The sequence below is a fragment of the Rhodanobacter caeni genome (genome assembly GCF_039523575.1).
GTDB classification, from domain to species: domain Bacteria; phylum Pseudomonadota; class Gammaproteobacteria; order Xanthomonadales; family Rhodanobacteraceae; genus Rhodanobacter; species Rhodanobacter caeni.
In genome coordinates this window covers 622,294-734,170 of record NZ_BAAAFO010000003.1, presented here as the reverse complement: position 1 = coordinate 734,170, position 111,877 = coordinate 622,294, and the positions used below count along the sequence as shown (strand labels likewise).

At 67.6% G+C, this 111,877-nt stretch carries 103 protein-coding genes and 1 tRNA gene (2 of these 104 running past the window's edge); 61 read left to right on the top strand and 43 right to left on the bottom strand.

All coding sequences use genetic code 11. The features are described 5' to 3' along the window. The 3 genes from ABD017_RS11985 to hda form a co-directional block, all read left to right on the top strand. Positions 1-574, top strand: the 3' portion of a protein-coding gene (locus ABD017_RS11985; RefSeq protein WP_343882978.1) for a DUF2066 domain-containing protein. It extends 410 nt beyond the left edge of the window; only the last 574 of its 984 coding nucleotides appear in the window; its start codon lies beyond the left edge, outside the window; the stop codon is at positions 572-574. 61 nt (positions 575-635) lie between these two features. Further along, entirely contained in the window at positions 636-1,769 is a 1,134-nt protein-coding gene (locus tag ABD017_RS11980; protein ID WP_425543736.1) for an AI-2E family transporter, read from the top strand. Continuing rightward, positions 1,766-2,467: a DnaA regulatory inactivator Hda gene (gene hda, locus ABD017_RS11975; RefSeq protein ID WP_343882976.1), complete on the top strand. Its 702-nt coding sequence runs from the start codon at positions 1,766-1,768 to the stop codon at positions 2,465-2,467. Before ABD017_RS11980 ends, hda begins: the two co-directional genes overlap by 4 nt. Positions 2,468-2,541: 74 nt before the next feature. On the opposite strand, the gene ABD017_RS11970 is transcribed toward hda, so the two are convergent. Next, positions 2,542-3,345, bottom strand: coding sequence for an inositol monophosphatase family protein (locus ABD017_RS11970; RefSeq protein ID WP_343882975.1), 804 nt, complete (start codon positions 3,343-3,345; stop codon positions 2,542-2,544). A 132-nt stretch (positions 3,346-3,477) separates the two neighbouring features. On the opposite strand from ABD017_RS11970, the gene ABD017_RS11965 reads away from it, so the two are divergent. Further along, on the top strand, positions 3,478-4,239 hold the full coding sequence (locus ABD017_RS11965) for an RNA methyltransferase (protein ID WP_343882974.1): 762 nt from the start codon (positions 3,478-3,480) through the stop codon (positions 4,237-4,239). A gap of 97 nt (positions 4,240-4,336) precedes the next feature. On the opposite strand, the gene ABD017_RS11960 is transcribed toward ABD017_RS11965, so the two are convergent. Further along, positions 4,337-5,665: a hemolysin family protein gene (locus ABD017_RS11960; RefSeq protein ID WP_343882973.1), complete on the bottom strand. Its 1,329-nt coding sequence runs from the start codon at positions 5,663-5,665 to the stop codon at positions 4,337-4,339. A 134-nt stretch (positions 5,666-5,799) separates the two neighbouring features. On the opposite strand from ABD017_RS11960, the gene ABD017_RS11955 reads away from it, so the two are divergent. Continuing rightward, the gene (locus tag ABD017_RS11955; RefSeq protein WP_343882972.1) at positions 5,800-6,429 is read left to right on the top strand and encodes a DUF47 domain-containing protein; all 630 of its coding nucleotides are present in this window, start codon (positions 5,800-5,802) and stop codon (positions 6,427-6,429) included. Positions 6,430-6,511: 82 nt separating this feature from the next. Next, complete coding sequence (locus ABD017_RS11950) at positions 6,512-7,624, top strand: inorganic phosphate transporter (RefSeq protein ID WP_343882971.1); 1,113 nt, start codon at positions 6,512-6,514, stop codon at positions 7,622-7,624. Between the two features lie 5 nt (positions 7,625-7,629). Here ABD017_RS11950 and ABD017_RS11945 read toward each other — a convergent pair whose 3' ends face one another. Beyond that, positions 7,630-8,034, bottom strand: a complete 405-nt coding sequence (locus tag ABD017_RS11945) for a hypothetical protein (RefSeq protein WP_343882970.1) — start codon at positions 8,032-8,034, stop codon at positions 7,630-7,632. Between the two features lie 69 nt (positions 8,035-8,103). Between ABD017_RS11945 and ABD017_RS11940 the strand changes: the two genes are divergently transcribed. From ABD017_RS11940 to ABD017_RS11910, 7 genes are all read left to right on the top strand, one after another. Then, the gene (locus tag ABD017_RS11940; protein WP_343882969.1) at positions 8,104-8,445 is read left to right on the top strand and encodes an MGMT family protein; all 342 of its coding nucleotides are present in this window, start codon (positions 8,104-8,106) and stop codon (positions 8,443-8,445) included. A 112-nt stretch (positions 8,446-8,557) separates the two neighbouring features. Continuing rightward, positions 8,558-10,351, top strand: coding sequence for a type IV secretory system conjugative DNA transfer family protein (locus tag ABD017_RS11935; RefSeq protein WP_343882968.1), 1,794 nt, complete (start codon positions 8,558-8,560; stop codon positions 10,349-10,351). A 67-nt stretch (positions 10,352-10,418) separates the two neighbouring features. Then, a complete protein-coding gene (locus ABD017_RS11930) occupies positions 10,419-11,036 on the top strand; it encodes a hypothetical protein (RefSeq protein WP_343882967.1) in 618 nt (205 codons plus the stop codon). Continuing rightward, positions 11,033-13,009 (top strand): alpha/beta hydrolase family protein, encoded by a 1,977-nt coding sequence (locus tag ABD017_RS11925; RefSeq protein WP_343882966.1) that lies wholly within the window; start codon positions 11,033-11,035, stop codon positions 13,007-13,009. Before ABD017_RS11930 ends, ABD017_RS11925 begins: the two co-directional genes overlap by 4 nt. A 15-nt stretch (positions 13,010-13,024) precedes the next feature. Next, complete coding sequence (locus tag ABD017_RS11920) at positions 13,025-13,483, top strand: type IV secretory system conjugative DNA transfer family protein (RefSeq protein WP_343883110.1); 459 nt, start codon at positions 13,025-13,027, stop codon at positions 13,481-13,483. A gap of 99 nt (positions 13,484-13,582) precedes the next feature. After that, positions 13,583-14,167 carry a hypothetical protein gene (locus tag ABD017_RS11915; RefSeq protein WP_343882965.1) on the top strand — a complete coding sequence of 195 codons (585 nt, stop codon included), beginning with the start codon at positions 13,583-13,585 and terminating at the stop codon, positions 14,165-14,167. Further along, positions 14,164-14,961, top strand: a complete 798-nt coding sequence (locus ABD017_RS11910; RefSeq protein ID WP_343882964.1) for a Tle-like phospholipase domain-containing protein — start codon at positions 14,164-14,166, stop codon at positions 14,959-14,961. The genes ABD017_RS11915 and ABD017_RS11910 overlap by 4 nt, the downstream gene beginning before the upstream one ends. Here the strand turns inward: ABD017_RS11910 and ABD017_RS11905 are convergent. After that, positions 14,943-16,187, bottom strand: coding sequence for an ISL3 family transposase (locus ABD017_RS11905; RefSeq protein WP_343882963.1), 1,245 nt, complete (start codon positions 16,185-16,187; stop codon positions 14,943-14,945). The genes ABD017_RS11910 and ABD017_RS11905 overlap by 19 nt on opposite strands. A gap of 122 nt (positions 16,188-16,309) precedes the next feature. On the opposite strand from ABD017_RS11905, the gene ABD017_RS11900 reads away from it, so the two are divergent. The 3 genes from ABD017_RS11900 (at position 16,310) to ABD017_RS11890 (ending at position 20,554) form a co-directional block, all read left to right on the top strand. Beyond that, on the top strand, positions 16,310-17,491 hold the full coding sequence (locus ABD017_RS11900; protein WP_343882962.1) for a hypothetical protein: 1,182 nt from the start codon (positions 16,310-16,312) through the stop codon (positions 17,489-17,491). Positions 17,492-17,591: 100 nt separating this feature from the next. Beyond that, the gene (gene recQ, locus ABD017_RS11895) at positions 17,592-19,406 is read left to right on the top strand and encodes a DNA helicase RecQ (RefSeq protein WP_343882961.1); all 1,815 of its coding nucleotides are present in this window, start codon (positions 17,592-17,594) and stop codon (positions 19,404-19,406) included. Between the two features lie 125 nt (positions 19,407-19,531). Further along, entirely contained in the window at positions 19,532-20,554 is a 1,023-nt protein-coding gene (locus ABD017_RS11890; protein ID WP_343882960.1) for a LacI family DNA-binding transcriptional regulator, read from the top strand. 155 nt (positions 20,555-20,709) lie between these two features. On the opposite strand, the gene ABD017_RS11885 is transcribed toward ABD017_RS11890, so the two are convergent. Both ABD017_RS11885 and trxA read right to left on the bottom strand, forming a co-directional pair. After that, the gene (locus tag ABD017_RS11885) at positions 20,710-21,162 is read right to left on the bottom strand and encodes a DUF4442 domain-containing protein (RefSeq protein WP_343882959.1); all 453 of its coding nucleotides are present in this window, start codon (positions 21,160-21,162) and stop codon (positions 20,710-20,712) included. A 187-nt stretch (positions 21,163-21,349) separates the two neighbouring features. Further along, a complete protein-coding gene (trxA, locus tag ABD017_RS11880; RefSeq protein ID WP_343882958.1) occupies positions 21,350-22,213 on the bottom strand; it encodes a thioredoxin in 864 nt (287 codons plus the stop codon). Between the two features lie 143 nt (positions 22,214-22,356). Between trxA and ABD017_RS11875 the strand changes: the two genes are divergently transcribed. The 8 genes from ABD017_RS11875 (at position 22,357) to nadD (ending at position 31,131) form a co-directional block, all read left to right on the top strand. Next, positions 22,357-22,968: a paraquat-inducible protein A gene (locus ABD017_RS11875; protein ID WP_343882957.1), complete on the top strand. Its 612-nt coding sequence runs from the start codon at positions 22,357-22,359 to the stop codon at positions 22,966-22,968. Further along, positions 22,965-23,603, top strand: coding sequence for a paraquat-inducible protein A (locus tag ABD017_RS11870; protein WP_343882956.1), 639 nt, complete (start codon positions 22,965-22,967; stop codon positions 23,601-23,603). Before ABD017_RS11875 ends, ABD017_RS11870 begins: the two co-directional genes overlap by 4 nt. Further along, on the top strand, positions 23,596-25,296 hold the full coding sequence (locus tag ABD017_RS11865) for a PqiB family protein (RefSeq protein ID WP_343882955.1): 1,701 nt from the start codon (positions 23,596-23,598) through the stop codon (positions 25,294-25,296). The genes ABD017_RS11870 and ABD017_RS11865 overlap by 8 nt, the downstream gene beginning before the upstream one ends. Further along, a complete protein-coding gene (locus ABD017_RS11860; RefSeq protein ID WP_343882954.1) occupies positions 25,293-25,904 on the top strand; it encodes a PqiC family protein in 612 nt (203 codons plus the stop codon). The genes ABD017_RS11865 and ABD017_RS11860 overlap by 4 nt, the downstream gene beginning before the upstream one ends. Positions 25,905-26,006: 102 nt before the next feature. Then, the gene (gene leuS, locus ABD017_RS11855) at positions 26,007-28,781 is read left to right on the top strand and encodes a leucine--tRNA ligase (RefSeq protein ID WP_343882953.1); all 2,775 of its coding nucleotides are present in this window, start codon (positions 26,007-26,009) and stop codon (positions 28,779-28,781) included. Between the two features lie 4 nt (positions 28,782-28,785). Next, on the top strand, positions 28,786-29,331 hold the full coding sequence (locus ABD017_RS11850) for an LPS-assembly lipoprotein LptE (RefSeq protein ID WP_343882952.1): 546 nt from the start codon (positions 28,786-28,788) through the stop codon (positions 29,329-29,331). Next, positions 29,331-30,341, top strand: a complete 1,011-nt coding sequence (gene holA / locus ABD017_RS11845; protein WP_343882951.1) for a DNA polymerase III subunit delta — start codon at positions 29,331-29,333, stop codon at positions 30,339-30,341. The genes ABD017_RS11850 and holA overlap by 1 nt, the downstream gene beginning before the upstream one ends. A 157-nt stretch (positions 30,342-30,498) precedes the next feature. Continuing rightward, a complete protein-coding gene (gene nadD, locus ABD017_RS11840) occupies positions 30,499-31,131 on the top strand; it encodes a nicotinate-nucleotide adenylyltransferase (protein WP_343882950.1) in 633 nt (210 codons plus the stop codon). Positions 31,132-31,138: 7 nt separating this feature from the next. Here nadD and ABD017_RS11835 read toward each other — a convergent pair whose 3' ends face one another. The 6 genes from ABD017_RS11835 to ABD017_RS11810 form a co-directional block, all read right to left on the bottom strand. Next, positions 31,139-32,701, bottom strand: a complete 1,563-nt coding sequence (locus ABD017_RS11835) for a PepSY-associated TM helix domain-containing protein (RefSeq protein ID WP_343882949.1) — start codon at positions 32,699-32,701, stop codon at positions 31,139-31,141. Between the two features lie 10 nt (positions 32,702-32,711). Continuing rightward, positions 32,712-32,975 (bottom strand): hypothetical protein, encoded by a 264-nt coding sequence (locus ABD017_RS11830; protein ID WP_343883109.1) that lies wholly within the window; start codon positions 32,973-32,975, stop codon positions 32,712-32,714. A 40-nt stretch (positions 32,976-33,015) separates the two neighbouring features. Further along, a complete protein-coding gene (locus ABD017_RS11825; protein ID WP_343882948.1) occupies positions 33,016-33,303 on the bottom strand; it encodes a hypothetical protein in 288 nt (95 codons plus the stop codon). Between the two features lie 9 nt (positions 33,304-33,312). Then, positions 33,313-35,475 carry a TonB-dependent siderophore receptor gene (locus ABD017_RS11820; protein WP_343882947.1) on the bottom strand — a complete coding sequence of 721 codons (2,163 nt, stop codon included), beginning with the start codon at positions 35,473-35,475 and terminating at the stop codon, positions 33,313-33,315. 286 nt (positions 35,476-35,761) lie between these two features. Further along, the gene (gene msrB, locus ABD017_RS11815) at positions 35,762-36,361 is read right to left on the bottom strand and encodes a peptide-methionine (R)-S-oxide reductase MsrB (RefSeq protein WP_343882946.1); all 600 of its coding nucleotides are present in this window, start codon (positions 36,359-36,361) and stop codon (positions 35,762-35,764) included. A gap of 130 nt (positions 36,362-36,491) precedes the next feature. After that, a complete protein-coding gene (locus tag ABD017_RS11810; RefSeq protein WP_343882945.1) occupies positions 36,492-38,213 on the bottom strand; it encodes a cytochrome c biogenesis protein DipZ in 1,722 nt (573 codons plus the stop codon). Positions 38,214-38,415: 202 nt separating this feature from the next. Here ABD017_RS11810 and ABD017_RS11805 point away from each other — a divergent pair, with 202 nt between their 5' ends. From ABD017_RS11805 to ABD017_RS11780, 6 genes are all read left to right on the top strand, one after another. Continuing rightward, positions 38,416-39,000, top strand: a complete 585-nt coding sequence (locus tag ABD017_RS11805) for an RNA polymerase sigma factor (protein WP_343882944.1) — start codon at positions 38,416-38,418, stop codon at positions 38,998-39,000. A 5-nt stretch (positions 39,001-39,005) separates the two neighbouring features. Then, positions 39,006-39,659: an NrsF family protein gene (locus ABD017_RS11800; RefSeq protein WP_343882943.1), complete on the top strand. Its 654-nt coding sequence runs from the start codon at positions 39,006-39,008 to the stop codon at positions 39,657-39,659. A gap of 111 nt (positions 39,660-39,770) precedes the next feature. Next, on the top strand, positions 39,771-40,160 hold the full coding sequence (rsfS, locus tag ABD017_RS11795) for a ribosome silencing factor (RefSeq protein ID WP_343882942.1): 390 nt from the start codon (positions 39,771-39,773) through the stop codon (positions 40,158-40,160). 220 nt (positions 40,161-40,380) lie between these two features. Further along, positions 40,381-40,851 carry a 23S rRNA (pseudouridine(1915)-N(3))-methyltransferase RlmH gene (gene rlmH / locus ABD017_RS11790; RefSeq protein WP_343882941.1) on the top strand — a complete coding sequence of 157 codons (471 nt, stop codon included), beginning with the start codon at positions 40,381-40,383 and terminating at the stop codon, positions 40,849-40,851. 141 nt (positions 40,852-40,992) lie between these two features. After that, positions 40,993-41,442 (top strand): GNAT family N-acetyltransferase, encoded by a 450-nt coding sequence (locus tag ABD017_RS11785; RefSeq protein ID WP_343882940.1) that lies wholly within the window; start codon positions 40,993-40,995, stop codon positions 41,440-41,442. A 4-nt stretch (positions 41,443-41,446) separates the two neighbouring features. Next, positions 41,447-42,013: a Maf family protein gene (locus tag ABD017_RS11780; protein ID WP_343882939.1), complete on the top strand. Its 567-nt coding sequence runs from the start codon at positions 41,447-41,449 to the stop codon at positions 42,011-42,013. Here ABD017_RS11780 and ABD017_RS11775 read toward each other — a convergent pair. Together ABD017_RS11775 and ABD017_RS11770 are read right to left on the bottom strand one after the other, a co-directional pair. Further along, positions 41,997-42,839: a CPBP family intramembrane glutamic endopeptidase gene (locus ABD017_RS11775; RefSeq protein WP_343882938.1), complete on the bottom strand. Its 843-nt coding sequence runs from the start codon at positions 42,837-42,839 to the stop codon at positions 41,997-41,999. The genes ABD017_RS11780 and ABD017_RS11775 overlap by 17 nt on opposite strands. Next, complete coding sequence (locus ABD017_RS11770) at positions 42,839-43,231, bottom strand: MAPEG family protein (protein ID WP_343882937.1); 393 nt, start codon at positions 43,229-43,231, stop codon at positions 42,839-42,841. The genes ABD017_RS11775 and ABD017_RS11770 overlap by 1 nt, the downstream gene beginning before the upstream one ends. 128 nt (positions 43,232-43,359) lie before the next feature. On the opposite strand from ABD017_RS11770, the gene ypfJ reads away from it, so the two are divergent. The 6 genes from ypfJ to ABD017_RS11740 all read left to right on the top strand — a co-directional run bounded on the left by ypfJ (position 43,360) and on the right by ABD017_RS11740 (position 47,301). Further along, positions 43,360-44,214, top strand: coding sequence for a KPN_02809 family neutral zinc metallopeptidase (ypfJ, locus tag ABD017_RS11765; RefSeq protein WP_343882936.1), 855 nt, complete (start codon positions 43,360-43,362; stop codon positions 44,212-44,214). 223 nt (positions 44,215-44,437) lie between these two features. Then, positions 44,438-44,779: an ArsR/SmtB family transcription factor gene (locus ABD017_RS11760; RefSeq protein ID WP_343882935.1), complete on the top strand. Its 342-nt coding sequence runs from the start codon at positions 44,438-44,440 to the stop codon at positions 44,777-44,779. Continuing rightward, positions 44,776-45,246 (top strand): ArsI/CadI family heavy metal resistance metalloenzyme, encoded by a 471-nt coding sequence (locus ABD017_RS11755; protein ID WP_343882934.1) that lies wholly within the window; start codon positions 44,776-44,778, stop codon positions 45,244-45,246. The genes ABD017_RS11760 and ABD017_RS11755 overlap by 4 nt, the downstream gene beginning before the upstream one ends. Then, on the top strand, positions 45,246-45,749 hold the full coding sequence (locus tag ABD017_RS11750) for an arsenate reductase ArsC (protein WP_343882933.1): 504 nt from the start codon (positions 45,246-45,248) through the stop codon (positions 45,747-45,749). Before ABD017_RS11755 ends, ABD017_RS11750 begins: the two co-directional genes overlap by 1 nt. Next, entirely contained in the window at positions 45,746-46,837 is a 1,092-nt protein-coding gene (gene arsB / locus ABD017_RS11745; RefSeq protein ID WP_343882932.1) for an ACR3 family arsenite efflux transporter, read from the top strand. The genes ABD017_RS11750 and arsB overlap by 4 nt, the downstream gene beginning before the upstream one ends. Before the next feature lie 77 nt (positions 46,838-46,914). Beyond that, the gene (locus tag ABD017_RS11740) at positions 46,915-47,301 is read left to right on the top strand and encodes a YkgJ family cysteine cluster protein (protein WP_343882931.1); all 387 of its coding nucleotides are present in this window, start codon (positions 46,915-46,917) and stop codon (positions 47,299-47,301) included. A gap of 91 nt (positions 47,302-47,392) precedes the next feature. Here the strand turns inward: ABD017_RS11740 and ABD017_RS11735 are convergent, their stop codons facing one another. After that, on the bottom strand, positions 47,393-49,219 hold the full coding sequence (locus ABD017_RS11735) for a DEAD/DEAH box helicase (protein ID WP_343882930.1): 1,827 nt from the start codon (positions 49,217-49,219) through the stop codon (positions 47,393-47,395). A 158-nt stretch (positions 49,220-49,377) separates the two neighbouring features. On the opposite strand from ABD017_RS11735, the gene fghA reads away from it, so the two are divergent. Beyond that, a complete protein-coding gene (gene fghA, locus ABD017_RS11730; RefSeq protein WP_343882929.1) occupies positions 49,378-50,232 on the top strand; it encodes an S-formylglutathione hydrolase in 855 nt (284 codons plus the stop codon). A 76-nt stretch (positions 50,233-50,308) separates the two neighbouring features. Here fghA and ABD017_RS11725 read toward each other — a convergent pair whose 3' ends face one another. Continuing rightward, the gene (locus tag ABD017_RS11725; protein ID WP_343882928.1) at positions 50,309-51,622 is read right to left on the bottom strand and encodes a DEAD/DEAH box helicase; all 1,314 of its coding nucleotides are present in this window, start codon (positions 51,620-51,622) and stop codon (positions 50,309-50,311) included. A gap of 77 nt (positions 51,623-51,699) precedes the next feature. Continuing rightward, positions 51,700-52,422, bottom strand: a complete 723-nt coding sequence (locus tag ABD017_RS11720) for a methyltransferase domain-containing protein (RefSeq protein WP_343882927.1) — start codon at positions 52,420-52,422, stop codon at positions 51,700-51,702. 322 nt (positions 52,423-52,744) lie between these two features. On the opposite strand from ABD017_RS11720, the gene ABD017_RS11715 reads away from it, so the two are divergent. Next, the gene (locus tag ABD017_RS11715; protein ID WP_343882926.1) at positions 52,745-53,230 is read left to right on the top strand and encodes an FKBP-type peptidyl-prolyl cis-trans isomerase; all 486 of its coding nucleotides are present in this window, start codon (positions 52,745-52,747) and stop codon (positions 53,228-53,230) included. Between the two features lie 155 nt (positions 53,231-53,385). Here the strand turns inward: ABD017_RS11715 and murU are convergent, their stop codons facing one another. The 4 genes from murU to ABD017_RS11695 form a co-directional block, all read right to left on the bottom strand. Then, positions 53,386-54,081 carry an N-acetylmuramate alpha-1-phosphate uridylyltransferase MurU gene (gene murU, locus ABD017_RS11710; RefSeq protein WP_343882925.1) on the bottom strand — a complete coding sequence of 232 codons (696 nt, stop codon included), beginning with the start codon at positions 54,079-54,081 and terminating at the stop codon, positions 53,386-53,388. Next, positions 54,078-55,115: an aminoglycoside phosphotransferase family protein gene (locus tag ABD017_RS11705; RefSeq protein ID WP_343882924.1), complete on the bottom strand. Its 1,038-nt coding sequence runs from the start codon at positions 55,113-55,115 to the stop codon at positions 54,078-54,080. The genes murU and ABD017_RS11705 overlap by 4 nt, the downstream gene beginning before the upstream one ends. Before the next feature lie 111 nt (positions 55,116-55,226). Beyond that, positions 55,227-56,594 (bottom strand): ammonium transporter, encoded by a 1,368-nt coding sequence (locus ABD017_RS11700; RefSeq protein ID WP_425543722.1) that lies wholly within the window; start codon positions 56,592-56,594, stop codon positions 55,227-55,229. After that, positions 56,584-56,922, bottom strand: coding sequence for a P-II family nitrogen regulator (locus ABD017_RS11695; protein ID WP_056081413.1), 339 nt, complete (start codon positions 56,920-56,922; stop codon positions 56,584-56,586). Before ABD017_RS11695 ends, ABD017_RS11700 begins: the two co-directional genes overlap by 11 nt. A 229-nt stretch (positions 56,923-57,151) precedes the next feature. On the opposite strand from ABD017_RS11695, the gene ABD017_RS11690 reads away from it, so the two are divergent. From ABD017_RS11690 to ABD017_RS11670, 5 genes are all read left to right on the top strand, one after another. Then, positions 57,152-57,628: an SUF system Fe-S cluster assembly regulator gene (locus ABD017_RS11690; protein ID WP_343882923.1), complete on the top strand. Its 477-nt coding sequence runs from the start codon at positions 57,152-57,154 to the stop codon at positions 57,626-57,628. Between the two features lie 8 nt (positions 57,629-57,636). Continuing rightward, positions 57,637-59,103, top strand: coding sequence for a Fe-S cluster assembly protein SufB (sufB, locus tag ABD017_RS11685; RefSeq protein ID WP_343882922.1), 1,467 nt, complete (start codon positions 57,637-57,639; stop codon positions 59,101-59,103). A 110-nt stretch (positions 59,104-59,213) separates the two neighbouring features. Then, positions 59,214-59,978, top strand: coding sequence for a Fe-S cluster assembly ATPase SufC (gene sufC, locus ABD017_RS11680; protein ID WP_343882921.1), 765 nt, complete (start codon positions 59,214-59,216; stop codon positions 59,976-59,978). Further along, positions 59,975-61,279: a Fe-S cluster assembly protein SufD gene (gene sufD / locus ABD017_RS11675; RefSeq protein WP_343882920.1), complete on the top strand. Its 1,305-nt coding sequence runs from the start codon at positions 59,975-59,977 to the stop codon at positions 61,277-61,279. Before sufC ends, sufD begins: the two co-directional genes overlap by 4 nt. A 134-nt stretch (positions 61,280-61,413) precedes the next feature. Next, a complete protein-coding gene (locus ABD017_RS11670; RefSeq protein WP_343882919.1) occupies positions 61,414-62,658 on the top strand; it encodes a cysteine desulfurase in 1,245 nt (414 codons plus the stop codon). Positions 62,659-62,670: 12 nt separating this feature from the next. On the opposite strand, the gene ABD017_RS11665 is transcribed toward ABD017_RS11670, so the two are convergent. Continuing rightward, complete coding sequence (locus ABD017_RS11665) at positions 62,671-63,405, bottom strand: DNA-formamidopyrimidine glycosylase family protein (protein ID WP_343882918.1); 735 nt, start codon at positions 63,403-63,405, stop codon at positions 62,671-62,673. Positions 63,406-63,584: 179 nt separating this feature from the next. Here ABD017_RS11665 and ABD017_RS11660 point away from each other — a divergent pair, with 179 nt between their 5' ends. The 7 genes from ABD017_RS11660 to ABD017_RS11630 all read left to right on the top strand — a co-directional run bounded on the left by ABD017_RS11660 (position 63,585) and on the right by ABD017_RS11630 (position 69,447). Next, entirely contained in the window at positions 63,585-64,133 is a 549-nt protein-coding gene (locus tag ABD017_RS11660) for a GNAT family N-acetyltransferase (protein ID WP_343882917.1), read from the top strand. After that, entirely contained in the window at positions 64,130-64,459 is a 330-nt protein-coding gene (locus ABD017_RS11655; RefSeq protein ID WP_343882916.1) for a non-heme iron oxygenase ferredoxin subunit, read from the top strand. Before ABD017_RS11660 ends, ABD017_RS11655 begins: the two co-directional genes overlap by 4 nt. 277 nt (positions 64,460-64,736) lie before the next feature. Beyond that, positions 64,737-65,381: a PepSY-associated TM helix domain-containing protein gene (locus ABD017_RS11650; RefSeq protein ID WP_343882915.1), complete on the top strand. Its 645-nt coding sequence runs from the start codon at positions 64,737-64,739 to the stop codon at positions 65,379-65,381. 14 nt (positions 65,382-65,395) lie between these two features. Continuing rightward, positions 65,396-65,911 (top strand): DUF2271 domain-containing protein, encoded by a 516-nt coding sequence (locus tag ABD017_RS11645; RefSeq protein WP_343883107.1) that lies wholly within the window; start codon positions 65,396-65,398, stop codon positions 65,909-65,911. A 24-nt stretch (positions 65,912-65,935) separates the two neighbouring features. After that, the gene (locus tag ABD017_RS11640) at positions 65,936-66,748 is read left to right on the top strand and encodes a DUF4198 domain-containing protein (protein WP_343882914.1); all 813 of its coding nucleotides are present in this window, start codon (positions 65,936-65,938) and stop codon (positions 66,746-66,748) included. A gap of 6 nt (positions 66,749-66,754) precedes the next feature. Beyond that, positions 66,755-67,783, top strand: coding sequence for an FAD:protein FMN transferase (locus ABD017_RS11635; protein WP_425543721.1), 1,029 nt, complete (start codon positions 66,755-66,757; stop codon positions 67,781-67,783). After that, positions 67,780-69,447 carry a sulfite reductase subunit alpha gene (locus ABD017_RS11630; RefSeq protein ID WP_343882913.1) on the top strand — a complete coding sequence of 556 codons (1,668 nt, stop codon included), beginning with the start codon at positions 67,780-67,782 and terminating at the stop codon, positions 69,445-69,447. The genes ABD017_RS11635 and ABD017_RS11630 overlap by 4 nt, the downstream gene beginning before the upstream one ends. A gap of 159 nt (positions 69,448-69,606) precedes the next feature. Here ABD017_RS11630 and ABD017_RS11625 read toward each other — a convergent pair whose 3' ends face one another. The 3 genes from ABD017_RS11625 to ABD017_RS11615 all read right to left on the bottom strand — a co-directional run bounded on the left by ABD017_RS11625 (position 69,607) and on the right by ABD017_RS11615 (position 71,084). Continuing rightward, positions 69,607-70,146 (bottom strand): GNAT family N-acetyltransferase, encoded by a 540-nt coding sequence (locus ABD017_RS11625; RefSeq protein WP_343882912.1) that lies wholly within the window; start codon positions 70,144-70,146, stop codon positions 69,607-69,609. Then, positions 70,139-70,624, bottom strand: a complete 486-nt coding sequence (locus tag ABD017_RS11620; RefSeq protein WP_343882911.1) for an SET domain-containing protein-lysine N-methyltransferase — start codon at positions 70,622-70,624, stop codon at positions 70,139-70,141. Before ABD017_RS11620 ends, ABD017_RS11625 begins: the two co-directional genes overlap by 8 nt. A gap of 145 nt (positions 70,625-70,769) precedes the next feature. Further along, positions 70,770-71,084: a ComEA family DNA-binding protein gene (locus ABD017_RS11615; protein ID WP_343882910.1), complete on the bottom strand. Its 315-nt coding sequence runs from the start codon at positions 71,082-71,084 to the stop codon at positions 70,770-70,772. A gap of 204 nt (positions 71,085-71,288) precedes the next feature. Here ABD017_RS11615 and ABD017_RS11610 point away from each other — a divergent pair, with 204 nt between their 5' ends. The 4 genes from ABD017_RS11610 to ABD017_RS11595 all read left to right on the top strand — a co-directional run bounded on the left by ABD017_RS11610 (position 71,289) and on the right by ABD017_RS11595 (position 75,369). After that, positions 71,289-72,743, top strand: a complete 1,455-nt coding sequence (locus ABD017_RS11610; protein WP_343882909.1) for a M20 family metallopeptidase — start codon at positions 71,289-71,291, stop codon at positions 72,741-72,743. Positions 72,744-72,928: 185 nt separating this feature from the next. After that, on the top strand, positions 72,929-73,645 hold the full coding sequence (locus ABD017_RS11605; RefSeq protein WP_343882908.1) for a YggS family pyridoxal phosphate-dependent enzyme: 717 nt from the start codon (positions 72,929-72,931) through the stop codon (positions 73,643-73,645). 349 nt (positions 73,646-73,994) lie between these two features. Continuing rightward, positions 73,995-74,546, top strand: coding sequence for a C40 family peptidase (locus tag ABD017_RS11600; RefSeq protein WP_425543720.1), 552 nt, complete (start codon positions 73,995-73,997; stop codon positions 74,544-74,546). A 169-nt stretch (positions 74,547-74,715) separates the two neighbouring features. After that, positions 74,716-75,369, top strand: coding sequence for a rhomboid family intramembrane serine protease (locus ABD017_RS11595; protein ID WP_343882906.1), 654 nt, complete (start codon positions 74,716-74,718; stop codon positions 75,367-75,369). A gap of 94 nt (positions 75,370-75,463) precedes the next feature. Here ABD017_RS11595 and rapA read toward each other — a convergent pair whose 3' ends face one another. The 6 genes from rapA to ABD017_RS11565 all read right to left on the bottom strand — a co-directional run bounded on the left by rapA (position 75,464) and on the right by ABD017_RS11565 (position 86,826). Further along, entirely contained in the window at positions 75,464-78,304 is a 2,841-nt protein-coding gene (gene rapA, locus ABD017_RS11590) for an RNA polymerase-associated protein RapA (protein WP_343882905.1), read from the bottom strand. Between the two features lie 228 nt (positions 78,305-78,532). Continuing rightward, entirely contained in the window at positions 78,533-79,213 is a 681-nt protein-coding gene (locus tag ABD017_RS11585) for a Fe2+-dependent dioxygenase (protein ID WP_343882904.1), read from the bottom strand. A 254-nt stretch (positions 79,214-79,467) separates the two neighbouring features. Then, the gene (locus ABD017_RS11580) at positions 79,468-81,795 is read right to left on the bottom strand and encodes a catecholate siderophore receptor Fiu (RefSeq protein WP_343882903.1); all 2,328 of its coding nucleotides are present in this window, start codon (positions 81,793-81,795) and stop codon (positions 79,468-79,470) included. A gap of 276 nt (positions 81,796-82,071) precedes the next feature. Further along, positions 82,072-84,198: a M13 family metallopeptidase gene (locus tag ABD017_RS11575; protein WP_343882902.1), complete on the bottom strand. Its 2,127-nt coding sequence runs from the start codon at positions 84,196-84,198 to the stop codon at positions 82,072-82,074. Positions 84,199-84,347: 149 nt separating this feature from the next. Next, positions 84,348-86,156: a M14 family metallopeptidase gene (locus ABD017_RS11570; protein WP_343882901.1), complete on the bottom strand. Its 1,809-nt coding sequence runs from the start codon at positions 86,154-86,156 to the stop codon at positions 84,348-84,350. Between the two features lie 16 nt (positions 86,157-86,172). Beyond that, positions 86,173-86,826: a DUF502 domain-containing protein gene (locus ABD017_RS11565; RefSeq protein ID WP_343882900.1), complete on the bottom strand. Its 654-nt coding sequence runs from the start codon at positions 86,824-86,826 to the stop codon at positions 86,173-86,175. A 163-nt stretch (positions 86,827-86,989) separates the two neighbouring features. Here ABD017_RS11565 and ABD017_RS11560 point away from each other — a divergent pair, with 163 nt between their 5' ends. Continuing rightward, a complete protein-coding gene (locus ABD017_RS11560; RefSeq protein ID WP_343882899.1) occupies positions 86,990-88,093 on the top strand; it encodes an alkene reductase in 1,104 nt (367 codons plus the stop codon). Positions 88,094-88,206: 113 nt separating this feature from the next. On the opposite strand, the gene ABD017_RS11555 is transcribed toward ABD017_RS11560, so the two are convergent. The 4 genes from ABD017_RS11555 to ABD017_RS11540 form a co-directional block, all read right to left on the bottom strand. After that, entirely contained in the window at positions 88,207-89,691 is a 1,485-nt protein-coding gene (locus ABD017_RS11555) for an MFS transporter (RefSeq protein WP_343882898.1), read from the bottom strand. Next, the gene (locus ABD017_RS11550) at positions 89,688-91,991 is read right to left on the bottom strand and encodes an alpha-L-rhamnosidase-related protein (RefSeq protein WP_425543735.1); all 2,304 of its coding nucleotides are present in this window, start codon (positions 91,989-91,991) and stop codon (positions 89,688-89,690) included. The genes ABD017_RS11555 and ABD017_RS11550 overlap by 4 nt, the downstream gene beginning before the upstream one ends. Further along, positions 91,991-93,556, bottom strand: a complete 1,566-nt coding sequence (locus ABD017_RS11545) for an alpha-amylase family glycosyl hydrolase (RefSeq protein WP_343882897.1) — start codon at positions 93,554-93,556, stop codon at positions 91,991-91,993. The genes ABD017_RS11550 and ABD017_RS11545 overlap by 1 nt, the downstream gene beginning before the upstream one ends. Before the next feature lie 150 nt (positions 93,557-93,706). After that, positions 93,707-96,562 (bottom strand): TonB-dependent receptor, encoded by a 2,856-nt coding sequence (locus ABD017_RS11540; RefSeq protein ID WP_343882896.1) that lies wholly within the window; start codon positions 96,560-96,562, stop codon positions 93,707-93,709. Between the two features lie 426 nt (positions 96,563-96,988). On the opposite strand from ABD017_RS11540, the gene ABD017_RS11535 reads away from it, so the two are divergent. Further along, positions 96,989-98,605: an alpha-glucosidase family protein gene (locus ABD017_RS11535; RefSeq protein WP_343882895.1), complete on the top strand. Its 1,617-nt coding sequence runs from the start codon at positions 96,989-96,991 to the stop codon at positions 98,603-98,605. A gap of 1,024 nt (positions 98,606-99,629) precedes the next feature. Here ABD017_RS11535 and ABD017_RS11530 read toward each other — a convergent pair. The 3 genes from ABD017_RS11530 to ABD017_RS11520 form a co-directional block, all read right to left on the bottom strand. Then, positions 99,630-101,282 (bottom strand): M28 family metallopeptidase, encoded by a 1,653-nt coding sequence (locus ABD017_RS11530; protein ID WP_343882894.1) that lies wholly within the window; start codon positions 101,280-101,282, stop codon positions 99,630-99,632. Between the two features lie 92 nt (positions 101,283-101,374). After that, complete coding sequence (locus ABD017_RS11525; RefSeq protein ID WP_343882893.1) at positions 101,375-104,614, bottom strand: diguanylate cyclase; 3,240 nt, start codon at positions 104,612-104,614, stop codon at positions 101,375-101,377. 355 nt (positions 104,615-104,969) lie between these two features. Continuing rightward, on the bottom strand, positions 104,970-105,428 hold the full coding sequence (locus ABD017_RS11520) for a PepSY domain-containing protein (RefSeq protein ID WP_343882892.1): 459 nt from the start codon (positions 105,426-105,428) through the stop codon (positions 104,970-104,972). A gap of 183 nt (positions 105,429-105,611) precedes the next feature. Here ABD017_RS11520 and ABD017_RS11515 point away from each other — a divergent pair, with 183 nt between their 5' ends. The 3 genes from ABD017_RS11515 to ABD017_RS11505 are packed head-to-tail and all read left to right on the top strand — an operon-like array spanning position 105,612 to position 106,838. Beyond that, positions 105,612-105,908, top strand: coding sequence for a hypothetical protein (locus ABD017_RS11515; RefSeq protein ID WP_343882891.1), 297 nt, complete (start codon positions 105,612-105,614; stop codon positions 105,906-105,908). A gap of 27 nt (positions 105,909-105,935) precedes the next feature. Continuing rightward, the gene (locus tag ABD017_RS11510) at positions 105,936-106,304 is read left to right on the top strand and encodes a hypothetical protein (protein WP_343882890.1); all 369 of its coding nucleotides are present in this window, start codon (positions 105,936-105,938) and stop codon (positions 106,302-106,304) included. A gap of 33 nt (positions 106,305-106,337) precedes the next feature. Next, positions 106,338-106,838: a hypothetical protein gene (locus ABD017_RS11505; RefSeq protein ID WP_343882889.1), complete on the top strand. Its 501-nt coding sequence runs from the start codon at positions 106,338-106,340 to the stop codon at positions 106,836-106,838. Positions 106,839-106,965: 127 nt separating this feature from the next. On the opposite strand, the gene ABD017_RS11500 is transcribed toward ABD017_RS11505, so the two are convergent. From ABD017_RS11500 to ftsY, 5 genes are all read right to left on the bottom strand, one after another. Further along, positions 106,966-107,041: transfer RNA gene (locus ABD017_RS11500), tRNA-Phe, on the bottom strand. 82 nt (positions 107,042-107,123) lie between these two features. After that, positions 107,124-107,402, bottom strand: a complete 279-nt coding sequence (locus ABD017_RS11495; protein WP_343882888.1) for an oxidative damage protection protein — start codon at positions 107,400-107,402, stop codon at positions 107,124-107,126. Beyond that, positions 107,399-108,547 carry an A/G-specific adenine glycosylase gene (gene mutY / locus ABD017_RS11490; RefSeq protein WP_343882887.1) on the bottom strand — a complete coding sequence of 383 codons (1,149 nt, stop codon included), beginning with the start codon at positions 108,545-108,547 and terminating at the stop codon, positions 107,399-107,401. Before mutY ends, ABD017_RS11495 begins: the two co-directional genes overlap by 4 nt. Beyond that, positions 108,544-109,626 carry an AsmA family protein gene (locus ABD017_RS11485; protein ID WP_343882886.1) on the bottom strand — a complete coding sequence of 361 codons (1,083 nt, stop codon included), beginning with the start codon at positions 109,624-109,626 and terminating at the stop codon, positions 108,544-108,546. The genes mutY and ABD017_RS11485 overlap by 4 nt, the downstream gene beginning before the upstream one ends. Before the next feature lie 70 nt (positions 109,627-109,696). Beyond that, positions 109,697-110,839 carry a signal recognition particle-docking protein FtsY gene (gene ftsY / locus ABD017_RS11480; protein ID WP_343882885.1) on the bottom strand — a complete coding sequence of 381 codons (1,143 nt, stop codon included), beginning with the start codon at positions 110,837-110,839 and terminating at the stop codon, positions 109,697-109,699. Between the two features lie 101 nt (positions 110,840-110,940). Between ftsY and rsmD the strand changes: the two genes are divergently transcribed. Beyond that, positions 110,941-111,519 carry a 16S rRNA (guanine(966)-N(2))-methyltransferase RsmD gene (gene rsmD / locus ABD017_RS11475; RefSeq protein WP_343882884.1) on the top strand — a complete coding sequence of 193 codons (579 nt, stop codon included), beginning with the start codon at positions 110,941-110,943 and terminating at the stop codon, positions 111,517-111,519. Between the two features lie 132 nt (positions 111,520-111,651). Beyond that, positions 111,652-111,877 carry the beginning of a pantetheine-phosphate adenylyltransferase gene (coaD, locus tag ABD017_RS11470; protein WP_343883104.1) on the top strand. Its footprint extends 314 nt past the window's final position, so only the first 226 of its 540 coding nucleotides appear in the window; it begins with the start codon at positions 111,652-111,654; its stop codon lies off the right edge, out of view.

Sequence of the window (111,877 nt, the reverse complement as noted above, 5' to 3'; positions counted from 1 at the left end):
GCAGGATGACCTGGGCAGCCTGGCCCAGGCGGTGACCGCCGGCGGCACCAATGTGGTGTATCCGGACCGGGCCAACCCGCCGGAGCTGGCGCGCGTGGCGGCCGCCGACCCGGCCGCGCTGGCATGGCTCAACCAGCAGTACCACACCGGGCTGGTATTGCTCGGCAGCCTGCACGATGGCGGCGGCGACTGGGTGCTGGTGTCCGGCGGAAAGGCGCAACGCTGGAGCAACCATGGCGCCACCGAGGACGCCGTGCTCGCCGACGCCGGTCGCGACGCGGTAAGCCGCGTGGGCCAGCAACTTAACGTGGTCAGCGCCACGGTCACCACCAGCCGGCTCTGGGTGGATGGGCTCGGTTCGGCGATGGCGTACGCGAACCTGTTGGCGATGCTGGAGGCGGACCCCATCGTGCGCAGCGTGACGACGCTGGGCGCGCAGGACGACGGCATCATGCTCGAAGTCCGGGCGGCGCTGCCGGCGGCGGCGCTGGCCACCAACCTGGCGGCCGGCGGCCGTCTGCTGCAGGACGCGCCGCACGATGGCGCCGACGCCAGCCTGCGCTGGCTGCATTGATGGCCGTGGATGGCGCGCAGGGGATCGAGCCGTGAACCAGGACACTTCCCACCGCTGGCAGATGCTGGCGATCACCGCGATCATCGCCTGGCTGGTCTGGCTGCTGGCGCCGGTGCTGATGCCGTTTGCGGTGGCCGCCATGCTGGCCTACCTGGGCGACCCGCTGGCCGACCGGCTGGAGCGGCTGGGCCTGAAGCGCATGTGGGCCGCCACCGTGGTGTTCGTGGTGCTGCTGCTGGTGGTGTGCGGCGTGTTGCTGCTGCTGATTCCGCTGATCGCGCGGCAGGTGGAAAACCTCATCGAGAACCTGCCGCGCTACGGTGACTGGGCGCAGCACGTGGCCTGGCCGTGGCTGCGCGACCGGCTGCATCTGGACCCTGACACCTTCGACAGCGACCGTCTGCTGGAGGCGATCAAGGCGCACATCGGCTCGATCGGCACGGTCACCGCCACGGTACTGGGACGGGTGTCGCGTTCGGGCATCGGCATCGCGATGTGGCTGACCAACCTGGTGCTGATCCCGGTGGTGGCGTTCTACCTACTGCGCGACTGGGACCGCCTGGTGGCCACCATCGACCGCATGCTGCCACGCTCGATCCAGCCCACCATCGCGTACCTTGCGCGCGAGTCGGACAGCATCCTGGGCGCCTTCGTGCGCGGCCAGCTGCTGGTGATGCTGGCGCTGGGCGTGTTCTACGGCGCCGGGCTGGGCCTGGTCGGGCTCACCGTGGGGCCGCTGATCGGCATGGTCGCGGGCCTGCTCAGTTTCGTGCCTTACCTGGGTTTCATCATCGGTTTCGTGGCTGCCATCGTGGCCGTGCTGGTGCAATACGGCGACTGGATGCACGTGCTGCTGGTGTGCGGCGTGTTCGTGCTGGGGCAGCTGCTGGAGGGCTACGTGCTGGTGCCCAAGCTGGTGGGCGACAAGATCGGCCTGCACCCGGTGGCGGTGATCTTCGCGGTGCTGGCCGGCGGCTACCTGTTCGGCTTCCTGGGGGTGCTGCTGGCGCTGCCGGCGGCGTCGGTGATCATGGTGCTGCTGCGCTACCTGCTCGAACGCTACCGCATGAGCGAGCTGTACAACGAGGCCGGGCCGGATGATCCGGTGGTTGCCGAGGTCGAGCTCAGCGTGCACGGCGATGGCCGCGTCGAAGCGAACGACGTCACGTCGCCGGACGACGGAACCGCCCCATGATTCCGCAGTTGCCGCTGGCGCTGCGCTGGCCGCGGCGCCAGCGCTTCGAGCATTTCCACGCCGGTGCCAACGCGGCTGCGGTGGCCGCGGTGCAAGCGCTGGCGCAGCGGCCCGGCGCGCCGTGGGTCTACCTCGGCGGCCCGGCCGGCAGCGGCAAGAGCCACTTGCTGGTCGCGGCCTGCCATGCGGCCAGCGCGCTCGGCCGCACGGTGCAATATTTGCCGTTGGGCCGCCTGGACGACCATGCCGCGGCGATCCGCGGCGTGGCCGGCAGCGAACTGCTGGCGCTGGACGACCTCCACGCCATCGCCGGCGATCGCGACGCCGAGCATGCACTGTTCGACCTCTACAACCGCGCCCGCGCCGAAGGCAGCGCACTGCTGTTTGCCGCCAACGTCATCGCGACGCAACTGTCGCTGGGGCTGCCCGACCTGCGCTCGCGCCTGGGCGCCTGTACGCATTACACGCTGAAACCGCTGGACGACAGCGAGCGCCGCCATGTGCTGAAAAGCCGGGCCGCAGCGCGCGGCATCCAGCTCGACGACGCGGTGCTGGACTGGCTGTTCTCCCGCTATGCCCGCGACCTGGGCGCGCTGCTCGACCTGCTCGACCGGCTGGATCAGGCCTCGCTGGCCGCGCAGCGACGCATCACCGTACCGTTCCTGCGCGATTTCCTGCGCGACGCCGCCGAACGGTAGGCGCAAATCCCGTCGGCGAATCCGCGCAAAAAAAGGCGCCTCGCGGCGCCTTCGATGTGTCGATGAAACGTAGCTCAAGCCTTGAGCAGTTCCGGCGTGGCCTGGGCGCCGATCGCGTCCACCATCGCGTTGGCCACATGCAGGTTGCCGGCGATGAGGTTGCCGCTGGCGGGGATGCCGTCGCGGCCGGCGAAATCGCAGTAGCGGCCGCCCGCCTCGTGCACCAGCAGCACGCCGGCGGCCATGTCCCAGGCTTTGAGGCCGATCTCGAAAAAGCCGTCGTAGCGGCCGGCGGCCACGTAGGCCAGATCCAGCGCGGCGGAGCCGGAGCGGCGGATGTCCTCGGCCTGGCCCAGGATGGCGCGGGTCATGTCCAGTTGCGGCACCAGGTGCTGGCGCTGGCGGTACGGGAAACCGGTGGCGATCATCGCACCGCCCAGGTTCTCGCGCTTGGAGACGCGCATGCGGCGGTCGTTGAGGTAGGCGCCGTCGCCCTTGCTGGCGGTGAACAGCTCGTCGCGCAGCGGGTCGAACACCACCGCGTGGATCGGCACGCCCTTTTCCAGCAGCGCGATGGAGACGCTGAAGTGCGGGATGCGGCGCAGGTAGTTGTGGGTGCCGTCGAGCGGGTCGATCACCCAGGTCAGCGGGCCCTTGCCGATGGCACCGCTCTCCTCGGCCAGGATCGCGTGGTCGGGATAGGCGCGGCGCAGTTCCTTGACGATTTCCGCCTCGGCCAGCTTGTCGACCTCGGAGACGAAATCCATCTGCTGCTTTTCGACGACGTTGAGGCCGTCGATGCGGTTCATGTAGCGCAGGATGACATTGCCTGCGGAACGCGCGGCGCGCGCCGCGATCGTGACGTGGGGTCGGGCCATGGGTTTCGGCTTTGGAAGAGAACTTATGTTGCGGCCGCGCATTCTAGCAGAGGCGGCCTATCCACGCGGCCCGGCTCGTCGCTGCGGCGCGTTGCCACTATGCTTGCAGGCTGTTCTCGCCACGCCACGCCCATGACCGACATCCCCGACCTCGCCGCCCGCCTGCGCTTCGTGCTGGTGCGCACCTCGCATCCGGGCAACATCGGCAGCGCGGCGCGGGCCATCCGCACGATGGGCTTCGAACGGATGGAGCTGGTGCTGCCGGCGCGCTTTCCCGATCCCGATGCCACCGCGCTGGCGGCCGGCGCCGACGCCGTGCTGGCCGGGGCAGGCATCCGCGACACGCTGGTGGCCGGCCTGGCCGGCAGCAGCCTGGCACTGGGCCTGTCAGCCCGTCGGCGCGGCGTGACCCTGCCCGAACTTTCCCCGCGCGAGGCTGCCGCGCAGGCGCTGGCCGCCGCCGCCCGCGGCGAGCAGGTGGCACTGGTATTCGGCAACGAGCGCACCGGGCTGGAGAACGAGGAGCTGGCGCATTGCCACGCGATGGTGCGCATCCCCAGCGTGGATGACTTCAGTTCGCTCAACCTGTCGCAGGCGGTGCAGGTGATGGCCTACGAGCTGCGCATCGCCATGCTGCAGGACACGCCTGTGGCGGCGCCGCCGGTGCATGACGAGCCGCCGGCCGACGCAGCGCAGATGGAAAGGTTCTACGGGCACCTGGCGCAGACGCTGGACGACATCGACTTCCACAAGGGCCGCACGCCCACCACGATCATGCTGCGCCTGCGCAAGCTGTTTCAGCGCGCGCAGATGGATGAGCGCGAGTTGCGCATGCTGCACGGGATATTGGCCGACGCGCAGCGGATGGCGGGGCTGGCGAAGGGCGAGAAGTGAGAAGTGAGAAGTGAGAAGTGAGAAGTGAGAGAAAGCCGCGGCCGGCGCCACATCAGCCTTCTCTCAGTTCTCACTCCTCTCCACTCGCTCCTGCCTGTCAGCCTGTCTCCTCATCACCGGCATCGTTCGCCGAGCTGACCAGCGTCACCAGCAGCTTGTCGATCCGCGCCCCGTCCAGGTCAACGACCTCGATCCGGATGCCGCGCCAGGTGAAGGTTTCGCCGGTTTGCGGGATGTGGCCCAGTGCGGCCATCACCATGCCCGCGGCGGTGCGGAAGTCGTGCTCGTCCTCGCCGGGCAGGTGGTTCAGCTGCAGCAGTTCGCGCAGGTCGTCGGTGGGCAGGCTGCCGTCGATCAGCCAGCTGCCGTCCTCGCGCTGCACGATCGGCGCGTGGTCGTCGCCGCCACCGTGGCCGATCTGGCTGGCGCCGACCACGGCGGCCAGCAGGTCGTTGACGGTGACCACGCCCTCGATGTCGCCGTACTCATCCACCACCAGCGCCAGCGGCGTCTCCGCGTCGCGGAATTCCTCCAGCAGATCCAGCGCGCGCGCCGTGGCGGGCACGAACAGCGGCTTGGACAGGTGGCTGAACAGTTCCGGGCGGCCTTCGGCAAAGCTGTAGAGCAGGCGCTTGACCTCGACCACGCCCACCACCTCGCTCTCGTCGCCGCGGTACACGGGGTAGCGCGAGTAGGGTGTCTTGCGCAGGATTTCCACGTTCTCCTCGCGGCTGGCGGCAATGTCCAGCCAGGCGATGCGCATGCGCGGCGTCATCACGCTGTCCACCGTGCGGTCGCCCAGGCGCAGCACGCGATTGACCATGTTGTGCTCGTCGGCATCCAGCACGCCCTGTTCGGCGCTCTCGGCCACCAGCAGGCGGATTTCCTCCTCGGTGACCACGCCGCGGCCTTGCTGGTTGATCCGCAGCAGCCGCAGCAGCCGGTCGCTGGATACGTTCAGCAGCCAAACGAACGGCGCCGTGATGCGCGACAGCAGCAGCATCGGAAACGCCACGATGACGGAGACTTTCTCCGGTGCCGCCAGCGCCAGCCGCTTGGGCACCAGTTCGCCGATGACGATCTGGATGAACGAGATCAGCACGAAGCCCAGCACGATGCCGATGATGTGGGTATAGGGCGTCAGCCAGGCCAGCTGGTCGCCCTGCAGCGCGTCGGCGAGGTGGGCGCCCAGCGCGTCGCCGGCCACGGCGCCGGTGATCAGCATGACCAAGGTGATGCCCACCTGCACGGTCGACAGGAAATGCTCCGGCGATTCGGCGTGGCGCAGCGCCAGGGCCGCGCCGCGGCTGGTTTTCGCCATCTGCTTGAAGCGGCCCTTGCGGGATACGACCAGGGCCATCTCCGACAGCGCGAAGAAGCCGTTGCAGAGTGCCAGCACGAAGACGAGCGCGATTTCGATCAGCATCGCGGCGGGGTTGGGGGCGGAGGCATGGTGGCAGTGTAAGGGCAGTGGGCCCCGCAGTTCACCTGCCGGCGGACGTACCGGCCGGATGACGCGTCCTGTAACATTCGCCTCTTCGCACCTTCAGGCAAGGCCGCATGTTTTCACTGCAGACGATTTTCGGCAAAGGCGACAAATTCTATGGCCTGCTCGAGCAGAGCGCCGGCGCCGCCCATGAAAGCGCCAAGGCCCTGCACGACCTGCTGACCAACCCCGGCAAGGGTTCGGTGATGGCCGCCTTTACCGCCACCCGCGCCCGCGAGAAGGAGCTGGCCGCGCAGATCAGCGAAGGCCTGGTGAACACGTTTGTCACCGCGCTGGACCGCGAGGACATCGAGGCGCTGAACTCGGCGCTGTACAAGATCCCCAAGACGGTGGAGAAGTTCGCCGAACGCTTCGAGATCGTGGCCGACCGCCTCGAAGGCGTGGATTTCGCCCAGCGCGCGCTGGTGCTGGAGCGCTCCAGCGCGGTGGTGATGGAGATGATCGGCGAGCTGCGCCGCGGACTGCGCATCGACCCGGTGAAGAAGCTGCAGGACCGCCTGCAGGCGCTGGAGTCGGAAGGCGACCGCATGCTGCTGGCGCCGTACCGCACCTTGTACGTGGAGGGCGGTGACGTGATGCGCGCGGTGCTGGCCAAGGATCTGTTCGAGCTGATCGAGAAGGCGATCGACAAATGCCGCGACGTGGGCAACATCGTCTATTCGATCGTGCTGAAGAACTCCTGAGGGCCGTCGCCGTGCTTCCTGCCATGCCGCTTCGCCGGCCCGCGACCCTGATGCCCGCCCTCGCGCCTCGTGGATGCCGCCCATGACCCTGGTTATCGCGGTGGTGGTGATCGCGCTGGTCTTCACCTACATCAACGGTTTCCACGACACCGCCAATTCGATCGCCACCGTGGTGGCGACCAAGGTGCTGACCCCCGGGCAGGCCGTGTTGCTGGCGGCCAGCACCAACCTGGTCGGTGCGCTGATGGGCACGGCCGTGGCCGCCACCATCGCCTCGGGCCTGATCAATGCGGGTGTGCTTGAGATGACGTCGCAGATACTGATCTGCGCGCTGTTGGCGGCCATCATCTGGAACCTGATCACCTGGTGGCTGGGCCTGCCCTCCAGCTCCAGCCATGCGCTGGTCGGGTCGCTGGTGGGCGCGGCGCTGGCGGCGGCGGACAACGATTTTTCCGCGGTGATCTGGGCCCAGAACGGCTTTGCCAGAGGCGAGGGCGTGATTCCCAAGGTCATCCTGCCGATGGTCTATTCGCCGCTGGCCGGCTTCATCATCAGCTTCGCGCTGATGGGCGGGCTGTACGCACTGCTGGCCTGGTTTGCCAATCGGCAGGGCTGGCTGCGCCGGTTCGGCCGTACCCCGTTCGTGAACTCCTTCTTCGGCAAGGCGCAGATCGTATCGGCCAGCGCGATGGGCGTGGCGCACGGCATGAACGACGCCCAGAAGAGCATGGGCATCATCGCGCTGGCGCTGGCCGGCGCCACCGCGGCGCACCAGTTCGACCACCTGCCCGAGTGGCTGGGGTTCCTGCGCATCGACGGCGACCCGGCCGGCGGTTTCGCCATCCCGGTATGGGTGAAAGTGGTCTCCGCGCTGACCATGGCGGCGGGCACCGCCGGCGGTGGCTGGCGGATCATCAAGACGCTGGGCCACAAGATGGTCAAGCTGCATCCGATCAACGGTTTTGCGGCGGAAACCAGCTCGGCGGTGGTGATCTTCGTGGCTTCCGCCTTCGGCATCCCGGTGTCCACCACGCACAACGTGTCGTCATCGATCATGGGCGTGGGTGCGGCCAAGCGCCTCAATGCGATCCGCTGGTCGGTGGTGGAGCGGATGGTGTGGGCGTGGATACTGACCCTGCCGATCACCGCGCTGCTGGCGTACGGCCTGGTGCTGGTGTCGCACGCGCTGTCCTGACACTCCTACAGCGAATCGCTGTCGGCAGCGATCACCTGTTCCAGTTCGTCGCCCAGCGAGCCCAGCTCGTTGATCAACCGCTGCAGCTCGCCTTCGTCCAGTGTCTCGTACGGACGGTTTTCGCACAGGTGAAGATAGGGCGAACCGTCCAGGTCGGTGACGGCCAGGAACCCCGTGCGCTGCAGCCAGTTGAAGCGCAGGCAGCGGCAGGGGTCGATACCCGCCAGCGGGCCGACCGGCGTGGAAATGCGCAGGTAGCGGCGGCCATCCTCGCCCTCCAGCTCCGCCAGGTAGATGCCCTGGCAGCGATCCTTGGCCAACCCCAGATCAAAGCTGATCAGGTAGGGATCGTTGTGGCGCAGCGCGTAGTGGCTGCCGATATGCGAACGCACGGCTTCGAAATGGCGCATGGAGGCTTCCGGGTGTAGCGGGCGAACGCTGGTACTCTGCCACGTCCCCCCGCCTGCGTCTTGTGAACCATGAGCGATGCCGCCCGCCGCATCTATGCCGCGATCGCCGCCATTCCGCCGGGCCGCGTGGCCAGTTACGGCGCCATCGCCGTCCGCGCCGGGCTGCCCGGGCGGGCGCGGCTGGTGGGCAAGCTGCTGGGTGAAACGCCCGACGGGCTGGAACTGCCGTGGTACCGCGTGCTTCGCGCCAGCGGCCAGATCGCGTTGCCGCGCGACAGCGACGGGTTTCGCGAGCAGTGCCGGCGGTTGCGCGCCGAGGGCGTCGAGGTGAAAAGTGGCCGCGTGCCGCTCTCCCGTTTCGGCCTGGATGGCGACCTGGACCGGGCGCTGTGGGGCATGCCGGGGGATTGAGCGGCGGCGTGCCGATTCATCCCGCGCCGACAGCGTGAGGCGCCGTTGCCGCATTGACGCGGCGCCGCCGGTTCCACCAGCATCGAAACTCCACACGCGGAGGAGGCCAGGGATGCGCCGGAACAAGCTGGGTTGGGTGTTGGCAGGGTTGCTGGTGGCCTTGGTCGCTGGCTGGTTTTTCTCCGGTTACCTGGTGTTGCTGCTGCTCGGCCTGCGCGATACGCCGCTGGCCTGGAACACCTGGTGGCAATACCTGCAGGCAATCGACCTGCCCCCCTTCGCCCCGTTCGCTCTGCGCATCAAGCTCGGCGGTGCGCTCGGCTTCGGGCTGCCGTTGTTGGCGTGGGTCGGTGTACTGATCCCGCTGCTGAGGACCCGATCCGCCTCCCTGCACGGCGATGCCCGCTTCGCCACGCTGTCCGACCTGAAACAGGCCGGGCTGCTGAAGCAGACCCCGCAAAGCCTCCTCATCGGCTCGTACAAGGGCCGTTACCTGTGGCTCGGCGGGGCCCAGCACGTCATCGCCATCAGCCCGACCCGCTCGGGCAAGACCACCAGCGTGGCCATCCCGGTGCTGCTCTCGTACCAGGAATCGATGGTGGTGCTCGACCTCAAGGGTGAGCTGTTCAAGGCCACCAGCGGCTGGCGCCAGGCGCAGGGACACACGATCCGTGTCTGGGCGCCTTACGACGAAGAAGGTCATACCCATCGCTTCAACCCGATGACGTCGCTGGCAGGGATGGACCCGGGCAAGCGCATCGGCGAAATCCAGACCATCGCCGCCATCCTGTACCCGGACGAGGCCGGCAAGGATCCGTTCTGGACCTCGCAGAGCCGCGCCGCGTTCACCGCGTTCGCCTCGTTTCTGTTCGAGGGCTGGGATCACGGCTGCCGTTGCGGCCTGCCGGACATGCATCCCAACACCCACGACGGTTTCCCCAGCTTCGAGCGCATCCTGCGGCTGTCCAGCGGCGCCGACGGGCAGGGCACCAGGGAGATGCTGCAAACCATCCTGCAGGACCCGCGCTACGCCTTCGTCAGCCCGCAGACCCGCACCGTGTTCGGCAACCTCGCCGGGCTGGCCGAGCAGACCTTCTCCTCCGTCATCGCCACCATGCAGGCGCCGCTGCAGCAGTTCCTGAGCCCGATCCTGGCCGCCGCCACCAACGCCACCGACATCGACGTGGCCAGCCTGCGCAAGCGGCCAACCACGCTCTACGTGATCATCCCCACCAACAAGCTGGACGAAAGCAGCAAGCTGCTCAACATCTTCTTCAGCACCGTCATCGGCAGCAACCTCACCAAGCAGCTGGGCGAGGAGCCGGCGCTGAAACACCAGATGCTGCTGCTGATGGACGAATTCACCGCCATGGGCCGGATGGACGTGTGGGCCAGGCGCATCTCCATCTCCGCCAGCTACGGCGTGCGCGACCTGTGCATCGTGCAGAGCCGCGCGCAGTTGCGCTCGGCCTACGGCGACGACGACGCGCAGAACTTCATCACCAACCACGGCGCGCAAATCGTGTTCGCCCCGCGCGAACAGAGCGACGCCAACGAATACAGCGAAATGCTGGGCTACAAGACCATCCGCAAGAAACACCGCAGCGTCAGCCGTGGCCGCGGCACCCACCAGGTCTCTATCAACCACACGGACGAAAAGCGCGCCCTGTTCCTGCCCCAGGAAATCAAGGAGCTGCCCGCCGACGACGAGCTGATCTTCTACGAAGGCTGCAAACCGATCCGCGCCAAGAAGAACTGGTACTTCAAGGACAAGCAGCTCAAGCAGCGGGCGAGCGTGGCGCCGGCGGTGATCGGGGTGGCGGGGCCAAGCCCCCAGGCAACCGAATCCACGAAAGATGTCATCCGGCCGAACGACGCCAGGGAGACGCAATGGCTGGCGAACTAGCAATCAATAGAAGAGGCCCGGCGCCGTATCGTTCCGGCACTGCCTACCGTCGAATGAAGAGCCCCTCATGGCCGAAAGGATCCTGACGATGCCGCTTAGAGCCACTACCGCACTCATTTTGACCATCGCCCTGACCACAGGATGCTCCGCCATGCATGGTGACCCGAAGAATCCGACGAAGAACCCTCATCCTGTCAAGCGTTATGAGATTACGGCCACGGCAGATTCGCCAGGCCCCTGGGATTCGATAAAAGGATATATATCTTATGAGGTTGTAAACAAGGAATGCACGCCCGAGAATGAATTTCTTGGCGTACATATCATGCCTAGAAGCGTTGGCTTGGATATTGAAATGAAGCGTATCGACGAAAAGACCTGGAAAGGCTCTTTCCTTCGAGATTACATGCTTGACGATGACTACTACGGATTGGGCGTTTGTCATTGGGACGCGACCAGCGTGACAGCGAATTTTATTATACATACGGAAGCATTTGGGTCGGGAGACTTGTTGCATGTCTTCTTGCAGAAAGGTCCGCAAACGCTGTATTTCAAAAAAAAGCAATACTGGGATCGTTCGCTCACAAACATCGGCGGCCTATCTTCATCAGCTGACAATCAAGAAGTTATGCGACACCCCGAGGATTTCTTTCCGATCACGGTGGCCGTTAAGGAGATTACGCCGTGACTTCCACTTACCAAGAACAGGCTGATGCTGCTGTTGACGCTTACATGGATCGATCCCCAAGTGACGTCGGAAGCAATAAATATGTGGATCTAGATGGCCAAAAGTACCAGATTTTTGGCTATACCGATGACGCGGCAACGGGTTTTCACGCCACCGCTTATCAAAATACAACGACAAATGAAGTTATTATTGCTATCCGCGGCACCGATCCGGATATCTTGCGTCACACGGGCACTTTGATGAAGGACATCGCCGCGGATTATCAAATGGTCCGAGATCAAGTTAATCCGCAAATAGAGGACGCGCGGGCATTCGCCAAGGAAATACTCGACAAGGCGGAAAAATTGGGCATTCCCAAGGACAAGATCACACTCGCCGGCCACTCGCTGGCCGGTGCGGAAGTCGAAGTTTTGGCGTCGGAATTCCAGCTGCGCGGCATAACGATCAACGGTTACGGCGCGGTGGACCTTGGCTACGACGTGCCCGAAGGCGGCGACAAGGTCATCAATTACGTGATGGCCGGCGATGTGGTGAGCGCGGCCAGCCGCCACTATGGCGAGGTGGTGCCGCTTGCCAGCGATCAGGATCTCGTAAAGTTGCGCGAGGCGCGTTACCTGAATGCGTCACCGGACGCCGTCGCGCCGAACCCGCTGCTGGCCATGAGCTTGGGCGATCATAGCGGCGCGCATTTCACCGGTCCAAACAGCGTGCTGAAGCCTGAGAACATGGCGCACGCCAAGCAGAATTACGCAGAAAACAAGCTTGCCATCGACCACTTCCGGAGCGACGCGTACAACGCGCGCGCCGAGCTGGCGCTGGCGTTGAACAGCACGGAGCATCTGAATTTCGAATCCACCTACGCGCACCTTTCTCCGCTTATGCAGCAGCAACTGGCGGAATATCACGCGTCCACGGTTGACCCGATGATCCGGAACGCCCTGGAGCACAACCGCGTCGCTGCGGGGGTCACGCATGCGTTGGATCAAGGCAGTGCCGTTTCCCGGGCCGGTGGCGAGTATCTGCAGCAGGGCGGCGAACAGGCCGCCCGCGGCTTTCGCTCGGTGGGGCAGGCCGTGCAACAGCAGGCCGATGAGGTTTCGCGCATGGCCGGGGCAGCCACGCCGCTCGATCCCCTGCTTGCCGGCGGTGTCGCCGTGGGTGCAAAGGCCTTCGGCTATGTCGCGCATGCCGAAGCGGAGGGCTTGGCGCGAACAAGCCATCTCGCCGGCCAGGCCGCGCACGCCACCGGTCAATTGGCCGCCGACGTGGGGCAGGGGCTCAAACATGGCGTGGAACGCGGCCTTCATGCCTATGCCAGTGCGGTGCAGTCCGGCGTGCATCAGGGCGAGGCGACCATCGTGCGCGGTATCGATGACGCCATCGAAAACCACGCACGGCTCGAGAAGATGATCGATACCGTCGGCCATGCGTACGCAGACGCCAGGCGGACGGTAACCCGTGGCGTCGATGCCGTGCAGCGCGCCGCGGGCGACACCTACGACACGCTCTCGCATCCTGGGCAGTGGTTCGGACAGGCGCCGGCGACATCTTCCGCGGACGCGCCGCGGCCTGCCCGGACCCAACCCTTTGCGCCGGCCGACCCGGTCCGTGCGCCCGGCGATCCGCGCCATCCGGACAACGCAAACCACGCGCTGTACAACGAACTGCATCGGCGCATCCCCGATGCCTCGGAGGCCCGCCTGCTGCAATTCACTGCCGCATGCCACGCGCACAACATCACGACGCAGACCCTGCGCCAGATCCATTTCGACAGGGACAGTGGAACCATGTTGTTCCAGGGATCGGGCGTGCTGGCCACGCCGGCCAGCGTCGACGTGAAAACACCTTCACCCGAACCGCAGCAATCCATCCAGCAAATCCAGCATCACGACCAGCAGCAGGCGCAAATGATGGGCTGGCGCCAGTCGCAAAATGTGGCCGGCCCCCAGGGGCCGGCATTTGCCCGGCGGTAACCTGCGGCAGGCGACATCGCGCCCATCGGCTCGGCCTACGGCGACGACGACGCGCAGAACTTCATCACCAACCATGGCGCGCAGATCGTATTCGCCCCGCGCGAGCAGGGCGACGCCAACGAATACAGCGAAATGCTCGGCTACAAGACCCTCCGCAAGGAACACCGCAGCATCAGCCGCGGCCGCGGCACCCACCAGGTCTCGATCAATCTCACCGAAGAAAAGCGCGCCCTGTTCCTGCCCCAGGAAATCAAGGAACTGCCCGCCGACGACGAGCTGATCTTCTACGAAGGCTGCAAACCGATTCGGGCGAGGAAGAACTGGTATTTCAGGGACAGGCAGCTCAAGCAGCGGGCTGGCGTGGCGCCGGCGGCGATCAAGGTGGCGACGGCAAGCATGCAGCAGAAGGACGCGTCCACGAAGGATGTCATCCGTCCGAATGATGCCAAGGAAGCCCAATGGCTGGCGAGCTAGGAACGTCGACAAAAGAAGCGCAGCGCCACCTCATTTCAAGGGTGCCACTGTCAAACGAAAAATCCCATCATGGGTACAACGTGTTGGAGGATCCCGACGATGCCGATAAAAACTGCAGCCGCACTCATGATAACCATCACCCTCATCACAGGATGCTCCGCCATGCACGGTGACCCCGGGAATCCCACGAAAAATCCTCATCCTCTCAAGCGCTATGAGGTCACGGCTACGGTGGATGCGCCAGGTCCATGGGACTTGGTAAAGGGCTATTTGCCGCTCGGAGTTGTCAACGTGGAGTGTGTTCCTGAGGATAAGCTGACCGGTGGACGGAATGTGCCTAATAAAGGCTACGATTTCAAAATGATTAGCATGGACGAAAAGACATGGAAGGGATACTTCTACCGAGATGCTCTGCAGGACGAAGATTATTTTGGTCTGGGTGTTTGTCACTGGGATGCTATTAATGTTGGTGTGGTTTTTAAGGCGCATGGTGTGACATTTGGAGCATCTGCAGTACTCGGTAAAGCCGGGCCGCAAACGGATTATTTCCGGAAAAGTCTTTATGAAGATCGATCTCCATCTACGAATCATGTGCCGGCGTTTTCTTCCAACAACCCCTTGGTGATTCAGCAGCCTGAGGCATTCTTTTCGATCACGGTTGTAGTGAAGGAAGCGACACCATGAGCATCGACCCGGAGGTATGTGCTGCGGCGGCCAGTGATGCTTATACGAATCGCCCTGACGGGGCGTCAAATATGCCGACAGATGTTTACCTGGGCGGCCACAGATATGAAGTGTTTGACTACGAAGCCGATCCGAGCGGCTTCCATGGCACGGCATATATCGATAGGGAAACCAATGAAATTATCGTTGCCTATCGCGGTACCGATCCAGACTTCAAGCATCACCCGCTTACCGTGGTGCGTGATATTGGCGCCGATTACACAATGGTCCGGGACCGGTTTAACCCCCAAGAGAAAGCGGCGCGCGACTTCACTGCAAGGGTTATCGATGCTGTGAAGGTAAACGGAATCTCCCTTGACCATGTGACCCTCGCCGGTCATTCCTTGGGTGGTGCGCTCGCGGAAATCGAGTCGTCGAAGTTCAATCTTCCTGGCATAACATTCAACAGCTACGGTGCGGTGGACTTGGGTTACGGCGTGCCCGAGGGAGGCGACAGGGTTACCAACTATGTGATGGCCGGCGATCCAGTAAGCGCAGCTAGTCATCACCATGGCCAAGTGGTGGCGCTGGCGAGTGATCAGGACGTCGAGCGCCTGCGCGGCGCGCGTTACCTCGATGCGCCAGCAGACGCAATCGTGCCGAATCCATTGCTAGTCATGAGCTTGGGCGATCACAGCGTCACGTGGTTCACTGGTCCGAACAGCGTGCTGAAGCCTGAGAACATGGCGCAAGCCATGCGAAATTACGGCTCTCTCTCGATCCGTGTGGTTGACTTTCAGCCAACGGGCGTCTGAGCGACATGCGTCCACGGGTTCTTCGGCAGGTGTCTGAGGTTGGCGCAGATCAGGTAGATCATGGTGATCAGGTGCCGGTCGGTGCCGTAGCCCCGGGCACGCGCCTTGGCCGCCTGGATGCGTCCGTTGATCCCTTCAGCAAAGCCGTTGCTGAGCCCGGAGCGGAAGTGTTCGAGGATGCCGTCGCGGTGCTTCTTGATGGTCGTGGCCAGACGCTTGAACGGCGTCAGCCGGCAGCGTCTAGCCCAGCTGATCCATGCATCCAGCAACGTCGTCGCTTGCGCGATGTCACCGCCCTTGGCAAACACCGCGCGCAGTGCCTGCTTGAGTTGCCAGGCGCGCGCCGTCTTGAGGTTCGAGCGCTGCAGCCAGTGCATCTGCTCGATCTGCTTGCGCGTCCAGTTCGTCGCGTCCTTGAGCGTGCCCCAGCGGATGCCTTTCAGGTCGCCCACCTGCTTGACCTCGGCGCGCCGCACCTGATCCAGCGCCTCGTTGGCCAGCGCCACCACGTGGAACGGATCGAAGCTGATCTTCGCGTTCGGGCAGTGCTCGCGCGTGCCGGCCTGATAGGCTGCGCCAAGATCCAGGCTGACGTCGGTGATCGCCTCGGCGTCGCCGCCGTGCGCGGCCAGGTCGTCGGCGAACGCCTTGAAGGTGTCGGCCTTGCGGCCCTGCGTGGCGAACAGCAGGCGGCGTGCCGCCAAGTCGCAGAACAGGGTCAGGAAGCGTTGCCCCTTGCGCGCGCTGCGCTCGTCGGCGCTGACCTGGCGCACCCCCGAAAAGTCCTCACACGCCCGGGCGGCTTCGACGTGGACGTCCAGCACGCGCCAGATGCGGTCGTCGGACACCCCCAGCAGCGCCGCCACCGCGGTCACCGGCATCTGCGAGCACAGCGCCACGATGAAGGCCTCCAGCGTCTCGGTGAAGCCCGCCCCCGCACGCGCCCACGGCACCTCAACCTGGGTCGTCTTCCCGCACGCGTGGCAACCCACGCGCGGCAGCTTGGCCTCGATCACGGCCCGGTACTGGAAGAAGTTCAGATGCTGCCAGCGCCGCGACAGGCGGTCGTGGATCGGCTGATCGGCGGCACCACACGCCGGACACGCCAGTCGCCCGGCCGTGTTCTCGACCGTAAACACAATGCGTCCGGCGGCCTGCTGAAAGTCGACATGGGCCACGCGCCATGGCGCGGCGAGCCCGAGGGCCTGGGTGAAGAGCGTTTCCATTCGCGAAGCGTGCACTCAGCACCGCATCCGGGGCAAGATCATCGCCGTGTCAACCACACCAAACGCGAGAGAGCCGAAATTACGCGCAAAGCAGGCCCGCCATCGACCATTTCCGAGGTGATGTGTACGACTCGCGCGCCGAGTTGGCGCTGGCATTGAACAGTACGGAACATCTGAATCTGGAATCCGCCTACGCGCACCTGTCTCCTCGGATGCAGCAGCAATTGGCGGAATATCACGCCTCCATGGTTGATTCGGCGATCCGGGATTCTCTGGAGCACAACCGCATCGTCGAGAGCGCTACGGATGTGCTGGATACGGGTAGTGCCTTGTTTCGGGCTGGCGGCCAGTACATGCAGCAAGGTGCTGATCAATTGGCGGGTGGCTTTCGCTCGACGGGGCAAGTCGTGCAACAGCGGGCCGATGAGGTTTCACGCATCGCCTCGGCGGCTGCGCCGCTGGATCCGGGCGTTGCCGGTGGTGTCGCCTTGGGTGCGAAGGCCGTCGGTTTTGTTACGCATGTCGAAACGGAGGGGCTGGCGCGGGCTAGCCACCTCGCCGGTCAGGCCGCTCACGCTACAGGTCAATTCGTTGCCGAGCGGGGGCAAGAAGTGAAGCGTGGCGTGGAACAAGGCGTTCATGCCTATGCCAGTGCGGTGCAATCCAGGGTGCATCAGGCTGAGGCGACCCTCGTGCGCCGTATCGATAACTCTATCGAAAATCACGCGCGGCTCGGAGAGATGGTGGATGCCGTCGGTCATGCCTATTCAGATGCCAAACGGACGGTGTCGCATGGGATTGATGCGGCGGAGCGAGCCGTTGGCGAAGCCCTTGAAACCTTGTCACATCCAGGACCGGGGTTTGGACAGACGCCAGCGGCCTCGCTGCCTGCTGCGCATTTGCCGGTCGAGGCCCGAGCCATCGTTCCGGCCGATCTGGCTCACGCGGTCAACGATCCGCGCCATCCAGGCAACGCAAACCATGCGCTGTACAACGAACTGCACCGGCGCATTCCCGATGCTTCGGACGCCCGTTTGCTGCAATTCACGGCTGCGTGTCATGCGCACGAGATCACGGCGCATAACCTGCATCAGGTCCATTTCGACAGGGCTGGCGGGCAAATGCTGTTCCGGGGAGCGGGCATGTTGGCCACGCCGGCCAGTGTCGACGTGAGCGTTCCGTCGCCCCAGCCGCAGCAATCCATCCTGCAGATCCACCAGCACGATCAGCAGTCGCAAATGGCGGGCTGGATCCCGTCGCAAAGCGCAGTCAGCCAGCAGGGGCAGGGGCTCGCTGGGCGGTAACTCGCGCAGGCGAATATCGCATTCATCGGTACGTCATTGCTGAACGGTGCATGCGTCATCCGCTGACAGACGCCACCCCACGGTTTGCTAGCATTGCAGGATGACTTCCCCCGCCCTCGACCTGCTGCAAATTGTTTTCGGTTATTCCAGTTTCCGCGGCCAGCAACAAGCCGTGGTGGAGCATCTCAGCGAAGGCGGCGATGCGCTGGTGCTGATGCCTACGGGCGGCGGCAAATCGCTTTGCTATCAGGTGCCGGCGCTGTTGCGGCGCGGTACGGGCATCGTGGTGTCGCCGTTGATTGCGTTGATGCAGGATCAGGTGGACGCGTTGCGCGAGGCGGGCGTGGCGGCGGCGTTTCTCAATTCCAGCCTGGACGCGGCCGAGCAGCGCGAGGTGGAGCGGCAGCTGGAAGCCGGCGAGCTGAAGTTGCTTTACGTGGCGCCGGAGCGGTTGCTCACCGGCCGCTTCCTGGCGCAGTTGGAACGCGCCGACATCGCGCTGTTCGCCATCGACGAGGCGCATTGCGTGTCGCAATGGGGCCACGATTTCCGGCCGGAATACCGCGAGCTGGCGATCCTGCAGCAGCGCTTCCCGCAGGTGCCGCGCATCGCGCTCACCGCCACCGCCGACCCGCGCACGCGCGACGAGATCGTGGAGCGATTGTCGTTGCAGGACGCGCGCCAGTTCGTCTCCAGCTTCGACCGGCCCAACATCGTCTACAGCGTGGGCTTGCGCCACAACGCCAAGCGCCAGCTGGGCGAGTTCCTGCTGCGGCACCAGGGCGAGTCGGGCATCGTGTATTGCCTCAGCCGACGCAAGGTGGACGACACCGCGGCCTGGCTGATCGAGTCGGGCGTGGAGGCGCTGCCGTACCACGCGGGCCTGGACGCGGCCACGCGCGCGAAGAACCAGAAGCGCTTCCTGCGCGAGGACGGCGTGGTGATGGTGGCCACGGTGGCATTCGGCATGGGCATCGACAAGCCCGACGTGCGCTTCGTGGCGCACCTGGACCTGCCGCGCAGCATCGAGGGCTACTACCAGGAAACCGGCCGCGCGGGCCGCGACGGGCTGCCGGCCGAGGCGTGGATGATCTACGGGCTGTCCGACGTGGTCACCATGAGCCAGATGATCGCCCAGTCCGAATCGGCCGACGAGCGCAAGCGGGTGGAACGGCAGAAGCTGGAATCGCTGCTGGCGTACGCCGAAGCCACCGATTGCCGCCGGCAGTTGCTGCTGGGCGCGTTCGGCGAAAGTTACCCCGGCCCTTGCGGCCATTGCGACAACTGCATCGCACCGCCAAAGACCTGGGACGCCACCGTACCCGCGCAGAAAGCACTGTCGGCGGTTTACCGCAGCGGCCAGCGTTTCGGTTCGGGCCACGTCATCGACATCCTGCGCGGCGCGGAAACCGAGCGCGTGCGCAGCCTGGGTCATCACCAGCTGAGCACCTTCGGCGTCGGCGCCGACATGGACGAGAAGCAGTGGCGCTCGGTGTTTCGCCAGTTGTTGGCGGCGGGCCTGCTGGAGGCCGACGCCGAAGGCTATGGCACCTTGCGGCTCACCGCCGCCAGCCGTGGCGTGCTCAGCGGCGGCCAACGGGTGAAATTGCGCGAGGATGCCCGGCCCGAGCGCGCCAGCCGTCGCCGCCGCGACAGCAAGCTGGTTACCGGCGGCAGCCTCGGCATCGAGGCCTACGAGCAAGGCATGTGGGATGCGTTGCGCGCCGTGCGCACGCAATTGGCCAAGCAGCAGGGCGTGCCGCCGTACGTGGTTTTCCACGACGCCACCTTGCTGGCGATGCTGCGCGCGCTGCCCACCACCGAGGACGAGCTGGCGACCATCAGCGGCGTGGGCGAAGCCAAGCTCAAGCGCTACGGCCGCGATTTCCTGGCGGTGATCAACGCGCAGGAATAAGGGTTGGCAGGCCAGGCCACCGGCCCAGCCAGCGCGGCGCCCGGCAAAGCAGCTACGATGCGGAAACCGCCCCCGGCCATCCGTGGGCGCGCCGCCTTCTGGCCAGTTTTCCGGATCGACCGCGGATGAAAAGAAAAGCCACATCGCTCGACATCGCCCACCTGGCCGGGGTTTCCCAGGCCACGGTGTCGCGGGCGCTCAGTGGCAGCACCCTGGTCAGCGAGGAGACGCGCCGGCGCATCCAGGCGGCGGCCGACCAGCTCAACTACACGGTGGACAAGAACGCCTCCAGTCTGCGCCGGATGTACTCGGGCACGTTGGCGCTGCTGTTTTTCGAGGACCCCACGGCGGACGAATCGCACATCAATCCGTTCTTCCTGTCGATGCTCGGTTCGATCACCCGCGCCTGCGCGCGGCAGGGCTACGACCTGCTGATCTCGTTCCAGCAGTTCTCGCGCGACTGGCACGCCGATTTCGCCGACAGCAAGAAAGCCGACGGCATCATCCTGCTGGGCTACGGCGATTACCTGGCCTATCGCGACAAGCTGGAAAAACTGGTGGCCCAGGGCACGCATTTCGTGCGCTGGGGCGCGGTGCTGCCCGATCAGCCCGGCGTGTCCATCGGCTGCGACAATTTCCGCGGCGGCCAGGCGGTGGCCGAACACCTGCTGGAGCGTGGCCGTCGCCGCATCGCCTTCCTGGGTGACGCCACCAGCCACTATCCGGAATTCTTCGAGCGCTACCGCGGCTACGTCGATGCCTTGCAACGGGCCGGCTTGCCCGCCGAGGCGTCGCTGCAGGTCAACGCCGAAAGCACCGAGCAATCGGGCTACGAGGCGATGCGCACGCTGATCAGCCGCAATACGCCGTACGACGCGGTGTTCGCCGCCAGCGACCTGATCGCCATCGGCGCCCTGCATGCGCTGGGCGACCACGGCCTGCAGGTGCCGCAGGACGTGGCGCTGGCGGGCTTCGACGACATCGCCACCGCCAGCTTCGTCAATCCGCCGCTGACCACCGTGCAGCAGGACACCAAGCGGGCCGGCGAAGTGCTGGTGGACAGCCTGCTGAGCCAGATCCGCGGCGAGCCGGTGGAAAGCGCGGTGTTGCCGGTGAAGCTGATGGTGCGGCGATCCAGCAGTTGCTGATGGTTGCTCGCTCGTCTTTTGTCCAATGACGGGCAGAGCGCCAGGAATCCCGACGATCGACTGTAGGAGCGGCTTCAGCCGCGACGCTCTCGTTTCCGTCCAGAGCAGTGAAAAGCGGTCGCGGCTGAAGCCGCTCCTACAGGGTCCGCCGTGGTTCAGCGTGCCCTTGGCTTCAGCCGCACGTAGATCTGCTTGCGCACGCGGGCGATCACTTCGCCGCTGGCGGTGGCCACGTTGGTTTCGAACCAGCGCAGCACCTTGTCGCCGCCTGCCGCCGCGGCACGCAGTTCATCCACCACGGTCGGCTGCAGCTTGAAATGGGCGTAGACGTCTTCGCGCCCGGGTGCCACGAAGTCGATCATGGCGGCCTTGTCCCACACGTAGTAGTCGCCGCCCAGCTGATGCATCACCAGCAGCATCCAGAACGGGTCGGTCATCGCGAACAGGTTGCCGCCGAACTGGCTGCGCACGTAGTTGCGGTTCCACGGACGCAGACGCAACACCACGCGCGCCTCGCTCCAGTCGTCGCTGAGCATCTGCAGCCGCATGCTGTTGCACAGGAACGGCGGCCAGAGGTTGAACAGGCGGCGGAAGGTGGAGGCGCGCATAAGAGCTCAGTGGCTGGAAGAGATGGACGCAACGATGGAGGGAAGCATCTCCTCGAACCGTTCGGACTGAGCGTAGCCGCGCAGCGGCGAAGTCGAAGTCCTCCCCGGGCATGCCCTTCGACTTCGCCGCTACGCGGCTACGCTCAGGGTGATCGGCGAGGTGGTCGACGTCCGTGCCGCCCCGCCGTCAAAACAGCAGCGACGCCATCTTGCGCCGGTAGCGGCCGACCACGTCGGCATCGTCCAGCGTGGCAAATGCCGCCAGCAGGCGCTTCTTTGCCTGGCCATCGTTCCAGTCGCGCGCCTTCTGCAGGATCAGCAGGAACTGCTCGAGGCCCGCTTCGGCATGGCCTTCCAGCAGCAGGCGCACGCCCAGCTGGTCGCGCGCTTCCCAGTCGTTGCCGTCGGCCTCGACGCGTTGCTGCAGTTCGGCCAGCGCCGGCGCGTCTTTCAGCGCACGGGCCAGGTCCAGCTCGCTGCGCAGGCGCACGGCGCGGGCGTCGGTGGCCAGGTTGACGGGCAGGGCGGCCAGCTCCGCCTCGGCGGCGGCGGTCTGGCCGACGCGCAGCAGGGCGAGGGCCAGGTCGAGCTTCAGTTCGGCCTTGTCCGGTTCGGCAGCGATCGCCTGCTGGAGGCGGGCCAAGGCCTGCTCGGGCGTTTCCGGGGCGGCCTCGTCCAGCCCGTCATCGGCGGCCTCCAGCGGCTGCACGTGGCGCGACAGGAATTCGCGCAGCTGGCCTTCGGGCAATGCGCCGGCGAAGCCGTCCAGCACCTGGCCGTCCTTCACCAGGACGACGGTGGGCACGCTGCGGATGCCGAACATGCCGGCAAGCTCCTGCTGCTGGTCCACGTCGACCTTGCCCAGCCGGAACGCGCCGTTGTATTCGGCGGCCAGCTTTTCCAGCATCGGGCCCAGCGTCTTGCACGGCCCGCACCAGGGCGCCCAGAAATCCACCAGCACGGGTGTGGTCAGCGAAGCCTGCAGCACATCGGCTTCGAAGGTTTGCGTATCGACGTCGAAAACAATGGGCGGTGCGGTGGCGTCAGTCACGGGTAACTCCAGCGGGGCGGATGCCGATCCAGATCAGGGCATTGCCCAGCATATCAACCACCCGGCCGCCTCTGGGCGCCTTCACGGTGGATTTGCGAGAATTGCGAGGTCGCCACGCCGGCGGCCGGCAAGAGTTGGATGGCATGGGCGCGACGTCCGAAGCGTTGATCGTTTGCGAGCATTGCGACACGGTGTATCAGCGGCTGGCGCTTTCGCGCGGCGAGGTGGCGCGTTGCGCGCGTTGCGGCAAGGTGCTGCAGCGCCATTTCCGGTTGAGCGCCAACGCGATGCTGGCGCTGATCGTCACCGCGCTGATCGTGTTCGTGCAGGCCAACATGTGGCCGATCGTGATGCTGGGGCTCAGCGGCCAGCACAACAGTTCCACGCTGTGGGGCGTGATCATCGCGATGTGGCGCGAGGATGCCGGCGTTGTTTCGGTGCTGGTGGCCGCCACGCTGTTTTTCCTGCCCTTGCTGAAGATGCTGCAGCTCGGCTGGCTGCTGTGGTTTGCACGGCAGGGGCGTCGCGCGCCGGGCTTCGTGCCGATGATGGTGGGGCTGCATTACCTGAACCCGTGGACAATGAGCGAGGTGTTCGTGCTGGGCGCGCTGGTGGCGATCGTCAAGGCGCACGCGTATTTCGACGTGACGCCGGAGCCGGGCATCTACGCCTACGCGGCGCTGACCTTGCTGATCACCGTGTTTGCCGGCATCGACCTGCGGCAGTTGTGGCGCACGCCCGAGGTTGCCGCTTGAACGCGTTGCCGCGCGCGGCCGAGCTGGGCCTGATCGGCTGCCACGTGTGCGGGCTGGTGTGCCGCGATGCGCACGCCACCGCCGGTGTGGCCGAGGTGGTGGCCTGCCCGCGCTGCGGCGTGGCGCTGCATCGGCGCAAGCCGGCCAGCTACTCGCGCACCTGGGCGCTGCTGATTGCCGCCTTCATCATGTACATCCCCGCCAACGTGGTGCCGATCATGCGCACCGCCAGCCTCAACGACATCGACGACAACACCATCATCAGTGGCGTGGTGGAGTTGTGGAAGAATGGATCGCCGAACCTGGCGATCATCGTGTTCACCGCAAGCATCGTGGTGCCCATGCTGAAGTTCCTGGCGCTGGGGACGCTGCTGGTCACCAGTCGGCGCGGCAGCAACTGGGCGCGACCGCAGCGCGCAGGCCTGTACCGGCTGGTGGAGCTGGTGGGCTACTGGTCGATGCTGGACGTGTTCGTGGTGGCACTGCTGACGGCCCTGGTGCGCTTCAGCGTATTGAGCCGGGTGGAGCCCCTGCCCGGCGTGATTTTCTTCGGCCTGACCGTGGTCTTGACCATGCTGGCTTCGATGAGTTTCGATCCACGATTGATCTGGGACGGCAGGGACAGCGATGACTGACGACAACCGCACTGACCAGGACCTGCCCGAGCGCGGCGAGCTGCCACGGCCGGTAGTGAAGCGGCGGCGCGTCAATGTTTCGCTGATCTGGCTGATCCCGGTGCTGGCGGCGGTGATCGCGCTGTCGCTGGTGGTCAACAGCTGGCTGCAGGCCGGCCCCGAGGTAACCATCAGTTTCCAGACCGCCGAAGGCCTGGATGCCGGCAAGACGCCGGTGAAGTACAAGAACGTGGTGATCGGCCGGGTCAGCAAGATCCAGCTCAGCGCGGATCGCGGCCACGTGCTGGTGCGCGTGGCGCTGGAAAAGAGCGCCGAAGGCTTCGCCACCCGCGACACCCGTTTCTGGGTGGTGCGCCCGCGCATCGGCCTGGGCGGCGTGTCCGGCATCGACACCCTGCTGTCGGGTGCGTTCATCGGCGCCGACGTGGGCGATTCGAAGGAGCCGCGGTACACGTTCGAGGGGCTGGAGATACCGCCGGCCGTCAACCACGGCGCGCCTGGCCGCAGCTTCATCCTGCACAGCGACGACCTCGGTTCGCTGGATATCGGTTCGCCGGTGTACTACCGCCGCATCCAGGTGGGCCGGGTGGCGTCGTACGAGCTGGACAAGGATGGCAAGGGCGTATCGCTGCACATCTTCGTGGACGGGCCCAACGATCGCTTCGTCACCACCGATTCGCGGTTCTGGAACGCCAGCGGCGTGGACGTGTCGATCGGCGCCAATGGCCTGAAGCTCAACACCCAGTCGCTGGCCACGGTGCTGGCCGGCGGCGTGGCGTTCCAGGACCCGCCCGGGCCGCACGACAGCACGCCGGCGCCGGAGGATGCGGAATACAAGCTGTTCAGCGAGCGTGCGCTGGCGATGGCGCCGCCCGACGGCGAACCGCGCTACCTGCGCATGCGCTTCGAGCAATCGGTGCGCGGGCTGGCGGTGGATGCGCCGGTGGAGTTCCTTGGCATCAACATCGGCAGGGTAGTGTCGGTACGGCTGGATTACGACGAGCAGAAAAAACGCTTCCCGGTGGTGGTGGGTGCGGTGGTCTACCCGCAGCGCCTCGGCAGCGCCTACGACAAGCTGGAGGCGCTGGCCAAGGCGCGCGGCGAGAAGGCCGACCTGGCGCAGTTGATGGGGCCGCTGATCGCCCATGGCCTGCGCGCGCAGGCACGCACCGGCAACCTGCTGACCGGCCAGTTGTACGTGGCGCTCGATTTCGTGCCGAACGCGCCGAAGGTGGCGTTCGATGCCGATGCCACGCCGCTGACGATACCGACCGCGCCGGGCAGCTTCGACAAGCTGCAGGAGCAGCTGGCCGGCATCGTCGACAAGCTGGGCAAGATTCCGTTCGAGAGCATCGGCAAGCACCTGGACCAGACCCTGGTCAGCCTGGACAGCACGCTCAAGCAGGTCAACGCGCAAACGCTGCCGGCGTTCCGCGACACGCTCGAGGGCGTGAAGAAAACCATGGGTTCGGCCGACGATGCGCTGTCCGGCGATTCGCCGTTGCAGCAGAACCTCAACGGGACGCTGCAGCAGGTGCAGCGCATGGCGCGCTCGCTGCGCGTGCTCACCGATTATCTGGGTGGTCATCCCGAAGCCCTGATCCGTGGCCGCGCCGACGACAAGCCGGCCAGCGCGCCCGCCGCCATCGCGCCCGAGCCCACCGTCCAACCCGGCCAGGGGAGCCAGCCATGATCCGAATCCGAACGCACCTGTGCGGCCTGGCCGCGGGCCTGGCGCTGGCCGGTTGCGCCTCCGCGCCGCTGCACTACTACACGCTGGTGGCGCCGGCCGGTGCGCGCGATCCGTCGGCCACCGCCTCGCCGCTGTCATTCGAGCTGATGCCGGTGAACGTGCCGGCGCAAGTGGACCAACCGCAACTGGTGGTACGCCAGGGCGGCCAGGGCGTGGCGCTGCTGGGCAGCGAGCGCTGGATCGCGCCGCTGGCCGACGAGGTGCGCAGTGCGCTGTCGGCGGATCTGGTGCGGCAGCTGCCCGGTGCCGACCTCAGCGGCATGGCGGCCGGCGAAAAGCCGCGGCTGCGGATCAAGCTGGACGTGCGCCGTTTCGATTCCGCGCCCGGCGCCTACGCGCTGATCGACGCGGCCTGGAGCGTGCGCGCGGCCGCTGGTGATTCGCCCGCGACCGTGGCTTGCACCACCCGCGTGCGCGAGACCGTGGGGCCGGGCTATCCCGCGCTGGTGCAAGGCCATCAACGGGCGGTCGCGCAGATCGCGGCGCAGATCGCCACCGCGGCGCGGGCGCTGGCGGCAGGGCAGAGCGCGGCCTGTCCGGCGTCGTGACGGCGCGCCCCAGGCTTGGCGCACGGGCCGCGCTGGGCTAGTCTGATCCGTTCGCTGCAGCCGGCTTTCCGGCTGCGCCCATCGCACAACGGCACCGGAATCATGCAGGACATCCAAGACCCGAACTCCCCCCGCCAGGACGCCGCCCAGGACGTCGCCGGACAGGGATACCGCCCGCAGGCGGTGGAAGCGGCGGCGCAGCAGTACTGGGATGCCCAGCACGCGTACGAAGTGGTCGAGGACGACAGCCGGCCGAAGTTCTATTGCCTGTCGATGCTGCCGTATCCCTCCGGCGCGCTGCACATGGGCCATGTGCGCAACTACACCATCGGCGACGTGATCAGCCGCTACCAGCGCATGCAGGGCAAAAACGTGCTGCAGCCGATGGGCTGGGATGCGTTCGGCCTGCCGGCCGAGAACGCCGCCATCAAGAACAAGACGGCGCCGGCCAAGTGGACCTACGCCAACATCGACCACATGCGCCGCCAGCTGAAATCGCTGGGCTACGCGATCGACTGGAGCCGCGAATTCGCCACCTGCCGCCCGGACTACTACCGCTGGGAGCAGTTGATGTTCACCCGGCTGCTGAAAAAGGGCCTGGCCTACCGCAAGAACGCGGTGGTGAACTGGGACCCGGTCGACCAGACCGTGCTGGCCAACGAGCAGGTGATCGACGGCCGCGGCTGGCGCTCCGGCGCGGTGGTGGAAAAGCGCGAGATCCCGCAGTGGTTCCTGAAGATCACCGACTACGCGCAGGAGCTGCTGGACGGGCTGGACACGCTGCCGGGCTGGCCCGAGGCGGTGAAGACCATGCAGCGCAACTGGATCGGTCGCAGCGAGGGGCTGGAGATCCACTTCGCGGTGGAGGGCGAAGCCGAACCGCTGAGCGTGTTCACCACCCGCCCCGACACGCTGATGGGCGTGACCTTCCTGTCGATCGCGGCCGAGCATCCGCTTGCGCTGAAGGCGGCACAGGACAACGAGCAACTGGCCAGTTTCATCGCCGAGCTGAAACACGGCGGCGTCTCCGAGGCCGAGCTCGAAACCCAGGAAAAGCGCGGCATGGACACCGGCCTGCGCGCCATCCACCCGATCACCGGCGAGCCGGTGCCGGTGTGGGTGGCCAACTTCGTGCTGATGGGCTACGGCACCGGCGCGGTGATGGCGGTGCCGGCGCACGACCAGCGCGACTGGGAATTCGCCCAGCGCTACCTGCTGCCGATCAGAATGGTGGTGGTCGATCGCAGCGTGCTCGACGCGGTGCGCGAGATCGGCCACGACCTGTCGCGCGGCGTCGGTGCCGATCCGATGCGCGCGGCGCTGGCCGGCAGCGACACCGATGCCTACGATACCCGCACGGCGGTGCAGGTGGTGGAGGATTTCGAGCAGCGCATCCTCACCCAGTGCGCGTTCACCGAACACGGCGTGCTGGTGAATTCGGGCGACTACGACGGCATGGATTTCCAGCAGGCGCTGGACGCGCTCGCCACCCGCCTGGAGGCCACGGGCCAGGGCCAGCGCCGGGTCAACTGGCGCCTGCGCGACTGGGGCGTGAGCCGCCAGCGCTACTGGGGCTGCCCGATCCCGGTGATCTACTGCGCCGCCTGCGGCGCGGTGCCGGTGCCGGAAGACCAGTTGCCGGTGGTGCTGCCCGAGGACGTGGTGCTGATGGGCACCGGCTCGCCGATCAAGGCCGACCCCGAATGGCGCAAGTGCGCCTGCCCGCAATGCGGCGGCGCGGCCGAGCGCGAAACCGACACCTTCGACACCTTCATGGAGTCGAGCTGGTACTACGCCCGCTACACCAGCCCCGGTGCGCAGGGCCAGGTCGATGCGCGCGCCGACTACTGGCTGCCGGTGGACCAGTACATCGGCGGCATCGAGCACGCGATTTTGCACCTGCTGTATTTCCGCTTCTATCACAAGCTTTTGCGCGACGCGGGGCTGGTGAATTCCGACGAGCCGGCGCAGAACCTGCTGTGCCAGGGCATGGTGATTGCCGAGACGTTCTACCGCGACAACGCCGACGGCTCCAAGGACTGGATCAACCCCTCCGCGGTCGAGGTGCGGCGCGACGAGCGCGGCCGCGTCACCGGCGCGGTGCTGGCCGCGGACGGCCAGCCGGTGCAGATCGGCGGCACCGAGAAGATGTCCAAGTCGAAAAACAACGGCATCGATCCGCAGACCATGGTGGAAAAATACGGCGCCGACACGGTGCGCCTGTTCTCCATGTTCGCCGCGCCGCCGGAGCAGTCGCTGGAATGGAGCGAGGCCGGTGTGGAAGGCATGTCCCGCTTCCTGAAGCGGCTGTGGCGTGAGGTGGCCACCCACGTGGCTGGCCCCGATCACGCGGTGGTCGACCCCGCTGCGCTCGACGCCGTCCAGAAAACCCTGCGCCGCCAGCTGCACGAAACCATCCAGAAGGTCAGCGACGATTTCGGCCGCCGCCACGCGTTCAACACCGCGATCGCGGCGCTGATGGAACTGCTCAACGCGCTGAACAGGTTCAACGACGACAGCGAGCAGGGCCGCGCCGTGCGCCACGAGGCGCTGGAGACGATGGTGCTGCTGCTGAACCCGGTGGTGCCCCACGTCAGCCATGCGTTGTGGCAGCTGCTGGGCCATCCCGAAACCGTGCTGGAGAACGAAGCCTGGCCCAGCGTGGATGCCGCCGCCCTGGTGCGCGACAGCGTGACCCTGGCGGTGCAGGTCAACGGCAAGCTGCGCGCCACCATCGAGCTGCCCGCGGGCGCCTCGAAGGAGGAGGCCGAAGCGCTGGCCCGCGCACAGCCGCAGGTGGTCAACTTCCTGCAGGGCATGACGGTGCGCAAGGTCATCGTGGTACCCGGCAAGATCGTCAACATCGTTGCAGGATGAACCCATGAACATCACCCGGCCCGGCCGCGCCTTTCGTCCTCTGCTGATGTTGCTGCTTGCCACGGTGATCACCGCCTGCGGCTTCCACCTGCGCCAGACCGCCGCCCTGCCGGCGTCGATGCAGCGCGTGCACCTGGACATGCGCGGCGGCGATTTCCAGCGCAGCCTGACCCGCGCGCTGCAGCATTCGGGCGTCACCGTCGAGGACGAAAGCGGCCCTGGCATCGCCGAGCTGCGGGTGCCGGTGGCATCGTTCAGCACCGACCAGGTATCGGCCGGCGGCTACGTGCGCATCACCGAATACGCGATCCGCTACGAGGTGAGGTTCGACATGGTCGACGGCGCCGGCACGACCCTGGTGCCGACGCAGACGATCACCATGTCGCGCGAATACAGCTACGACGCCCGCAACACCATCGGCGACGCATCGCAGGTGCAGGAAATCCAGCGCAGCCTCAACGACGACATGGTGCAGGCGATCCTGTTCCGGCTGCAGGCCGCCGGCAAACACCAGCTGGCGGCACCGGCAGCAGCGTCCAGCACGCACTGATGCCGCTCGGTCCCGGCCAATGGCAGAAGGCGCTGGCGGCCGACCGCCTGGACGCGGTGTACATGCTGGCCGGCGAGCAATTGCTGGTGCTGGAAGCAGCCGACGCCTTGCGTGCGCGGGCCCGTGAGCTGGGCTACGGCGAACGCGAGGTGTTCGACGTGGGCCAGCATTTCGACTGGAACGACCTGGCCCGCGCCGGCGCCAGCATGTCGCTGTTCGCCAGCCGCCGCCTGATCGACCTGCGCCTGCCCACCGGCCGGCCGGGCGTCGAGGGCGCCAAGGCGATCACCGCGTTCTGCGCCGATCCGCCGCCGGACGTGACCTTGCTGATTACCGCGATGGAGTGGAGCAGCAAGCACGACGGCGCCTGGAGCCGAAAGCTCGACGCCAGCGGCACGATGGTGGTGTTCAGCGCGCCGCGGCCCGGCGAGTGGAACAGCTGGATCGGTGCGCGGCTGGCCTCGCGCGGCCTGTCCGCCACGCCCGACGCCATCGCGCTGCTGGCCGAACGCGTCGAGGGCAACCTGCTGGCCGCCGCGCAGGAGATCGACAAGCTGGCCGTGCTGCACGGCGAAGGCCGCATCGACGCCGCCGAGATGGAAACGCTGGTGGCCGACAGCGCCCGCTACGACGTGTTCAAGCTCACCGACGCCGCGTTCCTGGGCGATGGCGCGCGCGCGCTGCGCATCCTGGCCGGCCTGCGTTCGGAGGGCGACGAGCTGCTGGCGCTGATGGGCTGGCTGGTGAATCAGCTGCAATTGGCATTGCGCCTGGCCAACGCGCAGAACTTCGCGGCGCAGGCCAAGGCCGAGCGGCTGTGGCAGGCGCGCGAGCAACTGTTCCGCCAGGCCCTGCGCCGCGCCCCGCGCGACCACTGGCTGCAATGCCTGGCGCGCGCCTCGCGCATCGACCGCATGGTGAAAGGCCGCGAAGCCGGCAACCCCTGGCAGGAGGCCGAACGCCTGATCGCCGCCATCGCCGAGCCGCGCGCCGCGCGGGCGCTGGCGTGAGCGGGGCGCGCTCGACTCCCTCTCCCCTCTGGGGAGAGGGTCGGGGAGAGGGGACACGGCGCGTTGAAGTTCCGTGCGGGGCGGCTTTACCGAGCTTTCGGGCGAGCACCCACCCCTCTCCCCAACCCTCTCCCCCGAGGGGAGAGGGGGCAGGAGCGTGAAACCCCTCGCGCTCTTCGGCGGCACCTTCGACCCCGTGCACCTGGGCCATCTCAGCGTGGCGTGGGAAGCGGCCGAACTGCTGGATGCCGAGGTGCGGCTGCTGCCCGCCAGCATTCCGCCGCATCGCCAGCCGCCGATCGCCAGCACCGCGCAGCGCGTGGCGATCCTGCGTGCCGCACTGCAGGGCCAGTCGCGGCTGAGCCTGGATACGCGTGAGCTGGAGCGCGAAGGTCCCTCGTTCACCGTCGACACCCTGACCGGCCTGCGCGCCGAGCAGGGTGCGCGGCCGCTGGTGCTGCTGATCGGCGCCGATGCGTTCGCCCACCTCGCCAGTTGGGATCGCTGGCGCGTCTTGTTCGAGGTGGCGCACATCGGCGTGCTGAGCCGGCCCGGCGTGTCGTCCACCTTGCCGCCCGAACTGGAAGACGCCGTGAGCGGCCGTCGCGTGGCCACGGCGGATGCGTTGCGCGATTGCCCGGCGGGCAAGGTGATCGAATTGGCCGTGACGCCGCTGGAAATTTCCGCCACCCGCATCCGCGAGCTGCTGGCCGCGGGGCGCGATCCACGCTACCTGATGCCGGCCGGCGTGTTCGATGATCCTGCGCTGCTGGCGCCGTACCGGCGATAACGACGGTTCAGGCCACCGTGCCGGCCCACACGCTGTTCGGTTGATCGCGACGCGCCCGCCTTGCCACCGCACGGGCCAGCGAGGCAAACGCGAACGCCATCGCCAGCGCGCCCATGTCGATGGCGAACAACCCGCCATGCCCCGCCGCGGCGCTGCGCCACAACCACCAGCCGGTGGCGATGCCGTGTACCACCGGCACCAGTGCGGTGACGATCGCCGCCAGCCACAGCAGCTCGCGTGCCGCCTTTACCGGCGCCCTGCGCGCGGCCCACAACGCGCACAGGGCCCAGCTGCCGAAACAGGCCCAGCGCTGGCCGGTGGCCACGTTCCAGCCCAGCATGGGAAGGACTTGCGCCGCCACGAACGCGGCGGAAACCGCCACGCAGACACCGATGCAGATGCCCACCGTGGCGCGTGCCATGTGCAGTTGCGCGCGGCCCTGTTCCGCCTGCCGGCGCCTGCGCCGCGATTCGATCCACAGCAGGTTGCCCGAATAGAACAGGAACGCGCCGCCCAGGCCCAGCAGGAAATACAACCAGCGCACCGCGGCGCCGCCGTAATCGGCGAAATGCAGCGCGTACGTGGCGGCCAGGGTGGCGTGGTTGGCATCGCGCGAACCGGGCAACTGCGTGGCCAGCACCGCGCCACTGACGGCATCCAGCGCCACCGAGCCACCGCCCAGCGCACGCGGTGAGCTGCCGGTGATCTCGACCACCGCGTGCGCATCACCGGCATGGGCCAGCTTGAGATAACCCGGCTCGAATGCCGCATCGCCATGTTCACGGGCCACCGCGATCGAGCGCGCATGCCACGTGGCCAGCGACGCCAGTGGTGCCGCCGTGCCGGCCTTGGCGACGGTCGGCGCGGTATTCATCGCCGCCGACGAGGCCGTCATCAGCTGGCCCTGGTAGATCAACGGATTCAGCGCCAGCATCGCCACCAGCAGCAGGCACAGCACCGCGCCGGTGACGGCGAACATCACGTGGAACGGCAGGCTCAGCACGCCAATCACGTTGTGGGTGTCCTGCCAGAAGCGCTTCAGATTGCGGCCGGGGCGCAGTGCGAACAGGTCCTTGGCCAGCCGCGGCAGATGGATCACGAAGCCGGACACCAGCGCCACGCCGTACAGCAGGCTGACGACGCCCATCAACCAGGTGCCCGCCCGCGGAATGCCCAGCGCGTAGTGCAGCTCGTTGATCAGCTCGGGCAGCGGCGCGACGTCGGGTTCGGCGGGGCTGCCGGCGGTGTTGCCCGGCGAGGCAAACAGCCATGTGCCGTCGCTGTCCTGCCAGTAGGCCATCGGCTGCGCCATCTCGTAGCCGGGAAAGGTCATGCCCACGTGATCGCGCGCTTCAGGGTGCTGCGCCAGCACCTCGTCGAGCAGCTGTTGCGCCTCGGCCAGGGTGGCGGTCGACGGCGTGGCATGCGGGTTCGCCCAGCGCTGCACATCCGGTTGGAACACCGTGATCGCGCCGGCGTAGAACGCCACGAACAACGCGAACCCGGCCACCAACCCCACCCACGAATGCACGCTGGTGAAGGTGCGCAGGGTGGCGGGTTTCAATTTCATGGCGATGACCTCACCGAACCCAGCCGGACATCTGCAACAACCACAGCAGACCGAGCCCAAGCAGCGCCAGCGCACCCAGCCAACCCCACGCCTGCTTGCCGTCGGGGAAACGGAACGCCGCGCAGATCACGCCGATCCACACCGGAAAGAACGCCACCAGCCCGGCCACGATCGTCGATTGCCAGGGGCCGGGCAGCACCCAGCAACCCAGCCCGACCAGCGCGGCGGCAAGAAAAAAGCCCGGCACCACGCCGGCGCTGGCGCGCGCCCACATCAGCAAGGCCCTCCGGCGAGGTGGGTACGCGGGCTGCGCATCACTCCTTCTCCAACGCGGTGGCATCCGCGGCCGGCGTGCCGAAGCGCATCGCCAGCCACGGCTGCACCATCAAGCCCAGCATGCCGCTGGCCAAGGTGGCGCACAGCCCCACCGCGATGCCGGCCGCGCCGATCCAGCACGCCAGCGACAGCAGCATCAACACGCTGCCGGCAACACGCGCCGCGCGCGGGTGGCCGCGCAGCGTGGACCACATGCAATGTGGCGAGGCGGCATACCAGGCGAGGGCGGCGCACGCCGCGAGCACGAAGCCGAACAGGCTGATCATCGCGCCACCCTACCAGCGGTAGCGCGCGCTGATCGTCACGCTGCGCTCGTAGCCGTAGTAGCACCACGCGGCGCTGTTGCAGGCAGAGACGTAGGTCTTGTCGAACAGGTTGCTGGCGTTCAACTGCAGCCGCCAGCCGCCCAGGTCGTAATGCGCGGTGGCGTCGAACAAGGTGTAGGAGGGCGTCTTCCACGCGTTGTAGATATCGCCGTAATGGCTGCCGACGTAGCGCACGCCGCCGCCAAGGCCGACGCCCGCCAGCGGCCCGGCGATCACGGTGTAGTCGAGTCCGAGTGAGGCCTGCCGTTTCGGCAGCAAGGCGACCTGCTTGCCCAGCGAGGGCAGGTCGTTGGTGCGGGTGACTTGGGAATCGCTGTACGTGTAGCCACCGTAGAGGGCCAGCTGCGTACCGAGGTTCCAGCGGCCCTCCAGCTCCACGCCGCGCAGCCGCGTTTCGCCCTGCTGCACCTGGAACAACGCGTGGTTGGGGTCCACCGTCAGCGAGTTCTGCTGGGTGATCTGGTAGGCGGCCAGGGTGAGCAGGCCGTTGCCGCCGGCGGGCTGGTATTTCAGGCCCGCCTCGTACTGGTCGCCGGTGGTGGGTTTGAACGCATGGCCGGCGAAGTTCCTGCCCACGGTCGGCTGGAACGAATGCGACCACGACACGTACGGCGCCAGCCCGTTGTCGAACAGGTAGTTGACGCCCACGCGGCCGGAAAACGCGCGGTCGGTCTGCCCGGCGCTGCTGCCGGCCAGCCGGTCGTCGGTGTCGGTGCGCACGTGATCCTGGCGCCCGCCCGCGGTGAGGCTCCAGCGGCCAAGCTTGATCTGATCCTGCAGATAGACGCCCAGTTGCGACTGCACCTGCACGGTGTGGCTGGTGTACGCGGGCACCGTGACCGGGCTGCCGTAGACCGGGTCGAACACGTCCAGCCCGCCGACGCCGAAGTCGAACGCGGAGGCGTAGTCGTCGTTGGCACGGCGGTAGTCCACGCCGGCCAGCAAGGTGTGCTGCACGCGGCCGTTGTCGAACACGTATTGCAGGTTGTTGTCGACGCCGAAGGTCCTGGTGTGGTTCTCGTTCGGGAACAGGTAGCGCAGCAACGTGCGGCCGTCGCCGAGCAGGCCGAACGCGCCCACGTTGGCGCCGTTGTTGTCCACCGTCGCCGTGCCGTAGCGCAGGTTCTGGTTGAACGCCAGGCCGTTGGCAAAATCGTGGTGGAACTCGTAGCCGATCGAGGCCAGCGTCTTGTCGTAGTCGTTCTGGCCAGGCTCGCCGGTGAAACGGTCGCGCGGGATCTTGCCGTGCGGGCTGGGCAGCAAGGTGCCTTCGGCGGGCAGGAAGCCGGCGCCGGAGGCGGTTTCGGCTTTCTGGTAGCGCGACAGCACGGTCAGCGAGGTGCTGTCGCTCGGCTTCCAGGTCAGCGCGGGGGCCAGGAAATAGCGATCATCCTTGATGTAGTCGGTCATGGTGTCGCTGTTGCGCGCCAGGCCGGTGAGGCGGTACAGCACGGTGCCCGCGTCGTTCAGCGGCCCGGCGAAATCGAACGTGCCCTGGCGCAGGTCGAAGCTGCCCACCTCCACGCCCACTTCGTGCAGCGGCTGCGCGGTGGGGCGCTTGCTGACCATGTTGACCATGCCGCCCGGCGGCATCGCGCCGTAGACCACGGACGAGGGGCCCTTGATCACCTCCAGCCGCTCCAGCCCGTAGGGCTCGATGCGGGTGATGCCGGTGCCCGAGCCTTCGGGCAGCGCCAAACCGTCGAGATAGCGGGCGGGGGTGAAGCCGCGCACCAGCATCCAGTCGCTGCGCGCATCGGCGCCGTAGCCGCCGCCCTGCGCACCGGCGGTGTACCACACGGCTTCCTCGATGCCCTGGATGCCGCGCTGGCTCAGCTGCTCGGCAGTGATCACCGACACCGACTGCGGGATCTCGATGATCGGTGTGTCGGTCTTGGTGACCGAGTCGCTTTCCCGCGCGATCGGCGCCGTGACCTGCACGCCCGACAGCGCGATGGCCGGTTTCTGCGCCGCGGTTGCATCGTCGGCATGGGCCGGCGTCGCCATCGTCGATGCGAGCAGCAACGGCACGCCGAGCAGTGCGGTACGGATGGCCTGGGCAAGCGGTGCGCCGGGGCGGCGCGCGGCGGTCGGAGCGGGGGACGATGACATGGAAGCCTTAGTTTTCAAGACGTGGGAGAGGCCCGCGCGAGTACCGCGGGCCGACGGATCGACCGCGCCATGCGCGCGAGGCTGGTTCCCGCCGCCCGGCGCGACGGTGGGGGAAACCGTTGCGTCGGAAGTGAGAATGATTCTTATTGTAAAAGCGACGGCGACCGACGGCAATTGCGCCGCGAATCCCTGGCGATGCCGCGCGTGGAAACACGCGCCACGCAAGGCATGGCGCGTTCGGCAGGGGTGCGTTGTTTCAGCGTGCCCGGTTCGGCCGCGGGCGAGCTCAGCCCGCGTGCGGAATGAAGTGCAGTGCGGCCGAGTTCATGCAATAGCGCAGGCCGGTGGGGCGCGGGCCGTCGTTGAAGACATGGCCCAGGTGGCCATCGCAGCAGGCGCAGTTGATGGCCGTGCGGCGCATGCCGAGCTGGCGGTCGTCGTGCTGCGTGACATTGGTGCGGGCGATCGGCTGGTAGAAGCTGGGCCAGCCGGTGCCGGAGTGGAACTTGGTGGCCGCGTCGTACAGCGCGGTACCGCAGCCGGCGCAGCGATACAGGCCGGGCGTGGTGACGTTCCAGTAGGCGCCGGTGAACGCGCGTTCGGTGCCGGCCTGGCGCAGGATGCCGTACGCCTGCGGCGACAGCCGCTGCCGCCACTGCGCATCGCTGAGCACCAGCCTGGGCACCTCGCGCGCGCCGAGGTCGCGGCCGTCGTCGGAAAAAATCTCCAGCCGCACCTTGCCCGGCTTGCCAACCGGCGCATTGGCAGCGGCGAACAAGCGCGGCGCCAGCAGGCTGCCGCCCACCGCCAGCGCGGCGCCGCCGGTCAGCGCCGCTTGCAGAAAGCGGCGCCGATCCATCGCGAGGGTTTCATCGATGCGTGACATGGCTTGCCTCCGTTGGGATGTGGAGTGGCTTTACTTGCAGGAGCGGCTTCAGCCGCGACGCTCTTGGCTTGGGTCCGCGAAAAGCGGTCGCGACTGAAGTCGCTCCTACAGGGGAATGGATAGGCGTTCCTCAACCGAAGGTGAAGGCGAAGGCCTGCACGCCGGGGTCGAGGAAGGTGATCTCGAACAGCCGCTCGCCGCTGCCGTTGGCCTGGCGTACCAGCTGGTACAGCCGCTGGCTGGTGATGACGCCGTTGCCTTCGGCGTCGGTATCCATGCCGTGGTCGGCGCCGGGCGGCTTGCCGTCGAGGGTGACGCGGAAGCGCACCGGCTTGCCGTCGCTGGCCGGGCCCAGCACCAGGTGCAGGTCGCGGCCGCGGAAGCGGTAGACGATGCGGCCTCCGGCCTGCTGCAGTTGCGCGTTTTCCGCGTGCACGTTCCAGCGGCCATCCAGCGACCACTGGTTGGTGCCCAGCGCAGCGGGCGCGTGGTAGTTCCATGGGTCGTCATGCGCGACCCGGCCGCCGACGAAGTTGCGGGCGCGGGCGTAGCCCACGTAGGTCTCGGGCGAGCGCGTGGGGTCGCCGGAAGATGCCGCCTCCACGCCACGGCGGTCCGCGCTGACGTAGCCGCCGGGCAGGTTCTTGTAGCCCGCGTCGGTCAGCAACCGGCGGATCACGTCCTCGCTTTGCGGGTAGGCGCCCTCGCCGAAATGGTGGTGGCGGATGCGACCCTGGGCGTCGATGAAGTAATGCGCCGGCCAGTACTTGTTGTTGAAGCCCTTCCAGATCGCGTAGTCGTTGTCCAGCGCCACCGGGTAATCCACGCCCAGGTCCTTCACCGCCTTGGCCACGTTGGCCGGGTCCTTCTCGAACGCGAACTCCGGCGCATGCACGCCGATCACCACCAGCCCGTGGTCCCTGTACTTGTCGGCCCAGCCGCGCACGTACGGCAGCGAGCGCAGGCAGTTGATGCAGGAGTAGGTCCAGAAATCCACCAGCACCACCTTGCCGCGCAGCGACGGCGCGGTGAGCGGCGGGCTGTTGAGCCACTGCGTGGCGCCGGCCAGCGAAGGCAGCTCGCCTTCCACCGGCAGCGGCTCGCCGGGTTTCACCATCGTGGCCGCGTTCACCGGTGCCGGCCGCACCGCATCCAGCAGCTTCTGCTCGATGCCGCCGGTGCTGGCCAGCGACACGCGCGTCAGCAGGCCGGTATCCAGCCCCAGCGCGATCGCCGCCACGCCGCACAGCACCAGCGCGCCCAGCCCGCGGCGCAGCCACTCGCCCGCGCCCAGCGAGCGCTTCATCAACGCGAACACCTTGCCGCCGACGAGCAGCGCCAAGCCCAGCGAGGTGGCGGCGCCGGCGGCGTAGGTCAGCAGCAACAGGGTGGTCTGCACGCTGGCGCCGTTCAATGCCGCGCCGGTCAGCAGCAGGCCCAGGATCGGCCCCGCGCACGGCGCCCACAGCAGGCCGGTGGCGACGCCCAGCCCGGCGGAGGCCCAGACCGAATCGCGCTCGCCGGCTTGCCGGGTCAGCCGCCCGCCCAGCGCCACGAACGGCCGGCTGATCCACTCGGCCACCCGCGTGGACAGCAGTGCCAGGCCCAGGAACGCCAGCACCAGCAGCGCCACGTAGCGGCCGTACTGGTTGGCGTGGATGACCCAGCCGCCGCCCAGCGCCGCCAGCGTGGCCACCGCCGCAAACGTGATCGCCATGCTCAGCAGCATCGGCAGGCCATTGCGCCTGAACGGACGGTCCGAGCGGGCGAACACGAACGGCAGCACCGGCAGGATGCAGGGGCTGAGGATGGTCAGCACGCCACCGAGATAGGCAATGATCAATACGAGCATGAGGTTCATCCGCGAGGGGTTGCCAGTTACTTCGCCGTGCGGCCCGGTCCGGTTACATGTGGCGGCGGGTAACCACGGCGGTGCGGGCAGCGAATGCAACGCTGAGGCAGTTCGACCGGAGAAAAACTTGCAGCCCTTGACCGCCGCGGGCCCGATGGTCTCTGATGATGCGCTTCCCCGTCGGTCGAGCGTCAGGTACCGCGTGCCAGCCAACCCCGCCACCAGCACCGCCGAAAGCGCCGACCAGCGTCGGGCGGCATGGATGGCGGCGGCGCAGGCCGGCGACCGGGTGGCCTACGAGAAGCTGCTGGCCGATTCGATCCCGCTGATCCGCGCGGCGGCACGCCGGCAGGGCGTGGCCCGGGATCACGTTGACGACGTGGTGCAGGAAACCCTGATCACCGTGCACCGCGTGCGTCATACCTACGATCCGTCGCGCTCGTACGACGCCTGGCTCAACGCCATCGCCAGCCGTCGCGCCATCGATGCCATGCGCCATCGCGGCCGCCACGACAGCCGCGAGCTGCACGACAGCTTCGCGCTGGATCGTCACCCCGATGCCGACGATGCCAGCGCCGCCAGCGAGCGCCAGCAGGACGCGCAGCGCCTGCGCGCGGCCATCGACGAGCTGCCGCCGGGACAGCGCGAGGCGCTGGAACAACTGGGCCTGCGCGAGCGCACGCTGGCCGAGGCGGCCGAGCAGACCGGCCGCAGCACCGGCTCGCTGAAGGTGAACCTGCATCGCGGGCTGAAATCGCTGCGCCGCCATTTCCACGGAGAACCTTGAGCCGCATGTCGCACGCACCCCGCCACGAAACCCTGATCCACGCGCTGGGCGCCGGCCTGGTGCCGGTGCGCCGGCTGCCGCCGCCGTGGCTGCGCACGCTGGGGTGGCTGGCGGTGGTGGCGGTGCTGGCCCTGGGCTTGTTGTGGCGCTACGGCACCGGCATCGCGATGGAGCGCTGGCGGGCATCGCCGGACATGGCCTGGGCCACCGCCGGCGCGGTGCTTACCGCGATCAGCGCGGCGTGGGCGGCCTTCGCCTCGGGCATGCCGGGGCGCAAGGCGAGCTGGGCCTGGTTGCCGGTGGCGCCGGCCGTGCTGTGGATCGGTGCCAGCGGCCTGGGTTGCCTGCGCACCTGGGTGGAGCCGGCGGCGCAGTTGACCCGCAGCCATCCCGCGCCCGACTGCCTGTACTTCATCCTGGGCTTCTCGATCCCGCTCTCGGCCCTGCTGATCTGGTTGCTGCGCCGCGCCTGCCCGTTGCGGCCGGTGCTGACCGCGGTGCTGATCGGCCTGGCCAGCGCAGCCGCCTCGGCCAGCCTGCTGGAGATCTGCCACGCCTACGGCGCCGCCGCCACCGACCTGCTGGCCCACGCCGCCGCCGTGGTCATGGTGATGGCGGCCAACGCGGCCATGGGCGGGCGCCTGCTGTCGAGGCATTGAGCCCATCCATCCCGCGGACCGTTCCGTTGCCTTGACGTGCCCTTGCGACCGTGACGGTATACTGCGCCCGCGCCATTCCGCGCGCCGATACCGCCATCGAGGCTCTCCCATTTGAGTACTGCCCGCACCAACAAGGCCGTCACCACGGCCACCCTGCGCCAATCCGTCGTCGACGCGCTCGACGAACTGAAAGCCAAGGACGTGCGCGAGATCGACGTCCGCGGCAAGACCTCCATCGCCGACCTGCTGGTGATCGCCTCCGGCACCTCCGCCCGCCACGTCAAATCCATCGCCGACGAAGTCCTGAAATTCGCCAAGAAGGCGGGTGTGCACCCGCTGGGTGTGGAAGGCGAGGCCGAGGGTGAATGGGTGCTGGTGGATCTGGGCGATGTGATCGTGCATGTGATGCTGCCGCGCATCCGCGAGTTCTACGGCCTGGAGCGGCTGTGGACGGTGGGTGACCGCGATGAGGATGAAAGCGAGGCGGCGCAGGCCGGGTGAACTTGCAACGTCGTTCCTCTGCCCTGCGCGTTTTTTCTCCCTCTCCCCTGCGGGGAGAGGGCTGGGGAGAGGGGGCGCTCCTGCGACAGGCCAGCCACGAAGCGAAGAGCCGCTCCGCTGGATTTTCCGGTAAGCCCGGCACCCTCTCCTCAATCCTCTCCCCAAGGGGAGAGGAGGCGATGGCGGCGCTGCGCGCGTTTTTAATTCATAGGGGCGAATGATGCGCGCGCGCATCATCGCCGTCGGGGAGCGCATGCCCGGCTGGGTGGCCGAGGGCTTTGCCGAATACCGCAAGCGCCTGTCGCACGAGCTGCCGCTGGAACTGCTGGAGCTGAAACCCGGCACGCGCGGCAAGGGTCGCGACGATGCGCGGGCCATGCACGATGAAGGCGCCGCGATTCTCGCCGCGCTGCCGCGCGATACCCATGTGATCGCGCTGGATGGCGGCGGCAAGCCGTGGTCCAGCGAAACGCTGGCCGCACAGCTGGCGCAATGGCGCATGGCCGGGCGTGACCTGGCCTTCCTGATCGGCGGCCCCGACGGCCACGCGCCGCAGGTGCTGGCCCGCGCCGACCAGGCCTGGTCGCTGGGCCCGCTGACCTTGCCGCACATGCTGGTGCGGCTGGTGCTCGCCGAGCAGTTGTATCGGGCCACCACGATCATGGCGGGGCATCCGTATCATCGGGCTTGAGTGCCGGGAGTGGGGAATCGGGAATGGGGAATGGTAAAGGCAACAGCAAAGGCAAAAACCGCCGTGCGTGAAGGTATGCTCCCGAATCCCGGCTCTCCACAGACGAATGTCTGGTCATCCCGAATCCCGAAATCACTTTCAATGTCCTTCCATATCTTCCAGGCCACCATCCACCACCTCGATACGCTGGCGCCGCTGTTCGACGAGTACCGCCAGTTCTATGCCCAGCCCGGCGACGTGCCGCGGGCGCGCGAATTCCTGGCCGAGCGCTTTCGCCATCATGAGTCGCTGATCCTGCTGGCGCTGGACGAGCAGCGCGAAGGCGTGGGTTTCGTGCAGCTCTACCCGCTGTTTTCGTCGGTGCGCACGGTGCGCACGTACCTGCTCAACGATGTGTTCGTCCTGCTGCGCGCACGCCGCCAGGGCGTGGCCGCCGCCTTGCTGACCGCCGCCGCCGACCACGCCCGCGCGCTGGGCGCGGCCAGCCTGTCGCTGTCCACCGCGCGCGACAACGCTTCGGCGCAGGCGCTGTATGCCTCGCTGGGCTGGCAGCGCGAGCAGCAGTTCTGCGAATACCACCTGGCGCTCTGACCCGGTGCTCTGTCTGGCCTCGAAATCGCCGCGCCGGCATCAATTGCTGCAGCAGCTGGGCGCAGCGTTCGACGTGCTGGATGTCGACGTGCCCGAGCGGCGCGCGATCGGCGAGACGCCGCTGGCCTACGTAAGTCGCGTGGCGCGCGACAAGGCGGTCGCGGGTGCCAGGGTGCGTCCGCACGACGTGGTGCTGGGTGCGGATACCGAAGTGGTGCTGGGCGACGACGTGTTCGGCAAGCCGCGCGACGCGGCCGATGCGGCGGCCATGCTGCGTCGCCTGAGCGGGCGTACGCATGCGGTGATCTCGGCAGTTTGGGCGCTGGGTGCGGGGCGCGAGGAATGCGCCGTCTGCGTATCGCAGGTGCGTTTCGCCGCGCTGGACGAAAACGATATAGCCGTCTATGTGGCCACCGGCGAGCCGTTCGGCAAGGCCGGCGCGTATGCCATCCAGGGCCGAGGCGCGGCCTTGATCGAACACCTCGAAGGCAGCTATTCGGGCGTGATGGGCCTGCCGTTGTTCGAGACCGCGCGGCTGTTGCGCGGCTTCGGCATCATGCCGCCGGCTTGACCGCCAGGAACCACGCCGCCACCGCCACCAGGTTGTTGGCGCCATGCGCCAGCACCGCCGGCCAGATCGAGCCCGTGCGCAGGCGCAACCAGGCCAGCGCCGCCGCCAGCAGCGCCAGGCCGGGCAGCGCGTACCACAGGAAACCCAGGTCCGGCAGGTGCACCAGCGCAAACAGCAGCGAGCACGCGGCGACGGCCCAGCCCGCCGGCAGCCGCCGCAGCAACGCCGAGAGCAGCACGCCGCGAAAGAGCAACTCCTCCACCAGCGGGCCCACCGTCACCACGACGGCCATCAACGCCACCCGCAGCGGCAACGCCGCCTCCGCGCCCACCTGCTGGATATCCTGCGGCACCTTGTGGCCGTGCGCCAGCCACTGGGTCAGCCAGCCGCCCAGCACCGGCGCGGCCAGACCGATCACGATGGCCAGCAGGTAGAACAGCGGTTGCGCCGGCCGCGCCACGGCGAAACCCGGTGGCGACGCCAGCGACCACAGCCGCGGCCATCGGCGATGCGTCAGCCACAGCATCGAGCCGGCTGCCACGCACAGCACCAGCATGACCATCACCGCACGCGCGTCCGGTTGCGCCAGCATGACCTGCACCTGGTGGCCGATGGTCTTGGCGTCGTAGGCCAGATGCTGCAGCCCGGCGCGCAGGCCGATCCACAGCCCGAGCGCGAAGGCGATCAAGGCGCCCACCGTGGCCTGCAGCAGGAAATACAGCACGATGAGACCGAGCGCCGTCAGCAGACCCGGCGCCCGTACGCCGGGCGCCGGCGACAGGCGTGATGGCGGCAAGGGCGGCGTCGCGTCCGGCGTTGCTTGCATCAGCCCAGCATCAGCGCGCGGCACACGCCGACGGCGGCCATCGCCAGCACGGCCAGCCAGGCCAGCATGGCGACCGCGAAACCTTTTTCGCGTGACGCGGGTTCGCGCATGTAGCTCCACGCGTACCACACGCGTCCCACCAGCCAGACCAGGCCTGCGATGCCGGCCCAGCCACTGAAACCGTAGCTGGCCGCCAGCCACAGCACGGGCAGGAACATCACCGTGCCTTCCAGCGTATTCATCTGCACGCGATAGGCGCGGTCGAACGCCGGATGGCCGCTGGTCGCGGGCGCCTTGATGCCGTGACGCATGCGCATCCGGCCGACGACGAACATGGTGCCGCACAGCAGCAGTACGGTGAGCAGGGTGACCAGCGCGGGCAGGTGGGTCATGGGCAGCGTCCTCGGAAAGTGGCCCTTACTGTAACGTCCGCGTCGGCATGCGTGCATGGCGCGATCATCCGGCAGTCGCTATCTTCGCCGTGCGTATTCCGGCGCAGCATCGCTCAACGAGGTTTCTCATGGATTGGCGCAGAGGCGGCAGCAGCAACAACATCGAAATCGGCAGCGGTGGTGGTCCGCGTTTCGGCGGCGGGCGCGGCCTTGGCCTGGGCGGCCTGGTGGTGCTGGCCCTGCTCGGCTGGATCTTCTTCAAGAACCCGATGGCGCTGCTGGACCAGGGCGGCGCAGCGCTCGACAGCGGCACCCAGAGCAGCGTACCCACCGAGGTCGACCCTGAGCAGAAGGCGTTCGTCAGCGCCATCCTGCATTCCACCGAGCAGACCTGGGGCGCGATCTTCCAGGCCCACGGCGCCACCTACGTCGAGCCGAAACTGCACATCTTCAGCGGCGGCGTGAACACGGCCTGCGGCGGCGCCACCACCGCGGTGGGGCCGTTCTATTGCCCGGGCGACCAGAAGGTCTATCTCGACCTGGCCTTTTTCCAGCAGCTGCAGGACGAACTGCAATCGTCCGGCGATTTCGCCCGCGCCTACGTGATAGCGCACGAGGTGGGCCATCACGTGCAAAACCTCACCGGCGTGTTCGCCCGCACCGACGCCGCGCGCCGTCGCGGCGCGCCGATGGAAGGCGCCAGCGGCCTTTCGGTGCGGCAGGAGCTGCAGGCCGACTGCTACGCGGGCGTGTGGGCCAACCACAGCCAGCAACGCCTGCAGTGGCTGCAGCCGGGCGACATCGAGGAGGCGTTGAACGCCGCCAGCCACATCGGCGACGACACCTTGCAGCAGCAGGCGCAGGGCCGCGTGCGCCCGGACACGTTCACCCACGGCACCTCGGCGCAGCGGGTGCACTGGTTCAAGACCGGCTTCGACAGCGGCGACATGGACCAGTGCGACACGTTCGCCGGGACGCTCTGAACGTCGGCGGCAGCCCCGTGGGAGCGGCTTCAGCCGCGATGCCTTTCGCCGCGGCGTTCCAGAATGCCTATGGACTGAAGTCGCCCGCGCAAGTTGCGCATGCCTGCAGGCATGCGCCCGCCCGTGGGCGGTGCTGCACAGCATCAGCAAATCGCGAATGCCGGCCTTGCGGCCTTTCGGTCCGCGGTTGACGGCTTTCCATCATTTCTATAATTTTAGAAATATGAAATCAAAAGAGGCCCTCGCCTGCCTCGCGGCGCTCGCCCAGGAGCATCGCCTGAAGCTGTTCCGTCTGCTGGTGGAGGCGGGCGACGAAGGCCTCTCGGTCGGTGAGCTCGCGGCCGCGACCGGCGTTGCCGGCGCGACCCTGACCAGTCATCTGCACGTGCTGCGTCGTGCCGGCATGGTGGACGACGAGCGCCGCGGCCGCGTCATCCAGTGCCGCGCGCGCTACGCGCAGATGAACGGCTTGCTTGGCTTCCTCACCGAAAACTGTTGCGTGGGTTCGGCGGCTGCCGCCGGCTGCACGACCACGACATGCAAACCCAAACGGAAAAAATCATGAAACGCTTCCACGTGCATCTCAACGTCGCGCGGCTGGACGACAGCGTCCGCTTCTACACCACGTTGTTCGGCACGGCGCCGACCGTGACGCGGCCCGATTACGCCAAGTGGATGCTCGATGATCCAGGTGTCAACTTCGCGATCTCGCAGCGCGGCCGCCAGCCCGGCATCGATCACCTGGGCCTGCAAGCGGGTGATCCTGCCGAGCTGGCCGCCATCGGCGCACGCCTGCAGGCAGCCGATGCGGTGGCGCTGGTGGAAAAAGGCACCACCTGCTGCTACGCCCATTCCGACAAGTTCTGGGCCGAGGACCCGCAGGGTGTGCGCTGGGAGAGTTTCCACACGCATGGCGAGGCCACCACGTACACCGGTGCGCCGGACGAAACCGGCGCCACGTGCTGCGGTCCGGCAACCACGAAACCCATGGCCGCCGGCTGCGGCCCGAATGCGGGCGAGGGTTGCTGCTGATGGCCACGCGCCTGCCGATCAATGTGTTGTTCCTCTGCACCGGCAATTCTGCCCGCAGCGTGATGGCCGAAGCCTTGCTCAATGTGCTGAGCGAGGGCCGCTTCCAGGCCTTCAGCGCCGGCAGTTTCCCCAGCGGCACGGTCCAGCCGATCGCGGCGGAGCTGGCGCGCGCGTTCGGCTACGCGGCGCCGTTGCGCAGCAAGTCCTGGGACGAGTTCGCGGGGCCGGATGCGCCGGCGATCGACATCGTCATCACCGTTTGCGACAACGCCGCCGGCGAGGTCTGTCCGATCTGGCCCGGCCAGCCGGTGACCGCGCATTGGGGCGTACCCGATCCGGCCGGGGTGGAAGGCCCCGATGTGCAGCGCAGGAGTGCATTCCAGTCGGCCTGGGCGATGCTGCGCCAGCGGGTCGAGCGATTGCTGGCGCTGCCGCTGGAAGCCCTCGATCGCCCAGCGCTGCAGCGGGCCTTGCGTGAGATCGGCCAGGTGGAATCCGCATGAGCAAGGCCGCGCTCGCCGCGCCTGCGCCAATCGGCCGCTTCGCCCGGTACCTCAGCGCATGGGTCGCGTTGTGCATCGTGGTCGGCATTGCGCTCGGACACGGGGTGCCCGGGGTGTTCGCGGCCCTGGCACACGCGGAAATCCAGCACATCAACCTGCCGGTGGCCGGGTTGGTGTGGCTGATGATCGTGCCGATGCTGCTCAAGGTCGATTTTGCGCAGCTGGCCGGCGTGCGCCATCAGCTGCGCGGCATCGGCGTCACCTTGCTGGTGAACTGGGCGATCAAGCCGTTCTCGATGGCATTGCTGGGCTGGCTGTTCGTGCGGCATGTGTTTGCCGGTTGGCTGCCGGTCGACCAGCATGATTCGTACATCGCCGGGTTGATCCTGCTGGCGGCCGCGCCATGCACCGCGATGGTGTTCGTGTGGTCGCGGCTGTGTGGTGGCGAGCCGAATTTCACGCTGGCACAGGTGGCGCTCAACGACACCATCATGGTGGTCGCGTTTGCGCCGATCGTGGCGCTGCTGCTGGGCGTGGCCTCGATCCATGTGCCGTGGGGCACGCTGTTGTTGTCGGTGCTGCTGTACATCGTGGTGCCGGTGGTGGTCGCGCAATCGTGGCGCGCCTGGCTGTTGCGCGGCGGCGGGCACGCGGCCCTGGACGCGACGCTGAAACGCATGGATCCGCTGTCGACTGTCGCCCTGCTTGCCACGCTGGTATTGCTGTTCGGTTTCCAGGGCGAGGCGATCCTGGCGCAGCCGCTGGTCATCGCCTTGCTCGCCATCCCGATCATCATCCAGGTCTATCTCAACGCCGGCATCGCCTACGGCCTCAGCCGCTGGCTGAAGGTGCCGCACTGCGTCGCCGGACCTGCCGCGCTCATCGGCGCCAGCAATTTCTTCGAGCTGGCCGTCGCCGCCGCCATCAGTCTGTTCGGCCTGAGCTCCGGCGCCGCGCTGGCGACGGTGGTGGGGGTGCTGGTCGAAGTGCCGGTGATGCTGTCGGTGGTGCGCATCGTGAACCGGACGGATGGCTGGTTTGCGCGCGGATCGCTGGCGGTTGCGGGCAGCGACGGGAATCGAGCCTAGCCGGGCTACACCACACGGGTGCGGCAGGTTCTAGAATGCGTCCGCTGCGCGCCTCGGGGTGCGTTCTGGTTCGTTCGATGGAACATCCCTGCCTGCGTTGCGGCGCCTGCTGCGCATACTTCCGCGTGGCGTTTCACTGGTCGGAAGCCGAGCCATTTCTCGGTGGCGTGGTACCGGCCGAACTCACCGAAAAACTGGACCCGCACCGGCTGGCCATGCGCGGCACCAACGCCGCCGCGCCGCGCTGCACCGCGTTGCAGGGCACGGTGGGCGAGGCGGCGCATTGCGGCATCTATCCGCAGCGGCCGTCGGTGTGCCGCGAGGTGGCGCCATCGTGGGAATTCGGTGCGGTCAGCCCGCAGTGCGACAAGGCGAGGCGGGCCCACGGGTTGCCGGTGCTGACGCCGCAGGACTGGCTGGATCCTTCCACTTCCGGCACGCCGCCGCTGCCGCAAAGCGCCTGAAACCCGTGTAGGAGCGCACCCTGGGCGCGATGCTCTCCTTCACGTTGCGACAAAGGCATCGCGCACAGGGTGCGCTCCTACGTGGCTCCGATTACCGCCGGTGCGGCGGCTTGCCGCCGGGCTTGAAGCCGCCGGGTTTCCTGTAGCCGCCCGGCTTGCGCGCCGCTGGCGCATGGTTGGACGCGGTGTCGTTGCCATCCCATTCGTGGATGCGCAGCTGCTGCTGCACCACCCACACTTTCTTCAGGTGATCGAACACTTCCGGCGGCATGCCTTCGGGCAGGTCGATCAGGCTGTAGTGGTCGCGGATGCTGAGCCGGCCGATGTACTGGCTGTCCAGGCCGGCCTCGTTGGCGATGGCGCCGATGATGTTGCCCGGCTTCACGCCGTGCTCGTGGCCCACCTCGATGCGGTAGGTGCGCTTGCCCTGCTCGGTGGCGTGGGCGCGCACCGGGCGATGGGTGAATTCGCGCGGCTCGCGCGCCGGCCGGGCGCCGTCGCGCTCGGAGGCCGGGTGGCGCTCGGTGCTGCGCGTGCCGCGCTCGCGCGTGGCCGGCTCGTACTTCTCGCGCTTGGGCGGTGGCGCCAGCAGCAGCGGCTGGTCGCCCTGGGCGATGCGCGCGAGCGCGGCAGCGATCTCGATCGCCGGCACGTTGTAGTCCTGCTCGTACTGCTCGATCAGCTTCTGGAATTCGCCCAGTTCGCCGACGGCCAGGGTGTCAGTGATGCGCTGCTTGAACTTGCCGATGCGCACGTCGTTGACCACTTCCACCGACGGCAGCTGCATCTGCTCGATCGGCTGGCGCGTGGCGCGCTCGATCGCGTGCAGCATGCCGCGCTCGCGCGGACTGACGAACAGGATCGCCTCGCCGTTGCGCCCGGCCCGACCGGTGCGGCCGATGCGATGCACGTAGCTTTCGGTGTCGTAGGGGATGTCGTAGTTCAGCACGTGGCTGATGCGCTCCACGTCCAGCCCGCGCGCGGCCACGTCGGTGGCGACCAGGATGTCGAGCTTGCCGTCCTTCAGTTGCTGGATCACCCGCTCGCGCTGTGCCTGGGCGATGTCGCCGTTGATCGCGGCGGCGGCCAGGCCGCGTGCCTGCAGCTTCTCGGCCAGCTCCTCGGTGGCCTGCTTGGTGCGCGCGAAGATGATCATCGCGTCGAAGGGTTCTGCCTCCAGGATGCGGGTCAGCGCATCGAGCTTGTGCATGCCGCTGACGAACCAGTAGCGCTGATGGATGTTGGCGGCGGTGGTGGTCGAGGACTTGATCGTGACCTCGGTCGGCTCCTTCAGGTGGCGCTGCGCGATCTTGCGGATCTGCGGCGGCATGGTGGCCGAGAACAGCGCCACCTGGCGCTCGGGCGGGGTGGCCTGCAGCACTTTCTCGACGTCGTCGATGAAGCCCATGCGCAGCATTTCGTCGGCCTCGTCCAGCACCAGGAAACGAAGCTCGGAGAGATCGAGCGTGCCCTTGTCCAGGTGATCGATCACGCGCCCGGGCGTGCCCACCACCACGTGCACGCCACGCTTGAGCGCATGCAGCTGCGGGCCGTAGCTCTGGCCGCCGTAGATCGGCAGCACCTGGAAACCGGGGATGTGCGCGGCGTAGCGCTGGAACGCCTCGGCCACCTGGATCGCCAGCTCGCGCGTGGGCGCCAGCACCAGCGCCTGCGGCTTGCCGGGCTTGCGCTCGATGCGCGACAGGATCGGCAGCGCGAACGCCGCGGTCTTGCCGGTGCCGGTCTGCGCCTGGCCCAGCACGTCGCGCCCATCCAGCAGAGGCGGGATGGTGGCCGCCTGGATCGGCGAGGGCGATTCATAGCCGACATCGGCCAGCACGCGCAGAACGTCGGGATGCAGCGCGAGTGCGCCGAAACCGGACGAAACCGGGGCGTTGTCGGAAACGGGGGATGACATGGGGGTACCTCAGGAAACAGGAAGCAGCGTCGGAGAAGCGGCGCGCAAGCCGGCCATTCTATCAGGCCGGCCGGCGCCGCGTTGCGGGCGCGGGCTGAACGGGTGCTTCAGCCTCGCGCGGATATGCTCGGCACATCGCGCGACCCACAGGAATCACGATGAGCACGCTTGAAACAATGTCCCGCCACCGCTGTCACGGCGGTGTGCAGGGGTTTTACCGCCACACCTCGACGGCCTGTGGCGGGCCGATGCGTCTGGCGGTCTATCTGCCGCCGCAGGCCGAACAACGCGCCTGCCCGGTGCTGTACTTCCTGGCCGGGCTCACCTGCACCGAGGAAACCGCCACCATCAAGGCCGGCGCGCAGCGGCTGGCGGCCGAGCTGGGGCTGATCCTGGTGATGCCCGACACCAGTCCGCGCGATACCGGTTTCGACGGTGCCACCGGCGACTGGGAGTTCGGCGAGGGCGCGGGTTTCTACGTCGATGCCACCGAAGCGCCGTGGTCGTCACGCTTCCGCATGCACAGCTACGTGGTCGATGAACTGCCCGCGTTGATCGCCGCGAATTTTCCCGCGGACACCACACGCAGCGGCATCTGCGGCCATTCCATGGGCGGCCACGGCGCGCTGACCATCGCCTTGAAACATCCCGGGCGTTACCGCTCGGTGTCCGCCTTCGCCCCCATCGTGGCGCCCAGCCAGGTGCCGTGGGGACGCAAGGCGCTGCCGCGCTACCTGGGCGACGACCCGGCCGCCTGGGCCGGTTACGACGCCTGCGAACTGGTGCGGCGGCAGACCTTTCCCGGCACCATCCTGATCGACCAGGGCGAGGCCGACGCATTCCTGGAAGCCCAGCTGAAACCCGAGCTGTTCGACCAGGCCTGCGCCGAAGCCGGCCAGTCGCTGCTGCTGCGCCGGCACGCCGGCTACGACCACAGCTACTGGTTCATCGCCAGCTTCATCGACGATCACCTGCGCCACCACGCCAAGGCGTTGGCTTGGCAAACCATGTAGGAGCGGCTTCAGCCGCGACGCTCTGCGGTTGGATGGAAGGGCGGTCGCGGCTGAAGCCGCTCCCACAGGTTTACGGTCAGGCTTTCGCGGCAGGCCGATGGCTGGAGCGACGACGCTGGTTGCCGGCGGCATGCTCGCCGCGGCCTTGCGCGGCAAAGCCGTTCGGACGGGCCGCGCCAAAGGACTTGCCCTGGCGCGGCTGGCGCTGGCCGCCGCCCTGCTTCGGACGCGGTGCGCCGGCATCGATGCGCAGCGGCGCGGAGGGCTCGTAGCCGGCCACCGCGGTGATCGCGATGTCCTGCTTGAGCAGCTTGCGGATGTCGTACAGCAGGCCGCTCTCGTCGTGGCTCACCAGCGACAGCGCCAGGCCTTCCATGCCGGCGCGACCGGTGCGGCCGATGCGGTGCACGTAGTCTTCGGCCACCGCGGGCAGGTCGTAATTGATCACGATCGGCAACTGCTCGATATCGATGCCGCGGGCGGCGATGTCGGTGGCCACCAGCACGGTGACGCGGCCGCTCTTGAAATCGCTGAGCGCGCGGGTACGGGCGTTCTGGCTCTTGTTGCCGTGGATCGCGGCGCTGCGCAGGCCCGAGGCGTTGAGGTATGTCACCAGCTTGTCGGCGCCGTGCTTGGTGCGGCTGAACACCAGGGTCTGGCGGCGGCTGTCCTGCGACAGCACGTGCAGCAGCAGGTCGCGTTTGCGCGAGGCATCCACCGGATGCACCTGGTGGCTGACCAGGGTGGTGACGGTGTTCGGCGCGGAGACCGAAATCTCCTTCGGGTTGTGCATGAACTCCATCGCCAGCGTCTTGATCGCCGGCGCGAAGGTGGCCGAGAACAGCAACGTCTGGCGGCGCTTCGGCACCGCGGCGAGGATGCGCTTCAGCGCGGGCAGGAAGCCCATGTCCAGCATGCGGTCGGCTTCGTCCAGCACCAGCGTCTCCACCGCGGACAGGTCCAGCGTGCGTTGCTGCATGTGGTCCATCAGCCGGCCGGGGGTGGCGATGACCACGTCAACGCCACGGCGCAGCGCATTGACCTGCGGCCCCATGCCGACGCCGCCGAAGATGGTGGTGGCGCTGACGTGGATGTGCTTGCCGTAGCTGCGCATGTTGTCGTGGATCTGCGCGGCCAGCTCGCGGGTGGGGGTGAGGATCAACGCGCGCGGCCGGCGGGTCATGGTCTGGCCGCTGGTGGAAAGTTTCTGCAGCAGCGGCAGCGCGAACGCGGCGGTCTTGCCGGTGCCGGTCTGGGCGGCGGCGAGCAGGTCGTGGCCTGCCAGCGCGGCGGGAATGGCGGCGGCCTGGATCGGGGTGGCCTGCGTGTAGCCGTAGTCGGCGAGCGCACGCAACAACGCGGGCGCGAGGCCCAGCGAATCAAAAGACATGTAACACTCCTGAGCAACCCGGAGTGTTCATACCGTGTTGCGGACCAAGGGGGGAAAGGGCGGGGATGCCGCAGCAATCAGGGGGATTGCGCCGCTGAGTATACCTGCTCGGAGCCATCCACGCGCGTTTTTGTGCGCGCCTCCGAAAAACGCGCCACCAGCAGGTAGCTGTTGTATGGCGTGCGCCCGCGCAAGGAGCTCACCTGCACGTCCAGCCCGGCCTGGCGCAGCGGCGCGCCCAGTTCCTGCGCCCGTGGGTAATGCTGGGCGCCGCCGGGAATCCAGCCCGACACGCGCAGGAAGAACTCCTCCACCCGGGTGGCGTGAAAGCGCCAGTTGGGCTCGCGCAGCACATTGCGGATGACCAGCGTGCCCTCGGGCGCCAGGTGCGCGAGGGCCGCCCGAAGCAGCGCCTGTTGCCGGGCGGCGGGCAGGTAGTGCAGCACGTCCAGCATCACCACATGGCCATGCACCGGCGGCAGCGTGGCGGCATCGGAGTCACGAAAGTCCATGTCGCCGTCCAGCCCGGCGGCCGTCGCCGCTTCGCGCGCCGCGGCGATCTTGCGTGGGTCGTGGTCCACGCCGATGTAGCGCGTCGCGGCGTGTTCGGCGTGCAGGTACTGACCCAGCAGGCCGATGCCGCAGCCGATGTCCAGCACCGGCAGCGACCGGTCGCCAACCAGCTCGGCGACGGCGGCGTAGGCGGGGTCGCAGGCCAGCTTCCAGCGCGCATGCCAGCGATGGCCGCGGTGGGCGTAGTGGCGGGCGATACCGTTTCGCGTTGCGCGGTCGAGCGCCATGGTTCTCTCCATGAAGGGGACGGGCCGGCAACCGCCGCGGCGGCCGATGTGGCGCGATGCAATCTCCGGGTACGGCGTGACGGACAGGTGACGATCACCGCCATTCACGCCGCGGCGTGACAAAAGCGAGCCGCCTCGTCCCGCAGATATCGCTCATGTCGATATTCTCGCCCTGCGCGAATTTGACCACGAGGATGCCATGCCTTCCTGGCCGGCTTCGCCGGTGTTGCCGACCTGGCCGGGTCCGAACCGTACGGCGTGGGTTTCGACAGGGCATGAGTGAGATAGACTTCGCGGTTTGTTCCCATCGACGAGACAGGCTATGAAGGCTGGCAAGGACAAGGTCATCGCGTTCCACTACACCCTCACGGTGAACGGCGAGGCGGTGGAAAGCTCGCGCGATCGCGATCAGCAGTTGTGGGTATTGCTGGGCCACGGCCAGCTGATTCCGGGCCTGGAAAAGGCGCTGGAAGGCCACGAGGCCGGCGAGACGCTGGCGGTGGACGTGTCGCCCGAGGAAGGCTACGGCGAGCGCCAGGAAGGCCAGGTGCAGCGCCTGTCGAAGAAGTACGTGCCGCAGGCCAACCGCCTCAAGCCGGGCGACGTCACTGTGCTGCGGATGAAGGAAGGCGGCCAGCGCGCGGTCACCGTGCACAAGGTGGGCATGAGCACGATCGACGTGGACATGAACCACCCGATGGCTGGTCAGACCCTGCATTTCGACGTGAGCATCAGCGAAGTGCGCGAACCCACCGAGGACGAGCTGAAGCACGGCCACGCCCACGCGCCGGACGCGCCGGCGCACTGAGCCTCGAGCGACGGCTGAAACGAAAAAACGGCACCTCGCGGTGCCGTTTTTCGTGGCCATACAGAACCCCCACCTCCCCGAAGCCCTCGTTGTAGGAGCGACTTCAGTCGCGACCGGGGCATCACCGTAGCCTCGGGTCGCGGCTGAAGCCGCTCCTACAGGTTCTGGGCGTGCTTCAGCTCGGCCAGCCGCTGCGGTGTACCCACATCGGTCCATTGGCCCCGGAAATGGCTGCCGCTGATCGCATCGGCGGCCATCGCCGCACGCAGCAGCAAGGCCAGCTTGAAACGCGGCGGGCTGACCTCGCCTGGGCCCACCACGTCGCGCCAGCCTTGCAGCAACTGCGCACGGTAGACGCCGATGCCGCTGAAGGTCAGCCGCGGCGTGCCGGTGTCGTGCACCAGTCCTTGTGCATCCAGCGCGAAATCGCCGTCGGGGTGGTGGGGCGGGTTGTCCACCAGCAACAGGTGGGCGAGACCGGTGGGTTCGGGTGGCAAGGCGGTGAAATCGGCGTCGCTCCAGATATCGCCACTGATCGCGATGAAGGGTGCGTCGCCCAGCAGCGGCAGCGCGTTGAGCATGCCACCGCCGGTTTCCAGCGGTTGCTCGCCTTCGTACGCGTAGCGGATGCGCAGGCCCCAGCGCGAACCGTCGCCCAGCGCCGCGGGGAATTGGTCGGCCAGGTGCGAGGTGTTGATCACCACGTAGTTCACGCCGGCGGCCGCCAGCTTTTCCAGGTGCCAGACGATCAGCGGTTTGCCGCCCACCGGCAGCAGCGGCTTGGGCGTGGTGTCGGTGAGCGGCCGCATGCGCTCGCCGCGGCCGGCAGCGAAGATCAGTGCGTGCCTCATGCGGCCGCCACCTGGCGCAGGTCGCGCGTCCCCACGCAGCGCTGCAGCAGCGCGGCAAGGCTGGCCAGCTCGGGGTATCGCGTGGCGACGTCGATGACGTAGGCGTAGACGCGCGGCAGGTCGTCGAGGTAGCCGGGTTTGCCGTCGCGGTAGCAGAGGCGGCAGAAGATGCCGAGCACCTTGATGTGGCGTTGCAATCCGGTCAGGTCGAACCAGCGCAGGAACTGGCCGCGATCGACCGCGCCGTCGATCAACTGGGCGGTCTGCAGCTGCAGCCGATAGCCGTCCGCCCACGCTTCCACCCGCTGGCGATCCCACGCGATATAGCAGTCGCGCAGCAGCGAGGCGAGGTCGTAGGTGATCGGGCCGATCAGCGCGCCCTGGTAATCGATGATGCCGGGGTTGGGCCAACGCGTGGCGATGTTCTGCGGCTGGTCGCGTGGCACGATCAGCAGGTTGCGGCTGTGGTAGTCGCGATGCACGAAGCCTTGCGGCTGCGCCAGCGCGTTGTGCAGCAGCGTGGTGAAGCCGGCCTCCAGCACGTCCCATTCCGCGCAGGTGGGCGTGTGGCCCAGATGCCGGCGCAGAAACCATTCGGGCATGAGTTCCAGCTCGCGCAGCAGGAAGTCGCGGGTGTAGCGCGGCATGCCCTCGGTATCCACGTCGCGCTGCATGTGCAGCAGCGCGCGCAGCGCATCGCCGTACAGGGCGTCGACCGTGGCATCGTTCAGCGCGGGCAGGTAGAGCTGCGAACCCAGATCCTCGATCAGCAGAAAACCCTGCTGCAGATCCTGTGCGCGTACGGCGGGCACATGCAGGCCGGCGGCGGCCAGGCGGGTGCCGATGGCCAGCCACGGCGCGGGGTCTTCCAGCGCCGGCGGCGAATCCATCACGATCCAGCTCTGCCCCGCATGGCGGGTTCGCCAGTAGCTGCGGAAGCTGGCGTCGGACGAGGCGGGCTCCAGCGTCAGCGCGGGCTCGCCGAGCGCCTCGCGGGCCCAGGCCAGGCGGCTGGCGGCGCGGTCCGGTGTCATCGCGCGGGGTCGGATGGAAGGTGGGCGCGCAAGGGTTACTCCGCAGAAGTGGGCAGCGGACGATTCTTGTCGATCCGTCGACCGTCCGCCACCCGTCTCCATGACCGCGGCTTACGACAGGTTGTAGGCGCGCTCCTCGTGCAGGGCCAGGTCCAGGCCGATCTGCTCCTGTTCCTCGTCCACGCGCAGGCCGATGGTCCAGTCGATCAGCTTGAGCACCAGCCAGGTCAGCGCGCCGCTCCACAGCACGGTGAAGCCCACGCCCTTGGCCTGGATCCAAAGCTGCAGCCACGGGTGCTCGACAGCGCCGAAACCACCCAGCGCCGCCGCCGCGAACGGCCCGGTGAGCAGCGCGCCCACGATGCCGGCCATGGCGTGGACGCCGAACACGTCCAGGCTGTCGTCGTAGCCGAAGTAGTGCTTCAGGCGGGTGGCGCAGAAGAAGCAGATCACGCCCGCGACCGCGCCCAGGATCAGTGCGCCGCCGGGGCCGATGGTGCCGGCGGCGGGGGTGATCGCGACCAGCCCGGCCACCGCACCCGAGGCGATGCCCAGCACGCTGGCACGACGGTGGATGATCCACTCCACGCCCATCCAGCCCAGCGCGGCGGCAGCGGTGGCGATCTGCGTCACCAGCATGGCCATGCCGGCGGTGCCGTTGGCGGCCACGGCCGAGCCCGCGTTGAAGCCGAACCAGCCCAGCCACAGCATGCTGGCGCCGATCAGGGTGTAGCCCAGGTTGTGCGGCGGCATCGGCATGTGCGGGTAGCCGCGCCGCTTGCCCAGCACCAGGCAGGCCACCAGGCCGGCGATGCCGGCGTTGATGTGCACCACCGTGCCGCCGGCGAAATCCAGCACGCCGATGTCGCCCAGGAACGAGCCGGGGCCGCCCCACACCATGTGCGCCATCGGCAGGTAGGCGAGGGTGAACCAGCCCAGGGTGAACAGCATCAGCGCCGAGAACTTCATGCGCTCGGCCACTGCGCCCACGATCAGCGCCGGCGTGATGATGGCGAAGGTGAGCTGGAACATCGCGAACACGCTTTCCGGCACGTGCGCGTACAGGCTGGCGGGCGTCATGCCCGCGAACATCGCGCGGTCGAAGCCGCCGATGAACGAGTGCAGGTTGGTCACGCCTGCCTGCATGCCCTCGGTGCTGAACGCCACGCTGTAGCCGTACAGCAGCCACAGCACGCTCACCAGCGCGGTGATCGCGAAACACTGCATCAACACCGACAACAGGTTCTTCGCCCGCACCATGCCGCCGTAGAACAGCGCCAGCCCCGGTATCGTCATCAACAACACCAGCATGGTGGCGGTGAGCATCCAGGCCGTGTCGCCGCTGTCCGGGGTGGCCGCCGTCTGCGCCATCGCCGGCAACGCCAGCGCGCTACCGCCCAGCACCAACCCGCTGCGCGCCAACAGGCGGCCACCGGTTCCCCGTTCCCTGTTCCCCGTTCCCGTTTTTTCAGAGCGCATCGACGTCGGACTCCTGTGTGCGGATACGGATGGCTTGTTCCAGATCGCTGACGAAGACCTTGCCGTCGCCGATCTTGCCGGTGCGGGCCGCGCCGCTGATGGCCTCGATCACCTGCTCCAACTGATCGTCGGCCACCGCGACCTCGACCTTCAGCTTGGGCAGGAAATCGACCACGTACTCGGCGCCGCGATACAGCTCGGTATGGCCGCGCTGTCGGCCGAAACCCTTCACTTCGGTGACGGTCATGCCCTGCACGCCCGCTTCCGACAAGGCCTCGTGCACGCTGTCCAGGGTGAAGGGCTTGATGATGGCGGTGATCCACTTCATGGCGTTTCTCCTCGGCGGTGAGGCTTCGGGATCAGCACGATGCATGCCACGCGCTGCCGGCGCCGCGACGCCTGCTTTTTCAAGGACTTGCGGCCCGGTGGCGGGCGAATTTGCACGGTCACCGGGCAACGCCGAGCGTGCTTTCCCCCCGATGGTGCGCTGCGGCAGCGTTGACCGCGGCGGCGCTAATCAGTACCATTTTGGTCCCGATTCAACCCGGCCCGGTCCCATGCTCCGCGTCAGCCGATTGACCGATTACGCCACGGTGGTGATGGCCTTCATCGCCACCCATCCCGAGCACGTGCACAGCGCCGTGCAGATCGCCGAGGAAACCCGGCTGGAGCTGCCCACGGTGAGCAAATTGCTCAAGACGCTGGGGCACGCGGCGCTGGTGGAATCCTTTCGCGGCGTCAACGGCGGCTACCGGCTGGCGCGGCCCGCCAGCGAGATCTCGCTGGCCGAGATCGTCGAGGCGCTGGAAGGCCCGCTGGGCATGACCGAATGCAGCATCGCCGAGGGCCAGTGCGACCGCGAGGCGCAATGCGGCGTGCGCGGCAGCTGGCAGCAGATCAACCACGTGCTGGACAACGCGCTGCGCGCGGTCAGCCTGGCCGACATGATGAAACCGCCGCCGCCCAATCGACGCATTGCCATGCAGGTGATCGACAGCGCGCCCGTCCCCGCCGGCGCGGCCACCACGGAATGAAAGACGCCATGACTATCGAAACCAGCACCGCCACCACGCTCCGCGACAACGCCGATGTGGCCGAAGCCCTGGGCCGCAGCTACGCCGCCGGCTTCGTCACCGACATCGAGATGACCGGCCTGCCGCCGGGCCTGGACGAGGGCACCATCCGCGCGCTCTCCGCCGTCAAGCGCGAGCCCGAGTGGATGACCGAATGGCGGCTGGAGGCCTATCGCCACTGGCTGACCATGCCCAAGCCCGACTGGGCCAAGCTCAACATCGACCCGATCGACTACCAGGCCATCAGCTACTACGCCGCACCCAAGAAGCAGCCCAAGTCGCTGGACGAGGTCGACCCGGCATTGCTGGAAACCTACGAGAAGCTGGGCATCCCGCTGCACGAGCGCGCCGCGCTGGCCGGCGTGGCGGTGGATGCGGTGTTCGACTCGGTCTCCGTCGGCACCACCTTCCGCAAGCAGCTGGCCGACGCCGGCGTGCTGTTTTGCTCGATGAGCGAGGCGATCCGCGAATACCCCGAGATCGTGCGCAAATACCTGGGCAGCGTGGTGCCCACCGGCGACAACTTCTTCGCCGCGCTGAACTCGGCGGTGTTCTCCGACGGCAGCTTCGTGTTCATTCCCAAGGGCGTGCGTTGCCCGATGGAACTGAGCACCTATTTCCGCATCAACGCGCAGAACACCGGCCAGTTCGAGCGCACCCTGATCATTGCCGAGGAAGGCAGCCACGTCTCCTACCTGGAAGGCTGCACCGCGCCCAAGCGCGACGAGAACCAGCTGCATGCGGCGGTGGTCGAGCTGGTGGCGCTGGAAGGCGCCAAGATCAAGTACTCCACCGTGCAGAACTGGTACCCCGGCGACGAGAACGGCAAGGGCGGCATCTACAACTTCGTCACCAAGCGCGGCGACTGCCGTGGTGACGACAGCAAGATCTGCTGGACCCAGGTGGAAACCGGCTCGGCCATCACCTGGAAATACCCGTCGGTGGTGCTGCGTGGCGACCGTTCGGTGGGCGAGTTCTACTCCGTCGCGCTGACCCATCATTTCCAGCAGGCCGACACCGGCACCAAGATGATCCACCTGGGCAAGCACACCAAGTCCAAGATCGTCTCCAAGGGCATCAGCGCCGGCAAGAGCTCCAACAGCTACCGCGGCCTGGTGAAGATGGAGAAGGGCGCCGACAACGCGCGCAACTACACCCAGTGCGACAGCCTGCTGATCGGCAAGCAGTGCGGCGCGCACACCTTCCCCTACATGGAAGTGAAAAACCCCACCGCCATCGTCGAGCACGAAGCCACTACCTCCAAGATCTCCGACGACCAGATGTTCTACTGCCGCAGCCGCGGCATCGCCGAAGAGGATGCCGTGTCGATGATCGTCGACGGCTTCTGCAAGCAGGTCTTCCGCGAGCTGCCGATGGAGTTCGCGGTGGAGGCGAAGAAGCTGCTCGAGGTGAGCCTCGAGGGCGCCGTTGGCTGATTGAAACGGGAATCGGGAATGGGGAATCGGGAATCGCAAGAGCTTCATGCGGCCCCCGAGTTCGCTTCTGACGGTTCCCCATTCCCGATTCCCCATTCCCGGATACTGAAATGCTGAAAATCGAAAACCTGCACGCCCGCGTCGAGGGCAAGGAAATCCTCAAGGGGCTCAGCCTCGCGGTGAACGCGGGCGAGGTGCACGCGATCATGGGGCCGAACGGGGCGGGCAAGTCCACGCTGGGCAACGTGCTTTCCGGCCGTGACGGCTACGAGGTCACCGCGGGCACCGTGACCTACAACGGCATCGACCTGCTGGCGCTGGCGCCGGAGCAGCGCGCCGCTGCCGGCGTGTTCCTGGCGTTCCAGTACCCGGTGGAAATCCCCGGCGTCAACAACACCTATTTCCTGCGCGCGGCGCTCAACGCGCAGCGCAAGGCGCGTGGCGAGAAGGAGCTCGACTCGATGCAGTTCCTGAAGCTGGTGCGCGAGAAGCTGAAGGTGATGCAGATCTCCGACGAGCTGCTGCATCGCGCCGTCAACGAAGGCTTCTCCGGCGGCGAAAAGAAGCGCAACGAGATCTTCCAGATGGCCCTGCTGGAGCCGCAGCTGGCGATCCTGGACGAGACCGACTCGGGCTTGGACATCGACGCGCTCAAGCACGTGGCCGACGGCGTCAACGCGCTGCGCTCGCCCGACCGCGCGTTCCTGATGATCACCCACTACCAGCGCCTGCTCGACTACGTGGTGCCCGACGTGGTGCACGTGCTGGCCAACGGACGCATCGTGGAAACCGGCGACAAGTCGCTGGCGCTGCAGCTCGAGGCACACGGCTACGCCGGCATCGCCGAACGCCAGCCGGCGGGAGCCTCGGCATGAGCGAGCCGGCAACCCTGCCGCTGGTCGCCTCGCTGGTCGATGCGCCGCTGCCCGCCAGCGGCATCGCCTGGCTGGATGCGATGCGGCGCGACAACCGCGAGGTCTTCGTCGCCGGCGGCCTGGCCTTGGCGCGGGTGGAAGCATGGAAATACACCGCGCTGCGTGGCCTGGCACGTCGGTCTTTCGCCGACGGTGACGAGGCGGCACTGACGCGCGCGGTCGACCCGACGACGCTGGCGTTGCCCGGCGTCGAGGGTGCGCGGCTGGTGTTCGTCAACGGCGTGTTTCGCGCCGATCTGTCCGTGCTGGATGCGCTGCCCAGCGGCCTCACGCTGCAGCCGCTGTCGCAGGCCCTGCATACCGATCCGGACCCGCTGCGCTTCGTGCTGTCGCGCCGCCACTACGAGGCCGACGAGGCGTTCACCCAGATCAACGCGGCGCATGCCCGCGACGGCGTGGTGCTGCGCCTGGCCGACCACGCGAAGATCGCCGCGCCGGTGCACCTGGTGTTCGTCGGCGCACCCGCCGAAGGCGACCTGGCCTGGCATCTGCGCAACGTGATCGAACTGGGCGAAGGTGCCGCGCTGAGCCTGGTCGAACACCATCTGGCCAGCGGCGAACAGGCGCATCTTGCCACCGTGGTCGGCGACATCGAGCTGCGCGAGGGCGCGCGCCTGCACCACGCCGTAGTGCAGCAGGCCGCCGCCGGCGCCAGCCTGATCCGCCGTACCAGCCTGCGCCTGCAGACGCGTGCGCACGCCACGCTGCACCTGGCCGAGCTGGGCGGCGCGCTGGTGCGGCACGACCTGCGCGCCGAGCTGATCGGCGATGGCGCGCAACTGGAAACCCGCGGCGTGTTCATGCCGCACGGTCGCCAGCACGTCGACACGCAGCTGGCGATCCGCCATCAGGCGCTGAATACCGCGTCCAGTTCGGTCTGGCGCGGCGTGGCCAGCGACCGCGCCCGCGGTGTGTTCCGCGGCGCCATCGTGGTCGCGCCCGGCGCCGATGGCAGCGATGCCAGCCTCAACAACAAGAACCTGCTGCTGTCCGGCAGCGCCGAGATCGACGCCAAGCCCGAGCTGGAGATCTACGCCGACGAGGTGAAGGCCGCGCACGGCGCCACCGTGGGCCAGCTGGACGAACGCTCGCTGTTCTACCTGCGTTCGCGCGGCATCCCGCTGGCCGAAGCGCGCGCCTTGCTGACGGCGGCGTTCTGTCGCGCCGTGCTGGACGATTTGCCGAACGAGGCGCTGCGCGAGCATTTGTCCGCGTTGCTGATCGCGCAGTTGCCTGCCTGAAGCTTTGCTCCTCCCCTGCTTGCAGGGGGAGGCTGAGAGGGGGTGGCGCTTTTGACGTTCAGATCAAGAGCGAACCCCTCCCCAACCCTCCCCTGCAAAGCAGGGGAGGGAGTCACACTCTTGGAACATCGACGATGAACGCACAACCCACGCCTTCCACCGTCTTCGACGTGCAGCGCATCCGCGCGGATTTCCCGCTGCTGACGCGCAGCGTGCACGGCAAGCCGCTGGTGTATTTCGACAACGCCAACACCAGCCAGAAACCGGCCTCGGTGATCGAGGCGATGGACGCGCACTACCGCCGCCACAACGCCAACGTGGCGCGCGCGGTGCATCAGCTGGGCGAGGAATCCACCGCGGCGTACGAGGGCGCGCGTGACAAGCTGGCGCGCTTCATCAACGCGCCGTCGCGCGATGAACTGATCCTCACCTCCGGCACCACCCAGTCGATCAATCTGGTGGCGTACAGCCATGCATTGCCGCGGCTAAAGGCCGGCGACGCCATCCTCACCACGGTGATGGAGCATCACGCCAACATCGTGCCGTGGCAGCTGGTGGCCGCGCGCAGCGGCGCCACGGTGAAAGCCGCGCCGATCAACGAGCGCGGCGAGCTGGACCTGGAGCAATACATCGCCATGCTCACGCCGGAGGTCAAGCTGGCCTGCGTGGCGCACGTGTCCAACGTGCTGGGCACGGTGAACCCGGTGCGCGAGATCGCGAAAGAGTGCCGCAAGCGCGGCATTCCGCTGCTGGTGGACGGCTCGCAGGCGGTGCCCCACAGGCCGGTGGACGTGCAGGCGCTGGGTTGCGATTTCTACGCCGTCACCGGCCACAAGATGCTCGGCCCCACGGGTACCGGCGCGCTGTGGGCGAAGCGCGAACACCTGGAGGCGATGCCGCCGTTCTTCGGTGGCGGCGACATGATCCGCGAGGTGCGCTTCAGCGGCACCACCTTCGCCGACGTGCCGCACAAGTTCGAGGCCGGTACGCCCAACATCGCCGGCTTCGTGGGCCTGAGCGCGGCCATCGACTATTACGACTCGCTGGGTTTCGACGCCATCCACGCGTGGGAGCAGCAACTGCTGGCCTACGCCACCGAGCGCCTGCGCGAGGTGCCCGGCGTGCGCATTTTCGGCGAGGCGCGCGAGAAGGAGCCGGTGATCTCGTTCCTGCTTGAAGGCGCCCAGGCCAGCGACCTGGCCACGCTGCTCGACCTGCAGGGCGTGGCCGTGCGCTCGGGCCATCATTGCGCGCACCCGCTGATGCAGTTTTTCGGCGTGCCCGCCACGCTGCGCGCGTCGCTGGCGTTCTACAACACGCGCGAGGAGGTCGACGCCTTCGTGGCGGCCTTGCTCAAGGTGCGCAAGCTGCTGATGTGACGGCACCGCGGCCTAATCGACGTACAGCTTCTGGCAAAGCTCGCAGAAGAACGTGCGCCGGTTGGTCTTGCCCAGGTAGGCGCGCTTGAGCGGTATGTCATGCCGCGGGCAGCGCCCCTGGTTGTGCACCAGCCAGTGCTTGCGCAGCACATAGGCTTTTTTCCAGGCCAGGAATTCGAAACTGTACGCGCGCGCCTGTTTCACCAGCTCGCCCAGCTTGCGCGGCGGCAACGCGCCCACGGTGGAGAGCGGATGCACGCGGATGCGGTACAGCACCTCGTTCTTGATGATGTTGCCCACGCCGGCAAATACGGTCTGGTCCAGCAGCGCATCGCAGACCAGCGTGTCCGGCATCGCGCGCAGCTTGCGCCGGGCCAGCGCGGGGTCCCACGCATCGGACATCACGTCGCCGCGCCAGTCGTAGAGTTCGTCCAGCTCGCCGTCCAGCAGGCGCACCGAGCAGCTGTAGAAATTCAGCTCGCCCTTGTCGAAGCCCAGGCTCAGCCGCGGCGCCGCGTCCTTGCGCTCGTTGATGCGGTAACTGCCGAACATCAGCAGGTGGATGCGAATGGCGACATCAGGCAGTTCGATCAACGTCTGCTTGCCGAAGCTGCGCAGGCTTTCGATGCATTTGCCCGGCAGGCGCGCCATGTCGATCTTCGCGTTGCCCTCCGCCCGACGGATGCGCTGGCCGACGAAGCCGGCCGCTTCCTCGCGCAGGATGACAATGGAGGGGCCTTCCGGCATGGCAGCTTCCGCAAGAATGCTTGGTGCATTCTTTCGGTGCCGGTGCTGAGGAAAGGTGAAAGGCGATGCTGGCGCGTCGTGTATGCGAGGATCGACAGCGCGCTGGCGCGGGTCGCCGGAACGTGACGCCGGTTGCCGCAGGTCATGGTGGCGGCATGGGCCGGCGCTATCATTCCCGCATGACCGACGCCGATCCCTTGACTTTCCGCGCGGCGCGCGCCGCCGACGCCGCCGCCATCGTGGCGCTGGTGGAATCCGCCTATCGCGGCGAATCCGGCCTGCGCGGCTGGACCACCGAAACCCATCTGCTCGACGGCCGGCGCACCAATGTCGATGACGTGCTGGCCTTGATCGCCGGGCCACACAGCCAGCTGCTGCTGGCCGAACGCGGCGGCAGGCTGATGGCCTGCTGCCAGCTGGAACGCCGCGGCGACAGCGGCTACTTCGGCATGTTCGCCGTCGACCCGCTGGCGCAGGGCGCGGGCCTGGGCAAGCGCGTGCTGGCCGAGGCCGAGCGCATCGTGGGCGAAACCTGGGGCTGCACCACGCTGCGCATGACGGTGATCGTGCAGCGCGATGAACTCATCGCCTGGTACGGCCGCCGCGGTTATCGGCGCACCGGCCAGTTCGAGCCGTTTCCGTATGGCGACGAGCGCTTCGGCATCCCGCGCCGCGACGACCTGCGTTTCGAGGTATTGGTGAAGCATCTGACGGAGGCCGCGGCATGAACGACTGGAACGCGCACGACTGGGTGCGTGTCGGCACGCGCAGCGATTTCCTGCCTGGCGAATACAAGGTCGTGTGGGACGGCGACACCCCGATCGCCGTGTACAACATCGACGGCGCGCTGTACGCCATCGAGGACACCTGCACCCACGACGGCGGCGACCTGGCCGGCGGCGAGGTGTTCGGCTTCGAAGTGGAATGCCCCCGCCACGGCGCACGCTTCGACGTGCGTACCGGCGCGGTGACGAAACCCCCGGCCTACGAGCCGATCGCCAGCTTCCCCGTGCGCGAGGAGGACGGCGCGATCTGGACCCGCGACGATCGCTGAAGGCTCCGATTCGCGATCTGGAAGGCCGTCGAACACGGCGCGCGGGCGACGCCTCGCATCCGTCCAGCCGCGCGTCATGTTGGTGCTGCTATGCACTTCGACGTGAGGCAAGCATTTTGCCGTCGGCCGATCGCGGTGGCATTGTTGCGATTGATTCTTATTTAGAGTCTAATTGCCCCATCTCGCGCGGCTGTCGTTGGCGCCGCGTTCTGGTCGAAAACAGCCGTCGTTCCGTGGCCTTGCCGCTGCGGGAAAAGGCTGCGGGTCGCAGGCGTCGATGGCACATTCCTCATCTCCACAACCTCCCACGACGTTGCCGCGCCGCGCGTTCTGGATGCGCCAGCTCTACCAATGGCACTGGATCAGCTCGGCGCTGTGCCTGGTCGGGCTGCTGCTGTTTGCGCTGACCGGCATCACCTTGAACCACGCGCGGCAGATCGAGGCCACGCCAACGGTGGTCGATCGCACGGCGACCCTGCCGATCGCGCTGCGGGCGATGGTGGCGGGCGAGGACGTGCGCAAGGCGGCGCCGTTGCCCGACGCGGTGGCGCGCTGGCTGGACGAAACCCTGGCGACGCGTGTTGCCGGCCGCGCGGGCGAATGGTCGGCGGACGAGATCTACCTGTCGCTGCCGAGGCCCGGTGGCGACGGCTGGCTCAGCATCGAGCGCGCCACCGGCGAGGTGCAATACGAGCTGACCCGCCGCGGCGCGGTGGCCTACCTCAACGACCTGCACAAGGGCCGCAACGCGGGGCCGGTGTGGGGGTGGTTCATCGACGTGTTTGCGCTGGCCTGCCTGGTGTTTTCGATCACCGGCCTGTTCCTGCTGAAGTTCCACGCCGCGCGGCGCACGTCCACCTGGCCGCTGGTGACGGCCGGGCTGGTGCTGCCGGCGCTGCTGGCGCTGCTTTTCATTCATTGACGAGGCCCATGCCCATGCGTCGTTTGTTGTGTTGCACCCTTGCCTTGCTGCTGGCCGCGCCGTTGGCGGCGGCCGAGCTGGACGTCACCGTGCAGATCCCGGAGCAGAAGGTGGCCGAATACCACCGGCCGTACGCGGCCATCTGGATCGAGCGCGCCGACCGCAGCGTGGCCGCCCACCTGGCGGCGTGGTATGCGCAGAAGGACAGCAAGGAAGGCGCCGGCACCAAGTGGCTGCCCGACCTGCGCCAGTGGTGGCGCCGCGGCGGTCGCGGTTTGTCGTTGCCGGTGGACGGGGTGTCCGGCGCCACCCGGCCGGCCGGTCAATACCAGCTGAAGTTCGTCGATGGCCAGGCGCCGCTGGGCACGCTGGCGCCGGGCGACTACACCCTGGTGGTCGAGGCCGCGCGCGAAGTGGGCGGTCGTGAAGTGGTGCGCGTACCGTTCACCTGGCCGGCCGCCACGACGCAACACTTGAGCGCCCGGGGCAGCAGCGAGCTCGGCACCGTCAGCCTCGACATCAATCCCTGATTCCCGCCGACATCCGGAGCAAACATGCACAAGCTCGCACTGAAATGGATCGCCCTGGCCGCCGCCATCGCCACGCCGCTGGCCGCCCAGGCGCACAAGATGTGGATGGTGCCCTCGGCCACCAATGTGGCCGGCACCGACCCGTGGGTGACGGTGGATGCAGCCATCTCCAACGACCTGTTTTTCCCCGACCACCACGCCGCGCCGCTGGAGCAGCTGGTGATTACCGCGCCGGACGGCCAGACGGCCAAACCGCAAAACGCAGCCACCGGCAAATACCGCAGCGTGTTCGACGTCGCACTGAATCAGCAGGGCACCTACAAGCTGGCGCTGGTCAACCAGGGCCTGTTTGCCCGTTATGAACTGAACGGCCAGAAGAAGCGTTGGCGCGGCAACGCCGACGAACTGGCCACGGCGATCCCCGCCGGCGCCAAGGACGTCCAGGTCACCGCCTCCAGCAGCCGCGTGGAAACCTTCGTCACCAACGGCAAGCCCAACGCCACCGCGCTCAAGCCGAGCGGGCAGGGGCTGGAACTGGTGCCGGTTTCCGGCGTCACCGACCTGGTGGAAGGGGAGCCGGCCACGTTTCAGCTGTTGCTGGACGGCAAGCCCGCCGCGGGCCTCAAGGTCAGCGCCATTGCCGGCGCCACCCGCTACCGCAACGCGCAGGATGAGATGACCGCGCAGACCGGTGCGGATGGCAAGTTCACGCTCACCTGGCCGCATCCGGGCATGTACTGGGTCAACGCGGCCACGCAGGACGACAAGAGCGGCGTGAAGCAGGCCAGCAAGCGGCGGCTGTCGTACACGGCCACGCTCGAGGTGCTGCCCGAGTAGCACGTGATGCCGTTCCGCCTGCCTTTCCTGATCGTGCTGATGCTGTGCACCGCCGCCGCGCCCGTCGCGGCGGCGCAGCTGCAGCGCCTGCATGGGCGCACCATGGGCACGACCTGGTCGGTGGTGGCGGACCTGTCGTCCGCGCAGTCGATGGAAGCCGTGCAGCAGGGCATCCAGGCCGAGCTGGATCGAGTGGACGGCCAGATGAGCACGTACAAGCCGGACTCCGACCTGTCGCGCTTCAACCGCGCGCCGGCCGGTACCTGGCAGCGGCTGCCGCCGGAATTCTTCACCGTGCTGCGGCATGCGTTGCAGCTGGCGAAGGACAGCGATGGCGCCTACGACCCCACCGTGGGCCCGCTGGTGAACCTGTGGGGTTTCGGCCCCGACCAGCGCCCGCGCCAGCCGCCGACCCGGCAGGCAATCGCGCAAGCACGCTCGCGCGTGGGGTGGTGGAAAGTGCAGCTGGATCCCGCCGCGCATCGCGTACGCCAGCCGGGCGGCGCGTACCTCGACCTGTCCGCAGTGGCCAAGGGCTACGGCGTGGACCAGGTCGCGCGCTACCTGCAGCGGATGGGCGTGCGTGCGTACCTGGTGGAAGTGGGCGGCGAACTGCGGGCGCACGGACGCAAGCCGGACGGCAGCGTGTGGCGGGTGGGCATCGAGCGGCCGGACGCGGCGGCCGGCGGGGTGATCGATGCCGGCGAACTGATCGATACCATCGCACTGGACGAGCGCGCCATCGCCACCTCGGGCGACTACCGCCACGTGTTCGAGGACGGCGGCCGCTACTACTCGCACCACATCGATCCGCGCAGCGGCTACCCGGTGCCGCACGAAGTGGCGTCGGTGAGCGTGTTGGCGGATGACTGCGTGCAGGCCGATCCGCTGGGCACCACGCTGAGCGTGATGGGCGCCGACAAGGGCATGGCGTTTGCGCGCTCGCGCGGCCTGGCGGTGTTGATGATCGTGCGCACGCCGCAGGGTTTCGTGCAGCGCATGTCGCCCGCGTTCGCCGAAGCGGTGCGCCCATGAAGCACGACCGCGCCGCGTCCGGGCAGCTGGCCACCATCAGCAATGCCGCATTGATCGCGGCATTCGCGCTGCTGGCCGCGCTGATGTGGTTCTGCCGTGCCGAGGCGGTGCAATGGCACGATCCGGGTCGCCAGTGCTGGCTGGCCGCGGCCTGGCTGCTGGCGGGCTGGGTGCTGCTGGCCGGCTGGTTTCGGCATCGCGGGCGGGGCGAAGGCGGTGGAACCGGCCCGGTCGACCCGATGCCGCAAAAGGCCGTCGACGTGCCCGCGCCGGGCGCGCCGGATACCGTGCGCGTGTTCTACGCCAGCCAGACCGGCCTGGCCGAGCAACTGGCGCGGCAAACCTGGCAGAGCCTGCAGACGGCCGGGGTGCCCTCGCGCGTGGATGCGATCGACGCCTCCACGCTGGCGGGCTTGCGCGAGACCTCGCGCGCGCTGTTCGTGGTCAGCACCACCGGCGACGGCGAGCCGCCGGACATGGCCGTCGCCTTCGCGCGCCAGGCGATGGCGAACGCGGCGGACCTGGCCCGCTTGCGCTACGGCCTGCTGGCGCTGGGCGACAGCGACTACGAGGACTTCTGCGGCTTCGGCCGCCAGCTGCAGCACTGGCTGCGGGCCAGCGGCGCCCAGGCGCTGTTCGATCCGGTGGAAGTGGACGACGAGGACGCCGCCGCGTTGCGCCATTGGCAGCACCACCTGGCCGCGCTGTGCGATGTGCGCGACCTGCCGGACTGGCAGCCGCCGCGTTATCAGCCATGGCAGCTGGTGGAACGGCAACGGCTCAACGCCGGCAGCCTCGGCGGCCCCTGTTTCCACCTGGCCATGCAACCGTTGCAGGGCGCGCTGTCATGGCAGGCCGGTGACCTGGTGGACATCGGCCCGCGGCATGCGCCACAGGCGGTGGCGTCGTGGTTGTCCGTGCATGCGCTCGATGGCGATGCCATGGTGACGTTCGAAAAGGAAACGCTGCCGCTGGCCAGCCTGCTGGCGCGCTGCCGCCTGCCGGCACCCGGCGAGGTGGCCGGGCTGGACGCGGCGGCGGTGGCGGCCCGGTTGCAGTTGCTGCCGCATCGCGAATACTCGATCGCCTCGGTGCCCGCCGACGGCGCCATCCATCTGCTGGTGCGCCAACAAACCGCCCCGGACGGCACGCCCGGCATCGGTTCGGGCTGGCTGACCATGCATGCACCGATCGGCAGCGAGATCGCCCTGCGGGTGCGCCGCAACGCCGCCTTCCATGCGCCCGCCGACGCGCGGCCGCTGATCCTGATCGGCAACGGCACCGGCATGGCCGCGCTGCGGGCACTGCTGAAGGAGCGCATCGATGCGGGTCGCCACCGCAACTGGCTGGTGTACGGCGAGCGCCAGCAGGCACACGATTTCCACTACCGCGAAGAGATCGAACGCTGGCTGGCGGCAGGCCACCTCGAACGCGCGGATTTCGCCTGGTCGCGCGACCAGGCCGAAAGCATCTACGTGCAGCACCGCCTGTTGCAGGCGGCCGATACCGTGCGCGAATGGGTGGCGGCCGGCGCGGCGATCCACGTCTGCGGCAGCCTCGAAGGCATGGCGCCGGCAGTGGATGCGGTGCTGGGCGAGGTGCTGGGCGATGCGGCCGTCGAGCGGTTGCGCGACACGGGCCGTTATCGCCGCGATGTGTACTGAAGTGCAGCCAGGGAACGTCTGGTCAATCTGACTTTGCTCGTCATTCCTGCGGATGCAGTAGCGCTTTTCAACAGTCCGAAGGACCGGTCAATCCAGTGCCTTTAGGGAAGTCTGGGCAGGCCTTCGCTCGCTGGGATGACGAGCAAAATCAGAGCATCCCTAAGCGTAGGCCCGTCGATGCTCGCGATGGGGCGGGTAATAGGCAAACACGTGGCTGTGGCTGCCGTAGAAATCCATGTCTTCGATGTGCTCGCCACCGAGGCGTTCGGCCAGCCGGTCGGAGGCTTCGTTGCCGATCCGCACCAGGCTGATCACCCGCGGCGCGTGCAGGCGGTTCCACACGAAATCCAGCGCGGCGTTGCCCGCCTCGGTGGCGTAGCCCTGGTGCTGGTGTTCGGGCTTCAGCATCCAGCCCAGCTCCAGGTCGGGCCAGCCTTCGGGATACATGAAACCCACGCGGCCGATGAACTCGCCGGTGCTTTTCAGCTCCAGCGCCCACATGCCGCAACCGCGCAACTGCCAATGGCCCAGCAGCATCGCCAGCGAGCGCCAGGCGTTGGTGCGGTCCAGCGGCTGGCCGTCGCCGACCCAGCGCGTGCTTTCGGGGTTGGCCAGCATCGCGGCGTAGTCGTCGAAATGCCGTTCGGTGAGCGCGGTCAGGCGCAGGCGCGCCGTCTGGAGGGTAGGTATCTCAAACATCACGATCAGCTTTGGTGGCGGCCAGCAAGCGGGCCAGCGCCTGGGTAGTGCTGGCAAGACTCTCGTGCCAGGGCAAGCCGGTAATTATCCCACCTGTGGCCGAATCGGCAAAATCCTCGCTTTGGCCCGGCGGCAGCAGGTGGCGGTAGTCCACCGTCAGCTCGGTGCTCGCCGGCAGGTCGGCCAGCGCGAAGACGAAACCCAGGTGCCACAAGCCGTTCGGCGTGAAGCTGTGGTTGATGTAGCACTCGTCGGGCCAGTCGGGCGACAGCGTGTAGCGGTCCTCGAACCAGCGCGCGCTGAGGTGCCATTGGGCGCTCAAGGCGGGCGAGGCGGCGATTTCGGCGTGGCGAAAGGTGCGGTCGATGCCGTCGGGCGCGGTCAGCACACGGCCCGCGGCGACGGCTTCGTCGAGAAACAGGCCCTTGCCCGCGCCGGGAATGGCGGAGGCGGCAACGTGGTAACGCGGCAGGATCATGTCCAGTACAGCGGCAGCGGGGCGCGCGAGTTTAGCGCGGCGGTGCGGCGGGTGGACGTTGGTTGGGGGTAGGGGTACTGGTCGGAGAAGAACAAGAACGACCCTCCCCTGCGCAGCAGGGGAGGGGGCAAAGCGGGTTCGGGGTTCAATCCTTGCGGGCGACGTGCTTGTGCTCGGTCGGCGCCGCGGCCGTATTGGCCAGCAGGATGGCGTCGCGGTTGCGCTCGATGGTGGCCTTGCCGATGCCCTTCACGTGGCGCAGGTCGTCGGCCTTCTTGAACGGGCCGTGCGCGTCGCGCCAGGCCACGATGGCCTGGGCGCGCGTGGCGCCGACGCCATCCAGCGACCGGGCGATGGTGGCCGCGTCGGCCTGGTTGATGTTGACCGGCGTGGCGGCAGACGCCAGCGCGGGCAGTGCCAGCGCGGCGGCGATAGCGAGGGCGGCGAGTGTGCGGATCATGGGTGGCTCCTTGCGAAAGTTCGAGGCGGCCGATGGCCGCCGCCCCACACTGGCCGCTTCGCGCGGCGTGCACAGCCGGACCGCGCGCAGCCGCGCCGTGCGCGTCGCGCGTGGGGAACTGTGAGGCATGACTTACGGCACGTCGGCGCAGGGCCAACCTATGCCGCTGATAGAATGCGCGTTTGACGCTGTTGGAGTTACGCGATGGATACTGCCCGACTTTCCCGCTATGTCGCTGACCTGTGGGACGCCGAAATCGTGCCGCAGCTGATCGAATACATCCGTATTCCCAACAAGTCGCCGATGTTCGACGCGCAGTGGGCCGAGCACGGCCACATGGACGCGGCGGTGCGCCTGATGGAAACCTGGGCGCGCGCCAAGCTGCAGCATCTCCCCGGCGCCACGTTGGAAGTGGTGCGGCTGGAAAAGCGCACGCCGCTGATCTACATCGACATTCCCGCCTGCGGCGCGAACGGCGCACCTGCCACCGGCCAGGGCGACGACACCGTGATGCTGTACGGCCACCTGGACAAGCAGCCGGAAATGACCGGCTGGGCCGAGGGGCTGGGTCCGTGGACGCCGGTGCTCAAGGGCGACAAGCTGTACGGCCGCGGCGGCGCCGACGACGGCTACGCCATCTTCGGCTCGCTGGCCGCGCTGCTGGCGCTGCACGACCAGGGCATTGCCCACGCCCGCTGCGTGATCATGATCGAGGCCTGCGAGGAGTCGGGCAGCTACGACCTGCCGCACTACGTCGACCACCTGGCCGCGCGCATCGGCAGCCCGTCGCTGGTGGTGTGCCTGGATTCGGGCTGCGGCAATTACGACCAGCTGTGGCTGACCACCTCGCTGCGCGGCATGACCGGCGGCAACCTCACCGTGCAGGTGCTGGAGGAGGGCGTGCATTCCGGCGACGCCTCCGGCGTGGTGCCGTCCAGCTTCCGCATCCTGCGCGAGCTGCTGTCGCGGCTGGAAGATCCGGCCACCGGCCGGATCAAGCCGCCGGAGCTGTACGTGGACATCCCCGCGCACCGCGTGGAGCAGGCGAAGCATTCGGCCCAGGTGCTGGGCGAGGACATCTTCAGCAAGTTCCCGTGGGTGGAAGGCATGCAGCCGGTCACCGACGACCTGGCCGAGCTGGTGCTCAACCGTACCTGGCGCCCGCAGCTGGCGGTCACCGGCATCGGCGGCATCCCGCCGCTGGAAAGCGCCGGTAACGTGTTGCGCCCGAAGACGGCAGTAAAGCTGAGCCTGCGCGTGCCGCCCACGCTGAGCGGCGCCAAGGCCGGCGAATTCGTGAAGCAGCTGCTGGAAAAAGACCCGCCGTACGGCGCCAAGGTCACCTTCGACCTGGAAAAGGACGGCAGCGGCTGGAACGCGCCGGCGCTGTCGCCGTGGCTGGAGCAGGCGGTGGACGACGCCTCGCAGCACTACTTCGGCGCGCCCGCCACCTACATGGGCGAGGGCGGCAGCATCCCGTTCATGGGCATGCTGGGCGAGAAATTCCCCAAGGCGCAGTTCCTGATCACCGGCGTGCTGGGGCCGCATTCCAACGCCCACGGGCCGAACGAATTCCTGCACATCCCCACCGGCAAGAAGGTCAGCATGGTGGTGGCCGAGGTGGTGGCGCGGCATGGCGCGCAGGGCGCCAAAGGTTGAAGCCCGTCTCCTCTTTCCCTTGGGGAGAGGGTTGGGAGAGGGCCGTCATCCCAGCGAAAGCTGGGATCCAGCGCCTCGGTAACCCCCATGAAGACACTGGATGACCAGCCTTCGGCTGTTGTAAAGCTCCTCCAGCGTTCGCTGGAATGACGAGTAGAAACTTGATCGGATCGTCCCTTACTCCCATGCCCCACTCCCATCTCGCCGCCAACTGGGCCGACGTCCGCCACCGCGTGGACGAAGCCTGCCATGCCGCCGGGCGCGATCCGGCCGAGGTGACGATCCTGCCGGTCAGCAAGACTTTCGACGCCGAGACTGTTCGCGCCGCGATGGCGCTGGGCCTGCACCGCTTCGGCGAGAACAAGGTGCAGGAAATCCGCGACAAGGCTGCCGCGATGGATGGCTGCGGCATCGAGTGGGTGGTGATCGGCCACTTGCAGACCAACAAGGCCCATGACGTGGCGCGGCTGGCCAGCGAGGTGCAGTCGCTGGACCGGGCGGACTTGGCCGCGGCGCTGCACCGGTGGCTGCAGGCCGAAGGGCGCGCGATCGACGTGCTGGTGCAGGTCAAGACCGCCGCCGAGGACAGCAAGTACGGCCTGGCCCCGGCCCAGTTGCCGGCCTTCCTGGACAGCCTGCGCGACTACCCCACCCTGCGCCCGCGCGGATTGATGACGCTGGCCACCCACTCCGACGACCCCCACGTGGTGCGCGGCTGCTTCCGCCAGTTGCGTGAACTGCGCGACCAGGCCGCCGCTCGTGGCCACGACCTGCCGCGCCTGTCGATGGGCATGAGCGGCGATTTCCCGCTGGCGATCGCCGAGGGCGCCACCGAGATACGGATCGGCACCGCGATCTTCGGCCCGCGCGCCATGCCGGCGGCCGGTCCAGTGGCGCCCTGAACACCGCCTCGATCTCGCCCGGCGTGCGACGGAGCCCACTGTGCGCGACGTCCCGGAAACCCGAAACGACGCAGTTCAGTTAACCCGGATCGAACATACGGCCTATCTCCCTTTGCTAAGTTCACCCCTTCGTCACGTCTTCGACACCACGCGAAGACGTTCCGTGAACCGCAAAAGGGGATAGTCCCGCATGCCAAGCCACCGATTGACCGTTGCCGCGGCCCTTGTTGCCGCTACGCTCTGCGGTCCTCTGCATGCTGCCGTCACGCACAGTGCCTATATCGATGTTCAGCCCGCCACCGCCCCTGCGGCCGTCCCGGCCGTAACGCCGCTGCCGATCTTTGCCAGCGTGCGGTCCCTGACCGGTGCCGATGCCGCCGCGTTCCCCGCGCTGCTGGCCCGCCAGGACACGGTGGCCGCGACCGGCACCGCGGCGGTCGAGCCGCCGCCGGCCGCCACCGCGGCCGACGAGGCCGAGGACGTCGCCGGCATCACCGACCTGCGCAAGGCCCTGATCGCCATGGCGATGAAGCTGCGCGATACGCGTTACGTCCGTGGCGGACGCGACCCCTCGACCGGATTCGACTGCAGCGGTTTCGTGCGCTACGTGTTCGCCCATGCGGTGGGCATGCAGTTGCCGACCAACTCCGCCGCCCAGTTCCTGGCCGGGCTCAAGGTCAAGCGCGCCGACATGAAGCCGGGCGACCTGGTGTTCTTCCGCACGAGCGGCAAGCATCGCGTCTCGCACGTGGGCATCTACATCTCCGATGGCCGTTTCATCCATTCGCCGACCACCGGCAAGTCGGTGGAGATCTCCAGCCTGGAGAGCGGCTACTGGGCCAAGCGCTTCGTGGGCGCCAAGCGCCCGGAAGCGATGGCGATGGCCGCGCACAACGGTTGATCCGCCACCGCCGAGTCCCGCGTGAAGCCGCCGAAAGGCGGCTTTTCGTTTTGCATGGCCGCCCCGATGCTTGTGCCATCGTCGTGGCCGCCCCATCTCATTGGGTTGATGCGCGCCGCACGGCGGCGCCCGCTGCCATGCTTGCCACCTGCTTCCCGGAATCCGCCGCATGCCCTCGAACCTGCCGCCTGTCACCCGCAACCTGCTGATCGCCAACGTCGTGGTGTTCCTGCTGCAACAGGTGTTCGGCGAAATGCTGTTGCAGTATTTCGCGCTGTGGCCGTGGGGGCCGGACCACGTGATGCAACTGTCCAGCGGCGCGCTGGCGTCGGTGGGTTTTCGGCCGTGGCAGCTGGTGAGCTACGCATTCATGCATGGGGGCGTGACCCATATCCTGTTCAACATGGTGGCGCTGTACATGTTCGGCGGCGTCATCGAGCGCACCTTCGGCGCGCGCAATTTCATCGTGTATTACTTCGTCTGCGCGGTGGTGGCGGCGGTGGCGCAGTTGATCGTGGTGCAGTGGTTCACCCACGGCTTCTATCCCACGCTGGGCGCGTCGGGCGCGGTGTTCGGGCTGCTGCTGGCCTTCGGCATGCTGTACCCGCACGAGAAGGTGATGTTGATCTTCCTGCCCGTGCCGATGCCCGCGTGGCTGTTCGTGATCGGCTACGCGCTGGTGGAACTGGTGATGGGCGTTACCGGCACCCAGGCCGGCGTGGCGCATTTCGCGCACCTGGGTGGCATGGTGGGCGGCTACGTGCTGATCCAATATTGGCGCGGGCGGCTGCCGGTCAAGCCCAAGGGGCGCCTGCTGCGCTGAAGGTATTACCTTGTTGTAGGAGCGGCTTCAGCCGCGACCGGAGTTGACGGTCGTGCGTGGTCGCGACTGAAGTCGCTCCTACAAAGAACCACTTTCAGCGCAACGCCAGGAAATCCGCGCTGACCACAAACCGCACCGCATCCAGGCGCAGCCGCGACAGCGGCAGGGCGGCCAGCAACTGGTTGCGTTCGTCGGTGACGGCGGCGATTTCCGCCTCGCTTACCGACGGGTTCACCGCACGCAGTGCCAGCAGGCGTGACAACTCCGCGTCCAGCGCCTCGGTGGCCTGTGCCACGGCTTCACCGATGCGTGCCTGGGCGCGCGTGCCGGCCAGTGCCTCGGCCCGTTCCAGCATCGGCGGCACCAGCTTGCCCAGGAATTTGCGGTAGCGCGGCACCTCGATGTTGCGGTCGGCGGCCTTGCGCAAGGCCACCTCGCTGGGGGTGAAATCGGCGCGTTCGGCCAGCTTGGTGTCCACGGTGACGATGATCGGCAGGCTGGGCAGGAATCGCTCCGCATCCAGCGAGCGGTCGGCCACGCATTCCAGCACGAACACCGCCTGCAGCAGCGCGGTGCGTGGCGGCAGCACGTCGTCGACCATGAAGGCGGCGTTGCCCTGCTCGCCGGACAGCGCCAGGTCCAGCGCGCCGGCCACCAGCGGGTGATCCAGCCGCAGCAGGGGCAACTCCTCGCGCGCCAGCGCCACGTCGCGGCTGAAGGTGACCGATTGCGGACCCTCGGCGAAACCGGGCAGGGCGTCGGTGGACAGGTATTGCGGATCGAGCAGCAGCACCTGGCCACCCAGCTCCTCGGCGTGGATGCCGAAGGTCTCCAGCAGGCGCTGGATGAAGCCGTCGCGGCCCGGGTCGTTGTCCTCGCGCGCGAAGGCCTGCTGCAGTTCGTCGGCATGCAGGTCGCGGCTGGCGGCCAGCTCCAGCAGGTGGTCGCGGCCGCCGCGGATCAGTTCGGCCAGCTCCTCGTGGGTGGCGCGGGTTTCGGCCAGCAGCGCCTCGAATTCCTGGTCGCGGTTGTCGTCGCCGCGGGCGTGTTCCTCGGCCAGTTCGGTCAGCGTGGCGCCGTAGCGACGCAGCAGTTCGCGGCCGTCGGCGGGGCTGTGGCGGAACGCGTCCACGCCCTCGTCGTACCAGCGCGCCAGCATGTGCTGGGCGCTGTCGGCCACGGCGATCACGTGGATGGCGATGTCGTGCCGCTGGCCGATGCGGTCGAGCCGGCCGATGCGCTGTTCCAGCAGGTCCGGATCCAGCGGAAGGTCCCACAGCACCAGCCGGTGGGCGAACTGGAAGTTGCGCCCTTCCGAACCGATCTCCGAACACAGCAGCAGCCGCGCGCCGTCAGGCTGCGCGAAGAACGCCGCATTGCGGTCGCGCTGCACGATGCCCAGGCCCTCGTGGAAACGCGCCAGGCCCACGCCGCTGCGCGTGCGCAGCACCTCTTCCAGCGCCAGCACCTTGGCCTGGCTGCGGCAGATCAGCAGGAACTTGTCTTGCGGATGCGCATCGAGCAGGGCGATCAGCGCATCCACGCGCGGGTCGGTGCTGTAATCGACCTCGATCGCGCCGGGTGGCTGCTGGATGTCGGCGTGGAATTCGGCCAGCAGCGATTGCTTCGTGGCTTCGTCGATGTCGTCGGCGTCCAGCAGGTGCCACACCGGCGCACGCTGCGGAAAACCGCCCACGCCGGCGCGGTTGTTGCGGAACATCGCGCGGCCGGTGCCGTGGCGGTCGATCAGCGCGGCCAGCAGTTCGCGCGCGTTGGCTGGCTTGGTCGAGTCGGCCAGCAACGCGGTGAGCGCGTCGTCGCCGCGGAAGGCCTCGGCCAGGGCGGCGCGCTGGTCGTCGTCCAGCGGTTCGCCATCGAGCAGGAGGTCGGCCACTTTCGACAGCGCCTGGTAGCGGTCGGACTCGGCCAGATAGACGTCCAGATCGTGGTAGCGCTGCGGGTCGAGCAGGCGCAGCCGGGCGAAATGGCCGCTGCGGCCCAACTGCTCGGGCGTGGCGGTAAGCAGGATCACGCCGGGGATCACCGCGGCCAGTTTTTCGACCATCGTGTAGCGCGGGCTGGCTTCGGTGGGCGACCACGCCAGGTGATGCGCCTCGTCCACCACCAGCAGATCCCACGGCGCCTGCAGCAGTTGCTGGGCGTACTTGGGCGAGTTTTCCAGGAAGCCGAAATCGGCGATCACCAGTTGCTCGTCCTCGAACGGGTTGCCGTGTTCACCCGCCTGTTCGAGCGCCTCGCAGCGCTCCTCGTCGTAGATCGCGAAGCTGAGGTTGAAGCGGCGCAGCAATTCCACGAACCACTGGTAGACCAGCGTGTCGGGCAGCAGCAACAGCACGCGCGAGGCGCGGCCGGTGGCGAGCTGGCGGGCGATGATCATGCCCGCCTCGATGGTCTTGCCCAGGCCCACCTCGTCGGCCAGCAGCACGCGCGGCGGACGCCGTGCCGAAGCGATGCCGGCGACACGCAACTGGTGCGGCACCAGCCCGATGCGGGCGGCGGCCAGGCCCCAGCTGGGCGAACGGCGCGCCAGCGCGCGGCGCTGCATGCCTTCCAGGCGCAGTTCGAACTGCGCCACCGGGTCGGTGCGGCCGCCGATCAGGCGGTCGTCGGCCTGGCTCACGCTCTGTTCGTCATCGAGCTGGCCTTCCTCCAGCTCGCGGCCTTCGCCGCGGTAGATCAAGAGCTCGTCGCGGATTTCCACCCGCTCGACCAAAAACGCGATGCCCTTGCCGGCCACCCGCTGCCCGGCGCGAAATTCCGCCCGCAGAAGCGGTGCCGAGTCGATCGCGTAGGGACGCAGCACGCCGGCCTTGGCAAACAGCACCTGCACGCCGCGTCCTTCGACGCGAAGGACAGTGCCCAGGCCCAGTTCGGGTTCGGCAGAGGAGATCCAGCGTTGACCAGGTACGAACATTGCGCCGCCGTGTTGCATTCGAGGGCCGACGATTATCCGCCGCGCGGTCCCTGCTGGGAACCTCAAAGAACTCCGTCGTTCCTGCGCAAGCAGGGACCCAGTGCCTTCAGGTGCTTGAGCCCAGGGGCACTGGATCCCGGCTTTCGCCGGGATGACGAGCCATTGGTCGGCATTTCGAGGCTCCCTGCTGGGAACCGTTGCGACGCGAGCCGGCGCGGGGACGTGTGCTCAGGTCTCGGCCCATTGCCGCAGCAGGTTGTGGTAGATGCCGGTCAGTTGCAGCACGGCGGTGGTGTCGGCGCCGGTGGCGGTGAGTGCCTGGATCGAGCCGTCCAGCTCGAACAGCAGGCGCCGGCGGCTGTCGTCGCGGATCAGGCTTTGCACCCAGAAGAACGAGGCGATGCGCGCGCCGCGCGTGACCGGCGCCACGCGGTGCAGGCTGCTCGACGGGTAGACGATGAGGTCGCCCGCGGGCAGCTTCACCTCGTGCTCGCCGTAGGTGTCGCTGACGATCAGCTCGCCGCCGTCGTACTCGTGCGGTTCGCTGAGAAACAGCGTGCAGGAAACATCGCTGCGTATCTGCGCGCCCGCGCCATCGAGCGCCATCACCGCGCCGTCCACGTGGAAACCGTATTCGCCGCCGCCTTCGTAGCGGTTGAAGCGCGGCGGCAACGTGCGCAGCGGCAGCGTCGCGGCGTGATACAGCGGGTGTTTCGTCAATGCCGCCAGCACGGTCTGGCCCAGTTGCCGACGCAGCGGCGAGGCGTCGGGCAATTGCCGGTTGTGCTTCACCTTCGCGCCTTGCGCACCGACGGTTTCGCGGCCGTCGGTCCATTCGGCCGATGCCAGTGCGGTGCGCATTTGCGCCACCCTGGGGGTGTCGAGGACGGCAGGGATGTGCAGGAGCATGGGCGGGTCCGCGGTGGTTGGCTGGAGCGGGATGACCAGACATTCGTCTGTTGAAAACCGGGATGGGGAGTAGGGAGTACGTGCATTCCCTCAACCGTTCGGGCTGAGCGTAGCCGTGCAGCGGCGAAGTCGAAGCCTCGCCGTGTGCTGGGCCCTTCGACTTCGCCGCTGTGCGGCTACGCTCAGGGAGAACGGCGTGGGAGCGTGGGGCACTTCACGCCCCTCACCCCTCAATCCTCGCCCTCAACCGAACATCAAAACCGCACGTTTGCCGTCAGCATCGCCGAGCGCGGTGTGCCCGGCGTGTAGCGGTAACCGCTCTTGTTGATGGCCGACACATAGGTCTTGTCGAACAGATTGTAGACGTTCAACTGCAGGTCGAAATGCGCGTTGACCGCGTAGGTGGCCATCGCGTCGAAGACCGTATACGACTTGGTGTAGTCGGGCGTGCCCACGGCGCCGTCGGTGCCGCGCTTCAACTGGCCCGCGTACCGCGCGCCGCCGGCGAGGGAGAGGCCGAACGGAAACTGGTAGGTGGTCCAGGCGGTGAACGCGTACTTCGGGGTGTAGGCCAGGTCGTCGGAGCCGTCCTGCGAAACCACCGTGCCCTTGAGCACCCGGGTGTCCATGCTGGTGAAGCCGGTGCTGACCGACCAGCGCTCGGACAGCTTGCCCACCGCGGTGAGTTCCACGCCGCTGACGCGCTTCCTCGCCGTCTGGTAGTACAGGCCGTCGTCGCCCTGGGCGATGTCGTTGCTGATGTCCGTCCGGTAGACGGCCGCGCTGACGAGCAGGTTTTCGCCCAGCAGATCCCATTTGGTGCCGAGCTCGGCGGTGCGTGCCTTCTGCGGATCGAACGCGGGGTTGTCGGCGCTGTTGGCCGACGAGCTCAGCTGCAATTGCGCGCCGCCGGGCGGCTGGGCGGAGACCGCGTAGTCGGCGTAGATGCTGCCGTTGGCGACCGGCTTGTAGACCACGCCCAGCTTCCAGTTGAGCAGGTTGTCTGAAACGGTGGCATTGACGCCGGGCACCGCGGTGCCCTGGGCCAGCGTGCCGCAATCCGGTCCGCGACGACCGCCGCAGGGCACGCGGCTGGTGAATGCGGTCTTGTAGTGGTCCAGGCGCACGCCGCCGGTGAGCAGCCACTGCGCGCCGAACTTCAGCGTGTCGAACGCGTACGCCGCCTCGGTGGTGGTCTTGCCGTCGCTGTCGGCGTCGTTGCGGCCCCAGGCCAGGCCGGTGGCGTGCGGCGTGGGGTGATAGATGTTGGCCGGCGTCCAGGCGCTGCCGTTGCGCACGGCCATGCCGATGGTCGCCAGCTTCTCGCGGGTCAGTTCGATGCCGGTGCTGAGCGCGTGTTCCACCGCGCCGGTGTGGAACGACGCGGTGAGGTTGGTCTGGTTGGTGAGGATGGTGTTGGTGTGGTCCTTGAACGTGGGGTTGCTGCGCGCCACGGTCCAGCTGGACGGGTCGGCCGGGTCGGGCGTGACCAGGTTGGCGGCGCTGTACATGAACGAGGTCAGCAGGTAGTCCTGCTGCGTGCGGCCCCAGCGGGTGGTGTTGTGCAGCGTGGCGCCATTGGCGAACTGGTGCTCGATGCGCAGCGTGGCCATGTCGGCCTTGACGTGGTCGTGGTCGGCGTCGGTGCCGTAGAAGTTGGTCGGATCGACGCGCGGGGCATCGCTCAACCACGGTCGGGCGTCCGGGTCGGGGCTGCTGTAGCCGGGCAGGCCGATCGTCGCCACGCCGCCGTCGGGCACGTTGTCCTGCCTCACGTGCAGCAGGTTGAGGTACACGCGGGTGGGCGTGCCCAGGCCGAAGGCCAGCGACGGTGCGATGCCCCAGCGGTTGTTCTGCAGATGGTCGCGGCCGCTGACGCCGCCCTCCTGGCCCAGCACGTTGAGGCGGAAACCGGCGTGCTCGCCGAGTACCTGGTTCCAGTCGGCGGTGACGCGCTTGCGGTTGGCGTCGCCGTAGGAGACCGCGCCGGAAATCGCGTTCACCAGGAATGGCTGCTTGCTCACCATGTTGATCGCGCCGCCAGCCGAGGTGCGGCCGTTGTCGGTGCCGGCAGGGCCCTTCTCCACTTCGATCTGCTCGATGTTGAACACGTCGCGCGAGACCGAACCCAGGTCGCGCACGCCATCGACGAAGATGCTGCTGGAGGCGTCGAAGCCGCGCATGTAGACCGCGTCACCGGTGGAGGTGTTGCCGTTTTCGCCCGCGTAGAACGTGCCCACGCCGGGGCTGTTGCGCAGCGCCTCGGTCAGCGTGGTGGCGCCCTGGTCGGCGATCAGGTCGCTGGAGATCACGGCGATGGTCTGCGGTGTGTCCAGCAGCGGCTGGGTGAACTTGGGCGAGGAGACCATGTCGGCGCGGTAATCGGCGCCGCGCGTGGCCTGCACCTTGACGCCAGGCAGCGTGCGCGCGTCCGCCAACTGCGCGACCGGGGAGGCGTCCGCCGCCAGCGCGGACTGCGCCAGCGCCAGGCCGGTGAGCAGCGTGGCGGTGGTGGTGCCGGCCAGCGACATGCGTCGCGCTCCCGCGGAAAGGTCGTGCTTGCGGCTCTTGATGAAGGACATGCGTGGGTTCCTTTGCCATCTGCGATGGGCCGCTGCCGGCGCCGGGCGAACGGCGGAACGGCGCAGCCGTCGGCATCGTGCCGAGGCGTGCTTTTGCGGGAGGGTGGAGCGCTGGCAACCCGTGGACCGGGGCGATGCGCGACCGCACGCATGGTAAAGGAATGAGAATGATTTGCAATAGCGTTGTAGCCGGCTGGCGCCTCGCCACAACGAAAGAGGCCCCGCATCCGCATGCGGGGCCTCCTGGTTTCGCTGTCGCGTGTCGGCGCGAACGCCTTACCAGATCTTCACCTGGGCGTCGGCCGGGCGCACCATCGCGTCGCCGCTCTTGCACTGGAACGCCTTGGCAAACGCCGGCATGTTGGACGGCGCGGCGCTGGCGCGCAGGGCCATCGGTGCATGCGGGTCGGTGTTGAGGCGCACGATCGAGGTCTTCTCGCGCATGCTGCCGCGCCACACGCGTGCCCAGTTGAGGAAGAAGCGCTGGTCCTGGGTGTAGCCGTCGATCTTCTTGTTCGCCTCGTCCGGGTGGTTCTTCAGCGCCGTCTGCAGCGCGTCGTAGGCCACGCTGAGGCCGCCCAGGTCGGCGATGTTCTCGCCCAGGGTCAGCTTGCCGTTGACGTGCAGGTCGGGCTTGTCCTTGATCGGCGCGTAGGCGTTGAACTGGTCCACCAGCTTGGTGCTGCGCGCGTCAAATTGAGCCTGGTCCTGCTTGGTCCACCAGTTGTGGCGGTTGCCGAAGCCATCGAACTGGCTGCCCTGGTCATCGAAGCCGTGGCTGGCCTCGTGGCCGATCACCGCGCCGATGCCGCCGTAGTTGATCGCGTCATCGGCCTTGGCATCGAAGAACGGCGGCTGCAGGATCGCGGCCGGGAAGTTGATCGTGTTGGTGCTGGGGTCGTAGTACGCATTGACCGTCTGTGGCGTCATGTACCACTCGCCGCGGTCGGTGGGCTTGCCGATGTGGGCGATGTCATAGTCGTAGTTGAACTTGGCCGCCGCCTGCAGGTTGGCGTAGTAGTTGTCCGGGACGAGCTTCAGGCCCGACCAGTCGCGCCACTTGTCCGGGTAGCCGATCTTGGGCAGGAACTGCTCCCACTTCTCGATCGCCTTGGCCTTGGTGTCGGCGCTCATCCAGTCCAGGTTCTCGATGCGCGTCTTCAGCGCGTTGCGCACGTTGGTGACCAGCTCCTCGGCGCGCTGCTTCGCTTCCGGGGTGAACTCCCGGGCCACGTACAGCTGGCCAAGGGCCTGGCCCATGGCGCCGTTGACCGCGTTCAGCACCTGCTTCCAGCGCTCCTGCTGCTGCGGCTGGCCGGCCAGGGTCTTGCCGTAGAAGTCGAACCGGTTGTCGCGGAAATCCTTCGACAGCGCGTTGGCGGCATCGTCGATGGTGTGGAAGCGCAGGTAGGCCTGCCACTGCGAGGCCGGCGCGTTGGCCAGCAGCTTGTCGAACTCGGCGAAGAACTTCGGCTGCGACAGCGAGAAGCCCTTGTCGATGGTGACACCCTGGGTGTCGAAGAATTTCTCCCAGCTGAAATGCGGGGTGATCTTGTCCGCTTCCTTCACGCTGACGAAGTGGTACTGGTTGTCCAGGTCGCGCATTTCGGTGGGTGCCAGCGAGGCGGCGGCCAGCGAGGTTTCCAGCTTCATCACCTGGTCGGCCTGCGCTTTCGCGTCGGCAGCCGGCACCCCGGTCAGCTCCAGCGACTTGGCGATGTAGGCCACGTAGGCGTCGCGGATGTCCTTGAACTGGGGCTTGGTGTAGTAGTCCTTGGTGGGCAGGCCCAGGCCGCCTTGCATCGCGTAGCCGATCTGCAGCTTGGCGTCCTCGAAATCCGCGCCGGAAGTGAAGACGAACACCTGGCCATTGCCCTGGGCGTAGCTCTTGTCGATGAAGTCGACGATGTCGGACGTGTTCTTCAGGCCGGCGATCGCGTCGAGGCGGGGCTTGATCGGGTCGAAGCCGGCCTTGTCGATGGTGGCCTCGTCCATGCCGGACTGGTACAGGTAGCCGATCTTCTGCTCGATCGAACCGGCCTTGGCGGAAGCCGCGTGCTTGCCCGCGGCCTCGACGATTTCATGTTGCGTGTTGAGGCTGTCCTCGGCCAGCTTGTTGAACGCGCCCCAGCTGGTGTGGTCGGCGGGGATCGGGTTGGCGGCAACCCACTTGTCGTTGACGAAGCCGTTGAAGTCCTGGCAGGCGTTGATGTTCGGGTCGAGCTCGCTGACGTCGAAGATGCCGCCCGACGCGGCCGGCGCCGCGGCGACGGTGGCCGCCGGGGCCGCGCTGGCGCTGGGGGCAGGCGTGCCGGATTCGGCCGGCTCCTGCTTGCCGCAGGCGGTCAGCGACAAGGCCAGGCTGACGGCCAGCGCCAGGGGTTTCAGATACGGCTTGGTCATGGATTTCCCTCGTGATGATGGTCCGCGAGCGCGGCGTTTGGATGGCGGGCGTGGCAGGTGGTGGATCGTACACAGGCCGCGAGAATGACGAGCCAAGCTAGGTCAATCGTCATGGTGGGCACAGTGTCAAAGGTCAGGGGTGCGGGGCCTCAGGGGCGGGTGCTGGGCACCGTTGCGCCATGCGCCGACAACGACCGCCATTGTGCGGCGTCCAGACGCAGCACCGGATAGGCGCCGACGCCTTGCGCGGCGTACCAGGGCGAGCGTTCGAAGAAGAAGGCCAGCCGCGCGTGGCTGTTGCCGGCGAAGGCCGGGTCGTCGTGCAGCCTGCGCTGGAATTCGGCCTTCAGCGCCGGATCTTTCGCCAGCATCTCGCGCGCCAGCTTTTCCACCACGCGCGGTTCGCCGTATTCCTTGGCCTCGAAGATGGCATCGAGATAACCCCAGCGCAGCAGCGAGTCCGGTGCCTGCGGTTCCAGCAGGTTGATCGCCACGTTGGCGGCGCGCTGGTCCATCGGCACGATCGCGGAACCGGCGGGCAGGTGCACCTGGCGCGGCAGCGCGCGCAGGCGGAAATCGCGCAGCATCAGGAGGCCTTCGAATGGCTTGTCGGCCCAGCGTGGTTCGTCCAGCTGGTAGCCCTCGGCGTGGATCGTCAGAGGCTGCGTGGTGCGCAGGTAGCCGATGCCGTGCGCGTCCAGCCGCTCGATGATCGCCGTCCACTGCGCGGGCACCACGTAGGCGGCCGGCGGCGCGATGGACAGGTCCGGCAGCAGGCGGTTCCAGTTGTCGATGGTGTAGGTCTTTGGCTGGCTGGAGTCGTAGCGTATCCACGCGCTGTTGGAGATGTCGCTGTGGCTGCGCGTGAACGCGTAGCCCTTCAGCGTGAACCTGGTGGGTTGGGGATCGAGCTTGAAGGTCAGCGCCACGCTGGCCTTGGCATCGTGGGCGCGGGCGATGGTGTCGGCATCCGCTTTCGCGGTGGCCGCGAGCAGGGCAGCGGGATGCGCGCCGATCTGTTCCAGCATCAACTCCACGATATCGTAGGTGGCGCGCACGCGGTTCGCGTACGGCTTCAGCATGTGCGTTTCGACCAGCAGCGCGGGCCGGTTTTGCAGCGCCGCGTAGCCGGTGGAAAAGCGCGGGCCGGAGCCGAAGTTTTCCAGGCCCTTGAGCGGATCGCGGCCGTCCTTGAACTCCAGGTAGCTGGAGGCGAGGTGGCCGCGTTTTTCGTACGCAGGCATCGCGCGGGCGATGGCGTCGTGCTGCCAAGCGCTCACGGCGGGATCGAGCTTGTGCGGATCCTCGGTGTACCAGGTGAGGTCGTACTGGTAGTCGGCGCCGTCGGTGGTGTGCACGTCGATCAGGAAATCGGGCAGCCACGCCTGCCACAGCTTCAGCCACGCGCGCATCTCCGGCGCGTCGGCCTTGACGTAGTCGCGGTTGAGGTTGAGGTACTGCGACTGGCCGCGAAAGCCCATCGACGCGGGGCCGTTCTGGTTGATGCGATGGTAGGGGCTGGTGTTCTCGTGGCCGTCCACGCTGAACACCGGGATGTACACCAGCACCAGGTCATCGAGCAGATGCGGATATTTGCCCGTGACCGCGATATCGCGCAGCAGCATCAGCCCCGCATCCTTGCCTTCGATCTCGCCGGGGTGGATCCCGGCCTGCACCAGCACCACCGGTTTGTGCGCGGTGCGCGCGGCCGCCGGATCGAACGTGCCGTCGCCGCTGGCGATCACCACCGTCATCGGCCGGCCTTCGGGCGTGGTGCCGAAGGTTTCCAGATGGATCACGCCCGGCGCCGCCTTCTGCAACCGTTGCAGATACGCCAGCGTGTCGGCGTAGCTGGGCGTGGTGCGGAACTGCGCCGCTTCCGCCGGCGTGGTCCAGTCGGTGGCGTGGGCGGCCAGTGTCGCAAGGGCAAGCAGGGGAATCAGCAGCCATCGATACATGGAAATTCCCGTGCCGTTATTTGGTGGGCAGGCGCGGCGCCGGCAGCGTATCGGGCGCCACCGCGCCGCCGGAAATGATGAAAGCCATGGCCTGGTCCATGGTCCAGTCGGTGGGTGTCAGCTCGGCCAGCGGCACCACTTCCAGATAGCCGCCGGTGGGGTTGGGCGTGGTGGGGATGAACACCGCCGCCATCTCGCGGCCGCTGCCTTCCTCGATCATCACCCGGGTGACGAAGCCGACGACTTTCATGCCGCGCCGGGGAAACTCCACCAGCACCACGCGCTGCACGCCGGAGGGCTTGTTCTGCAGCACGGCCATCAATTTCTTGGTGCCGCCGTAGATCGTCTGCACCACCGGGATGCGCGCCAGCAGATTGTCGAACGCCGCGATCACGCGTTGCCCGATCACGCGGTTGGCCAGCGCACCCAGCAGGTACAACGCGCCCAGCGTGATTAGCAGCGCCACCGCGGAGGTGAACCATCCGCTGCCCAGCACCGCCGCCGTGCGCGGCGCCACCAGCGCCAGCGCACCCAGCAGCGCGGCCACCATCGGCGCGCCGATATCCGCCAGCACGCCCAGCACAAACTTGAATACCAGCCACGTCACCCACAATGGGATGAAGGTGAGCAGGCCGGTCAGCAGGTAGCGTTTCAGGCGCAATGGCGGCATGGCGGTGATCGGCGCGGAAAGCGGCCATTGTAGTGGACGCTGCCGGCGGTGACCGTCGCCACGCCGCGGCGGTGACCCTTGCTCATCAAACGCAAACATGGGCCCGGTCAGGATGTGCGTTCCCCACGCGCCTGTCCGCGCTTCGACCCCACAAGGAAATCCCATGACCGCTTTCCACAGCCGCCCGAGCGACGCCGAGGTATTGTTCCAGCCGATCCAGGTCGGCGATCTTTCGCTGCCCAACCGCGTGGTGATGGCGCCGCTGACCCGCAACCGCGCCAGCGCCGGCAACGTGCCCACCGAGCTCAACGCCACCTATTACGCGCAGCGCGCCAGTGCCGGCCTGATCATTGCCGAGGCCACCCAGATCAGCCCCGAAGGGCAGGGCTACATCGCCACGCCAGGCATCCATTCGCCCGAGCAGATCGCCGGCTGGAAGAAGGTCACCGACGCGGTGCACGCCAAGGGCGGGCGCATCGCACTGCAGTTGTGGCACGTGGGCCGCATCTCGCACGTGTCGCTGCAACCGGACGGCCAGGCGCCGGTGGCGCCTTCGGCCATCCGCGCCGACGCCAAGACCTTCATCGCCGACGGTTTCGTGGATGTCTCCACGCCGCGCGCGCTGGCGCTGGATGAAATCCCCCGCATCATCGATACCTACCGCCAGGCCGCCGCCAACGCGCGCGAGGCCGGTTTCGATGCGGTCGAGGTGCACGGCGCCAACGGCTACCTGATCGACCAGTTCCTGCGCGACCGGAGCAACCATCGCACCGACGCCTACGGCGGCAGCATCGAGAACCGCACGCGCCTCTTGTTCGAGGTGTGCGAAGCGGTGGCGCGCGAGGTCGGCCCCGGCCGCACCGGCGTGCGCCTGTCGCCGCTGACCCCGGCCGGCGACATTGCCGACAGCGATCCGCAGGCGCTGTTCAACCGCGCCGTCGAGCGGCTGGCCACGCTGGACCTGGCCTACATCCACGTGATCGAAGGCGAAACCGGCGGCAACCGCCATCCGCAACCGTTCGACTACGCCGCCATGCGCAAGCCGTTCCGCGGCGCCTGGATCGTCAACAACGGCTACGACCGCGCCATGGCGATTGACGCGGTGGCCAGCGGCAAGGCCGACCTGGTGGCGTTCGGCGTGCCCTTCCTGGCCAACCCCGACCTGCCACGCCGGCTGCGCGAAAACGCGCCGCTCAATGCGCCCGATCAGATGACGTTTTATGGCGGCGGTGCGCAGGGGTATACCGATTACCCGGCGATGGATTGATCGGGTGTGGCGTAGGCGCGACAGCCATGTAGGAGCGACTTCAGTCGCGATGCTCTTGCTTTGGGGCTCAAAGCAGAAGCATGGCAGCTGAAGCCGCTCCCACAGGTGAAGTGTCAATGCGCGATCGACGCCGCCTGCGGTTCGCGCACCCGCAAGGTGAAAAGCCCGGCGACCAGCAGGCTGCCTCCGCCCAGCGCCAGTGCCCACACCGGCTGGCCGTGGAAGAACAGCTTCAGCAGAACGCCCAGCACGCTGGCAGCCAGCAGCTGCGGTATCACGATGAAGAAATTGAAGATCCCCATGTACACGCCCATCTTCGCCGCGGGCAGGCTGTCGGACAGCAGCACGTAGGGCAACGACAGGATCGACGCCCACGCAAAGCCCACGCCCACCATCGACAGCAGCAGCCATTGCGGGTCGCGGATGAACAGGAACGAGAGCAGCCCCGCGCCACCCAGCCACACGTTCACCAGGTGACTCACGCGCAGGCCCCAGCGGCGCACCATCAGCGGGATCACCAGCGCGGCCAGCGCCGCGAAACCGTTGTAGGCGGCAAACAGCACGCCCACCCAGTTGGCGCCCTCGTTGTAGGCCACCGAGTGCGGATCGGTGCTGCCGAAATGCACCTGCGCCACCGCGGGCGTGGTGTAGATCCACAACGCGAACAACGCGAACCACGAAAAGAACTGCACCCACGCCAGCCGCCGCATCGCGTCGGGCATGGTGTACAGGTCGGCCATCACCTGGGTCAGCATGCCCTCGCGGCGGCGCGCGCGGCCCAGCCACAGCGAGGCTAGGCCGTACGCGGCCACGCCGCCGGTGAGCAGGTACAGCTCCTTCTCCAGCGAGAAGATCGCCACCAGCACGATGCCCGCCACACCGGCCGCCAGCCACGCCAGGCCGCTGCGCCACGCCGCGTGCGTGTCCACATCGACCGTCTCGTCGGCATGGCTGTCCGCAAACGCCTGCAACTGCTCCGGCGGGTATTCGCGCGAGGTGATCACTGTCCACAGCACCGCGCCGAACAGCACCGCGCCGCCGGCATAGAAGGCGAACTTCACCGTATCGGGAATCACGCCCTCGGCCGCCACGTTGTCCACGCCCGCGCGGGCCAGCAGCCAGGGCAGGGCCGAGGCGATCACCGAGCCCACGCCGATGAAGAAGCTCTGGATGGCGAAACCCAGCGGGCGCTGGCGCGGCGGCAGCTGGTCGCCCACGAAGGCGCGGAACGGCTCCATCGAGACGTTGATCGACGCATCCATGATCCACAGCAGGCCCGCGGCCACCCACAGCGCGGGCGAGTTGGGCATCGCCAGCAGCGCCGCCGTGGTGAGCACTGCGCCCACCAGGAAATACGGCCGGCGCCGCCCGAGGCGGTTCCACGTGCGGTCGGACAAATGGCCCACGATGGGCTGCACCAGCAGGCCGGTCAGTGGCGCGGCGATCCACATCACCGGGATGCTTTCGATGCTGGCGCCCAGGGTCTGGAAGATGCGGCTGGCGTTGGCGTTCTGCAGCGCCAGGCCGAACTGGATGCCGAGAAAGCCGAAGCACATGTTCCAGATCTGCCAGAACGACAGCTCGGGTTTGCGGTTCATGGCGTGGTTCCCGCAGCCAGCGGCGCGATCAGAAGCTCGCCGACGCGCGCGTCGTTCAAGGGCCCGTCGATGCCTCCCTGGCCGCCGGTGTAGTGGGCGAAGTTGCGCAGGAAGCTCATGTTGAACCCCTCGCGGATCGAGAAGCGGCATCGCGCGCCCGCGGGCGCATCGAAGGTGACATCGGTGGATGGCTGCATGCCGATACTGTGCGGCATCACCACGGGCATTGTCTGCATCGGCGCGCCCTCGCACTCGACCGCCAGGTTCTTCACTGCGGCGGTGATGCCGGTATTGATCGGGCCGTGATCGTTGGCGTAGACCAGGGTGGCCCGGAAGCGGCCACCGACCGGCGCCGTCCACGTGCGCGGCCAGGTGCCGGAAACGTGTTGCAGCGGGCCCACGCAGGTGGCGGGGCTGGGCAGGGATTCGAGCCCGTCGGCTGCGAGCGTGGTGAGGCTGAAACATTGCCGTGTCGGCTGCATGGGCACTTGGCGGTAGCCCCGCCCATCCGTCATCCCGGCGGAAGCCGGGATCCAGTGACTTGGCTCCTGCCGCGGTGAAGCCACTGGATTGGTCAGTCCTTCGGACGGTTGAAAAGCGCTTCTGCTTTCGCAGGAGTGACGGCATGGGGCGCTGTCCTGCAGCTTCCCGTTCAGATAAAGCCGGGCGTTGGCCGGTCCGCTCACGCGCCAGCTGTCGCCGTCGCGGCTGACCGTCGGCGCTGCCGGCGTGGCTGGCGCAAACAGCGGCGCGTCCGATCGCAAGGGCGCGGCGTTCGCGTGGATCGCCTTCAGCATCACTACCGTGTCGCTACCATGGCGTTCGACGCTGCCAGCCACCAGCAGGTTGCCGTCCACCGTGGCCGGTCGCCGCAGGGTGATGCGACGATCGCGCAGTTGCAGGCTTACGCGGTCCTGGTCGCCGAACAGCATCGGCAGCAGGGAGGCCGGCAGCTTCGGTTCGACGCGGCCATCGGCGCCCAGGCCGAACACGCCCTCGATCACCATGTCCAGGTAGCCGCCCACCGACCACAGCTGGCGCGGCGAGTTGACCACCGGGCCGCTGAGCGCGCCGTCCTCCACGTGCACGCGCTGGCTCAGCAGTTCGAAGTTCTCCATGTTGGAGCCGCTGAGCGCGGCGCCGCTAAGCAACGAGCGCAGCTCGTGCGCGATGCGTTCGGAGTCGTTCACCATGCGCGCGGCGCGCAAGGCGTAGGCGCTCACGAACGGCCAGATGGCGCGGTTGTGGTAGATCGGCTGGTCGGCACGCTCGGGCCAGATCACCGGGCTGCCGGCCGGATACGCGGGGTAGTTGGCGAGCGCCCGGCGGGCGCGTTCGCCATCGGCCACGCCGCTGGTGATCGCCAGCGCGGTGCCCAGCAGGTCGTAGGCCTCGATCGGCATGCCGTCGCCGCCGATGTAGCTCATGTACAGGCCGCGGTCGCTGCGCCAGAAGCGCTCGTTGATGGCAGCCTTCAATGCGCGCGCCTTGGCGCGGTAATCGGCCGCCTTCGGATCATGGCGGCGTTCGGCCATCTGGACGGCCAATTGCAAGGCCTCGTAATACAGCACGTTGGTCGACAGCGCATGGGACTGCGCGATGAAGCGCACGTCATTGGCGGTCCAGCCCGGATAGCTCTGCTCGCGCCAGTCGAGGAAGGATGTCTCGCCGCGATACAGGCCCATCGCCGCGTCGAAGACGTAGTGGCCGTCCTGCGCCAGCGTGTCGGCAAGCGCGCGGTACACGGTGTCGGCAAACGCCGGATCGCCCAGCAGGTGCCGCGCCGCCAGGAACCACACCACGCGGTCGGTGCTGATCGGCCAGCTGCCGCCCGAGCCGGTGTCCTGCATCGGGTACAGGCCGGTGGGTGCGGAAGGTTCGCGCACGTCGGACAGCTTGAACAGCAGCGAGGCTTTCGCCCGTGCCGGGTCGATCCGCCACAGGCCCAGGTCGACCGCGTAGGACAGGTCGCGCGTCCACACGTAATGCCACTTCTCGCCGGTCTCGAAACATGGGCAGGGCATCGACTGGCCATGATCGAACGCATCGTCGCGGATCGCCGCCACCGAGTCCTTGTGCAGGTCGTCCAGCGCCATCGCGAACAGGCCGTCGAACAAGGGGCTGGCGGTATGGGTGGCGAGCGGTTGGGTCGGGATGTGGCGATCGCCATCGGGCGCGTGCAATACGAAGCCGTCGGCGGCGATGCTCATGCTGGCGCGACGTTGCTGCCATTCGATGCTGTCGGCGGCGGGCGCCACGGCACCCGATAGCGCCATGGCCAAGGCGGTGGCCAACACCATCATTGCAACACCGCGGTGCTGTAGGGCGGCAGGTGCAGCACGCCATCATGCAGCGCCACGCCGGGCTTGCTCTGCAACAGCACGCGGCGAGCCTTGTCCGGCGTAATCGTCTGCGGCTTGCCGGAAAGATTGTGCAGCACCAGCACGTGGCTGCTGGCGTCGTCGAGACGGTAGGCGACGAGCCGCGGGTTGTTCGTGGTGTGCGGGGTGAGCTCGCCATCGCGCAGCGCGCTGACCTGGCTGCGCCAGTGGATCAGCGCGGTGTAGAAATTCAGCAGGGAATCCGGGTCGCCACGCTGCGCCTCTACCGACGTGGCGGGGTCGTCATGACCGGCCCGCCAGGTGGTTTCGCCTGGCGCGTTCGTGGCGCGGTTCCAGCGCATCGGCGTGCGGATGTCCGGGTCGGGCTTTTGCCCACGCATGCCGATCTCCTCGCCGTAGTAGATGAACGGCTCGCCGGGCAGGGTGAGCAGCATCGCGGCGGCCATGCGCATGTGATCGGCGTTGCCGTCGAGCTGGCTCATCACGCGGTTCTGGTCGTGGTTGGAAAGAAAGGGCGCATCGACGCCCGAGCGGCCGGTGGTGGCGCGGTAGGTGGTGTCGATATGACCGAGCAGTCGATCAAGCCCGTCGTTGCGTTCCTGCCGTGCACTGGCGATCAGCTTTTCCGCCAGCGGAAAATCGAACACGGCGCTGAGCGGCTTGAAGTACGGCGCCAGCTTTTCCGCCGACGGCTGGGTTACCTCGCCCACGATATAGGCCTGCGGATTGACCGCATTCATGCCGGCGCGAAACTGTTCCAGCCACGCGATGTTTTTCGCCAGCACCTGCGGGTTGTCGGTGTCGGCCTTGAAGTCGAGATAGACGTGCTGCACGGCATCCACGCGGAAACCGTCCACGCCCTTCTCCAGCCAGTAGCGACCGATGCGGATCATCTCCTGGCGCACGGCGGGGTTGTCGAAATCGAGGTCGGGCATGGCGCCGGTGAACACGCCCAGGTAGTGCCTGCCGTGCAGCCGGTGCCACGCTGGCGTGCCGGTAGCGCTGATCGCCTTGAGGTCGGTGTGCGGGTTCGACCACTGGTACCAGTCGTGATACGGGCTCTTGGGGTCCAGCGCGGCACGGAACCACGGGTGCTGGTCGCTGGAGTGGTTCATCACCAGATCCATGATGATCTTGATGCCGCGCTTGTGCGCCTCCGCCAGCAGTTTCTCGAAGTCCTGCATGCTGCCGTATTGCGGGTTGATGCCGTAGTAGTCGGTGATGTCGTAGCCGTGGTTGCTGGGCGAGGGGTTGATCGGCATCAGCCAGATGCCGCTGACGCCCAGCGACTTCAGGTAATCGAGTTTGGCGGTGACGCCATTGAGATCGCCGATGCCGTCGCCGTCGGTGTCGACCCAGCTGCGTACGAAAATCTCGTACCAGACGTCCGACGTTGCCGCGCTGGTTGCGGGCGTGTGGTTTGCCGGCGCGGGCGTTGCCGCGGCAATGGCGCTCGCAAAGCCGAGTGCGAGCGCGGCAAATAGCGTGGTGGTGCAGCTGCGTATGGACTGTCGCCAGGACATGGACGCTCCCCGTGGATTGCGCGTGGGCGGCGCCTGCGCATGATGCGCGTTGCCGCCGGCCGAAAAAAAGCCCGGATCCAGCGTGCGACCGGTCCGGGCTGAAGAGGAAGAATGCCGGGCGCCGCGGTGGCGGCGCCCGGTCGCGATCGCTCAAAGCGCGTAGGTGAAGCCCACGTAGTACTGGCGGCCGAACCACTGCAGCGTGCCGGTGAGGTCGTCGCGGCCGAAGTAGGTGCGGGTCGGCTGATCGGTGAGGTTGCTGACCTGGAACAGCAGGCTCAGGCCCTTCAGGCTTCCGGACTGGAACGCGTAGGAGGCCTGGTAATCGACCACGGTCTCCGGCGCGTAGTACACCGTCTGGCTGTCTTCGGACATCTGGTTGGAGACGAAGCGGTCGCGATAGCGCGCGGAGAGGCGCGTGTCGAAGCCCTTGTAGCCGTAGAACAGCGTGCCGTTGATCACCCGCGGCGACAGGCCGGGCAGGCCGATCTGCTGCGGCGTGCCGCCCAGCGTGGAGGTTTCCGTCACCTTGCTCTGCGAGTAGGCAAAGCTGCCGGTGAAGCCCAGGCCTGACCAGGCACCGGGCAGCGACTTGAACACCTTGGAGTAGTCCAGCTCGATGCCGCGGACATAGCCGCCCTTGTCGTTGTTCACCGCGGTCTGGTACTGGCCGTTCTCGTACGGCTGGCCGGTGGAGGGGTTGATCGGCACCTTGATGCCGGCCGCCGCGAAATCGAACGGATCGATGGTGCGATCCTCGATGAACGAATCGATCTTCTTGTAGAACAGCGCCGCCACGATGGCGCCGCCGTTGTCGTCCATGTAGTGCTCGAACGACAGGTCATACGCCTTGGCGTAGAACGGGTCCAGGAACGGGCTGGTATTGCCCCACATGTTGTATTTGTTGCCGTCGATCCACGAACCGCCACCGGCCATCAGCTTGTTGAGCGGCGGGCGCGACATCACCTTGGCCGCGGCGAAGCGCAGCTGGTTGGCGTCGTCGAAGTGGTAGTTGAGGTTCAGCGACGGCAGGTAGTCGGTGTACTTCTTGCCACGGCGCACCATCAGGTAGTTGGTGCTGACGACGCCCAGTCCGTCGGTGAGCGGCGGTGCGCTGCCGTCGCCGATGTTCTGCAGGCCCTCGCTGTACTGCTCGCTGCGCACCATGCGCACGCCGAAGTTGCCGGTGAGGTTGTGGTCGCCGATCATCGTGTCCACGTCGGCCATCACGTAGGCGGCCAGCACGTTCTCGCTGACGGTGGCGCTCTGGATCTGGGTCCAGTCGTTGGCCCATTGCCGGGTCGGCGCGGGCGTGATGCCGTTCTCTTCCAGCACGGCCAGGCTGTTGACCGACAGGAAGCAGGGGAAGCCGGAGAGGTTGCCCTTGAAGCAGGCCACGTGCGAGTTGCCGTCGTTCAACGCCAGCGGCACCTGGCCGTTCTGGTACTGGCCGAAGTCGTTGCCGTATTCCCAGATGGCACGGTCCGCCTGATAGCGACGCTGCGAATAGCGTGCGCCGGCCTGGATCGCGGAAATGACCGAGTTGTTGAACAGGTCGTACTGGACGTCGAGCTTGGCCGCCTTGGTGGTGTCCTCGTAGATGTACGGATAGACGCCGACCTTGGCCAGCGCCATCTGGCTGCGATCGGTGAGGTCGCGGTTGAAGCTGACGTCGGGGATGTTGAGGTTCTTCAGCTGGTACGTGGCCGAGAGGTCGCTGGCCACGGTCGGGTTGGCCGTGCCCAGGCCGTTGAACGGCAGCGTCCACGAGACGGCATTGGTCATGTCGCTCTTGGCGCGCGACATGCCCACGTCGCCGGTGACGGTCCACGAGCCCGTCGTCCACTTCGCGTTCAAGCCGCCGGACAGCACGCTGGTGACGGTGCTGTCGTCGTCGTTGGTGGTCTGGATGGTGTAGTACGGATTGGACGGATCGCTGGTGACGGTAGCGCCGGTGACCTGGCCATCCGGCTGGATGTTGGGGTCGGTGATGGTGCCGTTGGACAGCGTTTTCACGCGGAAGCCGCGGCCGAAACTGGCGCTGTCGAAATGCGAGTAGAAGCCGTCCGCCTTCAGCGTGAACGAGTCGCTGGGCTGCCACACCGCCACGGCCATGAAGCCGTTGCGGCGTGCCGAGCCGCCGTTCTGCTGCATCTCGAAGCCTTCGCTGGTGTACTCGTTGACGCCGTCGCCGTTGACGTCCTTGGTGCCGTTGTAGGCCAGGCCATTGAACTGGTCGGCCACGTGCGGCTGGTACATCTGTGCCACGCCCAGGCCGAGGCCGAGCGTGTCGTTGAGGAACTTGCCCTGGAACGAGGCGCTGGCGCGATAGCCGCGCGGGTTGGCGCCGTCGGTTTCGTTGCCGCGGTCGTTGTAGCTGCCGCGCAGGTTGAACACCGCCGAGTACTGCTTGGAGTTCTCCAGCGGGTTGGCCGTCTGCATCTCCACCGTGCCAGCCACGCCGCCTTCGATCAACGACGCCTTGGGCGACTTGTACACCGTCGCCTGGCTGATCATCTCCGACGGGTACTGGTCGAACTGGATCACGCGGCTGCCGCTGGTGGCGCCCTGCTCGCGGCCGTTCAAGGTGGTTTCCACGAACCCGCCGGACATGCCGCGGATATTGATGGCGCTGGCCTCGCCGTTGATGCGCTCGGCCGAGATGCCGGGCAGGCGGGTCAGTGCGTCGGAGATGGAGACGTCGGGCAGGCCGCCGATATCCGCGGCCGTCACCACGTCCACCACCGTGTCGGCGTAGCGCTTCACGTCGATCGACGTCTCGATGCTGCGGCTGAAGCCGGTCACCGTGATCGTGCTCAGGTTCTTGACGTGCTCGGCTTCCTTCGCCTGCGCCTTTGCCTTGGCGGTGGATACGTCGCTGGACGCGGCCGTCTGCGCGGCCTGGTCGCTGCCGTCGTTCGCCTGCGGCGCGGCATGGCTGGCCGATGCCGCGCAAAAGCCGACGGATGCCAATGCCAAGGCAAGTACGTTTCGCTTGAATACCATGGTGTGCCCCCTCCCCAGTTTCTGTGATGTATGCGCGTGTGGATCACGGATCGACGATTGACTTGCGCATGCCCGCGAGGCGGTGCGTGCGGTGCGTCGATGCGGGGCCATGGTAGGCGCGGAAACACGCTTGCAGCCGGGTCATGCATACGTATTCATTTTTGTGCTGCGCATCAATGATTGCGCTAACACTGTCTCGGTCCATGTGTTCTTCTCGCGCGAGATAGCCTTTTTTCTCGCGCTTTCATTGCATGACGCAGGAGTGCGGAGATAATCGTGTTGCGATGCGGCAAATGGTGCCAATGAATACGTATGCACCCGCGTATTGAGCATTGCCTGCTGCCATTAAGCTGCCCCCATGTCATGCCGTCGGGCCGATCCGGTTTTCGTCGGCGCCGCGACAACAAGAACAAGGGGACAGGCGGAATGAGCGAGGCAACCTGGTGGCGCGGAGCCGCCATCTACCAGATTTATCCACGCAGCTTCATGGACACCGATGGCGACGGCGTGGGCGATCTCCCCGGCATCATCCGCAAGCTCGATTACGTGGCCAGCCTGGGCGTCGAAGCGATCTGGATCGCGCCGTTCTTCCGTTCGCCGATGACCGATTTCGGCTACGACATCGCCGACCCGTGCGATGTCGATCCGCTGTTCGGCACGCTTGCCGACTTCGATGCCCTGCTGGCCAAGGCCCATGCGCTGGGGTTGAAGGTGATGATCGACCAGGTGCTCAGCCACACCTCGAACGAGCATGCCTGGTTCAAGGAAAGCCGCGAGAGCCGCGATAATCCCAAGGCGGACTGGTACGTGTGGGCGGACGCGAAGGACGACGGCAGCGCGCCCAACAACTGGCTGTCGCTGTTCGGCGGCTCGGCCTGGCGATGGGAGCCGCGCCGCGGGCAGTACTACCTGCACAATTTCCTGGCCTCGCAACCGGATCTCAACTTCCACAACCCGGACGTGCGCTCAGCGGTGCTCACCAATCTGCGTTTCTGGCTCGACAAGGGCGTGGACGGTTTCCGTCTGGACTCGATCAACTTCTGCTTCCACGACCGCGCGCTGCGCGACAACCCGCCCAAGCCGAAGGACAAGCGCGTGGGCCGCGGCTTCAGCCCCGACAACCCGTACGCCTTCCAGTACCACTACTTCAACAACACGCAGCCGGAAAACCTGCCGTTCCTGGGCGAGCTGCGTGCGCTTATGGACGGCTATACCGATGTTGCCGCGCTGGGCGAAATCTCCTCGGAGGATTCGCTGGCCACGATGGCCGAGTACACCCGTCCCGGCCGCCTGCACATGGGCTACAGCTTCGAACTGCTCACCGACGATTTCAGCGCAACCTACATCCGCGACACCGTGCAGGCGCTGGAAGCGCAGATGGAGCAGGGCTGGCCGTGCTGGGCCATCTCCAACCACGACGTGGAGCGGGTGATCACGCGTTGGGGCAGGGGCCACGCGTCGGCGTCGCTGGCGAACCTGTTCACGGCGGTGCTGTGTTCGCTGCGCGGATCGGTATGCATCTACCAGGGCGAGGAGCTTGGTCTCACGGAAGCGGACGTGCCTTACGAGGCGATGCGCGATCCCTACGGCATCGCGTTCTGGCCGCAGTTCAAGGGGCGTGACGGTTGCCGCACGCCGATGCCGTGGACCGACGAGGCCAACGGCGGCTTCAGCGTTGCCGCGCCGTGGCTGCCAGTGCCACAGGAGCATCGCGAACGGGCCGTGGCGCTGCAGGAGCGCGATCCGCACTCGGTACTCAACGGTTTTCGCAGCTTCCTGCGCTGGCGCAGGACGCAACCGGCGTTGTGCGTGGGGAATATCAGCTTCGTCGATGTGCCCGAACCGATATTGGCGTTCACGCGTCATGTCGAAGGCGAGACGGTGCTGGCGGTATTCAATCTCGGCGAGGCGGCGGTCGATGTGCAGTTGCCGGCCCTGGGGGCATTGCATGCTCTGGAAGGCCATGGGCTGCTGACCGGCTCGCTGCATGGCGACCGCCTGCAACTACCAGCGTACGGCGCCTGGTTTGCGCGCGTGGCGTGAACCCCTTCTATCGCCCAATCTGTAGGAGCGCACCCTGTGCGCGATGGCTCTTTGCGCGATGCCTTCGGCTCTTTGTAGGAGCGACTTAAGTCGCGACGCTTTTTGGTGTGGCCTCAGAGCAAGAGCTTTCGATCGCCTTCGGCGCTCGAGTTACTTTCTCTTGCGTGGTCAAGAGAAAGTAACCAAAGAGAAGGCCACCCCGCTTCCGCGCCTTGCGGACATCCTGCCCGCATGGTACGCGTGCGGGCTACGGGGTTTGTCGACAGGGCATCCTGCCCTGACGCCAAACTGGCCGGCATCCATGCCGGCCACCCTGCGGGCTTTTCCTCCGCCCGCCCGCCGCTTCAGAGGGGCCCCGGGTAGAGCGCCGCGCCATCGTGGCGCGGACTCGGTACGCCGCGGCTGCGCCGCGGCGAGAGCGCGGCGATGTGCGACTCCCAGGTTTCCTCTTTGCCTCCGATCACCCTGAGCGTAGCCGCGCAGCGGCGAAGTCGAAGGGTGCGGTTGACGGAGGGCCTTCGACTTCGGCCTTCGGCCTACGCTCAGGGAGAACGACTGAGGGATGGCGATGAAGCTGGCGCTTTTGCTTTTGCTTTGCCTTTGCCCTGGCTCCATCCCGAGTGCGGGCCAGGATGGCCCGCTGCTCTACCGGGGCCCCTGTGCGGCGGTGAGTCGGGGTCGACAGGCCGCGCAGCGGGAGCCGATATGGATGTCGGCTCCTTTTCGCCAGGGCAGGCGACGGCATGGATGCCGGAGTTGAGGCAACGCAGGAGCGGTTGCCCGATGCCCTGTCGAAAAGCCCGGCCCCGACTCACCGACTTGCCGGGCACGATGCCCGGCAAGCGCCAAGCGGGGTGGCCTTCTCTTTTGGTTACTTTCTCTTGGCCACGCAAGAGAAAAGTAACTCGAGCGCCGAAGGCGATCGAAAGCTCTTGCTCTGAGGCACACCAAACCAAAAAGCGTCGCGACTGAAGTCGCTCCTACAAGGAGCCGAAGGCATCGCGCACAGGGTGCGCTCCTACGGTTATTTCCGATCGGCGGCGCTCTTGTCGCGGATGGCGCGGAATTCGGAATCACGGCTCCAGTCGGGCCATGCGGCGGAATTGGCCAGGTCGTTGCCTACGGTGTAGAGCAGTTGGAGGTCGCGGGCCATGCCGGTGAACGGCCAGTTGGCCTGCCATTCGTCGGCGGGCTGGTGGTAGCGCTTTTCGGTGTAGTCGTCCTCCGCGGCCTTGCCCGCGGCGATGCCGCCGTCGATCCAGTCGTTGCCGGAGCCGAAGGAGACGGCAGGCACGCCGCGCTTGGCAAACGAGAAATGATCGGAGCGGAAGAAGTAACCGCCCTCCGGTTTCGGGTCGGGCGTGTAGGCCATGCCGTAGGGCTTCGCGTCCGCGATCAGCTTGTCCAGCAAGCCCAGCTTGGCGCTGCCGGAGATGGTGAAGTTGCGCGCGGGGCCGTGCGGATCGAGTGCATCGACGTTGAGCACGCCGGCGGTTTTCGCCAGCGGGTAGAGCGGATTGGCGGCGTAGTACTCCGAGCCGAGCAGGCCTTTTTCCTCGGCGGTGACGGCCAGGAAGATCACCGACCGCTGCGGCCGCGGGCCATGGGCGAAGGCGCGGCCCAGTTCGATCAGCGCCGCGATGCCGGTGGCGTTGTCCACCGCGCCGTTGTAGATGCGGTCGCCGCTGGCGTCGGGGGCGCCCACGCCCAGGTGATCCCAGTGGCCGCTGTAGATCACGGTTTCGTCCGGGCGCTGGCTGCCCTCGATGCGGCCGACGATGTTGTGCGAGGTGATCACCTCGGTGTCGGCCTTGAACCGTGCCGACAACGTTTCGCCCTTCAGCGCCACGGGATGGAAATCGCGCGTTTGCGCCTTTTTCTTCAGCGCGTCGAAATCAAGGCCCGCGCCCTTGAACATGGCCACCGCCAGATCGCGCTGGATCCAGCCTTCCAGTTCGGGATGCACCTCGGCCGGCTTGTCGCGCACGATGTCGAACATCGTGTTGGTGTTGGAGTTCTTCACCGTGGCCCAGCCGTAGGAGGCCGGTACGGTTTCGTGGATCACCAGCATGCCCAGCGCGCCCTGGCGCGCGGCTTCCTCGTACTTGTAGGTCCAGCGGCCGTAGTAGGTCATGGCCTTGCCGCCGAAATCGCCCTTGCCTGTCTCGAAGTCGGGGTCGTTGATCAGCACCACGGCGATCTTGCCGTGCAGGTCCACGCCCTTGTAGTCGTCCCATTGCCGCTCGGGCGCCTTGACGCCGTAGCCCACAAAAACCAGTGGCGCATCGGCGATGGCCACGCCGTGACTGCCGTTGGTGGGCGCGCGCACGGCGATCTGCTCGCCCTGGGTCAGCGCCTGCGGCTTGGCGTCGATGGTGAGCGTCAACTCCGGTGTGCCGACGATCGCGCTGCGCAGCAGCGGCACTGCCTGGGTCCAGCTGCGCTTGCCGTCGACGATGTCGCCGCCGGGCTGCACGCCGGCGGCCTTCATCTGCGCCACCACGTAGTCGATCGTGCGGGTTTCCGCCCGCGTGGCCGGGCCGCGGCCCTCGAACGCATCGGAAGAGAGCGTCTTCACTTCCGCGGACAGGCGCTGGGTGCTGAAGGTGGGCGCGGTGGCCGCGCTCGCCAGCGCGCAGGTGGACAGCGCCAGCGTGGAGAGGATCAGTCGTTTCACGGCCTGCTGCCTGTCGGAAAGGTTCCCCGATGGTAGTCAGCGGCGCGGGGCGTATCCAGGTGCCGGTCGGCACGGTCGCTGCGCCGGATGGCTCAGTTGGACGCCGATACCTGCAGCCGCAGATAGCCTTCGGCGACCAGTGCGTCGAGGTCCGGGGTCAGTGGCAGGTCGGCTGTGCCGGCGGCCGGTGCGTTCAACGCGCGCACGCCGACCCAGCTGTTGCGGCCGTTGTGCTTGGCTGCGTACAGGCACTGATCGGCCAGGCTCACCACGTCCTCCCAGCTGAAGCGCCACGGCTCGGTGGGCAGCACGGGATAACTGGCGAAACCGATCGAGCAGGTGCGGCGAATGAACACGCCGTTGCCCAGGTCGAACTCGTGCTGCGCCATCAGGCGGCGGATGTGCTCGGCGATCACCGGCCCCGATTCGCAACTGGTCCTGCGCGCAATGACCAGGAACTCCTCGCCGCCCCAGCGCACCGGCGTGTCCGTTTCGCGGATGGCGGCCAGCGTGATGTCGCGCAGCTGCGCCAGCACGCGATCGCCTGCCGCGTGACCGTAGTGGTCGTTCACGTCCTTGAAGTGGTCGATGTCGATCAGCAGGAACAGCAGGTTGACGTTGGCGGCCGGGCCCTTGGCTGCATCCGGGCCGAGTTCGCGATAGATGCGCAGCACCGAGGCAACGTCGCGGCCCACGTTTTCCAGCGCGTAGCGGCGGTTCTTCATGCCGGTGAGCGCGTCGGTGATGGTCTGGCGCTGCAGCGCGGCGTTGGCTTCCTCCAGCGCCTGGTTCGAGGCGGAAAGCTCCCGGGTGCGCTGCTCGATCAACCGCGCCAGCTCGCGGTTGCGCCGCTGCAGTACGGCCGAGCGCAACTGGATGCCCAGCGCGGCCAGCAGGTAGGCCAGCACGAAATAGCCCACGTAGGCCCACCAGGTGCGGTACCACGGCGGCAGCACCTGGAAGGAAAATTCCGCTTCCGGGGCGATGTTGCTGAGGAAATCGCGCGAGCGCACGCGAAAGCGGTAGTCACCTTCGTGGATGTTGGTGTAGTCGCGGTAGGTTTCAGTGCTCCAGTCCGACCAGCGCGCATCGGCGCCCTCCAGCCGAACCTGGAAGGTGTTGCCCGTGGGCGCGCGGAAATTCGGCGAGGCGTAATCGAAGCGCAGGCTGTTGTTGCCCCACGGCAGCGTCAGCGTCGGCGGCGCCGCGCTGGCACCGCCCCACAGCACGTGGCCGTTGCCGTCGGAAACCTTGCGCAGCAGGGTGGGCAGCGGCTGGTCGGGCAGCGGCGCGATGGTGGAGTCCAGCCGGTACAGGCCGTCGCTGGAGCCGAACCAGGTGACGCCGTCGGGCTCGGCATAGATGGTGTACATCTCCACGCCGGACAGCGCGCGCAGCGGTTGCGGCTCCCAGTGGTAATGGCCGTTGGCGTCGGCCACGGCCACGCCGGTTTCGCGGATGGTCTTGCTGCCGTCGGCGGTATACATCCAGATCCGTCCGGGCCGGCTTTCGCTGAGCCGCGACAACCGTCGCGAACCCTGCGGGAAAAGGCTGGCGAACGCGGTGTCCGGCAGCAGCTTCTCCTGGCTGGCGTCGTAGAGGTAGATGCCCTGGGCGGTGACCACGTGCAGTCCGGCGCTGAACCGCTGCACCACGGCATAGTTGGGGCTGGCGGGCGAGTCGCGATGCTGCTGGAAGGTTTGCGCCTGCGGCGGCACGCCGTTGCCCGGTTGCCAGCCGTCCGGCAGCGCGAGGCGGATGGCGCCGTTGCTGAGCGTGCCCAGCCAGAGGTTGCCGTGGGCATCGGTGGCCAGCGAACGGATGTCGCCGGAAATGCCGGGAATTCTGCCTTCGTCGATCCACCTGCCGCCATCGCGGCGCATCACCGCCAGCCCGTTGCGCAAGCCCACGAAAACGCGCGACGGCTCGCGCGCCGAGCGCAGCAGCGAGAACGCCACGTCGCCGGTGGCGCACGCCTGGGCGGCGCAGGCGTTGGCGACGCCGTTTCTCACCTCCACCACGCCTTGCGCGGTCGCCGCCAGCAGCGTGTCGCCCATGTCCAGGAAGCTCCAGACCTGGGCGCGGATGCCCTCGAGCGCCACGAATTGCGCATTGCCGTCGGCGCCGCTGCGCAGCTGGAACAGGCCCTTGGTGGTGCCCACGTAAAGCGTGCCCCGGAAACGGCGCATCGCCAGCACGGTGCCGTCCAGCCCGGAGTTGCCCGAGAACAGGGTCAGCGGCGACGCCACCTCGAGGCGGCTGAGGCCGTTGTCCAGGGCCAGCCACAAGCCGTTTTCCCGATCCTGGAACATCGACAGGACGGTGTCGTTGATCAGGCCCTCGTTGCGGCGCAGGCGCTCCAGCAGACGGCCCATGCGGTCGACCAGCAGCACGCCGCCCTGGATGGTGCCCACGGCCAGCGTGCCGTTGGCCAGCCAGTGCGCGTCGTAGAGCTGGTCGTCGTGCAGGATCTTGTTCGTTTCGTTGGGCCAGGCAGCGAGGCGACCTTCGTCGAGCACGAACCAGCCGCGGTCGCGGGTGCCGAGCAGCAGCGGGCCATCGCGCGCGGTCTCGTCGCCCCATGCCACCAGTGCGTGGATTCTTTCGCGGGCGAACCGCGCGCCGCCCCTGACCATCTTCAGCCGGTCGCCGTCCACCTCCATCAGCCCGCGACCTTCGGCACGCACGTAGAACCGGTCGCGCACCTTGAAGAAGTAGTCGAACGAGATGGCGGGCGTCCAGACGTCGATGTGCTTGCCGCGCAACCGGAACACCTGGCTGGTGGTGCCGAAATAGATCCCGTCGGCGGTGACAAACACGCGCCACACGTCGGCGAAGCTGCGGTAGGCAGGGGCGATGCGGTCGAGCAGGGAGACATAGTGCATGCGGCCGTGGGCATCGGGTTCGAGATAGCCGAACTCGCCCACGCATCCCACGTACACGCGGCCGTGCGCGTCCACCGCCAGCGAGCGCACGGTGCTTTGGTTGGGCACGGGGATGCGGCGCCAGCGGGTGCCGTCGAACTCCAGCACACCGTCGTCGCTGTTGCCCACGTAGATCACGCCGCGCTTGTCCTGCGTCACCGCCCAGTTCTGCGGCGCGGCGCCGTAGTCGAGCGGGCTGAAATTGCGCAGCAGCGGCACGCCCGCTTCGCTTGCGTGCTTGCCGGCCGTGGCGGGTGCCGCATGGATCGGGCTCGCCCACAGCCACAGCGAGGCCAGCAAGGTGCCAAGCTTCATCCACGCCGCGCCGGCGCGCGTTGCTCTGGGCAAGGCGCGCGCGGACAGGTCAACAGCGCCAGGCGCCATCGACGGGTGGATGAACATGGTCATGCTGAACGTGACTCCGGCCGATGACATTCCGTCATCGGGAAAGCGATGCATTCCCGCCGCCGGACCTGCACCGATAGCGCGTGGCCTGCTGCGGACCCCATCGATGCTGGCCCTCATCCGGTGCCCGGATTCAACCTGCCCCCCGCCGGCTCCGGCACACATCCATCGGGCGATGGGCGTACGGTAACTGAGCGGCCGTTGCCGCCAAAACTTTAGGCGTTGACCCCCTCAGGCGCGGAAGCGGGCAGGGGTGCCCGACGCGTGGCCGGCGCCGCAGGCGGCGGCAGCGGACGCGGGAGTCGGGACGCACCGTCGAAGGCGCGCAAGCCTTCGACGGCGGGGAGTGAGGCAATCCTCAGTCGGTGCCGATGACCTTGCCGCTGGCCGGGTCCAGCCGCAGCTTCACCTTCTTGCCGGCGGCATTGTCGGCCTTCGCCTTCCACACGCCGTCATCGAAATCCACGTCGTGCACATCGGTATAGCCCTGGGTGGACAGCGATGCGCGCACGTCCGCCTCGCTCAATTTCGACACCTCTTCTTCCGGATACACCTTGCCGGTGGCCGGGTCGATGCGCACGTCCACGTGGTTGCCATCGGCGCTTTTCGCGTCGGCGTGCCACATGCCGTCCTTGAACTCCACGTCGTGGATCTTGGTGTAACCCTGCTCGGTCAATCGGGCCTGCACCTGCGGCGCCGTCATCGACTGCGCCAGGGCTGCCGCGGAAACGCCCAGGCCAAAGCCGCAAGCCAGGGTGGCGGCCGCGGCCTTCATCCAGCGCGGGTGGCAGCGGTTGTGCGGAATCATCTGCGTCATGTCGACATCTCCTGATGGACGGGGCCGGAAGTGTTGGGCGCGCGCGATCAAGTTGCGGTGAACGGGCGATCGGCCCGTGCGCGCGAACCCGCGTGCAACACGTTTTCCACATCCCCGCGACACCCGGCCAGCCACACTGCGATGACGGTCGGTTTGCGCACCGACGCTCTTCGGACCAAATCCATGGGCAATACCAATCTCCCCCAGTTCGGCGCCGCCGGCGCCGACAACAGTCGCGACACCTTGTCCGGCACCGAGCAATTGACCGACCAGCAACGCGGGAAATCCCCCTCGAGCGCTGGCCATACCTATCCGCCGGCCGATGCGGTGCCGGCGCCCGGCCAGTCGCGCGATACCGCCAGGAAGCGGCCGCTCGGCCCGGAGGGAGAGCCCGAGCCAGGCACGGCGCCGGCCACCGATGACCTGCGTGCTTACGCCGGTCACCACAACACGGGCCATTCGCCTTCAGATGCCACCTGAACATCCATCCGAAACCCGGAGCAACCCATGTCCAACGACCGACCCCAGCACCACGCCCAACCCGGCGAGCGCGGACAAGGCGGCGACGACATCCATGTCGATGATCCGAACGCGCCGGCACCGCGGGGCGGTCTTGGCGGGCAAAGCGGCAACGGCCAGGCCACGCCGCACCACGGCCTGCAGCCGCCCGGCGGCGAAGCGGCGTTGAACCCGCCGGTCGGCGGCGCCGTGCCCGCGCCCGACAACGGGCCGAGCTACCAGAGCGGCGGCACCCAGCAGGATCGGGCCCAGAAAAACGCCGAGCGCAAGGCCGACGAGAACGCCAGCGGCTCGCCCAACAACACTACCGGGGCTGCCGATCCGGCACCCGGTTCGCAAGGCGGGCAGAACCCGTAACGCGCCACCTTGATGCATCCGCAGGAGCAACCGATGGACAACAACGCCAATCACCACGATCACAAGACCGCCGGCGAGAACGTGCAGAGTCGGGGCGGCATCGGCCACGAGGCCGCATCGGCGGCCGGCGGAAGCGTGAATCCGCAGGCAGGCTCGCCGCGAGGCGCGGTCGATGTGCCCGGCCCCTCGCTCGACGAGGGCAGCGCACGCGCGCACGACAACCGCGCGCACCACGGCCTGACCGGCGACGACGGTCGCCACCAGGCCACCGACAGCCGCGGCACGCCCGCCTCGACCCAGCCGGGCCCCGGCGCCGACCTGGGCGCCCAGAGCGACCAGCGCCGCCATGCCATCCCCGGCGATCCTGCCGAGCGTGCTACTGGTGCCGACACGCCGAACGAAGGCGGCATCGCCGGTTCCCCCGGCGGCCCGAAAAACGCACCCGAGCGCGTGCCAGGACAAGACCGCGATTCCGACGCCACCACCGGCGGCAGCCAGAGCGGCAACGACCCGCAGCGCGACCAGCAGATCTGAGATCAGCTCATCGAATAGTCATCGACGGCGCCGTGTGCGACGAGCTTTCGAGGTGCACTCGACATCGGACTGCACGAACACCGCGTAAAAAAAGGGCGCGCATTGCTGCGAGCCCTTTCTTCATGCATGGTGGCCGGGGACGGAATCGAACCGCCGACACGGGGATTTTCAATCCCCTGCTCTACCAACTGAGCTACCCGGCCGGAAACCTGGAACCACGAGGCGAACCGTTCGGTTGCCGTTGATGCGTGGAGCCGCGCATTAGACCGAATGCGCGCGTTTTCGTCAAGACTCCGTGTCGGGTGCGACGAAGCCCGGCGGCATGGCGGACTCGCCGCCGAACAGGAATTTCTCCATTTCCTCGCCGAGGTACTTGCGTGCCTGCGGGTCGAGCGGATTGAGCCGGTACTCGTTGATGAGGATGGTCTGGCGCGCCAGCCATTGCTGCCACGCGGGCTTGGATATCTCGGCGTAGATGCGCTGGCCCAGCGGGCCGGGCCAAGGGGCGAAGTCGAGGCCTTCGGCGTCGGCGTCGAGCTTGGCGCAGTGGATGATGCGGGTCATGGGGTTTCCTGAAAGCTTTGCGCCATCTTGCGGTGGCGCGACGGGTTTGCGCTCTGATCGGCATCAAGAGCCTCGTGCGCGTGATGTGCATCCACGCCGTTCTGGAGCAGAGCGCGGACCGGGGCCGGCAAGCCCAGTGCGGCCACGTCGGTGGCGCTGCACCAGCGCAGGTCGGGATTATCGGCGACGGCGGCGTGCGCTGTCGCCCGATCGAACAGCAGCGGTTCGATGCTGAGCCGGTAGTGGCTGAAAACGTGGGTGAAGGCGGCCAGCGCGCGGGCGTCGTCGATGCTTGCGTGCCGTTGCGCGAGACGCCAGGCGTCGTCGGTGCCGGTGGCTTCGGGCAGGCTCCACAGGCCGGACCAGACGCCTTGCGGGCCGCGCCGCTCAAGCAGCACGCGCCCTTCGCGATCGCGCAGCAGGACCATCACGGTGGCGCGGGTGGGCAGGATTTTCGCCGGCTTGCGGCTGGGCAGTTGCGCGGTGAGCTTGTCGCGGTGGGCGACGCAGTCGCTGGCCAGCGGGCAGGCGTCGCAGCGCGGGCGCGAGCGCACGCAGAGCGTGGCGCCCAGGTCCATGATGGCTTGCGTGTAATCGGCCAGTCGCGTGGCAGGCGTGTGGCTTTCGGCGTGCTGCCACAACTGCTTCTCCACCGCGCCTTGGCCGGGGTGGCCATGGATGCCGTGATAGCGGGTGAGCACGCGCTTCACGTTGCCGTCGAGGATGGCGAAGCGCAGGCCGTGCGCTTGCGCCAGGATCGCGCCCGCGGTGGAGCGGCCGATGCCGGGCAGGGCGCTCAAGGCGGCAAAGTCGCGCGGCAGTTCGCCGCCGTGCTGTTCCACGCAGATCCGCGCGGCGCGATGCAGGAAGCGCGCGCGGCGGTAATAGCCGAGGCCCGACCATAACGCCAGCACGGTGTCTTCGTCCGCGGCGGCAAGGTCGCGCAGCGAGGGCAACGCCGCGACGAAACGCTCGAAGTACCCGATGACGGTGGCAACCTGGGTCTGTTGCAGCATGATCTCCGACAGCCACACGCGGTAGGCGTCGCGGCCGTGGCCGTCGCCGGACTGCCATGGCAGATCCTTGCGGCCGTGCTGGTCGAACCAGTGCAGCAGGCGCGCCGCGACGGTCGGCGCAGGGATCACCTGGAAGCCGCCGGCTTTTTCTGCTGCACGGTGGCGGGTGATGCCGGCGCGGCGACGCTGGCCGCCGCGGGCACCTCGTCACCTGCCAGCAGGGTCAGGCCTTCGATGGTGACGCCGCCCATCTCGATCTTCGCGATCTCCGCGTGGCCGCTCCCTGGCGGCACGGTCAGCTGGGTGTTGTCGCCGCTGCCCACGTGGCCCCACCACCGCGCCAGGGCCAGCGGCGGCAACTGCAGGTCGGCGTGGTTGTCGGGGCCGTCGAGCTTCAGCGCGAGCAGCAGCGGCTTGCTCTGGTTGGCGGGCGTCAGCGCCAGCGAAATTGCGTACTGCCCGGCATCGGCGTGATCGAGCGTCCCCGTGAGGCTGGCAGCGGCATCGGCCGCGCCATGCCAGCGCGCGCTGCCGGTCAGTTGCATGCGCGTGGCGACGCCTTGCGACAGATACAGGGCGATGTTTTGCAGTTGCAGCGTGTTACCTTCGATGCGCGGCGTGGCCGACAGGCGCAATTGCAGCGGCACGCCATCGGCCGTGTTGGCGGAGATGCTGAGCGGAAACGGCACCCCGGATGCCAGGCTGCCCGCTTCCAGCGAGAGATTGCCCAGCAGCAGTTGATCGCCGCGCACCACGCTGCCGTGGTCGATGCTCACGCCGGTATCGATGCGCGGGATGTCCGGCGGCCTGTCCTGCGCGCGCGCGGGCAATGCGTTGATCCATGCCTGCAGGGCATCCAGATCCACCCGTGGCGAATCGATCTCCAGCCGGGTGATCACCGTGGGGCCGCCCAGCAAGGTGCGCCAGGGCAGCGCCAGGCGTCCGCCGGAAGCGAGCAGGATGGGCGTGGTGGCGCCCTGCGCGTTGAGCGTGATGCCGTGCAGGTCCAGCGCCGGGCGCGGAAACAGCGACGGGCTCGCCGGCCGCGCGAGGTTGAGTTCCAGCCCCGCGTTGGCGGCCTGGTTCTGCAGCATCGCGGTGAAGCGATCGGGCTGCAGCAGCACGTAAACCGCGCCCACCAGCAGCAGCAACACCGCCAGCGCCGTGGCACCGATGATCGCGAATATCCTTCGCCACCGCGGGCTCATCGCCCATCCCCGCGCCAGCAAGGTCGACGCCAGCCGCGGCTGGCGCCGGTCATCCGGAACGTGCCTGGGTTCAATCACGACCGAGGCTGGCCGGGAGCAGGCCGTCGACGTATGCCTGCGCATCGAACGTACGCAGGTCGGTGGCGCTTTCGCCCAGCCCCACGAAGCGGATGGGCAGCCCGAACTCGCGCGCCAGCGCAAACACCACGCCGCCCTTGGCGGTGCCGTCCAGCTTGGTCACCACCAGGCCGGTGACGCCTACGATCTCGCGGAACTGGCGCACCTGGTTCACCGCGTTCTGGCCGGTGGTGCCGTCGATCACCATCAACACCTCGTGCGGCGCGTCGGCGTCGAGCTTCTTCAGCACGCGGGCGATCTTGCCCAGCTCGTCCATCAGGCCGCCTTGCGTGTGCAACCGCCCGGCGGTATCGGCAATGAGCACGCCGGTGCCGCGCGAGCGCGCCGCCTGCAGCGCGTCGAAGATCACGCTGGCCGCATCGGCGTCCTGGCCCTGCGAAATGACCGGTACCTTGTTGCGTTCGCCCCAGGTTTTGAGCTGCTCCACCGCCGCCGCGCGGAAGGTGTCGCCGGCGGCCAGCATCACCGTGTGGCGCTCGTCGCTCCAGCGGCGCGCCAGCTTGCCGATGGTGGTGGTCTTGCCGGCGCCGTTGATGCCCACCACCAGCACCACGAAGGGTTGGCGGCCGGCGACCTGCAGCGGTTTTTCCACCGGCTTCAGCAGCGCGACCAGCGCCTGGCGCAACGCGTCCAGCAGCGCCGCCGCGTCGGCGAATTCGCGCTTGTGCATGCGCTTGCGCAGGCCTTCCACCAGCGTGGTGCTGGCTTCGACGCCCACGTCGGCGGTGATCAGCGTGGTTTCCAGCTCGTCCAGCAGATCGTCGTCGAGCCGGGGGTTGCGCACGAACAAGCTGCCGAGCCCGCGCGCGAACGCGTTGCCCGCCAGGCGCTCGCGCCAGCTGCGCCTGGCCGGCGCTTCGGCGCTGGCGGACGGCGTCTCCGCAACGGGTGCCGGTTCGTCGAGCGTGCCGAACGGCGTGGGGATCTCGGTCAACGCCACCGGCAACTCCGGCAAGCCGCTTTCGGGGGCGGTGGCGTCTGCTCCGGTGCCGGCTTCGGGCAGCTGCGGTTCCTGCGCGTCCTCCGTCGGGGCCGAGGCGGTTTCGGTCGGCTTTTTCTTCCAGAATTTGAGCATTGCGGGCGCGATTCAAAGACAATGGGCGGCATGCTATCACCCCAACCTGTACTGCCCGCTGAGGATGTTTCGGCCGTTTTGCGCGCGTGGCGCCGCCGCGGATGGCGCTCGTGAATGCCGCCAGGCGGGGCGCGCCCGGCCGCATCCGCATCATCGCCGGCAGCTTGCGCAATTCGCGGCTCGATGTGGCGGATGTGCCGGGCCTGCGGCCCACCGCCGAACGATTGCGCGAGACGCTGTTCAACTGGCTGGCGCCCAGCATCGAGGGAGCGCGCGTGCTGGATCTTTGCGCGGGCACCGGTGCGCTGGGCATCGAGGCCTTGTCGCGTGGCGCGGCCAGCGTGCAATTTGTCGAACGCGAGGCGCGGGTGGCGCGGGCGATCGAACAGAACCTGGCCCGGCTCAAGCAGACCGGCGGCGCGGTGGCCGCACTCGATGCGCAGGTATTCCTGCGTGGGACGGCGCGGCAGTACGACCTGGTGCTGCTGGATCCGCCCTTTGCGCTGGGCCTGTGGGATGCGCTGGCGCAACAGCTGGAACAGGGCGGCTGGCTGTCCACGGCCGCATGGATCTACGTGGAATCGCCGCGGGCGCCGACGCCGGCGCTGCCCGCGAACTGGCGGCTGCAGCGGGAAAGCCATGCCGGTGACGCGCGCGGCGCGCTTTATCGCCGTGGCTGAGCGCCTCGTCACGGCGCTGGCGCCAAGCGGCTGGCGCATCCGTTAAGCTAGGGACCCGGGCGGCTTTCTTCGTCCAGGCTCCCAGGGCCCAGGCCTTCATCTACAGGCGTTGCTGAACTCGTGGACAAACCTTTGGGCAATTCGCGCCTGGCTGTCTATCCAGGCACCTTCGATCCGATCACCAATGGCCACGCCGACCTGGTGTCGCGCGCCGCCACCTTGTTCGATCACGTGGTCGTGGCCGTGGCGGACAGCTCCAGCAAGGGCCCGACCTTCAGCATCGCCGAACGGATCACCCTGGCGCGGCTGGCGCTGGCGGATCTGCCGAACGTGGAAGTGCGCGGTTTCGATTGCCTGC

Excerpts from the sequence above, each read along its gene's own strand:
- ABD017_RS11980 (WP_425543736.1), top strand. The coding sequence starts at position 636 with ATGCTGGCGATCACCGCGATCATCGCCTGGCTGGTCTGGCTGCTGGCG.
- hda (WP_343882976.1), top strand. The coding sequence starts at position 1,766 with ATGATTCCGCAGTTGCCGCTGGCGCTGCGCTGGCCGCGGCGCCAGCGC.
- ABD017_RS11970 (WP_343882975.1), bottom strand. The coding sequence starts at position 3,345 with ATGGCCCGACCCCACGTCACGATCGCGGCGCGCGCCGCGCGTTCCGCA.
- ABD017_RS11965 (WP_343882974.1), top strand. The coding sequence starts at position 3,478 with ATGACCGACATCCCCGACCTCGCCGCCCGCCTGCGCTTCGTGCTGGTG.
- ABD017_RS11960 (WP_343882973.1), bottom strand. The coding sequence starts at position 5,665 with ATGCTGATCGAAATCGCGCTCGTCTTCGTGCTGGCACTCTGCAACGGC.
- ABD017_RS11955 (WP_343882972.1), top strand. The coding sequence starts at position 5,800 with ATGTTTTCACTGCAGACGATTTTCGGCAAAGGCGACAAATTCTATGGC.
- ABD017_RS11950 (WP_343882971.1), top strand. The coding sequence starts at position 6,512 with ATGACCCTGGTTATCGCGGTGGTGGTGATCGCGCTGGTCTTCACCTAC.
- ABD017_RS11945 (WP_343882970.1), bottom strand. The coding sequence starts at position 8,034 with ATGCGCCATTTCGAAGCCGTGCGTTCGCATATCGGCAGCCACTACGCG.
- ABD017_RS11940 (WP_343882969.1), top strand. The coding sequence starts at position 8,104 with ATGAGCGATGCCGCCCGCCGCATCTATGCCGCGATCGCCGCCATTCCG.
- ABD017_RS11935 (WP_343882968.1), top strand. The coding sequence starts at position 8,558 with ATGCGCCGGAACAAGCTGGGTTGGGTGTTGGCAGGGTTGCTGGTGGCC.
- ABD017_RS11930 (WP_343882967.1), top strand. The coding sequence starts at position 10,419 with ATGGCCGAAAGGATCCTGACGATGCCGCTTAGAGCCACTACCGCACTC.
- ABD017_RS11915 (WP_343882965.1), top strand. The coding sequence starts at position 13,583 with ATGCCGATAAAAACTGCAGCCGCACTCATGATAACCATCACCCTCATC.
- ABD017_RS11910 (WP_343882964.1), top strand. The coding sequence starts at position 14,164 with ATGAGCATCGACCCGGAGGTATGTGCTGCGGCGGCCAGTGATGCTTAT.
- ABD017_RS11905 (WP_343882963.1), bottom strand. The coding sequence starts at position 16,187 with ATGGAAACGCTCTTCACCCAGGCCCTCGGGCTCGCCGCGCCATGGCGC.
- recQ (WP_343882961.1), top strand. The coding sequence starts at position 17,592 with ATGACTTCCCCCGCCCTCGACCTGCTGCAAATTGTTTTCGGTTATTCC.
- ABD017_RS11890 (WP_343882960.1), top strand. The coding sequence starts at position 19,532 with ATGAAAAGAAAAGCCACATCGCTCGACATCGCCCACCTGGCCGGGGTT.
- ABD017_RS11885 (WP_343882959.1), bottom strand. The coding sequence starts at position 21,162 with ATGCGCGCCTCCACCTTCCGCCGCCTGTTCAACCTCTGGCCGCCGTTC.
- ABD017_RS11875 (WP_343882957.1), top strand. The coding sequence starts at position 22,357 with ATGGGCGCGACGTCCGAAGCGTTGATCGTTTGCGAGCATTGCGACACG.
- ABD017_RS11865 (WP_343882955.1), top strand. The coding sequence starts at position 23,596 with ATGACTGACGACAACCGCACTGACCAGGACCTGCCCGAGCGCGGCGAG.
- ABD017_RS11860 (WP_343882954.1), top strand. The coding sequence starts at position 25,293 with ATGATCCGAATCCGAACGCACCTGTGCGGCCTGGCCGCGGGCCTGGCG.
- leuS (WP_343882953.1), top strand. The coding sequence starts at position 26,007 with ATGCAGGACATCCAAGACCCGAACTCCCCCCGCCAGGACGCCGCCCAG.
- ABD017_RS11850 (WP_343882952.1), top strand. The coding sequence starts at position 28,786 with ATGAACATCACCCGGCCCGGCCGCGCCTTTCGTCCTCTGCTGATGTTG.
- holA (WP_343882951.1), top strand. The coding sequence starts at position 29,331 with ATGCCGCTCGGTCCCGGCCAATGGCAGAAGGCGCTGGCGGCCGACCGC.
- ABD017_RS11835 (WP_343882949.1), bottom strand. The coding sequence starts at position 32,701 with ATGAAATTGAAACCCGCCACCCTGCGCACCTTCACCAGCGTGCATTCG.
- ABD017_RS11830 (WP_343883109.1), bottom strand. The coding sequence starts at position 32,975 with ATGTGGGCGCGCGCCAGCGCCGGCGTGGTGCCGGGCTTTTTTCTTGCC.
- ABD017_RS11825 (WP_343882948.1), bottom strand. The coding sequence starts at position 33,303 with ATGATCAGCCTGTTCGGCTTCGTGCTCGCGGCGTGCGCCGCCCTCGCC.
- ABD017_RS11820 (WP_343882947.1), bottom strand. The coding sequence starts at position 35,475 with ATGTCATCGTCCCCCGCTCCGACCGCCGCGCGCCGCCCCGGCGCACCG.
- msrB (WP_343882946.1), bottom strand. The coding sequence starts at position 36,361 with ATGTCACGCATCGATGAAACCCTCGCGATGGATCGGCGCCGCTTTCTG.
- ABD017_RS11810 (WP_343882945.1), bottom strand. The coding sequence starts at position 38,213 with ATGCTCGTATTGATCATTGCCTATCTCGGTGGCGTGCTGACCATCCTC.
- ABD017_RS11800 (WP_343882943.1), top strand. The coding sequence starts at position 39,006 with ATGTCGCACGCACCCCGCCACGAAACCCTGATCCACGCGCTGGGCGCC.
- rlmH (WP_343882941.1), top strand. The coding sequence starts at position 40,381 with ATGCGCGCGCGCATCATCGCCGTCGGGGAGCGCATGCCCGGCTGGGTG.
- ABD017_RS11785 (WP_343882940.1), top strand. The coding sequence starts at position 40,993 with ATGTCCTTCCATATCTTCCAGGCCACCATCCACCACCTCGATACGCTG.
- ABD017_RS11775 (WP_343882938.1), bottom strand. The coding sequence starts at position 42,839 with ATGCAAGCAACGCCGGACGCGACGCCGCCCTTGCCGCCATCACGCCTG.
- ABD017_RS11770 (WP_343882937.1), bottom strand. The coding sequence starts at position 43,231 with ATGACCCACCTGCCCGCGCTGGTCACCCTGCTCACCGTACTGCTGCTG.
- ypfJ (WP_343882936.1), top strand. The coding sequence starts at position 43,360 with ATGGATTGGCGCAGAGGCGGCAGCAGCAACAACATCGAAATCGGCAGC.
- ABD017_RS11760 (WP_343882935.1), top strand. The coding sequence starts at position 44,438 with ATGAAATCAAAAGAGGCCCTCGCCTGCCTCGCGGCGCTCGCCCAGGAG.
- ABD017_RS11755 (WP_343882934.1), top strand. The coding sequence starts at position 44,776 with ATGAAACGCTTCCACGTGCATCTCAACGTCGCGCGGCTGGACGACAGC.
- ABD017_RS11750 (WP_343882933.1), top strand. The coding sequence starts at position 45,246 with ATGGCCACGCGCCTGCCGATCAATGTGTTGTTCCTCTGCACCGGCAAT.
- arsB (WP_343882932.1), top strand. The coding sequence starts at position 45,746 with ATGAGCAAGGCCGCGCTCGCCGCGCCTGCGCCAATCGGCCGCTTCGCC.
- ABD017_RS11740 (WP_343882931.1), top strand. The coding sequence starts at position 46,915 with ATGGAACATCCCTGCCTGCGTTGCGGCGCCTGCTGCGCATACTTCCGC.
- ABD017_RS11735 (WP_343882930.1), bottom strand. The coding sequence starts at position 49,219 with ATGTCATCCCCCGTTTCCGACAACGCCCCGGTTTCGTCCGGTTTCGGC.
- fghA (WP_343882929.1), top strand. The coding sequence starts at position 49,378 with ATGAGCACGCTTGAAACAATGTCCCGCCACCGCTGTCACGGCGGTGTG.
- ABD017_RS11725 (WP_343882928.1), bottom strand. The coding sequence starts at position 51,622 with ATGTCTTTTGATTCGCTGGGCCTCGCGCCCGCGTTGTTGCGTGCGCTC.
- ABD017_RS11720 (WP_343882927.1), bottom strand. The coding sequence starts at position 52,422 with ATGGCGCTCGACCGCGCAACGCGAAACGGTATCGCCCGCCACTACGCC.
- ABD017_RS11715 (WP_343882926.1), top strand. The coding sequence starts at position 52,745 with ATGAAGGCTGGCAAGGACAAGGTCATCGCGTTCCACTACACCCTCACG.
- murU (WP_343882925.1), bottom strand. The coding sequence starts at position 54,081 with ATGAGGCACGCACTGATCTTCGCTGCCGGCCGCGGCGAGCGCATGCGG.
- ABD017_RS11705 (WP_343882924.1), bottom strand. The coding sequence starts at position 55,115 with ATGACACCGGACCGCGCCGCCAGCCGCCTGGCCTGGGCCCGCGAGGCG.
- ABD017_RS11700 (WP_425543722.1), bottom strand. The coding sequence starts at position 56,594 with ATGCGCTCTGAAAAAACGGGAACGGGGAACAGGGAACGGGGAACCGGT.
- ABD017_RS11695 (WP_056081413.1), bottom strand. The coding sequence starts at position 56,922 with ATGAAGTGGATCACCGCCATCATCAAGCCCTTCACCCTGGACAGCGTG.
- ABD017_RS11690 (WP_343882923.1), top strand. The coding sequence starts at position 57,152 with ATGCTCCGCGTCAGCCGATTGACCGATTACGCCACGGTGGTGATGGCC.
- sufB (WP_343882922.1), top strand. The coding sequence starts at position 57,637 with ATGACTATCGAAACCAGCACCGCCACCACGCTCCGCGACAACGCCGAT.
- sufC (WP_343882921.1), top strand. The coding sequence starts at position 59,214 with ATGCTGAAAATCGAAAACCTGCACGCCCGCGTCGAGGGCAAGGAAATC.
- sufD (WP_343882920.1), top strand. The coding sequence starts at position 59,975 with ATGAGCGAGCCGGCAACCCTGCCGCTGGTCGCCTCGCTGGTCGATGCG.
- ABD017_RS11670 (WP_343882919.1), top strand. The coding sequence starts at position 61,414 with ATGAACGCACAACCCACGCCTTCCACCGTCTTCGACGTGCAGCGCATC.
- ABD017_RS11665 (WP_343882918.1), bottom strand. The coding sequence starts at position 63,405 with ATGCCGGAAGGCCCCTCCATTGTCATCCTGCGCGAGGAAGCGGCCGGC.
- ABD017_RS11660 (WP_343882917.1), top strand. The coding sequence starts at position 63,585 with ATGACCGACGCCGATCCCTTGACTTTCCGCGCGGCGCGCGCCGCCGAC.
- ABD017_RS11655 (WP_343882916.1), top strand. The coding sequence starts at position 64,130 with ATGAACGACTGGAACGCGCACGACTGGGTGCGTGTCGGCACGCGCAGC.
- ABD017_RS11650 (WP_343882915.1), top strand. The coding sequence starts at position 64,737 with ATGGCACATTCCTCATCTCCACAACCTCCCACGACGTTGCCGCGCCGC.
- ABD017_RS11645 (WP_343883107.1), top strand. The coding sequence starts at position 65,396 with ATGCGTCGTTTGTTGTGTTGCACCCTTGCCTTGCTGCTGGCCGCGCCG.
- ABD017_RS11640 (WP_343882914.1), top strand. The coding sequence starts at position 65,936 with ATGCACAAGCTCGCACTGAAATGGATCGCCCTGGCCGCCGCCATCGCC.
- ABD017_RS11635 (WP_425543721.1), top strand. The coding sequence starts at position 66,755 with ATGCCGTTCCGCCTGCCTTTCCTGATCGTGCTGATGCTGTGCACCGCC.
- ABD017_RS11630 (WP_343882913.1), top strand. The coding sequence starts at position 67,780 with ATGAAGCACGACCGCGCCGCGTCCGGGCAGCTGGCCACCATCAGCAAT.
- ABD017_RS11625 (WP_343882912.1), bottom strand. The coding sequence starts at position 70,146 with ATGTTTGAGATACCTACCCTCCAGACGGCGCGCCTGCGCCTGACCGCG.
- ABD017_RS11620 (WP_343882911.1), bottom strand. The coding sequence starts at position 70,624 with ATGATCCTGCCGCGTTACCACGTTGCCGCCTCCGCCATTCCCGGCGCG.
- ABD017_RS11615 (WP_343882910.1), bottom strand. The coding sequence starts at position 71,084 with ATGATCCGCACACTCGCCGCCCTCGCTATCGCCGCCGCGCTGGCACTG.
- ABD017_RS11610 (WP_343882909.1), top strand. The coding sequence starts at position 71,289 with ATGGATACTGCCCGACTTTCCCGCTATGTCGCTGACCTGTGGGACGCC.
- ABD017_RS11605 (WP_343882908.1), top strand. The coding sequence starts at position 72,929 with ATGCCCCACTCCCATCTCGCCGCCAACTGGGCCGACGTCCGCCACCGC.
- ABD017_RS11595 (WP_343882906.1), top strand. The coding sequence starts at position 74,716 with ATGCCCTCGAACCTGCCGCCTGTCACCCGCAACCTGCTGATCGCCAAC.
- rapA (WP_343882905.1), bottom strand. The coding sequence starts at position 78,304 with ATGTTCGTACCTGGTCAACGCTGGATCTCCTCTGCCGAACCCGAACTG.
- ABD017_RS11585 (WP_343882904.1), bottom strand. The coding sequence starts at position 79,213 with ATGCTCCTGCACATCCCTGCCGTCCTCGACACCCCCAGGGTGGCGCAA.
- ABD017_RS11580 (WP_343882903.1), bottom strand. The coding sequence starts at position 81,795 with ATGTCCTTCATCAAGAGCCGCAAGCACGACCTTTCCGCGGGAGCGCGA.
- ABD017_RS11575 (WP_343882902.1), bottom strand. The coding sequence starts at position 84,198 with ATGACCAAGCCGTATCTGAAACCCCTGGCGCTGGCCGTCAGCCTGGCC.
- ABD017_RS11570 (WP_343882901.1), bottom strand. The coding sequence starts at position 86,156 with ATGTATCGATGGCTGCTGATTCCCCTGCTTGCCCTTGCGACACTGGCC.
- ABD017_RS11565 (WP_343882900.1), bottom strand. The coding sequence starts at position 86,826 with ATGCCGCCATTGCGCCTGAAACGCTACCTGCTGACCGGCCTGCTCACC.
- ABD017_RS11560 (WP_343882899.1), top strand. The coding sequence starts at position 86,990 with ATGACCGCTTTCCACAGCCGCCCGAGCGACGCCGAGGTATTGTTCCAG.
- ABD017_RS11555 (WP_343882898.1), bottom strand. The coding sequence starts at position 89,691 with ATGAACCGCAAACCCGAGCTGTCGTTCTGGCAGATCTGGAACATGTGC.
- ABD017_RS11550 (WP_425543735.1), bottom strand. The coding sequence starts at position 91,991 with ATGGTGTTGGCCACCGCCTTGGCCATGGCGCTATCGGGTGCCGTGGCG.
- ABD017_RS11545 (WP_343882897.1), bottom strand. The coding sequence starts at position 93,556 with ATGTCCTGGCGACAGTCCATACGCAGCTGCACCACCACGCTATTTGCC.
- ABD017_RS11540 (WP_343882896.1), bottom strand. The coding sequence starts at position 96,562 with ATGGTATTCAAGCGAAACGTACTTGCCTTGGCATTGGCATCCGTCGGC.
- ABD017_RS11535 (WP_343882895.1), top strand. The coding sequence starts at position 96,989 with ATGAGCGAGGCAACCTGGTGGCGCGGAGCCGCCATCTACCAGATTTAT.
- ABD017_RS11525 (WP_343882893.1), bottom strand. The coding sequence starts at position 104,614 with ATGACCATGTTCATCCACCCGTCGATGGCGCCTGGCGCTGTTGACCTG.
- ABD017_RS11520 (WP_343882892.1), bottom strand. The coding sequence starts at position 105,428 with ATGACGCAGATGATTCCGCACAACCGCTGCCACCCGCGCTGGATGAAG.
- ABD017_RS11515 (WP_343882891.1), top strand. The coding sequence starts at position 105,612 with ATGGGCAATACCAATCTCCCCCAGTTCGGCGCCGCCGGCGCCGACAAC.
- ABD017_RS11510 (WP_343882890.1), top strand. The coding sequence starts at position 105,936 with ATGTCCAACGACCGACCCCAGCACCACGCCCAACCCGGCGAGCGCGGA.
- ABD017_RS11505 (WP_343882889.1), top strand. The coding sequence starts at position 106,338 with ATGGACAACAACGCCAATCACCACGATCACAAGACCGCCGGCGAGAAC.
- ABD017_RS11495 (WP_343882888.1), bottom strand. The coding sequence starts at position 107,402 with ATGACCCGCATCATCCACTGCGCCAAGCTCGACGCCGACGCCGAAGGC.
- ABD017_RS11485 (WP_343882886.1), bottom strand. The coding sequence starts at position 109,626 with ATGAGCCCGCGGTGGCGAAGGATATTCGCGATCATCGGTGCCACGGCG.
- ftsY (WP_343882885.1), bottom strand. The coding sequence starts at position 110,839 with ATGCTCAAATTCTGGAAGAAAAAGCCGACCGAAACCGCCTCGGCCCCG.
- rsmD (WP_343882884.1), top strand. The coding sequence starts at position 110,941 with ATGGCGCTCGTGAATGCCGCCAGGCGGGGCGCGCCCGGCCGCATCCGC.